Origin of the sequence: Stenotrophomonas sp. ZAC14D2_NAIMI4_6 (genome assembly GCF_003086875.1) — a bacterium.
Classification (GTDB): Bacteria; Pseudomonadota; Gammaproteobacteria; order Xanthomonadales; family Xanthomonadaceae; genus Stenotrophomonas.
In genome coordinates, this window is sequence record NZ_CP025996.1 from 2,678,130 (window position 1) to 2,793,472 (window position 115,343).

The window sequence follows — 115,343 nt, forward strand, 5'->3', positions numbered from 1 at the left end:
CGGCCAGTTCGTTCTGACCCGCGCGCTGCTGTTCCTGCACGGCGGCCACGCCTTCCTTGCGGTGCTCGACCGCTTCGGTCAGCTCGTCCAGCGCGGTCTTCTGCGTGTCGTGCTGCAGGTGCAGCTGTTCGAACGCCTCTTCCAGTGCCTGGACATCCAGGCCGGCACGCTCGGCCACCAGCGCCTCGCGGCGGCGGTCGGCATCCAGGATCTGCTTGTCCAGGTAGTCCACGCGGGTGCGCTCGACATCGCCGGCGCGCGAGGCCTCCGAGCTCTGCGAGGTGTGGTGTTCCCAGCGCTGCTGCCAGCTGGCCAGGCGGTCCTCGGCCTCGCGCAGGCTTTCCTGCTTGATCTCGTTCTCTTCCTGCAGCGCTTCCAGCTGCGGGGTCGCGTCTTCGACGGCCTCGCGCAGCACGCCCAGGCGCGCCTCGTCGCAGCTGATGTGCTGGCCCAGCTCGGCCAGCGCCTGCTGGGTTTCGTCGCGCGCCTTGTGCAGACGCTGCGACAGCTCGCGCTGGTGCTGGATCTGCTGTTCCACCCGGGCGAGCGTGCTGCCCACCTGGTAGACCGCCGCCTGTGCGGTGTTCAGGGCGTCGGCCGCCTCTTCGCGGCGCACGCGCGAGGTTTCGATATGGGCTTCGGCTTCACGCTGCTCGGCAATCAGTTGCTGCAGGCGGGTCTCTTCCTGCAACAAGCCTTCGCGCAGCTTGGAAAGACGGCCATCCAGGCCGCGGAGTTCCAGCGCCTTCCACTGCCCGTCCTTCACCCGGCGCTCTTCCTGCAGCGCCTGGTACTGCTCGGCCTGCTTGGCCTGGCGCTTCAGGTGTTCGAGCTGCTTGCCGATCTCATCGCGCAGGTCGCCCAGCCGGTCCAGGTTCTCGCGGGTATGGCGGATGCGGGTTTCGGTTTCCTTGCGGCGTTCCTTGTACTTGGAAATGCCGGCGGCCTCTTCCAGGTACACGCGCAGGTCTTCCGGGCGCGCCTCGATGATCTGGCTGATCATGCCCTGCTCGATGATCGAGTAGCTGCGCGGGCCCAGGCCGGTACCGAGGAACAGATCGGTGATGTCGCGGCGACGGCACTTGGTGCCGTTCAGATAATAGTTGCTGGTGCCGTCGCGGCTGACGGTGCGCTTGACCGAGATTTCGTTGAACGAGGCGTACTCGCCGGAAATCGTGTGGTCCGAATTATCGAAGATCAGCTCGACGGTGGCCTGCGAGACCGGCTTGCGGGCATTGGAACCGGAGAAGATCACGTCGGTCAGCGAGTCGCCGCGCAGGCGGCTGGCCGAACTTTCGCCCATGACCCAGCGCACGGCGTCGATGATGTTCGACTTGCCGCAGCCGTTGGGCCCCACTACGCCGGTCATATTGGTCGGCAGGTGCAGGGTGGTCGGATCGACGAACGACTTGAAGCCGGACAGCTTGATCGTGGAAAGACGCATGGCGTGATTGGGTTCCGGGCAAGGGCCTTACGGCCGCCACCATAGTGGATGTCAGGTCAGCCAGCACCTCAAGCCCTTGATTTCAAAAGAATTCAACAAGGCCAAGGGTGACGCAATGGAATGAGTATAGCGGGGCGAATGTTCCACGGGCGGGATGACGGGCGCGGAGAGCCCGTGGAGTGGACCCCGATGTCGCTTTACGCCCGGCGCGCGGGACTACCCAGGCAACGAGCAAAGTGCAAGTTATTGATATTTATTGGTTACTGAACCGAGTCGCAGCCCTGCACAACAGAAGCTGTGCAGGATGGACGGATGTACCGACCGCTTTCATTTACCCCCACCTACGACGCGGCGACTGTTCCCGTGCTCGGAGGAACCGCTTGGCTGGATGCCCGCGCCCCTTGGCCAACCAGCATCCATAGACACCCGTTGCTTCACCTGGCTAGCTTTCCGACCACATTCATTCGAAACCACGTCCCCGGACTCGACCTAGCGCCCGGGCTGATCATTTCGGTCTTCACGCCATACCTCACCTCGGGCGAGCAGAGATTCGAAGAAGCCATGAACCACGGCGGCCGTGTAATTGCTCACTGGCCCGGGCGTGAACCGACGCCTTCTCCCTGCGCTCCGATTGGACCACTCCACATTTGCGCCGGGACGGCGGTGGCTGAGGGCGAAGCACCTCACGGAGGTTCGAAGATTGGTGGGCGGCCTTACTGGCTGCAGGATGACGAATCGGAGGGCCAAGTGTTCGCCCTTCAATTCGACGAATTCGATCTTGATAAGGCAGCTCCGACGCATCGAGGAATCCTGGTCGGGGGGATGGGCTATCTGTTGCTTGATCGCAACATTCCCTCACCTTCGAAAAACTGCGGTCGATTCGTCATCCAGACGACTTGAGGGACGGGCCAAGTCAGTTGCCCGACATCGGCCGGCCATGACTTATCAGACCGGACAAGAACAGGTCATCGCTGGCTCGGCCCTCAACGCCATCGGACTCATCCATGTACAGAGAACTTGTATTCGAAAATTATGGCCAAGCTCCGGGCTGCGCTTTCTTGGGAGGCGCCCCATACCTGTCTCCCGATACTCCTTGGCCTTGCGACGCCAAGGGAAAGCCAATGCTTCATCTTGCGAGCCTGCCTGCGCCGTTCGTTCAAGCGCACGCTCCGAAGATCGCTATCAAAGCGAATCTCTGCGTTTCGATTTTCACACCCTATGACGTTCGTGATGATGCCTATATCGAGACCGCTATACAGGCTGGCGGACGTGTCATCGCCTATGTACCTCACGCGCTCGGTGCACGCAGCGCAGCACTCCCATTTGACCCGTGTCTGATCAACACTGGCGCAGCTTCCATCCCAGATGACGCCCAAAATGGAATCGCCAAAATCGGCGGAATTCCTACCTGGCTCCAGGATGATTGCAGTGAAGGACGGGAATTCATCCTCCAGATCAACAGTTCCCGCTTGAACCGGGCAGCGCCAACGCATCGAGGAATTCTTGTCGGCGGAATGGGATACCTGCTGCTTGAACGCAACATTCCCGCACCTTCAATGGACTGCGGTCGATTCGTCATCCAGACCACCTGAACAACCAGTCGAGCATGGCTCGACTCTACATACCCGACTATCGCCCGAAACAAAACGGGCACCCATGCGGGCGCCCGTTCTGCGGTGATACCCGGCCTTTTGGCCCGGAATCAGGCCTTTTCGGCTTCGACCACAACCTTGACGGTGGTTTCCACGTCGGCGTGCAGGTGCACCAGGACGTCGTATTCACCGATGTTGCGGAAGGCGCCTTCGCCCAGGATGACTTCGCTCTTGCTCAGCTCCAGGCCGGCAGCGGTGAAGGCATCGGCGATTTCGCGGGCGCCGACCGAGCCGTACAGCTTGCCTTCGGTCGAAGCGTTGGCGGCGATGGTCACGCTCGCGCCTTCCAGCTTGGCCTTGCGGGCTTCAGCGTCGGCGTGGATGGACTGTGCCTTGGCTTCGTATTCGGCGCGCTTGGCTTCGAACTCGGCCTTGTTGCTCTCGGTGGCCGGCACGGCCTTGCCCTGCGGCACGAGGAAGTTACGGCCGTAGCCCGGCTTGACGGTGACCAGGTCACCCAGGTTGCCGAGGTTGGTGACCTTCTGCAGGAGGATCAGCTGCATGGTAGTGCTCCAGATAAGTTATTCGTTAGCGAGGCAGCGCCCCGCAACTGTGGCTGTCCGAATAGCTGGCACAGCGGGGCGGCACGGGGCCGCCCCGCCGGGCATCAGACGTCGTGGTTGTCGGTGTACGGAATCAGGGCCAGGAAGCGAGCGCGCTTGACGGCGGTCGCCAGCTGACGCTGGTACTTCGACTTGGTACCGGTGACGCGGCTCGGCACGATCTTGCCGTTCTCGGTCAGGTACTGGCGCAGGGTGTTGAGATCCTTGTAGTCGATCTCCTTCACACCTTCAGCCGTGAACTTGCAGAACTTGCGGCGACGGAAGAACTTGGACATGGGAAGGCTCCTTAGGCGGCGGAAGCGGCGTCGTCGCCGGCTTCGTTGTCAGCGGTGGTGGTGGACTCGCCTTCTTCGTCGTCACGACGACGGCGCTCACCGCGCTCCGGCTTGTCACCCTTCTCGTCCTTGCTCTTCATGATCAGCGACTGCTCGGTGTCAGCCTCGTCACGCTTGATGACCAGGTTGCGCAGCACGGCGTCGTTGAAGCGGAAGCTTTCGGTCAGCTCGTTCAGCACGGCCTGGTCGGCTTCGATGTTCAGCAGCACGTAGTGCGCCTTCACCAGGTTCTGGATCGGGTACGCCAGCTGGCGGCGGCCCCAGTCTTCCAGACGGTGGATGGTGCCGTTGCCGTTCTCGACCAGCGACTTGTAGCGCTCGATCATGGCCGGGACCTGCTCGCTCTGGTCCGGGTGGACCATGAACACGATTTCGTAATGACGACTCATGTTTTTTCTACCTTTCGGATGTGGCCTTGCGGCCGGACAGCCCCCCGCCGTGGATACCGCGGTGGGGCAAGGGTTCCCGCCCAGAGGGCAGGAAGCCGCGCATTATGGCGCAGATGGGGGTGGCGGGCAACCCGGCCCGCCGTGCCGTCGTGCCGTCGTGCCGTCGTGCCGACCAAGGTCGGCACCCGCCGGGCCTGGATCTCGTGCCGACCAAGGTCGGCACCTACCAAGCCTGAACGGTGACGGTGTCAGCCCAGATCGACGTGAAGGCGGTGCTGGCCGCACTGCAGGCACTGGAACAGGCAACCGACCATCTCGCCATCACGGGTCAGGCACTCCAATACCCCGTCGGCGTCGCGCGGATTGACCGCCGCCACGTCCGGCCGGACCTGGTCCAGGATCGGCAGCAGGTCTTCGCCGCTGGCGAATCCGAGGAACGCGCAGGGCCGTTCACAATGGCTCAGCCACACCGACTGTTGCCAGGACGGGTAGCCCGGGGTGCGCTCGCAGATCTCCAGCAGCATCTCACGCGGGATGGTCGGCGGCGGGTCGGCCGGGTCCGGCGACACCCCCTCGATGTCACTCCAGCCGGTGAATTCGCCCTCGAAACGTGCCGACGCACTGCCATCGGCAATGCACCACGGGCACAGGTAGTCGGGCTTCCGGGCGGTGTAGAACGGCCCGCGATAGCGCAGCGCGCGCGACTGGCCGCAGCCGTCACAGACCCCATCGACCGTTTCGAAGGCGGTCGCGTAGGCGTTGGGGTGGTAGGTGAAAACCGGGCGTTCCATCCGTGGGTCCTTTCGTGCCGACCAAGGTCGGCACCTACCAGGCGGGGTGCGGTTGGCACCTGCCAGGCGGGTTGGCCGGGCCTTTCGCCGGCGGGGTTGCGCCGGGCCATAGCGGGCGGGGTAGCGCCGGGCCATCCCCGGCGGGCGCCGGGACCGCGCGTCAGGCCTTGTCGGCGTCGGTGGTGAAGCTTTCACCGCAACCGCACTCGGCGGTAGCGTTCGGGTTGCTGAACGTGAACGTTTCGCTCAGGCCGTGCTTGCCGAAGTCGATCACGGTGCCGTCCACCAGGGCCAGGCTCTTGGCATCGACGTAGATCTTCACCCCGTCTTGGTCGAACACGGTGTCACCCTCGCGCTCGTCTCGGGCCAGGTCGGTCACATGGCCCCAGCCGGAGCAACCGGTCTTGGTCACGCCGAAGCGCAGGCCCAGGGCGCCGGGGGTCTGGGCTACGAAGCGCTGCACGCGCTCGAAGGCGATGGGGGTCAGGCTGACGGCCATGAGGCTCACTCCAGGGGTACGGGGACATTATAAGGAGCCCAGCGGCGCGAAAAATGCCTCGCAAGCAGAACGCTGCAACCGGTAAACTCCCGTGTTCACAGATCGAGTCGATCAGCAGAGGATTCAAGTCATGACGGTGGTCAGCGTTGAACATGCGCTTGCCGGGAAGATCCCGGAAGGCGGCGAAGTCACGGTACGCGGTTGGGTGCGCACGGTGCGCGGTTCAGCGAATCTGGCTTTCGTGAATGTGAGCGACGGCTCCTGCTTCGCCCCGATCCAGGTCGTGGCCAACGACACCCTGGGCAACTTCGACGAGATCAAGCGCCTGACCAGCGGCTGCTCGGTCATCGCCACCGGCACCCTGGTGAAGTCGCAGGGCAAGGGCCAGTCGTTCGAGATCCAGGCCAGTGCGCTGGAAGTGGTCGGCTGGGTCGAAGACCCGCTGACCTACCCGATCCAGCCCAAGCCGATGTCGCCGGAGTTCCTGCGTGAAGTGGCGCACCTGCGCCCGCGCACCAACCTGTTCGGCGCGGTCACCCGCATCCGCAACTGCCTGGCCCAGGCCGTGCACCGCTTCTTCCACGAGAACGGCTTCAACTGGATCAGCACCCCGATCATCACCACCTCCGACGCCGAAGGCGCCGGCCAGATGTTCCGCGTGTCCACCCTGGACATGGTGAACCTGCCGCGCGACGAGAAGGGCGCGATCGACTTCAGCCGCGACTTCTTCGGCAAGGAAACCTTCCTGACCGTGTCCGGCCAGCTGAACGTCGAGGCCTACTGCCTGGCGCTGAGCAAGGTGTACACCTTCGGCCCGACTTTCCGCGCCGAAAACAGCCACACCACCCGCCACCTGGCGGAGTTCTGGATGATCGAGCCGGAAATCGCCTTCGCCGACCTGGCCGAAGACGCGCGCCTGGCCGAGGAATTCCTGAAGTACCTGTTCCGTGCCGTGCTGAACGAGCGTGGCGACGACCTGGCCTTCATCGCCGAGCGCGTGGACAAGAACGCGATCACCAAGCTGGAAGACTTCATCAACGCGCCGTTCGAGCGCATCGATTACACCGATGCGGTCAGCCTGCTGCAGAAGTCCGGCAAGAAGTTCGACTTCCCGGTCGAATGGGGCCTGGACCTGCAGACCGAGCACGAGCGCTGGCTGACCGAAGAACACGTCGGCCGCCCGGTGGTGGTGACCAACTACCCCGAGCACATCAAGGCCTTCTACATGCGCCTGAACGACGACGGCAAGACCGTTGCCGCGATGGACGTGCTGGCCCCGGGCATCGGCGAGATCATCGGCGGCAGCCAGCGCGAAGAGCGCCTGGACGTGCTGGACGCGCGCATGGCGCAGTTCGGCCTGGATCGCGAGCATTACAGCTGGTACCGCGATTTCCGCCGCTACGGCTCGGTGCCGCACGCCGGCTTCGGCCTGGGCTTCGAGCGCCTGGTGGTCTACGTCTGCGGCCTGTCCAACATCCGCGATGCCATTCCCTACCCGCGCGCCCCGGGCAGCGCGGACTTCTAAGCCCCACACGAGCACGGAGGTACTGCCCCCATGACCCTGTTCTTCGCCCTCTGTTTCGTCGGCGTTGCAGTGGCCGGGTTCAGTGCCTTCGTGATCTTCTGGCCGCTGACCCTGGTACACGTGCGCGACCGCCATCCGGCGCTCGCCGCGCGCTTTGGCAGTGGCGCCTTCCTCAAGCCCGACGCCCTGGCTTGGTTGCTGCGCCGCGACTATCGCCAGCAGCCGGACCGCTCGCTGTCCGGGCTGGCGACGCCGGCCTGGGTATCGCTGCTGACCCTGCTGGCCGGACTGGGCATGGCTGCCCTGCTCTGGCTGGCCTCGCTCTGGTAATACGCACATGAACGACAACAACGACGCCCGCGACAGCTGGTGGCTGGCCAGCCTTGGCAACACCCTGATCTGGGCCCGCCTGCGCGTGCGCCCGGCCGGCACCGCCGAAGTGCTGGACAGCGATGGCAACACGCTGAGCTACGACAGCGAAGATACTGCCCGTTCGCAGCTGTTCGATGCCGAATTCGTCGAGTACGACGGTCTGGACGAAGAAGACGCGTTGGTCCGCGGCTTCAGCCTGCATGAAGTACAGCCGCCGCAGGCCGGCAGCGATGAAGGCCTGCGCGGCCGCATGGTGCAGTCGCTGGGCGGGCGCGCCTGAGCCCAGGCCGATGTTCACCCCGCGCGCCTTCGCCGAAACCGACCTGCGCTGGCTGGACCGCCTGCTGGCCCGCGATGCGTTTGTCACCGTGCTGACCACCGGTGAGGACGGCCTGCCTGAACTGACCCGGATGCCGGTGCTGTACCAGCGCCAGGGCACCCGGATCGAACTGCGCGGGCACTGGGCCCGGGCCAACCCGCAGTCGCGCCGCGACGGCCCGGCCAAGGTGCTGGTGGATGGCCCGCACGGGTACGTGTCGGCCAGCTGGTACCCCGACAAGGAACCCGCCGCACGCGTTCCCACCTGGAACTACGCGGCCGCCGAACTGCGCGGGCAGCTGCAGCGGTTCGACGACCCGGCCGCACTGGCCGACCTGGTCGGCGCCATCAGCGACCATTACGAAGCCAGTGTCGGCCAGCAGTGGCAGTTCGAGGCTGACCGCCCCGAACACGGCCCGGAACTGCGCGCCATCGTCGGCTTCCGTTTCCAGGTTGAACACGTGCAGGTGAAGCTGAAGCTGAGCCAGAACCACCCCGAAGCCAACCAGCTGGCGGTGATCGCTGCGCTGGATGAGCTGCACACCCCCGCATCGACCGAGCTGGCGCAGTGGATGCGCTGGCACCGCGACGAGGCCGCCGCCGGCGGCTGAGTGCCCGTTTCCCCACCACGACGCGGCCGGAAGGGCCGCCTCGTGCGCCCACCTGACGTCAGGGACACCCGAACATGAAAGACATCCACAAGCTGCTGCAGAACAACCGCGAATGGGCCGACCGCATCGAAAAGGAAGACCCTGAGTTCTTCCACCAGCTGGCCAAGCAGCAGCATCCGGAATACCTGTGGATCGGCTGTTCCGATTCGCGCGTGCCGGCCAACCAGATCATCGGCATGGCCCCGGGCGAGGTGTTCGTGCACCGCAACGTGGCCAACGTGGTGGCCCACAGCGACCTGAACTGCCTGAGCGTGGTGCAGTACGCGGTGGACCAGCTGAAGGTGAAGCACATCCTGATCGTGGGCCATTACGGCTGCGGCGGCGTGCACGCTTGCCTGCACAACACCCGCGTGGGCCTGGCCGACAACTGGCTGCGCCACGTGGGCGATGTGGCGCAGAAGCACGCAGCCATCCTCGATGCGATCGACGATGACGAGCTCAAGCACGCACGCCTGTGCGAACTGAACGTGATCGAACAGGTCGCCAACCTGTGCCGCTCCACCATCGTGGAAGACGCCTGGGCGCGTGGCCAGAAGCTGATGGTGCACGGCTGGGTGTACAGCCTGAAGGACGGCCGGGTGAGCGAGATGGGTATCGACGTCGGCGCCCAGGACGAGCTGAAGCCGGCATACGAAAAGGCCCTGGCCTTCGTGCCCCGCCACGGCAAGCGCGACTGACCGACCGGAGACTGCCATGCTCGCCTCGCCGATCAACCTGCTGGCCTGGATCGAAGAACACCGGCACCTGCTGAAGCCGCCGGTGGGCAACAAGATGATCGAGAACGGCGACTTCATCGTGATGGTGGTGGGCGGCCCGAACTCGCGCACCGACTACCACTACGACGAAGGTCCGGAGTGGTTCTACCAGCTGGAAGGCGAGATGGTGCTGAAGGTGCAGGAAGACGGTGCCGTGCGCGATATCCCGATCCGCGCCGGCGAGATCTTCCTGTTGCCGGGCAAGGTGCCGCATTCGCCGCGGCGCCCGCCCGGCGGCGTCGGCCTGGTGGTCGAGCGCAAGCGCCTGGCGCACGAGCGCGATGGCGTGATCTGGCATTGCGAGCAGTGCAACCACAAGCTGTACGAAGAGTACTTCACCCTGCAGAACATCGAAACCGACCTGCCCAAGGTGTTCGCGCGCTACCAGGCGAGCCTGGAACTGCGCACCTGCAGTGAATGCGGGCACGTGGACCCGTTGCCGGCGCCCGCGGCGGGCTGAGGCCCACACCGGTAGGCGTCCACCTTGGTGGGCGCATGGAGCTACCAGCGCCAACCAAGGTTGGCCACTACCAGAAAGCGCAGCGCCCACACCGGTAGGCGCCCACCTTGGTGGGCGCATGGAGCTACCAGCGCCAACCAAGGTTGGCCACTACCAGAAAGCGCAGCGCCCACACCGGTAGGCGCCCACCTTGGTGGGCGCATGGAGCTACCGGCGCCAACCAAGGTTGGCCACTACCAGCAGACGCGACGCCCGCACCGGTAGGCGCCCACCTTGGTGGGCGCATGGATCTACCGGCGCCAACCAAGGTTGGCCACTACCAGAAAACGCGGCGCCCGCACCGGTAGGCGCCCACCTTGGTGGGCGCATGGATCTGCGAGCGCCAACCAAGGTTGGCCACTACCAGCAGATCGCGACGCCCGAAGCGTGGCCGCGACGCCCCGGGCAGGCGCCAGGCGCTACACTGGCAATCCCGTTGCAGCCTGTTGCCCGCCCATGTCCGATCTGCTCAGCCGCACCCACGCCATTGCCCTGGACGCTGCCGATCCGCTGCGCCCGCTGCGCAACGAATTCCTGATTCCGCGCCATGGCGGCGGTGAGCAGACCTACTTCGTCGGCAACTCGCTGGGCCTGCAGCCGCGCGGCGCACAGGCGGCGGTGCAGGAAGTGATGAAGCAGTGGGGCGAACTGGCCGTGGAAGGTCATTTCACCGGCCCCACCCAGTGGCTGTCCTACCACCGCCTGGTGAGCGCGCAGCTGGCCCGCGTGGTCGGCGCCCTGCCCAGCGAAGTGGTGGCGATGAACACGCTGAGCGTGAACCTGCACCTGATGATGGTCAGCTTCTACCGGCCCACCGCGCAGCGTCCGGTCATCCTGATGGAAGCCGGCGCCTTCCCGACCGACCGCCACGCGGTGGAAGCACAAATCCGTTTCCACGGTTTCGACCCGGCCGACTGCCTGGTGGAAGTGCAGCCGGATGAAGCCAACGGCACGATTTCGCTGGCCGCCATCGAGCGCGCCATCGCCGAACACGGCCCGCGCCTGGCGCTGGTGCTGTGGCCGGGCGTGCAGTACCGCAGCGGGCAGGTGTTCGACCTGGACGCCATCACCCGCGCCACGCGCCTGCAGGGCGCCCGCATCGGCTTCGACCTGGCCCATTCGGTCGGCAACGTGCCGCTGCACCTGCACGATGTGGCGCCGGACTTTGCCGTATGGTGCCACTACAAGTACCTCAACAGCGGCCCGGGTGCCGTGGCCGGTGCCTTCGTGCACGAGCGCCATCACCGCGATACCACCCTGCCGCGTTTTGCCGGCTGGTGGGGCCATGAAGAAGCCACGCGCTTCCAGATGTCGCCACAGTTCACCCCCGCCGTGGGCGCCGAAGGCTGGCAGTTGAGCAATCCGCCGATCCTGGGCCTGGCCCCGCTGCGCGCCTCGCTGGACCTGTTCGAACGCGCCGGCATGGAGGCGCTGCGCAGCAAATCGCTGGCGCTGACCGGCCTGCTCGATGCACTGGTGCGCGCGCGCCTGCCGCAGGTGCTGGACGTGGTCACTCCGTCCGAACCGGAACGCCGCGGCTGCCAGCTGTCGCTGCGGGTGATCGGCGGCCGCGAACGTGGCCGCGCGCTGTTCGAATACCTGCGTGGCGTCGGCGTGCTCGGCGACTGGCGCGAGCCGGACGTCATCCGCATTTCGCCCACCCCGCTCTACAACCGCTACCTGGACGTGCACCATTTCGTCGAGGAAGTTGAAGCCTGGGCCGGCCTGTAAGCCGCGCCCTCTCCTATTGCTGGACAGTTCGTTGATCGCACACGCTTCCCGCTCCCTGAGCATCATCGGCGCCGGCCTGGCCGGTTCCCTGCTGGCCATCCTGCTGTCGCGGCAGGGCTGGCGCATCACCCTGTACGAACGCCGCGGCGACCCGCGCGTGGCCGATTATGAAAGCGGCCGTTCGATCAACCTGGCCCTGGCCGAGCGCGGCCGCAATGCGCTGCGCCAGGCCGGCGTGGAAGAGGAAGTGATGGTTCGCGCGGTGATGATGCGCGGGCGCATGGTTCACCCACGCGACGGCCAGCCGCAGCTGCAACGCTATGGCCGCGACGACAGCGAAGTGATCTGGTCGATCCATCGCAGTGAACTGAACACCACGCTGCTGCAGCTGGCCGAAGAAGCCGGTGCCACCGTGCATTTCCACCGCCGCCTGCACACCGTGGATTTCGACGCCGGCTACGCGCGCTTCATCGATGACCGCGACGACAGCCCGCATGACATCCGCTTCGACAGCCTGATCGGCGCCGACGGTGCCGGTTCGGCACTGCGTGCGGCAATGAACCGGCGCGCGCCGCTGGGCGAGGACATCGCCTTCCTCGACCATTCCTACAAGGAACTGGAAATCCCGCCGGCCGCCGATGGCAGCTTCCGCATCGAGCGCAATGCGCTGCACATCTGGCCGCGCGGCCACTACATGTGCATCGCCCTGCCCAATCACGAAGGCACCTTCACCGTCACCCTGTTCCTGCCCAACCAGGGCAACCCGAGCTTCGCCACGGTCAACACCGGTGCGCAGGCCGAGGCGCTGTTCGCCGCCGAATTCGCCGATGCGCTGCCGCTGATCCCGGACCTGCGCGCGGACTGGGAACAGCACCCGCCGGGCCTGCTGGGCACGCTGACCCTGGAGCGCTGGCACCAGGACGGCCGCGCCGTGCTGATCGGCGATGCCGCGCATGCGATGGTGCCGTTCCACGGCCAGGGCATGAACTGCGCGTTCGAAGATTGCGTGGCGCTGGCCCGGCACCTGATGGACGCCGACGATCTGCAGGGCGCCTTCGCCGCCTTCGAGGCCGAGCGCAAGCCCAATGCGCAGGCGATCCAGCAGATGGCGCTGGAAAACTACCTGGAAATGCGTGACCGCGTGGCCGACCCGGCCTTCCTGCTGCAGCGCGAGCTGGAACAGGAACTGCAGCGGCGCTGGCCGACCCGCTTCGTGCCGCACTACACCATGGTCACCTTCCTGCACACGCCGTATGCCGAAGCGTTGCGCCGCACCGAACTGCAGCGCGACATGCTGGTGGCGGCCACTGCCGGCCACACCACGCTGGACAACATCGACTGGGCCGCACTGGAAGCGCAGATCCACGCGCAGCTGCCGGTGCTGGAGGGCGCGCACTGATGGCTGACAGCTTCCTGTTCTATGACCTGGAAACCTTCGGCCAGGATCCGCGCCGCACCCGCATCGCGCAGTTCGCGGCCATGCGCACCGACGCCGATCTGAACGTGATCGACACGCCGGTCAGCTTCTTCGTGCGCCCGGCCGATGATCTGCTGCCCTCGCCCATGGCCACCCTGGTGACCGGCATCACCCCGCAGCAGGCCATGGCCGAGGGCGTGAGCGAGGCCGAGGCGTTCGACCGAATCAACGAACAGATGTCACGGCCCGGCACCTGTGCGCTGGGCTACAACACCCTGCGTTTCGACGACGAATTCATCCGCTACGGCCTGTTCCGCAACTTCCACGATCCCTACGAGCGCGAGTGGCGCAACGGCAATTCGCGCTGGGACCTGCTGGACATGCTGCGGCTGATGCGCGCGCTGCGCCCGGACGGCATCCAGTGGCCGCAGCGCGAAGACGGCGCGACCTCGTTCAAGTTGGAACACCTGGCCGAGGCCAATGGCGTGCGCGAAGGCGATGCGCATGAAGCGCTTTCCGATGTGCGCGCCACGCTGGGCATGGCCCGCCTGTTCAAGCAGTCGCAGCCGCGCCTGTGGGACTACGCCCTGAAGCTGCGCGACAAGCGCTTCGTCGGCAGCCTGCTGGACGTGGCCGCGATGCAACCAGTACTGCACATTTCCATGCGCTACCCGGCCAGCCGCCTGTGCGCGGCGCCAGTGCTGCCGCTGGCCATGCACCCGACCATCGGCAACCGCGCCATCGTGTTCGATCTGGACGGCGAAGTGGACGACCTGCTGGCGCTGCCGGCCGAGGTGATCGCCCAGCGCCTGTACCTGCGCGCCAGCGAACTGCCCGAGGGCGTGGCCCGCGTGCCGCTGAAGGAAGTGCATCTGAACAAGGTGCCGGCGCTGGTGGCCTGGAACCACCTGCGTGCGGATGACCATGCACGGCTGGGGCTGGACGTGGCCGCTATCGAAGCCAAGGCCGCGCGCCTGCGCGAGGTGGCGCCGCAGCTGGCCGAGAAGGCCCGCCAGGTGTTCAACCAGCCGCGCCCCCCCATGCTGACCGATGTGGACGCCTCGTTGTACGACGGTTTCCTCGGCGCCGGCGACAAGCCGTTGCTGGCCCTGGCCCGCACAAGCGCGCCGCAGCAACTGGCCGCGCTGGAAGAGCGCTTCCGCGACCCGCGATTGCCCGAACTGCTGTTCCGCTACCGCGCCCGCAACCATCCCGGCACCCTGTCGCCGGCCGAACAGGAACGATGGCAGGCGTACCGCCGCCAACGCCTGCTGGGCGAACAGGGCCTGGGCGAACTGAACCTGCCCCAGTACCAGCAGCAGATCGACGCGCTGGCCGCCGAAGCGCCCGACGACGTGCGCCGCGCTGAGCTGCTGCAGTCGCTGCGCGACTGGGGCCACCACCTGCAGGAGCAGCTGTGAGTACGTATTTTTCCGAGGCCAGTTTCAAGTTCCTGCGCAGCCTGGCGCGGCATAACGAAAAGGCCTGGTTCAACGACCATCGCCAGCAGTACGAAGACCACGTGCGGCAGCCGTTCCTGCGCCTGCTGGGCGACCTGCAGCCCGCGCTGGGCGAGGTCAGCGAGCACTTCCGCGCCGACACCCGCGGCGTCGGTGGATCGCTGTTCCGCATCCACCGTGACGCACGCTTCTCCAACGACAAGTCGCCGTACAAGATCTGGCAGGGTGCGCGCCTGTTCCACGAGCGCCGCCGTGAAGTGGCCGCGCCCTCGTTCTACATCCACCTGCAGCCCGGCGAAAGCTTCGTCGGCGCCGGCCTGTGGCACCCGGAACCGGAGACCCAGCGGCGCGTGCGCCACTTCATCCTGGACAACCCGGGCAGCTGGAAGGCGGCCGCGCACGGCGCGCCCCTGCGCAAGCGCTTCGACTTCGAGCAGAGCGAGAAGCTGGTGCGGCCGCCGCGCGGCTTCCCGGCCGACTTCGAGTTCATCGACGATCTGAAGCACCGCAACTGGGTCATGTGGCGTTCGCTGGACGATGACACCATGACCGGTCCGCGCCTGCTGTCGACCCTGGGCAAGGACCTGGCCACCCTGGCGCCGTTCGTGGACTACCTGTGCGCGGCACTGGACCTGGAGTTCTGATGGGCAACGCCCTGCCCCTGCCCCAGCAGCGCCGCATGCTGGGCCGCACCGGGCTGGCCGTCTCACCGGTCGGGCTGGGCTGTTCGGGCTTCTGGGGCCATCCGCGCTTCGCCGAGGACGCCGCTGCAGCAGTGGTCGAACACGCGCTGGCGCAGGGCGTGAACTTGCTCGACACCGGCCACAACTACTCCGGCTTCCACGCCGAACCGCGCCTGGGCCGCATCCTGCGCCCGCTGCTGGCACGCTTCCCGCGCGAGTCGCTGGTGATTTCCAGCAAGGGCGGCACGCTGACCGGGCAGGCCGGCATCAGCGGTGCCGAGCAGCGTGATTTCTCGCCGGCGGCGATCACCGCCAGTTGCGAGGCCTCGCTGCGCAACCTGGGCCTGGACTACCTGGACGTGTACCAGCTGCACGGCGCCAGCCAGCACGACATCAACGACGATCTGCTGCACTCGCTGGCCCGCCTGCGCGAACGCGGGCTGATCCGGCACACCGGCATCAACACCCATTCGGCCGCCACGCTGGAATGGATGATTGACCACCCGCAGGCCTTCGACGTGGTGCTGCTGGATTTCAACGCGTTGCAGCAGGACCGTGCGCCGCTGATCGATCGGCTGCACGCGGCCGGAATCGGCGTGCTGGCCGGCACGGTGCTGGCACAGGGGCACCTGCTGCCAGCACGCCCGCGCCTGCCCCGGCTGGCCGATGCCTGGTACCTGGCCCGCGCATGGCTGAAACCGAGCAGCCGCCAGTTGATGCGCAGTGCGGGCGTGATGCGCCGCGCGGTAGCGAGCATCCACAGCCAACGCCCGGCGCAGACCGCCTTCGCCTACGTGCTGCAACACCTGGGCGTGGCCAGCGGCATCCTCGGCACTACCCGCCTGCGCAGCCTGGATGAGGTGCTGGCTAGCCGCGTGGACGCGCTCAGCGCCGCCGAGCGGCAGCGGCTGGTGGCCGCCTTCGGTGATGGCCGCGGCTCACCCAGTCACTGAGTCTTCACCTGCGCAGCCGGCGTTTGCGGCAGTCTGGGCGGCATGAAGAAGCTCATCGGCGTCCTGATCCTGGCGGTTGCGGCCGTGTGTGCGTGGTGGTTCGGCGGCCCCTACCTGACCGTCCACGGCCTGTCCAAGGCCATCGAGCAGCGCGACACCGCGCGGCTGGAGCGCTACGTGGATTTCCCGAGCGTGCGCAGCAGCCTGCGCGCGCAGCTCAATGATTACCTGGTGCGCCAGGCCGGGCCGGAAGTGGCCAGCAGCCCCTTCGGCGCGCTGCTGTATGGCCTGGGCGACCAGTTGGGCGGCGCGGCGGTGGACACGATGATTACGCCTACGGGCATCGGTGCCTTGCTGCAGGGCCACGTGCTGTGGAAGCGTGGCCGCAACGAACTGCAGGGCGGTGATGCCTTCGGCCCGACCGAACCGGCGCAGCCGCTGAAACACGCCAAACACCATTTCGAGGCACTGGACCGGTTCGTGGTGGACGTGGACCGCGGGCCGGGCCAGCCACCGTTGAAGGTGGTGCTGGAACCGCAGGGCCTGCGCTGGAAGGTGGTGGACCTGCAGCTGGGGATGTCGGGCAGCCCGTAGCCCCACTTTGGTAGATGCCCACCTTGGTGGGCATTGACGCACAACCGTGCCAACCAAGGTTGGCACCTACCGGGGCGATGACGTGCCAACCAACGGTTGGCACCCACCCATCATGGCGTCACCCCTCGTTGGCGACGCCGTGCGGCACGTGGCCGGCGGCCACGTGTTCGCGGGCGCTGTCGATGTTGTGCTGGGAATCGTCGAAGAAGATGTCCGCGCCGAAGGCCTGCAGGAACGGGCCCTTGTGCCGTCCGCCCAGGAACAGGGCTTCATCCAGTCGCACGCCCCATTCGCGCAAGGTGCGGATCACCCGCTCATGCGCCGGCGCCGAACGCGCGGTGACCAGCGCGGTGCGGATCGGCGCACTCTCACCGGCCGGGAATACTTCCTGCAGCGTGTGCAGCGCCGACAGGAAGCCGCGGAACGGGCCGCCGCTGAGCGGCTCGCGCGCCCGCTCGCGCTCGTGGCGGCCAAACGCTTCCACGCCCTGCTCGCGCGAAATGCGCTCGCTTTCATCGCCGAAGATCACCGCGTCGCCATCGAAGGCGATGCGCAGCTGGCCGGCGTTACGCTCGCTGTGCACCACCTGGTCCTCGGCGGCCGCGGCGGTTTCGCCGGGCGGCTTGGGCAGGATGGTGGCGGCGGCAATGCCATGGCGCAGCGCACTGCGCACCGATTCGGGGTTGGCCGACAGGAACAGATCGGTGCCGAACGGCTTCACGTACGGCCAGGTCGGCTCGCCGGCGGTGAAGGTGGCGCGGATGATGCCCAGCCCGTAATGCTGGATGGAATTGAAGATGCGCAGGCCGGTGTCGGCCGAGTTACGCGACAGCAGGATCACTTCCACCCGCGGGTTTTCCGGGCTGGCGCCCTGGTTCAGTGCCAACAGCTTGCGCACCACCGGGAACGCGACACCCGGCCCCAGGATGTCATCCTCGTGCTGGCGCTGGTATTCGGCATAGGCCGCCACGCCATCGCTCTCGAACAGCGCGTGGCTCTCTTCCAGATCAAACAGCGCGCGCGAGGTTACCGCGACGGTCAGCAAACGGGGGGTGTTGTCGCCCATGGCGGGGGTTCCTTGCAGCGGACGGCGGGGGCCGGCGGCGTATTGTCCCTTAAAAAACGAACTGTTCGCTCAGGATGCGGTCTTCCAGGTTGTGTTCGGGGTCGAACAGCAGGGTCACCCGGCGGTCCTTGGATTCGCGGATGGTCACTTCCACCACGTCACGGGTCTCGTGCGAATCAGCGGTCACGCTCACCGGGCGCTTGTACGGGTCCAGCACACGGAAGCGCACTTCGGTGTCGGCCTTGAGGATGGCGCCGCGCCAGCGGCGTGGCCGGTACGGGGCCAGCGGCGTCAGGGCGATGGTGTGGGAGCCCAGCGGCAGTACCGGGCCGTGCGCGGAATAGTTGTAGGCAGTGCTGCCGGCCGGGGTGGCCACCAGCACGCCATCGCCGATCAGCTCGGCCACGCGCTCCTGGCCGTTCAGATCGATGCCGATATGCGCGGCCTGGCGGGTCTGCCGCAGCAGCGACACATCGTTGTAGGCCAGCGAGCCGGTACTGGTGCCCGATTCGGTCAGCGCGATCATTTCCAGCGGGCGCAGGTTGGCCGGCTCGGCGCGGGCGATGCGGGCCTGCACGTCATCGTCGCCGCGGTACTGGTTCATCAGGAAGCCGACCGTACCCAGCTTCATGCCGAACACCGGTTTGCCCAGGTGGCCATGGCGGTGCAGGGTCTGCAGCATGAAACCGTCGCCGCCCAGCGGGCACAACACATCGGCCTGGTCGGGCGCGTGGTCGCCGTAGCGCGACACCATGGCCGCGCGGGCCATCTGCGCAGGTTCGGTGGTGCTGGCCAGGAACGCGATGCGGGGGGTGTCGCTCATGGGTGGATCCGGGGGAAGGCTGTTCAAGAGCATAACCGAGCGCCGCTGCGCTCGCCGGGCATGGCCCGTGCGTCGGTAGCGCCGGGCCATGCCCGGCGAATGCACGCAGAAACAGAACGGCCCCGCTTTCGCGGGGCCGTTCCTCCAACTGCTGCAGATCAGGAGCCCCCCTGAGTCAGGGGGGCGCGCCAACGGCGCGGGGGTCTGGGAGCATGGTTGGCATGGGGCCCACGGTTTGCAGAGCAAACCGTGGGGCGTCAGCGCGAATGCGCTTACGCACCATGTGCTGCCAGCTGGCCCAGGCGCTGCACCGCGACCGAAACGGTCGGGTAGTCCAGGGTCTTCTGCTCGGCCAGTTCGGCCAGCATCGACAGGGTGAAGCGCAGGCTGTTGTCGTCGCGGCCGATCCACGCCGACACCTTGGCCTCGGCACTGCCGCCCTTGGTCGCCAGCACCTGGCCTGCCAGGTTGCGGTGGTGGTGGGCCAGCTCGTCGCGCAGCACGCCACGGGCCACGGCATGCCAACGGCCGTTGACCTCCAGCGCGTCGATCTGCTCGAACAGCCACGGCAGCTGCAGGGCATCGCCCAGGCGGAAGTGGATCTTGGACACGTCCACCGGCTTCAGCTTGCGGGTACGGGCCAGTTCGATGATGTCGAACGCCGGCTCCAGGAAGTGCAGTTCCGCCAGCTGCTGTGCCAGTGCCGACGGCAGGCCCTTCTCCTTCCACTCAGCCACCAGGGCTTCGTAGGTCGGACGCTGCGAATCAGGCAGCACGCCCGAAGCGACGCGGATGTCGTTGAACGGACCCTGGTAGCGGTTCACCGCCTCGGTGATGCCCGGCATCGGGCCCGGACGCGACAGCAGCCAACGCACGAACGAACGCTGCAGCTTCCAGATCACTTCCAGTGCGTCGATCTGCACCGATTCGGGCAGCTTGCCGTCCAGCGCGTCGATCTGCGCCCACAGCGCGCGGGCATCCAGCGTTTCGCGGCTGATGGTGTAGGCCTTGGCAACCTCGGCAATGGAACGGCCGGTGTCTTCCTGCATGCGCATCAGGAAGGTGGCGCCCATGCGGTTGATGGTCTGGTTGGTCACGGCCGTGGCGATGATTTCGCGCTTCAGGCGGTGACGCTCCATCGCGTCGGCGTACTTCTTCTGCAGCGGGGTCGGGAAGTAGCGCTGCAGTTCCTTGGACAGGTACGGGTCTTCGGGAATGTCCGAATCCAGCAGCTGGGCGAACGCCACCAGCTTGGAATAGGACAGCAGCACCGACAGTTCCGGACGGGTCAGGCCCTGGCCACGCGCCTTGCGCTGGGACAGCTCGGCATCGGACGGCAGGAACTCGATCTGGCGATCCAGCAGGCCCTGCTGTTCCAGCGTGCGGATGAAGTGCTGCTTGGAACCCAGGCGCTTGACGGCCATCCGCTCCATCAGGCTCAGCGCCTGGTTCTGGCGGTAGTTGTCGTTCAGCACCAGGTCGGCCACTTCGTCGGTCATCGACGCCAGCAGCTTGTTGCGCTGTTCAACGGTCAGCTTCTTGGCCCGCACCACATCGTTGAGCAGGATCTTGATGTTGACTTCGTGGTCGGAGGTATCCACACCGGCCGAGTTGTCGATGAAGTCGGTGTTGAGCAGCACGCCGGCCTGGGCGGCTTCGATGCGGCCCAGCTGGGTCATGCCCAGGTTGCCGCCCTCGCCCACCACCTTGCAGCGCAGCTCGCCACCGTTCACGCGCAGCGCGTTGTTGGCGCGGTCGCCGACATCGCTGTGCTGTTCGCTGGCAGCCTTCACGTAGGTACCGATGCCGCCGTTCCACAGCAGGTCCACCGGTGCCTTCAGGATCGCGCTCATCAGATCGTTCGGCGACAGCGCCTTGACGTTCTCGTCCAGGCCCAGTGCTTCACGCACCTGCGGGGTGATCTCGATCGACTTCAGGCTGCGCGGATAGATGCCGCCGCCCTTGCTGATCAGCTTGGCATCGTAGTCGGCCCAGCTGGAACGCGGCACGGTAAACATGCGCTCACGCTCGACGAACGAGGTGGCCGCATCCGGGTTCGGGTCCAGGAAGATGTGGCGGTGATCGAACGCGGCCAGCAGGCGGATGTGGCGCGACAGGAGCATGCCGTTGCCGAACACGTCGCCGGACATGTCGCCCACGCCGACGGTGGTGAAGTCCTGGGTCTGGCTGTCACGGCCCAGCGCACGGAAGTGGCGCTTGACCGATTCCCACGCACCGCGTGCAGTGATGCCCATGCCCTTGTGGTCGTAACCGACCGAACCACCGGAGGCGAACGCATCGCCCATCCAGAAGCCGTGGGCGATGGCCAGGCCGTTGGCGATGTCACTGAAGGTCGCGGTGCCCTTGTCAGCCGCCACCACCAGGTACGGGTCGTCCATGTCGTGGCGCACAACGTCCACCGGCGGCACGATCTTGTTGTTGACGATGTTGTCGGTGATGTCCAGCAGGCCCTGGATGAACAGCTTGTAGCAGGCCACGCCGTTGGCGAAGATCGCATCGCGATCACCGTTCACCGGCGGCATCTTGGCGAAGAAGCCACCCTTGGCGCCGACCGGCACGATCACGGTGTTCTTCACCATCTGCGCCTTCACCAGGCCCAGCACTTCGGTACGGAAGTCTTCGCGGCGGTCCGACCAGCGCAGGCCGCCACGGGCCACGGCACCGAAGCGCAGGTGGGTACCTTCCACGCGCGGGCCGTACACGAAGATTTCGCGGTACGGGCGCGGCTTGGGCAGGTCCGGCACCAGCGCCGAATCGAACTTGAAGCTGATGACATGGCCGTGCTGGCCATTGGCATCGGTCTGGTAGTAGCTGGTACGCAGGGTCGCGTCGATCACGCCCATGAACGAGCGCAGGATGCGGTCCTCGTCCAGGCTGGACACGCGGTCCATCAGCTTCAGCAGCGCATCGCGCGCGGCCTGCATCTGCGCATCGCGGTCACCCTTGCGGGCGTCGACCACGGTCTTGAGCACCTTCAGGGTGGCCTCGTCACCGGCGGCCAGCACGTCGAAGTGGGCCTTCAGATGGGCCTGGCCAGCGGCGATGTCGTCCTTGCTTTCATGGCCGGTGGCCGGATCGAAGCGGGCTTCGAACAGCTCCACCAGCAGGCGTGCCAGCAGCGGGTAGCGGGCGAAGGTGCCTTCCACATAGGCTTGCGAGAACGGCACGCCGGTCTGAAGCAGGTACTTGCAGTAGCCACGCAGCATGGCGACCTGGCGCCAGTGCAGGCCGGCGGCCAGCACCAGGCGGTTGAAGCCATCGTTCTCGGCATCGCCGTGCCAGACGCGGGCGAAGGTCTCGCCGAAGGCTTCATCCACGCGCGCGGCATCGATGGCGCCGGCGGTCGATTCGACTTCGAAGTCCTGCACGTACACCGGCGCGTTGTCCACCGACAGGCGGTACGGACGCTCGGCGATCACGCGCAGGCCCATGTTTTCCATCATCGGCAGCGCGTCCGACAGCGGAATGTCGTCCAGCTGGCGGTACAGCTTCAGGCGCAGGCCATCGCCGCTTTCACGCGGCACGGCCTGCAGACTCAGGCGCAGGTCGTCCGGGCCGGTCAGCGCGTCGAGCTGGCTGACATCGTTGGCGGCAACGGCGGTGCTGTTGTCTTCGATGTAGCCGGCCGGCAGCGCCTTGCCGATGCGGGCGGCGATGCGCAGGCCTTCGGTCTCGCCATGGCGCGACACCAGCGCTTCACGCAGGTCGTCCTGCCAGTTGCGCAGCACCTGGGCCAGCTTCTGTTCCAGTTCGGCGGTATCGACGTCCAGCATTTCGCCCGGCTTGGGGCGCACGATCAGGTGCACCTGGGCCAGCGGCGATTCGCCCAGCACCACCGAGCTGTCCACGTACTCACCGTGCAGCGCTTCCTTCAGCATGGCCTCGATGCGCAGGCGCACGTCGGTGTTGAAGCGCTCGCGCGGCAGGTAGACCAGTGCGGAAATGAAACGGCTGTACTTGTCGCGGCGCAGGAACAGGCGGCTGCGCACGCGTTCCTGCAGGCCCAGCACGCCCATGGCGGTGCGCAGCAGTTCGTCCTCGCTGGACTGGAACAGCTCTTCGCGCGGCAGGGTTTCCAGGATGTGGCGCAGGGCCTTGCCGCTGTGGCTGGCCGGGGCCAGGCCGGACTGCTTCATCACGTGTTCGTGGCGCTGGCGCACCAGCGGGATTTCCCACGGGCGGCGGTTGTAGGCGCTGGAGGTGAACAGGCCCAGGAAGCGCTGTTCGCCGATGATCTTGCCCTTGGCGTCGAATTCCAGCACGCCGATGTAGTCCATGTAGCCGGCGCGGTGCACGCGCGAACGGGCATTGGTCTTGGTCAGGATCAGCGCGTCCTTCAGCCCGGACGTGGTGTTCAGGCCCTGCGCAGCCAGCGTCTTGACCGGGCGCGCAGCGGACTTGTCCTTGCCGCGCATCAGGCCCAGGCCGGTGTCGTTCAGCGGTGCCAGCACGTCTTCCTTGCCCTGCTTCTCCACGCGGTATTCGCGGTAGCCGAAGAAGGTGAAGTGGTTGTCGGCGGCCCAGCGCAGGAATTCCTGTGCTTCGGCGCGCGAGGTGTCGTCCACCGGCAGCGTGCGGCTGCCCAGGTCGTCGGCCAGGGCCAGGGCCTTGTCCTTCATCGGCTGCCAGTCGCGCACGATGGCGCGCACTTCGTCCAGCGCCTTGTTGATGGCCTGTTCGATGGCGGCCATGGCATCGGCCGGCTGGCGGTCGATTTCCAGCAGCATCACCGATTCGGCTTCGCCCTCGCCCACCTTGGCCAGCTTGCCGGCCTTGTCGCGGGTGAAGCGCAGCACCGGGTGGCCCAGCACGTGCACGCCCACGCCCTGTTCGGCCAAGGTCATGGTGACGGTATCGACGAGGAACGGCATATCGTCATTGACGATCTGCAGCACCGTGTGCGGCGATTCCCAGCCGTTGGCCTTGGTGGTCGGGTTGAACACGCGCACGTTGGCCTTGCCGGCCTTGCGGGCACGGGCGAATTCCAGCGTGTCGGCGGCCAGCGCGGCCCACTCGTCAGCGCTGTGGTGCGGGAACTCGTCCGACTCCATGCGCTTGTAGAAATCCGCGGCGAATGCCACTGCCTCGGCCTGCGCGGCAGAGGGGTAACGCTTGCGCAAGGCCGTGTACACCGGCTCCAGGGAGAAACCAGCGGTCACTGCGACCTCCGACTCAGCTGGCTTGGTCTTGTTTTTCACGGTCTTGGCTGCGGTTTTTTGCGGTTTCATGGCAGAGCGATGCGCTTGCTCAGTTGGGAAAATGAAATTGTAGACCTATCCCGCGTAAAGGCCTTGCTGCAGGACGGAATAACCAGATTCGGGTTTGCTGCGGTTTAGACGCCTATTCAGTTCGCACCGGTATGGCGCGCACGGGCGTTGCGCCGCTGCCGACAGGATCGGCAAAGCGTGTTACGGAAAACCACGCGACAGGTGACAGGCAGGACTATCGGCACGATTCCACAATCCTGAACTGGACGGTATAGTCCACCGCGTGAACCCCACTCCCCTCCCCGTTGCCGTGGACGCGCGCGATGAGCGCGTGTTCGATGCCGTGCGCGAACTGCTGGGCCGCCAGGGCATGCAGATGAGCATGGACGCGGTGGCCCAGCAGGCCGGCTGTTCCAAACAGACGCTCTATTCGCGCTACGGCAACAAGCAGGACCTGCTGCGCCGGGTCGTGCAGCGGCACGTGGGCGATGCCAGCGGCATCCTGCTGCGTGCACTCCGCAGTGACGACCTGCGTGCCAGCCTGTTGCAGTTCGCCACCGACTTCCTGGAGCACTTCAACCAGCCCCACGTGGGCCAGGCCTGCCGACTGATTGCCGCCGATGCATCCCAGTTCCCCGAAGAGGCGCGTACGCTGTACCGGGAAGGCGCCGGGGCGCTGACACTTCATCTTGCTGAATGGATTGAAACCGTTTGCAGGCGTGGCCTGCTCCGGCATGACGACCCGCACTACATGGCCGAACTGCTGCTGAGCATGATCGCCGGTCAGGATTTCGACAAACAACGCTTCCATACCCCCCATCGCGATGACGCGCGTGCGCGCAGGCGCTGGGCCGAGTTCTCCGTTGACGGTTTCCTGCGCGCGTTCGCGCCGGAACCGGCAGCGGTCCCGTCTACAAACCAACACCGGAGTTTCTCCTGATGACCGCCCCACTCCGCACCCTTGCCTTGACGTGCGCCGTCGCTGTCGCCCTGGCGGCCTGCAAGAAGCCGGAACAGCAGACGCCCCCGCCGCCGGAAGTGGGCGTGATCGATGCCAAGCCGCAGACTCTGCCGCTGCAGCGTGAACTGGTCGGCCGCCTGTCGCCCTACCGCAGTGCCGACGTGCGCGCCCGCGTGCCCGGCGTGCTGCTCAAGCGCGTCTACCAGGAAGGCAGCCAGGTCAAGCAGGGCCAGACCCTGTTCCTGATCGATCCGGCCCCGCTGCGCGCCGAACTGAATGCTTCCGAGGCCCAGCTGGCCTCGGCCCGCGCCACCTATGCCAACGCCAAGGTCGCCGCCGACCGCGCCCGTTCGCTGGCCCCGCAGCAGTACGTGTCCAAGTCCGACCTGGACGCGGCCCAGGCCACCGAACGCACCGCGCTGGCCGCGGTGAAGCAGGCCGAAGCGGCCGTGTCGTCCTCGCGCATCAGCCTGGGCTATGCCGAAGTGACCGCGCCGATCAGCGGCGTGGCCAACAAGCAGCAGGTGACCGAAGGCGCGCTGGTCGGCCAGGGCGATGTGACCCTGCTGACCACCGTGGACCAGCTGGACCCGCTGTACGTGAACTTCTCGCTGAGCGTGGACGAACTGAGCCTGCTGCGCGCGCAGCAGGCCAAGGGCGCGCTGGCGCTGTCCGGCGATGGCAAGGCCACCGTGGCGGTGAAGCTGTCCGACGGCACCACCTACAGCGAACAGGGCACCCTGGACTTCTCGTCCACCACCGTGGACCCGACCACCGGTGCGGTGTCCCTGCGTGCGGTGCTGCCGAACCCGCAGCAGATCCTGCTGCCGGGCGCCTTCGTCAGCTTCCAGGCCAACCTGGGTGACCGCAACAACGCCTACCTGGTTCCGCAGCAGGCCCTGCAGCGCGACACCATGGGCGGCTTCGTAATGGTGGTCGGCGCCGACGGCAAGGTGGTGCGCAAGAACGTGAAGACCGACGGTGCCCAGGGCGGCAACTGGCTGGTCAGCGACGGCCTGGCCGCCGGTGACAAGGTGATCGTGGCCGGCGTGCAGAAGGTCAAGGAAGGGGCGCCGGCCACGGCAAAGCCCTGGACCCCGGGCCAGGACGCCAATGCCAGCGCCAAGCCGGCCGCCGCCGGTGCCGCACCGGCCGCCGACAAGGCCCCGGCCGAAGCGGCCGACAAGGCCGAACCGGCTGCCACCGAATCGAACAAGCAGTAACGGGACCCTTCCGTCATGCCTAAATTTTTCATCGAACATCCGGTCTTCGCCTGGGTGGTGGCGATCCTGATCTCGCTCAGCGGCGTGATCGCGATCCTCAACCTTGGCGTGGAGTCCTACCCCAACATCGCCCCACCGCAGGTGACCGTGTCGGCCACCTACCCGGGCGCCAGCGCGGACACGACGGAAAAATCGGTCACCCAGGTGATCGAGCAGCAGCTGACCGGTATCGATCACCTGCTGTATTTCAGCTCGTCGTCCTCGTCCAACGGCCGTGCGCAGATCACCCTGACCTTTGAAACCGGTACCGACCCGGACATCGCCCAGGTGCAGGTGCAGAACAAGGTGTCGCTGGCCACGCCGCGCCTGCCCACCGAAGTGACCCAGCAGGGCGTGGTGGTGGCCAAGGCCAACGCCGGCTTCCTGATGGTGGTGGGCCTGCGTTCGGAAACCCCGTCGATCACCCGTGATGCGCTGAATGACATCGTCGGCTCGCGCGTGCTCGACCAGGTCTCGCGTATTCCCGGCGTCGGCAGCACCCAGCAGTTCGGTTCCGAGTACGCCATGAACATCTGGCTGAACCCGGAAAAGATGCAGGGCTACGGCCTGTCGGCCAGCCAGGTGCTGGCGGCGGTGCGCGCCCAGAACGTGCAGTTCGCTGCCGGTTCGCTGGGTTCGGACCCCTCGCCCGATGGCCACTTCACCGCCACGGTCTCGGCCGAAGGCCGCTTCAGCTCGCCCGAAGAGTTCGAGAACATCATCCTGCGTGCCAACGCCGACGGCTCGCGCGTGCTGCTGAAGGACATCGCCCGCATCGGCTTCGGCGCCAACAACTACGGCTTCGACACCCAGTACAACGGTGCCCCCACCGGCGCCTTCGCCATCCAGCTGCTGCCGGGCGCAAACGCCCTGAACGTGGCCGATGCGGTGCGCGCCAAGATGGACGAACTGCAGCCCAGCTTCCCGGCGGGCGTGAGCTGGTTCTCGCCGTACGACAGCACCACCTTCGTCAAGATCTCCATCGAGGAAGTGGTCAAGACCCTGTTTGAAGCGGTCTTGCTGGTGTTCCTGGTGATGCTGATCTTCCTGCAGAACTTCCGCGCCACCATCATCCCCACCCTGGTCATTCCGGTGGCCCTGCTGGGTACCTTCCTGGGCATGTGGATGATCGGCTTCACGATCAACCAGCTGACCCTGTTCGCGATGGTGCTGGCGATCGGCATCGTGGTCGATGACGCGATCGTGGTGATCGAGAACGTCGAACGCATCATGACCGAGGAGGGCCTGGCGCCCAAGCCGGCCACGCAGAAGGCGATGACCCAGATCACCGGCGCGGTGGTAGCCATCACCGTCGTGCTGGCGGCAGTGTTCATTCCTTCGGCGCTGCAGGGCGGTGCGGCCGGTGAGATCTACAAGCAGTTCGCACTGACCATCGCCATTTCGATGGGCTTCTCGGCGTTCCTGGCGCTGGGCTTCACCCCGGCCCTGTGTGCCACCTTCCTGAAGCCGACCCACAACGACCACCCGAACATCGTCTACCGCACGTTCAACAAGTACTACGACAAGATCAGCCACACCTACGTGGGCCACATCACCTCGGCGGTGAAGCATGCGCCGCGCTGGATGATCCTGGCCGTGGTGCTGACCGCACTGTGCGGCTTCCTGTTCACCCGCATGCCGGGCAGCTTCCTGCCTGAAGAAGACCAGGGCTACGCACTGGCCATCGTGCAGCTGCCGCCGGGTTCGCCGAAGAGCCAGACCAACGAAGTCTTCGCCCAGATGCGCGGCATCCTGGAAAAGCAGGAAGGCTACGAAGGTCTGATGCAGATCGCCGGCTTCAGCTTCGTCGGTTCCGGCGAAAACGTGGGCATGGGCTTCATCCGCCTCAAGCCCTGGGGCGAGCGCAAGGTGACCGTTCCGGAGTTCATCCAGAACATGAACGGCGCGTTCTACGGCATCAAGGAAGCGCAGATCTTCGTGGTCAACCTGCCCACCGTGCAGGGTCTGGGCCAGTTCGGCGGCTTCGACATGTGGCTGCAGGACCGTGGCGGCCAGGGCTACGAACAGCTGACCCAGGCGCGCAACATGCTGCTTGGCAAGGCCGCGCAGGAAACCGACAAGCTGGCCGGCGTGCGCCCCAACGGCCTGGAAAACGCCCCGCAGCTGCAGCTGCACGTGGACCGCGTGCAGGCGCAGTCGATGGGCATGTCGGTGTCGGACGTGTACAGCACGGTGCAGCTGATGCTGGCCCCGGTGTACGTGAACGACTTCTTCTACCAGGGCCGCATCAAGCGCGTGACCATGCAGGCCGACGCGCCGTACCGTACCGGCCAGGAATCGCTGAAGAGCTTCTACAGCCCGTCCAGCCTGACCACCAATGCCGATGGCACCAGCGCGATGATCCCGCTGAGCACCGTGGTCAGTTCCGAGTGGGTGTCGGCACCGCCGTCGCTGAGCCGCTACAACGGCTATTCGGCCATCAACATCGTCGGTTCGCAGGCACCGGGCAAGAGCTCGGGTGAAGCGATGACCGCGATGGAAGACATCGTCAACAACGACCTGCCGGCCGGCTATGGTTACGACTGGTCGGGCATGTCCTACCAGGAAATCCTGGCGGGCAACGCGGCTACCCTGCTGCTGGTGCTGTCGGTGGTGGTGGTGTTCCTCTGCCTGGCCGCGCTGTATGAAAGCTGGTCGATTCCGGTGGCGGTGCTGCTGGTGGTGCCGCTGGGCGTGCTGGGTGCCATCGGTCTGTCGATGATGCGTGGCCTGCCCAACGACATCTTCTTCAAGATCGGCATGATCACCGTGATTGGCCTGGCCGCGAAGAACGCGATCCTGATCGTGGAATTCGCGGTGGAGCAGCGTGCAGCGGGCAAGACCCTGCGCGATGCCACCATCGAAGCGGCCCGCCTGCGTTTCCGCCCGATCCTGATGACCTCGTTCGCCTTCATCATGGGCGTGATCCCGATGGCCATCTCCACCGGTGCCGGCGCCAACTCGCGCCACGCCATCGGTACCGGCGTGATCGGCGGCATGCTGTTTGCCACCCTGCTGGGTCTGCTGATGATCCCGGTGTTCTTCGTGGTGGTGCGCCGCATGCTGGGCGACAAGCTGGACGAACCGTCCAAGGAGTTCATGGAACGCCAGCGTGATGCCGAATCGGCACACCGTCCGGATCGTTGATCCGGCAGTGAAGTGAAATGAAAAGGCCCCGGAGCGATCCGGGGCCTTTTTGCTGGTGACTACCGGGATGCGTGCCAACCAAGGTTGGCACCTACCAGGTGCGTGCGGGTCGGGTGGGTGCGCGCGGGTCGGGTAGGTGCCAACCTTGGTTGGCACTCGCCGCGCTTCAGCGCAGCAACGCGATCGCGCCGCACACCACCACGATCAGCAGCGCCACCCACTGCATCGGCACGAAGAAGAAATGATGCGGCGCGGCCTCACCCTTCTGCCGCGGCGCGCGGTTCAACCACAGCCCCAGCAGCACGTTCAGCGCAGCACCCAGGCCCGCGCCCAGCAGCACCTGCTGCAGCGGAATATTGCCCTTCGGGCCTTCCTGCGGGAAGAAATACGCCAGCAGCAGGATCGCTGCAATCGGCGTCACCAGGGTCACAAACCCCCAACCGCGATAGATCATCTTTCCAAGCCTGGTAAAAACGGCCTGCATTGGAACAGATCAGGTATCGCCCGCCAAGAGCGGGCTCCTATGCGCCGCCATTGCAGCGGCGCAGCCCACCGGGGTCTTCTTGTTGGTGCCAGAGCGGCGGGAGCCCGGTAGTCGCCAACCTTGGTTGGCGCCCTGGATGCGTGCCAACCAAGGTTGGCACCTACCAGGGCGGGCCCCCATGCGACTCAGCGCAGCCCGGTCTCGTTGCGGGCAATCACCAGGCGCTGGATTTCCGAGGTGCCTTCGTAGATCTCGGTGATCTTGGCATCACGGAAGTAGCGCTCCAGCGGCATTTCCTTGGAATAGCCCATGCCGCCGTGGATCTGCACGGCCTGGTGGGTGATCCACATCGCCGCTTCCGAGGCGGTCAGCTTGGCGATGGCCGCCTCGTTGCTGAAGCGCTTGCCTTCGCCCTTCACCCACGCTGCGCGCAGGGTCAGCAGCAGCGCCGCGTCCAGCTTGCACTTCATGTCGGCAATTTTGGCCTGGGTCATCTGGAAGGTGCCGATGGCCGCGCCGAAGGCCTTGCGGTCCTTCACGTATTCGATCGTGGCTTCATAGGCGGCGCGGGCGATGCCGATCGCCTGCGAGGCGATGCCGATGCGGCCGGCGTCGAGCACGCCCATGGCGATCTTGAAGCCCTCGCCTTCCTGGCCCAGCACCTCTTCGGGCTGCGCCACGTAATCGTTGAACTCGATCTCGCAGGTGGCCGACGCACGGATGCCCAGCTTGGGCTCGGTCTTGCCACGGCCGAAGCCGGCCTTGTCGGTGTCGACCAGGAAGGCGGTGATGCCACGCGCGCCCTTGTCCGGCTCGCTCATCGCGAACAGCACGATGTACCTGGCCACCGGGCCGGAGGTGATCCAGCTCTTCTTGCCGTTGATCACGTAGGTGCCGTCAGCCTGCTTCACCGCGCGGCAACGCATGGCGGTGGCATCGGAACCGGACTGCGGCTCGGTCAGCGCGAAGGCGCCGATGGCCTCGCCCTCGGCGATGGCGCGCACGTACTTCTGCTTCTGCGCCTCGCTGCCGTGGGTCAGGATGCCGTTGCAGAACAGCGAATTGTTCACCGACATGATGGTCGAATGCGCGGCATCGCCGGCGGCCACTTCCACCATCGCCAGCACGTAGGCGATCGGGTCCATGCCCGCGCCGCCGTACTCGGTCGGCACTTCGATGCCCATCAGGCCGTTTTCGCCCAGCAGGCGGATGTTCTCAAGGGGGAACTCGCCGGTGCGGTCATGGTGCTCCGCGCTGGGGGCGATCTTTTCCTGCGCGATGCGCCGCGCCACGTCCTGCAGCATCAACTGCTCTTCGGTAAAGCTGAAATCCACAACACCCTCCCAGGTACATGATGACGGGGGCCGCAACAAGCGCCCCCGGATGTGCCGATTGTAACTGCGGGCGGGCATCGGCGGCTGACTCGCGCCTCGCACCGGCTTGACCACGACAGCACCCGTCGGCGAATATATCTCTATATCGCGATAGGTAGATATTTATGGATCTGGAAGACTGGTCGACCCGCCTGAAGGTGTTCGCCGACGCCACCCGCGTGCGCCTGCTGGCGCTGCTGGAGCAGGAAGAGCTGACCGTGGCCGAGTTGTCGGCCATCACCCGGCTGGCACAGCCGCGGGTGTCCACCCATCTGGCGCGGCTGAAGGAAGCCGGCCTGGTGCGCGACCGCCGCTCGGGCGTGTCGGCCTACTACCGCTTCGACGAGGCCCAGCTGGACCCGGCGCAGCGTGCATTGTGGCATGCCCTGAGCAATGGAAGCGATGATCCGCTGCTGCGCCAGGATGCTGAACGCGTGGCCGCCGTGCTGGCCCACCGCGCCGCCGACCAGAACTGGGCCGACAGCGTGGCCGGCGACATGGAGCGCCACTACTCCCCGGGCCGTACCTGGGAAGCGCTGGCGCGCACCGCGCTGCCGCTGCTGGAAACCGGCGACGTGCTGGACATCGCCTCCGGCGATGGCGTGCTGGCCGAGCTGGTGGCCCCGCATGCCAAGCGCTACATCTGCATCGACACCAGCGCGCGCGTGGTGGCCGCGGCCAGCGAGCGCCTGCGCCGCCTGCCCAACGTGGAAGTGCGCGAAGGCGACATGCACGCCCTGCCCTTCAAGGACCGCAGCTTCGACCTGGTGGTGCTGATGCACGCGCTGACCTATGCCAGCAAGCCGGCACAGGCGGTGACCGAGGCGGCGCGCGTGCTGCGCCCGGGCGGACGCCTGCTGCTGTGCAGCCTGGCCCGCCACGAACACAAGGCGGCAGTGGAAGCCTATGGCCACGTGAATCTCGGTTTCAGCGACAAGGAACTGCGCAAGTTCGTGGACAAGGCCGGACTGCAGGTATCGAGCCTGGAAACAGTCACGCGCGAAAAGCGCCCGCCGCACTTTGAAGTCATCTCGCTGATCGCCAACAAGCCCTGAGGTCGCCGTGTCCAGCCTGCCGTGGTTGCATCCCGAACGTGCCAACGCCCTGCTCGACGCCCTGCGCGCGCGCATCCTGATCATCGATGGCGCGATGGGCACGATGATCCAGCGCCACGGACTGCAGGAAGCGGACTACCGCGGCGAACGCTTCGCCGATGGCTACGACCACAGCCACGGCCCCGGCTGCGACCATGGCACACCCGAAGGGCATGACCTGAAGGGCAACAACGATCTGCTGCTGCTGACCCGGCCGCAGGTCATCGCCGACATCCACACCGCCTATCTGCAGGCCGGCGCGGATCTGGTGGAAACCAATACGTTCAACGCCACCTCGGTCAGCCAGGCCGATTACCACCTGGAACACCTGGTCTACGAACTGAACAAGGCCGGTGCCGCCGTGGCGCGCGCCTGCTGCGATGCGGTGCAGGCCACCACCCCGGACAAGCCGCGCTTCGTGATCGGCGTACTGGGCCCGACCAGCCGCACCGCCTCGATCAGCCCGGACGTGAACGATCCCGGCTTCCGCAACACCAGCTTCGACGCCCTGCGCGATACCTATCGCGAGGCCATTGACGGCCTGATCGATGGCGGCGCGGACATCCTGATGGTCGAAACCATCTTCGACACGCTGAATGCCAAGGCCGCCCTGTACGCCATCGAAGAGGCCTTCGATGCACGCGGTGCGCGCCTGCCGATCATGATCTCCGGCACGATTACCGATGCCTCCGGGCGCACCCTGTCCGGGCAGACGACCGAAGCCTTCTACGCCTCGCTGGCGCATGCACGGCCGCTGTCGATCGGCCTGAACTGCGCGCTGGGCGCCGACGCGATGCGTCCGCATGTGGAGACCCTGGCCCAGGTCGCCCCCTGCTACGTCAGCGCGCACCCCAACGCCGGCCTGCCCAATGCCTTCGGCGAATACGATGAAACGCCCGAGGAAATGGCCGCCACGCTGCGCAGCTTTGCCGAAGATGGGCTGCTGAACCTGGTCGGGGGTTGCTGCGGCTCCACCCCGGACCATATCCGTGCCATCGCCCAGGCCGTGGCCGGGCTGCCACCGCGCGCGGTGCCCTGCGCGCAGGAGCAGCAGGCCGCATGAGCACCACGCCCTACACCCGCCTGTCTGGCCTGGAACCACTGGTCATCACCCCGGACCTGCTGTTCGTCAACGTGGGCGAGCGCACCAACGTCACCGGCAGCGCGCAGTTCCGCAAGCTCATCAAGGAAGGCCGCTACGAAGAAGCGGTGGACGTGGCCCGGCAGCAGGTGGCCAGCGGTGCGCAGATCCTCGATGTGAACATGGACGAAGGCCTGATCGATTCGGAAGCGGCGATGACCCGCTACCTGAATCTGATCATGTCCGAGCCGGACATCGCGCGCATTCCGGTGATGGTCGATTCGTCGAAGTGGAGCGTGATCGAAGCCGGCCTGAAGTGCCTGCAGGGCAAGAGCGTGGTCAACTCGATCTCGCTGAAGGAAGGCGAAGCCCTGTTCCGCGAGCACGCGCGCAAGGTGCTGCGCTACGGCGCCGCCGCAGTGGTGATGGCCTTCGACGAAACCGGCCAGGCCGACACCTGCGCGCGCAAGGTGGAGATCTGCACCCGCGCTTACCGCATCCTGGTCGATGAGATCGGCTTCCCGCCGCAGGACATCATCTTCGACCCGAACATCTTCGCCGTGGCCACCGGCATCGAAGAGCACGACAACTATGCGGTGGACTTCATCGAAGCCACCCGCATCATCAAGCAGACCCTGCCGCACTGCCATGTCTCCGGCGGCGTCTCCAACGTGTCGTTCTCTTTCCGTGGCAACGAGACGGTACGCCAGGCCATCCATTCGGTCTTCCTGTACCACGCCATTGCCGCCGGCATGGACATGGGCATCGTCAACGCCGGCGCCATGCCGATCTACGACGAGCTGGAGCCGGACCTGCGCGAACGCGTTGAGGATGTGATCCTCAACCGCCGCAGCGACGCCACCGAGCGCCTGCTGGAGATCGCCGAGCGCTACAAGGGCAAGAAGGGCGCGGCCAAGACCGAGGACCTGTCCTGGCGCGAAAAACCGGTGGCACAGCGCCTGGCGCATGCGCTGGTGCACGGTCTGGACGCCTGGGTGGAGGAAGACACCGAACTGGCGCGGCAGGGCTCCAGCCGCCCGCTGGACGTGATCGAAGGCCCGCTGATGGATGGCATGAACATCGTCGGCGACCTGTTCGGGGCCGGCAAGATGTTCCTGCCGCAGGTGGTCAAATCCGCGCGCGTGATGAAGAAAGCGGTGGCCTACCTGCTGCCGTACATCGAGGCCGAAAAGGCGCGCAGCGGCGATACCGCCAAGAGCAACGGCCGCATCATCATGGCCACGGTGAAGGGCGATGTGCATGACATCGGCAAGAACATCGTCGGCGTGGTCCTGGCTTGCAACAACTTCGAAGTGATCGACCTGGGCGTGATGGTGCCGGCGCAGAAGATCCTCGACGCCGCGCGCGAACACAACGCCGATCTGGTCGGCCTGTCCGGCCTGATCACACCGTCGCTGGAGGAGATGAGCCACGTTGCCCGCGAAATGCAGCGGCAGGGCTTCGACCTGCCCTTGCTGATCGGCGGCGCCACCACCTCGCGCGCACACACCGCGCTGAAGATCGACCCGCATTACCAGGCCCCCACCGTGTGGGTGAAGGATGCCTCGCGCGCGGTGGGCGTGGCGCAGTCGCTGATCTCGCGCGAGCTGCGCGATGCCTTCGTGGCCGCCAACGAAGCGGACTACGCCGAGATCCGCGCGCGCCATCGCAACCGCGGTGACGCCAAGCGCCTGGTCAGCCTGGAACATGCACGCGGGCAGAAGTTCCAGGGCGGCTGGGACAGCTACACCCCGCCTGCGCCGAAGCAGCCTGGCCTGCATGTATTCGATGACTACCCGTTGGCCGAGCTGGTCGACTACATCGACTGGACGCCGTTCTTCCAGGCCTGGGAACTGGCCGGCAAGTTCCCGGCGATCCTGACCGACGAGATCGTCGGCCCCCAGGCCAGCGATCTGTACCGCGATGCGCGGGCGATGCTGGCGCGCATCGTGGACGAGCAGTGGCTGACCGCCAAGGCGGTGTTCGGCCTGTGGCCGGCCAACAGCGTGGGCGATGATGTCCGCGTGCAGCACCCGTCTGCTGAGACCACCCTGCACTTCCTGCGCCAGCAGGTGGACAAGCCGGCCGAGCGCCCCGATTTCTGCCTGGCCGATTTCATTGCCCCGGCCGACAGCGGCAGGCAGGACTGGATCGGCGCATTCGCGGTCACCGCCGGCATCGGCATCGATGCACACGTGGCCCGCTTCGAGGCCGACCACGATGACTACAACGCGATCCTGCTGAAGGCGCTGGCCGACCGCTTCGCCGAAGCGCTGGCCGAACGCCTGCACCAGCGCGTGCGCACCGAGTTCTGGGGCTACGACCATGCCGAGACCCTCGACAACGAAGCGCTGATCGATGAGCAGTACCGCGGTATCCGCCCCGCCCCTGGCTACCCGGCCTGCCCCGAGCACAGCGAGAAGCGCCGGCTGTTCGATCTGCTGCAGGCCGAAACCCACGCCAGCATGGAACTGACCGAAAGCTTCGCCATGCTGCCCACCGCTGCCGTGTCGGGCTATTACTTCAGCCACCCGCAGAGCCAGTACTTCGTGGTCGGCCGCCTGAGCCGTGAACAGGTAGGCGACTACGCGCGGCGCAAGGGCGTGGAGCGCGCACAGGCCGAGCGCTGGCTGGCGTCGAACCTGGATTACGACCCCGAATAGACCCGGCCCACACGCCTGCGGGCGGCCCATCGGTTACCCTCGGGCTTCCCCCTGACCGGAGTTGCCGATGCGACCGACCCGCCTGTGGGCGCTGCTGCTTGCCGCCACCGCCGCCGTTCCTGCCGCCGCGCAGCCGATCCTGCTGGAAAATGCCCGGGTGTTCGACGGCCGCCGCGACCTGGGCATCACCCCGGTCCTGATCGACGGCGAGCGCATCGTGCATGTCGGCACGCCGCTGCCGGCCGCCGCCACCGCAGCCCGACGCATCGACTACCAGGGCAAGACCCTGCTGCCCGGCCTGGTCAGCAACCACGCGCACGTGGGCAACACCGAAGGGCTGCAGCACGGCGATCGCTACTACACCCGCGACAACGTGGTGCGCGACCTGCGCCAGTTCCAGCGCTACGGCATCACCACCGTCACCGCGCTGGGCATGAACGGCCCGGCCTTCTTCGATATCCGAAAGGAAGTGAACGCCTCGCCCGCGCTGGGCGCGCAACTGTACGGCGCTGGCGCCGGCATCGGTGCCTTCGCCGGTGCACCGCCGGCGGCCGCGATGGGCCTGGCCCACGACCCGGTGGCGCGGCCACGCAATGCCGAAGAAGCCCGCGCCGCCGTCGCCACGCAGCAGGCCGACGGCGTGGACGTGATCAAGCTATGGGTGGATTCGCTGGGCGGCAAGTTCCCGATGATGGCGCCGGAGATCTACCGCGCCGCCATTGCCGAAGCCCACGCGCGTGGCCTGAAGGTGGCCGCGCACATCCACGACCTGGACCAGGCGCGCGACCTGGTGGATGCACGCGTGGACATCATCGCCCACGGTATCCGCGATCGCGCGGTGGACCCGATGCTGGCGCGGAAGATGCACGACCAGGGCACCTGGTACATCGCCACGGTGAACATCGACGAAGCCAACTACTGGTATGCGGAAAACCCGCAGGCACTGCAGCAGCCGTTCCTGCGCGATGCCCTGCCCGCTGCGGTGCGCGCGCGCTGGCAGCAGCCGCAGTGGCAGCGCGAGCAGCTGGCCGGGGCCAACATTCCCGGTGCGCGTGCAGCGGTGGCGATGAACCTGGAAAACCTGCGCCGGCTGAGCGCGGCCAAGGTGAAGTTCGGTTTCGGTACCGATGCCGGGGCGATGCCACAGCGGGTGATTGGGTTTGCCGAACACCGCGAACTGAAGCTGCTGACCGAGGCCGGCTTCAGCCCGGCCCAGGCCCTGCAGACCGCCACCGCCGACGCCGCCGCGCTGCTGGGCATGGACGATCGCGGCCGCATTGCCGCCGGCAAGCGTGCCGACCTGCTGGTGCTCGATGCCGATCCCCTGGCCGACATCGGCAATACCCAGCACATCCACGCCGTGTGGCAGGCCGGGCACGCGATCGAGCGCTGATGGCCGATGGCCCCGTGTGCCGGGCGCGGCCCGGCGCTACGGCTGCAGCACCCGCTGCAGGGACGGCAGCAGCACGCGGTTGCCATGACCGCTCAGATGGTCGCCGTCGAAGAACAACGGTCGGCCATCACGCTGCGCCGCGCACGTCGTGGCCGTGCAGAGATCGGGCAAGGGATCCCACAGCACGGCGCCTGGCAGGCCATCGACCACCTGCTGCAGGCTGCCCAGCATCGGTGCGCGCAGCGCTTCCATGTCGGCCCTCGAAATATCCAGGCCGTTGCGGCAGATCGCATTGTTGGCGTTGAAGCGGTCGGAACACCGGTACGGCGGTGCCGGCAGCACCGGCTTCGGCGCTTCGATCAGGATACGCACACCGCGCTGGGCCAGCGGCAGCCACTGCGCGATGGCCTCGGCCACCTCGGCGTTGCGGCCGGCGGCGGCCTGCGCACTGCGCTCGCCCGCCAACTGTGCCTGCGCATCGAACAGCACGTACTGGTCGGACAGGCGCGGTACCCGCAGCGACACCAGCACCACCACATCCCCCGGCTGCGCACGTGCGGCGATGTCCGCGCGCACGGCCGCATCATGCTCGGCACAGCCCGCGCCGGCCCCGCGCCACTGCTGCAGACTGATCTGCGGGCAGCCACCGCGGCCGTACAGCGACACCGTCGAACCGGTTTCCAGCGCCAGCCGCTGCAGCAGCTCGCGGTAGGCCATGGCATGCGAATCTCCGGCCAGGAACACCTGCGCCGGCCCCTGCACGGCCCCTGCGCGGGGGCAATCGCCGCGGGCGAAGGTGCGTGCGCTGCCACCGGCGTAGCGATGCTTACCCACCTGCAGCGCGCACCCAGGGTAATCAGCCGCCACGCTCTTGCCGTCGGGGTACCAGTCCGCCGGATGGCGGCTGACCGTGCTCAGTGACAGCAGGGGCGACTGCCAGTACAGCAACGCCTGCAGGCCACCGGCCAGCAGCAGGGTCAGCACGCCGGCGGCCACCCAGCGCCCGGGTGCCAGGTGCTGCCACCTGGGGCCACGGAAGGGCTGCTCGATCCAGCGCCACGAGATCCATGCCAGCAGCGCCACCAGCGCACTGGCCAGGGACATCTGCAGGGCCGTTTCCAGGCCCACCGTCCAGCGCATCAGCACGAACACCGGCCAATGCCACAGGTACAGCGAATAGGACAGCAGGCCGATCCGCCGCATTGGCGCACTGGCCAACAGCCGCGCGATCCATGCCTGCGGGTGCTGATGCAGGGCCAGCAGCAGGCCGGCCGTGGCCAGCGCCGGCAGCACGCCGTCCGGCCAGGGCGAGCGCCCGGCACGCGCTGTCCACAGCGCCCAGCCCAGTGCGCCCAGCGACAGCAGGGCCAACGCTGACCACGCCCAGCGCCAACGGCCCACCCGTGCAGCACTGCCAGGCTCACCGCGATCGGCCACATGCAGCAGCTGGAACAGCAGAACGCCCACGCCCAGCTGCCACAAGCGGGTGCTGGTGGCGTAGAACGCCCAGGCCGGCGGCGCATCACGCAACCCCAGCAGGGCCGCATGCAGCAAAGACCCGACGCTGACCGCGGCGAACAATGCAACGCTAAGCCAACGGCCGCGCGGGCCGCGGGCCCAGGCCAGGAACAGCAGCGGGAACAGCAGGTAGAACTGCTCTTCCACGCCCAGCGACCAGGTGTGCGTATAGGGATTGAATTCGGCCTTGGGCGCGAAGTAGTCGTTGCCAACGGCCGCCAGCACCCAGTTGCTCAGCCCGAAGAAGGCCATCAACCCGGTTTTGTCGGATGCTTCGCTCAGCCACGAATCGGGAATGAACAACACGCTGGCCACGGCCGTCGCCAGCAGGCAGGCCACCAGCGCAGGCGCGATGCGGCGTACCCGGCGCGCATAGAAGCGCAGCATCGAGGCGCGCCAGGACAGGGCCGGCAGGCGATGCACCGACGCACTGACCACGAAGCCGGAGATGACGAAGAACACGTCCACCCCGGTGAAGCCACCCGGCAGCCAGGCCGGGTCGAGGTGGAACACGATGACGGCCAGCACGGCAATCGCGCGCAGGCCGTCAATGTGCGGCACGTAGCCGCGGCTTGGATCAGTGGACATCCGTCTCCCCCTGCCGCTGCTGCCGCAGGGGGCGCCACGGCGGTCGTGCGTTACCAGACCAGGTCGTCGGGCACCTGGTACTGCGGATCGGCGTACGGGTCTTCCTCGGCCGGCGCGTTCGGGTCGACCTTCAGCGCCACCGACGCGGCGAACACGGCCTCGGACTGCGCCAGCACTTCGGCGGTCACCAGCAGGTAGCGGCCATTGAGCTGGACCACGCCCAGTTCACCGGCATTGAGCGCGGTCAGCTGTTCGGGGGTGACGTAGATGCGCTTGATCTTGCCGCCATACGGGAAGTGGCGGGCGATATCGGCCGCCTCGGCATTCAGGCTCTTGTCCTTCAGCAGTTCTTCCAGCTTGGCCTTGGCCTCGCGGCGCACGCGCGCCTCTTCCTGCTTCAGGCGTTCGCTTTCAATGCGTTCCTGCTTTTCTTTCTGCGCGCGGATGGCATAGGCCTTGGCCAGGTCCATTTCTTCGGCAGAACGCGGCTTGCGTGGGCCCTGCCCGCCCGGCCCACGGGACTGCCCGGGCTTGCCTGCGCCAGCGTGGCCGTGGCCACCACGGCGCTCACCGGGCTTGTGCTCGCCCTTGCCTGCGCCCTGCGGCTTTCCATTGCCATTGCCGCCCTTGCCCTGCGGGCGGCCATCACGGCGGGGGGCATCGTTCTTGCGCTCGGGCTTGGGCGCCGGCTTGAAGCCCAGGCCCATCAGCTGGTCGCGGAGGGTATCGCTCATAGGAATGCAGATCAGTAGTGCGGCGGCGGCGGTTCGCTCGCCGGATCAGAAGAATTCAGTGCGTTGCGCACCTTGCCCAGGTCTTCCAGCAGCACGCGCAGCACATCGGCGTTGCGCGTGCCCTGCATGCGGGCGTCGGCCAATGCATCGCTCAGTTCGGCCAGCGCGTGTTCCTGGAAGGACACGCGCATTTCCAGTTCGACCAGGCGCGCTTCCAGCGCCTGTTCGCGTTCGGTGGGCAGCTCAGACATGCAGCGAACGCCCCCGGCCGATACCGTAGTACGCCACGCCGGCGGCTTCCACTTCGGCCGGGTCGTACAGGTTGCGCCCGTCGAACACCACCGCATCCTTCAGCCGCTCGCGCAGCATCTGGAAATCGGGGCTGCGGAACTGCTTCCACTCGGTGACCACCACCAGTGCATCGGCGCCTTCCAGCGCTTCGCTGGCATTGGCGCAGAACACCAGGTCATCGCGCTCACCGAAGATGCGCTGCGATTCGTGCATCGCTTCCGGATCGTAGGCACGCACGGTGGCACCGCCTTCCCACAGCTGCGCCAGCAGGCGGCGGCTGGAGGCTTCGCGCATGTCATCGGTGTTGGGCTTGAAGGCCAGGCCCCACACGGCAAAGGTCTTGCCGCGCACGCCCTCGTCCTCGCCCTTGTCGTAGTGGCGCTGGATGAGCGCGAACAGGTGCCCCTTCTGGGCATCGTTCACCGCTTCGACCGCATTCAACAGCTTCGGCTCCAGGCCGTACTGCTGGGCGGTGCGCGCCAGCGCCTGCACGTCCTTGGGGAAGCACGAGCCGCCGTAGCCGGCACCGGGATAGATGAAGTGCCAGCCGATGCGCGGGTCCGAACCGATGCCCTGGCGGACCTGCTCGACGTCGGCACCCACGCGTTCGGCGATGTTGGCGATTTCGTTCATGAACGAAATCTTGGTCGCCAGCATCGCGTTGGCCGCGTACTTGGTCAGCTCGGCCGAACGCACGTCCATTTCCACCACGCGATCGTGGTTGCGGTTGAACGGTGCGTACAGGCGGCGCATCACCGCCACCGAGTCGGCGCTGCTGGCACCGATGATGATGCGGTCCGGGCGCATGCAGTCGGCCACCGCATCGCCTTCCTTCAGGAATTCGGGGTTGGACACCACATCGAAGGCGATGTCCGCACCGCGCGCGGCCAGCTCTTCGGCAATGGCCGCGCGCACCTTGTCGGCGGTGCCCACCGGCACCGTCGACTTGTTCACCACCACCGTCGGCACCGCCATGTGGCGGCCGATGGTGCGGGCCACGGCCAGCACGTACTGCAGATCGGCACTGCCGTCTTCGTCGGGGGGCGTGCCCACCGCGATGAAGACCACCTGGCCGTGGCCGATGGCGCTGGCGCCATCGGTGGTGAAGGACAGCCGCAGCGCGGCATGGTTGGCCTTCACCATCGGCTCAAGGCCGGGTTCGTAGATCGGGATGATGCCCTGGTTGAGCCCATCCACCTTGGCCTGGTCGATGTCGACGCAGACCACCTGGTGGCCTACGTCGGCCAGGCAGGTGCCGGTCACCAGACCGACGTACCCGGTACCGAAAATCGCAACGCGCATATCCGTGCTGGCTCCGTGGTCGCTTACGGCAGGACGCCCAGCAGCTCGACGTCGAAGGTCAGGGTGGCGTTCGGGCCGATCGGGCCGCCCGGGGTACCGTTCTCGCCGTAGGCCAGTTCGCCCGGGATCCAGAAGCGGTACTTCGAGCCCACCGGCATCAGCGCCACGCCTTCGGTCCAGCCCTTGATGACCTGGTCCAGACCGAATTCGGCCGGGCCACGGCCCGCGGAGCTGTCGAAGACGGTGCCGTCCAGCAGCTTGCCTTCGTAGTTCACGCGCACCTTGCTGCTCGGCAGCGGACGCTCGCCGCTACCCGGGCGGATCACCTGGTACTGCAGGCCCGACGGGGTGGTCACCACGCCCGGCTGGGTCTTGTTCTTGGCCAGGAAAGCATTGCCTTCGCTGCGGTTGGTCTGCGCGGCCTGCGCGGCCTTGGCCTGCATCTCGGCCTGCTTGGCACCCATGAACGACTGGATGGTGGCGGTTGCGTCGGCTTCGGTCATCTTCGCCTGACCCTTGGTCAGGCCGGTGCTGATCGCGTCAAACAGCGAGGCGGTATCGATATCGTCCTTCAGCTGCGCCAGCGACGGACCGATGGAGTACGAACCGATCATCTGCGCGACCTTCACGCGGTCCACCTTCGGCGGCTGCGAGCCCGGCGCAACGCCCGGCACCTGCTGGCCGTTGCGGGCCATCACCACCTGGCGCAGGGCGGCATCGGTGGCCTTGGCCTGGTCCTGGGTGATCTGCGGCTGCAGGCCTTCGAACGAACGCTCCACGGCGGTGCGCAGGGCGGCCACGTCGATTTCATCGGCGATCGGCGCGAACGACTTGGCCACATCCAGACCGATGGCGTAGCCGAGCTTCTGCTTGGGGGAATTCAAGGTTGCGGTCTCCTTGGCGGCCGCCGGTGCGGCCGGTTGTTGCGACAGGGCGACACCAGAGGTACCCATCGCCAGAATCAGAACCGACGCCGCGGCGCCGCGCATTCCCATCTTCATTCGCTGCATTCCTGGAAGTGTCTGGGCGCCGACGTCGGCGCGAAAAGAACCATTGTCGCACGCATGCCGGAGATGTCGAGGCATGCGTGCCGGTGATCAACGCGGTGCCGGTGCGGCCAGCGCCTTGCTGATGGCCGCGCCCAGCTGCGGATCATCCGGGGTGACCTTGCTGGCGAACTGGGCGATGACCTTGCCGTCGCGGCCGATCAGGTATTTGTGGAAGTTCCAGCCCGGGGCCACGCCGGTGGCGGCGGTCAGGCGCTGATACAGCGGCGTGGCCTGTTCGCCTACCACGTGCACCTTCTCGAACATGGGGAACTTCACCCCATAGGTGAGCGTGCAGAAATCCTGGATCTGCTTCTCATCGCCCGGTTCCTGCCCCTTGAAGTCATTGGACGGGAAACCCAGCACGGCGAAACCGCGGCTGGCGTACTGCTTCTGCAGCGCTTCCAGCCCCTCGTACTGGGGGGTGTAGCCGCACTTGCTGGCCGTATTGACCACCAGCAGCACCTGGCCCTGGTAGCGCTTGAGCAGGTTCACCTGCTGCTTGCCGGCCAGCGGCCGGTAATTCACGTCCAGCAGGTCGGCCGCCACGGCGCTGGCGGAACCCGCCAGGCCCAGCACCAGAACAGCCAGCAGGGACAGGCCGCGCAGGCGGCGCGGAGCAGTGAGAAACACAGGCATGCGGGACATTCCACGGTAGCTGCAACAGGGGCCCGGCCCTTGCAGACCGGGGATCGGCCGAACTATAGCACCGGCCTGCCAGCGCACTGTCGCGGGCGCCGCGCATGCACTTTGCCCGCCGTGGCGGCACGTAGCCGGGGCCGATTGGCGCGCGCTTGCTGGACACGCCGTACACATGTATGAATGCCAGGCCCAGGTCAAGAACCGCGCCCGCCGATGCCATTTCAATGAAATCAACCACTTGGATCCGCAACCGCGGCCATTCATGGCCCCTGCCATCAGTTGGGGTGTGTCGGGGGTTGCACATAGGCGTGCCGGTGTTATAGTTGCATACAACACCAGTCACCTGAGACAGGGGGAACCATGAACATCCGGATGCGTCGCAGCCATACCGCTCCCGCGGTCACCGCTGTTTCAACCCTGTTCGTGCTGACGTGGCTGCTGTTGCCGGCACCGCCGGCAGAATCCTCCCCCTCCCCAGATTCCACGCAGGACGCGATCTCCACCCCGGCAGGGACCGCCGAACCCTCCCCCCCGCGTCGGCTGCACAGCTCCCTGTCCATGCCGTATTTCTCGTTCGCACAGCCGCTGACCCCACGGAGCTGACCATGAGCGACATCCAGTGGAGCGACGGCGCTCCCATCTACCGCCAGCTGAAGGAGCGCGTGATTGCCATGATGCTCGACGGCATCCTGAAGCCGGGCGATGCCCTGCCCTCGGTCCGCCAGGTGGCGGCCGACTATCAACTGAACCCCATCACCGTTTCGCGCGCTTACCAGGAACTGGCCGATGAAGGCCTGGTGGAAAAGCGCCGCGGCCTGGGCATGTTCATGACCGAGCAGGCGGCCACGCAGCTGCGCAGCAGCGAGCGCGACCGCTTCCTCAACGACGAATGGCCGGCGGTCCTGGAGCGCATCCAGCGCCTGGGCCTGAGCCTGAACGAATTGCTGCCCCAGGGGAAATCCTCATGAATGCCAGTGTCGTGAACGTTGAATCCAGCCCAGCGGTGATTACCGCCAAGGGTCTGCGCAAGGCCTACAAGAACACCCTCGCCCTCGACAACACCACCTTCGACATCCCCGCCGGGCGCATCGTCGGCCTGATCGGCCCCAATGGCGCCGGCAAGACCACCGCCCTGAAGGCCATCCTCGGCCTGACCTCGGTGGAGGGCGAGCTGAGCGTGCTCGGCCGTGACCCGCGCCTGCACCGCGACGAGCTGATGAAGGAAATCTGCTTCATCGCCGACGTGGCGGTGCTGCCGCGCTGGCTGCGCGTACGCGAGGCCATCGACTTCGTCGCCGGCGTACACCCGCGCTTCGACCGCGCCCGCTGCGAACGCTTCCTGGCCAGCACCAAACTGCAGCCCAAACAGCGCGTGCGCGAGCTGTCCAAAGGCATGATCGTGCAGCTGCACCTGGCCCTGGTGATGGCCATCGACGCCCGCATCCTGGTGCTGGACGAGCCGACCCTGGGCCTGGACATCCTGTACCGCAAGGAGTTCTACCAGCGCCTGCTGGAAGACTACTTCGACGAGCAGAAGACCATCATCGTCACCACCCACCAGGTGGAAGAGATCGAGCACATCCTCAGCGATGTGATGTTCATCCGTGACGGCCGCATCGTGCTCAGCGCCGAAATGGACGAGGTGGGCGAACGCTATACCGAAGTGCTGGTCGGCGCCGAACAGCTGGAAACCGCGCGCGCCCTCAAGCCGATCGACGAGCGCAGCCAGGCCTTCGGCAAGACCGTGCTGCTGTATGACGGCGTGCCGCGCAGCCAGCTTTCCACCCTGGGCGAAACCCGCACTGCGGGCCTGGCCGATCTGTTCGTTGCTGTCATGAAGGGGACCTACGCATGAATGCCGTCAATCATCCGGTCAGCCCCGCAGGCACGCTGCGCTGGCTGCTCAAGCGCGAATACTGGGAAAACCGCGGTGGCTTCCTGTACGCCCCGGTCATCGCCGGCATTGTTTCGTTGCTGATGAGCGGCGTCGGCATCGGCTTTGGCCTGTTCGCCCTGCATCGTGCCGCGCGCGATGGCGGCCTGCACATCGACGGCGAGGACGTGAACATCAACGGCCTGGATCTGGGCCTGTTGACCCGCCAGATCAGCGCCAAGGATATGGCGGACCTGGGCAACGGCCTGGACCTGACCCTCATCCTCAGCTCGACCTGGCCCTTCCTGGTGCTGGCCTTCGTGGTGTTCTTCTACTGCCTGGGTGCGCTGTACGACGATCGCCGCGACCGCAGCATCCTGTTCTGGAAGTCGCTGCCGCTGTCCGATACCCAGACCGTCCTGTCCAAGGTGCTCAGCGCACTGATCGTGGCCCCGCTGGTCGCCACCCTGGCTGGCATCGCCACCATGTTCGGCTTCCTGCTGATCATCAGCCTGGTCGCGTTGACCCATGGCGGCAGCCCGACCACCCTGATCTGGGGCCCGGCCAGCCCGCTCACCCTGTCCGCCGGCCTGCTCGCCGCCATCCCCGTCTATGCGTTGTGGGCGCTGCCCACTGCCGGCTGGCTGCTGCTCTGCTCGGCCTGGGCCAAGAGCAAGCCGTTCCTGTGGGCGGTGATGCTGCCCCTGTTCGCCGGCATCATCGTCAGCACCACCAAGGTGATGCACCTGTTCGACATGAGCACCGGCTGGTTCTGGCAGCACATCGTCGGCCGCCTGCTGCTGGGCACCGTTCCCGGCGTGGATCTGCTGTACCGCCTTGGCGCCAGCGACGAGCACAAGAGCCTGGATACGATCGTCTCGCTGATGAACCCTGCCCAGCAGCTGAAGTCGCTGGCGATGCCCGATCTGTGGATCGGCGCGGCGTTCGGCGTGGCCTTCATCTTCATCGCCATCCGCCTGCGTAGGCGCGCTGGCGAAATCTGACGCTCCCCTCTACCACTACTGGAGGCACCCATATGCGTACCCTGCTTGCCTGCTCTGCGTTGTTGCTGTTGCCGCTGTCGGCGCTGGCTGCCGATGCCCCGAACTGCAAGCATTCGGCGCCGCGCGCGCTGAAGCTGGAAACGGCCGGGGTGAAAGCGGTGGTGTTCGAAGTGAACCAGCATGACCTGAAGGTGGTCGCCCGCAGTGGCGGCGGCCAGCTGGAAGGTCGTGCCTGTGCCTCCAATGCCGACTGGCTGGACCAGCTGGTGCTGGACCAGCAGCGGGTGGGCGACAAGCTGGTGGTCAGCCTGCGCCGCGATGGCCGCTCGGCGCTGTCGCTGGGCAACAGCTACGCCTGGCTGGACATCGGCGGCAGCGTGCCGGACAACCTGCCGCTGCAGTTCAAGATCGGCTCCGGCGATGGCAGCGTTGAGAACGCGCAGTCGCTGAGCATGGACGTGGGCTCCGGCGATGGCCGTGCCCGCGGCACCCGCGGCAGCGTGCATGCCGCCGTCGGTTCGGGCGACCTGGACATCGACGGCGCCGGCTCGCTGGAGCTGCTGTCGCTGGGCTCGGGCGAAGTGAAGGCGCGCAACATCCGCGGCGATGCCCGCACCGGCACCGTCGGCTCGGGCGATCTGGACCTGTTCGACGTGGGCGGCAGCGTGCGTCTGGAAACCGTGGGCTCCGGCGATATCGATTTCCAGCGGGTCAAGGGCGATGTCGAGGTGGGCGTGGTCGGCTCCGGCGACGTGGAGATCAGCGAGGTGGGCGGCAACGTCCGCGTACGCAGCCACGGCTCGGGCGACATCACCGTCAATGGCGCCCGCGGCAGCCTGACCGTGCAGCACAGCGGCAGTGGCGATGTGCGCCACCGCGATATCGGCGGCAGCGTCACCCTGCCGCGCGGCAAGTAATTCCACCTCATTCAACGGAAGGGAACTGTCATGAACCTGCTGCGCCTGCTGCCCGCTACCCTGCTGTGCCTGCCGCTGATGGCCTGCGGCGGGACGTCCCCATCGTCCACCACCGACAGCGCCGGCAAGACCGTGGCCGAGGCCAGCAGCACGGTGGGCAAGGAGATCAAGGACGCCACCGACAAGGCGCGCCGCGAGATCGCCCAGGGCAACATCAAGATTTCCGGCAAGGGCCAGGCCCGTGCCGAGATCACCCCGGACGGCCGCCTGCTGATCGGCGGCACCGAGTCACCGACCAATGAAGCGCAGCGGCGCCAGCTGCAGGAATACCGCGGCCACATCGCCGGCATCGCCAGCGATGGCATGGACATCGGCGTGGCCGGTGCGCGGCTGGGCGTCAATGCCGCCGGCGAAGCCCTGAAGGGCGTCTTCAGCGGTGACAGCGAGGGCATCGAAAAGCGCATCAACGACGAAGCGGCCAAGATCGAAGCGCAGGCCAAGCAGCTGTGCAACCGCCTGCCGGCGATGCTGGCCAGCCAGCAGGCGCTGGCACGCGACCTGCCGGCTTTCCAGCCCTACGCCACGATGGACCAGAGCGACGTGGACGACTGCGGCAAGGACGACGTAGTCGTGCGCGCGCCCTGAGACATTTCGTCGCACCCGGCCGGCAGCGCCCCCGCGTTGCCGGCCGCCGCGGCCGGGCGGGATTACACTAAGCACCCCGTTTGCCCCGATCGACCGCCATGAAGAAGCTGTTTCTGCTGCTGACCGCCCTGCTCTGCCTGGGCCTGGCCGGCTGCGACCAGGAGTACCGCAACCACCGCGCCGAACGCGGCAAGCCGAAGATTTCGGTCAGCCAGACCATGGTGACCGTGCGCCGCCAGCCCGCGCCGAACATCATCATCCTGGCCGACGGCACGATGAAGATGGACGAGATCCAGATTCCGCTGGACGACACCCAGCGGCAGATGCTGCAGACCATGTTCGGCAAGCTGCAGGTGCTGCGCCAGAACACCCTGGTGGCCGCCCCGGCCGACCCCGACATGCAGCCGGTGAAGATCCAGCCGCCGGAAGGGCTGGAGGTCATCCCCGCCAACCTGGTGCAGACCATCCCCGAATTCAAGGATTACACCGACACCTTCGGCAACATCGTCGCCGACCGTCGCTGAAACGAAAAACGCCGCCCCAGGGCGGCGTTTCCCGTTTACGTACGCAACCGGACGATCAACCGCCGGCGCCACCACCACCGGCCTGGATGCCACCGGCGGTCAGCGCGGTCGGATCCAGCAGGCGGCGCAGCTCGGCCTCGGCCAGCCCGCTGTCTTCCAGCGCCACCTCCAGCACCGGGCGCTGTTCCTTGTAGGCGCGCTTGGCAATCGCCGCGGCCTTCTCATAACCGATGATCGGGTTCAGCGCCGTCACCAGGATCGGGTTGCGGGCCAGCGCTTCGGCCACGCGGTCCTGGCGCACCTTCAGGCCGTCGATGGCACTGTCGGCCAGCAGGGTGGACACATTGGCCAGCAAGCCGATGCCATCGAGCAGGTTCACTGCGATCAGCGGCAGGGTCACATTGAGCTGGAAGTTGCCGGTCTGCCCGGCCACGGTGATCGCGGTGTGGTGGCCGATCACCTGCGCGCAGGCCATCACGGTCGCTTCGGGAATGACCGGATTCACCTTGCCCGGCATGATCGAGCTGCCCGGCTGCAGCGCCGGCAGTTCGATCTCGCCCAGCCCGGCCAACGGGCCGGCGTTCATCCAGCGCAGATCGTTGGCGATCTTGATCAGGGCCACCGCCAGCGCATTGAGCTGACCGGACAGTTCCACCGCATCGTCCTGCGCGGCCAGCCCTTCGAACTTGTTGTCGGCGCTGTCGAACTTCGCCCCGGTCTGCTGCTTCAACGCCTTGGCCACCTGCGCGCCGAAGCGCGGATCGGCATTGATGCCGGTGCCGATGGCGGTGCCGCCCAGCGGCAGGCGGCGCAGGCGCTTGAGGCTGTCGTCGATGCGCGCCTGGGCCGAGGCCAGCTGCGCCGACCACGCGCCGAACTCCTGCTCGAAGGTCAGCGGCATGGCATCCATCAGATGGGTGCGGCCGGTCTTGACCACCTTGCGCAGGCTGCGGCCCTTGCGATCGATCACCTTGCGCAGGTGCGCCAGCGCCGGCAGCAGGTGCTCCTGCGCGGCCAGCACGGCCGAAACCCGCAGCGCGGTGGGAATCACATCGTTGGAGCTCTGCCCCTGGTTGACGTGGTCGTTGGGGTGCACGCTGGCCTTGCCGGCCTTGCCGCCGCGATTGGCCAGGGTGGCGATGACCTCGTTGGCGTTCATGTTCGAGGAGGTGCCCGAACCGGTCTGGTAGACATCGATCGGGAAATGCGCGTCCCAGTCACCGCGGGCCACCTCGGCGGCGGCCGACTGGATGGCCTTGGCCACGCCCTTGGGCAGATGGCCCAGGTCGGCATTGACGCCGGCGGCGGCGCCCTTCACCAGGCCCAGGGCACGGATGAAACCGCGCGGCATGCGCTGGCCCGACACCGGGAAGTTCTGCACCGCGCGCTGGGTCTGCGCGCCCCACAGGGCGTCGGCGGGTACCTGCAGTTCACCCATGCTGTCATGTTCAACACGGAACCCGGCGGTTCCACCCTTGCTTGCAGCTTTGCTCATTGCATCGACTCCGCACTACTTCTGTTGGGGAAAGGGAAGCGGCGGCTGGCAGGGTGTCGCTTCCCGGGCTGGCGGCTGCGGTAACGATACTCTCTTGTCCGAAGCATGGGATGACGAGGACGGGCCAGATCGTTCCGTCCGCAAGGCCGTTTACACGGGTAGCGCCGGGCCGTGCCCAGCGAGCGCGCAGCGCGGCCGCCATCGGCCGGGCTTGGCCCGGCGCGACCGAGCATGCGAAGGCCCCGCGTCGTAGAATATGGCCCCCGCCGCCTGCCCCAGCCCTGCCGACATGTCCGATTCCGCCCTGCTCGCCCTGTCCCCGCTCGATGGCCGTTATGCCGGCAAGGTCGACGCCCTGCGTCCGATCTTCTCCGAATATGGCCTGATCAAGGCCCGTATCGTGGTCGAGGTGGAATGGCTGCTGGCGCTGGCCGCCGAGCCGGGCATCGTCGAACTGGCGCCGTTCTCCGAGGGCGCCATCGCCCGCCTGCGCGCCCTGGCCGACGGCTTCAGCCCGGCCCAGGCCGCGCGCGTGAAGGAAATCGAGCGCACCACCAACCACGACGTCAAGGCCGTCGAGTACTTCATCAAAGAACAGCTGAAGGACGACGCCGAGCTGGCCCCGGCGCTGGAATTCGTGCATTTCGCCTGCACCAGCGAAGACATCAACAACCTCAGCTACGGCCTGATGCTGGAACAGGCCCGCCGCGAAGTGCTGCTGCCGACCCTGGACGGCATCGCCACCACGCTGCGCACCCTGGCCCACGCCCAGGCCGGCCAGCCGATGCTGTCGCGCACCCATGGCCAGACCGCTTCGCCCACCACCCTGGGCAAGGAACTGGCCAACGTGGTCGCCCGCCTGGAGCGCCAGCGCCGGCAGATCGCCGCGGTGGAACTGACCGGCAAGATCAACGGCGCGGTGGGCAACTACAACGCGCACGTGGCCAGCTACCCGGACGTGGACTGGCCGGCGTTCGCCGAGCGCTTCGTCACCGGCCTGGGCCTGGTGTTCAACCCGTACACCACCCAGATCGAGCCGCACGACAACGTGGCCGAGATCGGCGATGCGGCGCGTCGCGCCAACATCATCCTGATCGACCTGGCCCGCGACATCTGGGGCTACATCTCGCTGGGTTACTTCAAGCAGCGCCTGAAGGAAGGCGAAGTGGGCTCGTCGACGATGCCGCACAAGGTGAACCCGATCGATTTCGAGAATGCCGAGGGCAACTTCGGCATTGCCAACGCGCTGTTCGAACACTTCAGCGCCAAGCTGCCGATCAGCCGCTGGCAGCGTGACCTGACCGATTCCACCGTGCTGCGTGCGCTGGGCACTGCGTTCGGCCACAGCCAGGTGGCACTGGATTCGCTGGCCAAGGGCCTGGGCAAGCTGGAAGTGAACCCGCAGCGCCTGGATGCCGATCTGGATGCGGCGTGGGAAGTGCTGGCCGAGGCCGTGCAGACGGTGATGCGCCGCCATGGCCTGCCCAATCCGTATGAGCAGCTGAAGGCGCTGACCCGTGGCCAGGGCATTACCGCCGAGTCGATGCGTACGTTCGTGCAGGGTCTGGAGCTGCCGGCCGATGCCAAGCAGCGCCTGCTGGAGATGACCCCGGGCAGCTACACCGGCCTGGCCGAGTCGCTGGCGAAGAAGATCTAAGGGGTTTTCTTTGCGGCGGCGGCCGCGGCGCTGCCTGCGGCAGGCTTTACTGCCAGGGCAACAGCAACTGCAACGTCAAAGGCGGCTCTGGATTGTTGTCGTGCTTGGCGGGGCGGGCTGGGTTCGCGGGGGACGCCGTGAATCCGTCCGTGGAGGCTTGGCAGCCGCATCCATGCGGCTGACACCCCCGCGAACCCAACCCGCCCCACCCCTGACAGATTTCCGGTGACGGATGAGTAGATCCACGCCATGCGTGGATGACGTTGTCGGGACGGAATTGAGAGGGACGCGGCTTCGCCGCGTCCCTCTTTGTTTTGGGCTCTTTGTAGAGTCGAGCCATGTTCGACTGCTTCCGCTCAGTCGAGCAAGCTCGACGCTACGCGAGCAAGCGCAGCGCGCGATCCGCTGTTGCCTTTGCTTTTCTTCTTCCCTTCCGTGGCGGGCCGCGCAGGAAACTGTCAGGGGCCGGGCGGGTGGGCTGCGCGGGGGTGTCCGCCGCATGGGCCCGAGGCATGCCTCGGGCGGGTTGGGCAGGACGCCCAACCCCGGTCTTGCCGTGTGCGCAGGACAGCGCACACAAGCAAGCGGCGGCCAAGCCCCCATGGAAGGGTTAACGGGGTCCCCCGCGCAGCCCACCCGCCCGGCCAAGCGCGATTCTGCCGTTGGGAGCCCCACCCGCCACGAGGGGCTCCGCCGTTGGCCGGAACCCCGCGACAAACCATCGCACGTGCGCAATCCCAGCGAACGGCGGACAATGGAGACCTTGGCGGCCCGCCGCGCCGCCCCTCCCGCTTTCCGCTGCAAGGATTCCCCCATGGCCGCCCGCAAGTCCTCCGCTCCGCTCATTGAAGTCACCGCCCGCCCCGGCAAGCCGCTGGGCATGGCCCCGGCCACCTTCCTGCGCGACTTCTGGCAGAAGCGCCCGCTGCTGATCCGCAATGCCTTCGCCAACTTCCAGACCCCGGTGCAGCCGGAAGACCTGGCCGGACTGGCCTGCGAAGAAGGCGTGCTGGCGCGCCTGATCCAGCATGACAAGGCCCAGGACAGCTGGCGCGTGCGCAGCGGCCCGTTCCAGGAAGACGTGTTCCCCGCCCTGCCCGACCACGACTGGACCCTGCTGGTGCAGGACGTGGACAAGTGGGACAAGGACGTGCGCGCGCTGATCGAGCACTTCAGCTTCCTGCCGCGCTGGCGCATGGACGATGTGATGATCAGCTTCGCCGCCACCGGCGGCTCGGTCGGCGCCCATGTCGACCAGTACGACGTGTTCCTGCTGCAGGCCCACGGCCACCGCCGCTGGCAGATCGATGCCAGCGAATCGATCAAGGGCAAGCGCCCGCCGCTGGGCTTCCGCCCGGATGTGGAACTGAAGCTGCTGCAGGTGTTCAAGCCCACCCATGACTGGGTGCTGGCGCCGGGTGACATGCTGTACCTGCCGCCGAACGTGCCGCACCACGGCGTGGCCGAAGACCCCTGCCTGACCTTCTCCTTCGGCATGCGCGCGCCGTCCTCGGCCGAGCTGATCAGCGACTACCTGGATACCCTGATCGCCGATGCCGACGAGAACATCCGCTACCAGGATGCCGACCTGAAGGTGCCGGCCGACCCGAACGAAATCGACACGGTGGCGATGGCCCGGGTGATCACCGCGCTCAACGCCATCCGCATGAACGACCCGGACAAGCTGGGCGACTGGTTCGGCCGCTTCATCACCACCTACCGCGCCGCCGGCGAAGTGATGGCCCACCAGGCCGCGCCGGCGCCGGAAGAAGTGGTGCAGGCGCTGGCCTCGGGCCTGCTGCTGCAGCGCCACCCGTGGGCACGCCTGGCCTGGCGCCGGGCCAAGCGCGGCGCCAGCCTGTATGTCAGCGGCCAGGATTTCGCCCTGCCCGCCAAGGACGCGCAACGCCTGGCCGGCGCCGAACAGCTCGATGCCGACGCCTATCGCGGGCTGTCGGACAAGGGCCGCGCGGTGCTGCAGCAGCTGCTGGTCGGCGGCGTGTTCCAGCTCATCGACCCGAACGAGGTCTACGCCGACGAGGACGAAGACGAGGAAGCCGGCGACCACGACGTGCTGGGCGAGGTGGTGGAAGGCCGCGACCAGGTGGCGGAACTGGACGACGAGGTCGTGTCCGACGATGTCCACACCGTGACCGTGCATGACGACGGGATCGAGGTCATTGTCAACTTCGATGACCACGACGAGGACGACAGCAACGACGGTCGCGCCTGAGCCATGGCCATGATCCGGGTCCAGCAGGTCAGCCACGCCGATGCCCACGTTGCCATCCACGACGTGCGGCAGCGGGTGTTCGTGCAGGAACAGGGCATTGCCGCTGAACTGGAGCGCGACGCGCTGGACCCGGTCAGCGCCCATGTGCTGGCCCTGGACGCCGATGGCCAGCCCGTCGGCACCGGGCGCCTGGCCCCGGATGGCCGCATCGGCCGCATGGCCGTGCTGGCCAGCCACCGCAACCAGGGCGTTGGCGAGGCCCTGCTGGAGGCGCTGGTGGACGCCGGTCGCCGCCTGGGGCTGGCCGACCTGCACCTGCACGCGCAGCTGCCGGCGCGCGACTTCTACGCACGCCTGGGTTTCCTGCCCGAAGGCGAGGTGTTCGAGGAAGCCGGCATCGGCCACCAGCAGATGCGACGGCGGCTGGGCGTGACCAGCGCCATCGACAGCCGGGCCGAGGCGGTGGCCATCACTACCGCCATCATCCACCGGGCCCGCCGCCAGCTCTGGCTGCACAGCCGCCAGCTGGACCCCGGGCTGCTGGATGCGCCGCCGGTGCAGGCCGCCCTGCGCCGCTTCGCCACGACCCGCCACGACAAGCAGCTGCGGGTGATCGTGCACGACGCCGCCGCGATTGCCAGTGCCGGGGCGCCGCTGCTGGCGCTGTACCAGCGCCTGCCCAGCGTGATCCAGTTCCGTGAAGTGAGCGATCCGGTCGACCGCGCACTGGCCTCGGCCTGCCTGGTCAACGATGCGGGCGACTTCTACTTTCGTCTTATCGGCCACCGCCTGGACGGTGAAGCCGGCATCGCCCTGCCTGCACGTTCACAGCCGTTCGAGCAGCAATTGCAGCGCGTCTGGGACCGTTCGCGCGAATGCAGCGAACTGCGTGCCCTGGGCATCTGACACGGCCCACGCGGACAAACCTGTCTGGCACCGACACCGCGGCGCGCGCAATGCCGCCGTTGCTGCCCCATCCCGTGCGGATGGGGGTACAATTTGGCTGTTTGAACGCGCCCGTGCAGGGCTATTCATTTTCCTGCAGGGTCCTTCTGAAGCCATACCCCACAAAGCGAATCAACACCCTCCATCGTGGACAATCAACTGAAGCAGTTTGCGCAATCTTCGCAACTCGCCGGCGGCAACGCCTCCTATGTCGAGGACCTGTACGAGCAGTACCTGGTCTCCCCGGATAGTGTCGATCCCAAATGGAAGACCTACTTCGACGGCTTCAAGGGCCGCGAAGCAGGCGACATTCCGCACTCGGCCGTCATCTCCCACATTGCGGACGCGGCCAAGGATGCGCTGAAAGCCGGCACCGGCAGCGGTGCGGGCGACGAGCGTGAGCGCAATGTCGGTCGTCTGATCACCGCCTACCGTTCGCGCGGCCACCTCGATGCCCGCCTGGACCCGCTGGGCCTGACCAAGCCGGTCAACACCCCGGACCTGGGCCTGCCCTTCCACAGCCTGTCCGATGGCGATCTGAACAGCGAGTTCAGCACCGGCGGCGTGGGCGGCCAGCCGCGCATGAAGCTGCGCGACCTGCTGGCACGCCTGAAGGCGACCTACACCGGTTCGATCGGTGCGGAGTTCATGCACATCTCCGAGGTCGAGCAGCGCCAGTGGATCTACAAGAAGCTGGAACTGGCCGGTGGCAACTACCAGCTGGACGCTGACACCCAGCGCCGCACCCTGGAGCGCCTGACCGCTGCCGAAGGCCTGGAACGCTACCTGCACACCAAGTACGTCGGCCAGAAGCGCTTCTCGCTGGAAGGCGGCGACTCGCTGATCCCGATGATGGACACCATCATCCGCAGCGCCGGCAAGGATGGCGTCAAGGACGTGGTGGTCGGCATGGCCCACCGTGGCCGCCTGAACGTGCTGGTCAACACCCTGGGCAAGAACCCGCGCAAGCTGTTCGACGAATTCGAAGGCAAGTTCGAGCACGACGAGCACGCCTCGGCCGGTGACGTGAAGTACCACATGGGCTTCTCGGCCGACGTGGCCACCGAAGGCGGCCCGGTGCACCTGGCGCTGGCGTTCAACCCGTCGCACCTGGAAATCGCTGACCCGGTCGTGGCCGGTTCCGTGCGTTCGCGCCAGGAGCGCCGCAAGGACACCGCGCGCAAGCAGGTCATGCCGATCCTGATCCACGGCGACGCGGCCTTCTCCGGCCAGGGCGTGGTCATGGAACTGTTCCAGATGTCGCAGGCCCGCGGCTTCGCCGTTGGCGGCACCGTGCACATCGTGGTCAACAACCAGGTCGGTTTCACCACCTCCAACCCGCAGGACACGCGCTCCACGCGCTATGCCACCGACGTGGCGAAGATGATCGCCGCCCCGGTGCTGCACGTGAACGGCGATGACCCGGAAGCGGTGGTGTTCGCTGCACAGCTGGCCTTCGAGTTCCGCCAGAAGTTCGCCAAGGACGTGGTCATCGACCTGATGTGCTACCGCCGTTGGGGCCACAACGAGGCCGACGAACCCGCGATCACCCAGCCGCTGATGTACCAGGTGATCCGCAAGCACCCGACCACCCGCGAGATGTACGCCGAGCAGCTGGAAAAGGCAGGCGTGATCGCCGCCGGCGCCGGCAAGGCGATGGTCGATGCATACCGCGACAAGCTGGACGGCGGCGAAGTGACCACCGAGCTGGCCAAGGTTGAAAAGACCCCGCCGACCAGCCCGCTGTTCGTCGATTGGCCCAAGCTGCTGGAAGGCAAGCTGTCCGATCCGATCTCGACCAAGGTCGACAAGGCCAAGCTGCTGGAGCTGGCCAAGCTGATCAACACCGTGCCCGAAGAAGTGCAGCTGCACTCGCGCGTGGCCAAGGTGTACGACGACCGCCGCAAGATGGCCGCCGGCGAGATCCCGGGTGACTGGGGCTTTGCCGAGAACCTGGCCTACGCCACCCTGCTGGACGAGGGCAATGCCCTGCGCCTGGTCGGTCAGGACGTGGGCCGCGGCACATTCACCCACCGCCACGCGATCCTGCACGACCAGGCCACCGACAACTACTACCTGCCGCTGCGGCAGCTGGTGGATTCGCCGGAAAAGGCCACCGTCATCGATTCGCTGCTGAGCGAAGAAGCGGTGATGGCCTACGAGTACGGCTTCTCCACCACCGACCCCAACACCCTGTGCATCTGGGAAGGCCAGTTCGGTGACTTCGCCAACGGCGCGCAGGTGGTCATCGACCAGTTCATCGCCGCCGGTGAAGCCAAGTGGGGCCGCATTTCCGGCCTGACCCTGCTGCTGCCGCACGGCTACGAAGGTCAGGGCCCGGAACACAGCTCGGCGCGCCTGGAGCGCTTCCTGCAGCTGTGCGCACTGGAAAACATGCTGGTCGTGGTGCCGTCCACCCCGGCCCAGGCCTTCCACATGCTGCGCCGCCAGCTGCACCTGACCACCCGCAAGCCGCTGGTGGTGATGTCGCCCAAGTCGCTGCTGCGCCACAAGCTGGCCGTGTCGACCCTGGACGAACTGGCCAATGGCGAGTTCCAGCACCTGATCGGCGACGCCAACGCAGACGCCAAGAAGGTCAAGCGCGTGGTGCTGTGCTCGGGCAAGGTCTACTACGACCTGCTGGAAGACCAGACCAAGCGTGGCCAGGACGACGTGGCCATCATCCGCGTGGAACAGCTGTACCCGTTCCCGCGCGCGCTGCTGGCCGCCGAGCTGAAGAAGTACGGCAACGCCACCGACGTGGTGTGGACGCAGGAAGAACCGCAGAACCAGGGCGCGTGGTACCAGATCCGCCACCACCTGCAGTTCTGCCTGGCCGATGGCCAGAACCTGCACTACGCCGGTCGCGCGCGTTCGGCTTCGCCGGCTGCCGGCCACATGGCTGACCACGTGCGTGAACAGCAGCAGCTGGTCGCCGACGCACTGGTCAACCCGTTCAACGACCAGGTCGCTGAATAACTCCTCCCCCTATTTAGAAGACAAACCAGGAAGCTCCCGCAATGGCCACCGAAGTCAAAGCCCCGGTACTGCCCGAATCCGTCGCCGACGGCACCATCGCCACCTGGCACAAGAAGGTGGGCGACGCCGTCAAGCGCGACGAAAACCTGCTTGACCTGGAAACCGACAAGGTCGTCCTGGAAGTGCCGTCGCCGGTCGATGGTGTGATCAAGGAAATCAAGTTCAAGGAAGGCGACACCGTCACCTCCAGCCAGGTCGTGGCGATCATCGAAGAAGGCGCCGTGGCTGCTGCCCCGGCCCCGGCCGCTGAAGCCGCTCCGGCTGCCGCCGCTGCCCCGGCTGCTGCCGCTCCGGCCGCCGCTGCTGCACCGGCCCCGGCTGCCAAGTCGGCTGCCGACAGCCTGCCCCCGGGCGCCCGCTTCACCGCCATCACTGAAGGCGTGAACCCGGCCGACGTGGACGGCACCGGCCGTCGCGGCGCGGTCACCAAGGAAGACATCGTCAACTTCGCCCGCAACGGCGGCGCCGGCAAGGCCGGTGGCGCACGTCCGGAAGAACGCGTGCCGATGACCCGCATCCGCAAGCGCATTGCCGAACGCCTGATGGAGTCGAAGAACTCCACCGCCATGCTGACCACCTTCAACGAAGTCGACCTGTCCAAGGTCTCGGCTGCGCGCAAGGAACTGCAGGACGAGTTCGTCAAGGCCCACGGCATCAAGCTGGGCTTCATGAGCTTCTTCGTGAAGGCCGCTGCCAACGCCCTGCAGCGCTTCCCGCTGGTCAACGCCTCCATCGACGGCGACGACATCATCTACCACGGCTACTCGGACATCTCGATCGCCGTGTCGACCGAGAAGGGTCTGGTGACCCCGGTGCTGCGCAACGTCGAGCGCATGTCCTTCGCCGACATCGAAAAGACCATTGCCGACTACGCCAAGAAGGCGCGTGACGGCAAGCTGGGCCTGGACGAACTGCAGGGCGGCACCTTCACCGTCACCAACGGTGGCACCTTCGGTTCGCTGCTGTCGACCCCGATCATCAACCCGCCGCAGAGCGCCATCCTGGGCATGCACGCCATCAAGGAGCGACCGATCGCCCAGAACGGCCAGGTCGTGATCGCGCCGATGATGTACCTGGCGCTGTCCTACGACCACCGCATCATCGATGGCAAGGACTCGGTGCAGTTCCTGGTAGACATCAAGAACCAGCTGGAAAACCCGGGCCGCATGCTGTTCGGCCTGTAAGAGACCTCCCGCCCCTCCGCGTCCGCGCGGAGGGGTTCTGGTATAGCAACAAGGAATAATTCAATGGCTGAACAATTCGACGTCGTCGTCATCGGTGCCGGCCCGGCCGGTTACCACGCGGCCATCCGCGCCGCACAGCTGGGCCTGAAGACCGCCTGCATCGACGCAGCGCTGGGCAAGGACGGCAAGCCGGCCCTGGGTGGCACCTGCCTGCGCGTGGGCTGCATCCCGTCCAAGGCGCTGCTGGATTCCTCGCGCCAGTTCTGGAACATGGGCCACATCTTTGGCGACCACGGCATCAGCTTCAAGGACGCCAAGATCGACGTCGAAGCGATGGTCGGCCGCAAGGACAAGATCGTCAAGCAGTTCACCGGCGGCATCGGCATGCTGTTCAAGGCCAACAAGGTCGCCGCCTATTACGGCTTCGGCGAACTGCAGCCGGGCAACGTGGTCAAGGTCACCCAGCATGACGGTTCCATCGTCGAGCTGAAGGGCACCAACGTGATCATCGCCGCCGGTTCGGATTCGATCGAATTGCCGTTCGCCAAGTTCGACGGCGAGACCATCGTCGACAACGTCGGCGGCCTGGACTTCACCGAAGTGCCGAACCGCCTGGCCGTGATCGGCGCCGGCGTGATCGGCCTGGAACTGGGCAGCGTGTGGAAGCGCCTGGGCGCTGAAGTCACCATCCTGGAAGCACTGCCGGAGTTCCTGGCCGTGGCCGACGCCGAAGTGGCCAAGACCGCTGCCAAGGAATTCAAGAAGCAGGGCCTGGATATCCGCCTGGGTGCCAAGGTCTCCAAGACCGAGATCACCGGCAAGGGCAAGAAGAAGGAAGTCGTTGTCACCTATACCGACAGCGAAGGCGAAAAGACCCTGACCGTGGACAAGCTGCTGGTGGCCGTTGGCCGTCGCGCCGCCACCAAGGGCCTGCTGGCCGAAGGCACCGGCGTGAAGATCAACGACCGTGGCCAGATCGAAGTCGACGCGCACTGCCACACCGGCGTTGACGGCGTGTGGGCGGTCGGTGACTGCGTGCGCGGCCCGATGCTGGCGCACAAGGGCTTCGAGGAAGGCATCGCGGTGGCTGAGCTGATCGCTGGCCTGCCGGGCCACGTCAACTTCGACACCATTCCGTGGGTCATCTACACCGAGCCGGAACTGGCCTGGGTTGGCAAGACCGAAGCCCAGCTGAAGGCCGAAGGCATTCCGTACAAGGCCGGCAGCTTCCCGTTCGCCGCCAACGGCCGTGCCGTGGCGATGATCGAGCCGGCGGGCTTCGTGAAGATCCTGGCCCATGCCGAAACCGATCGCATCCTCGGCATGCACCTGGTCGGCGCCAACGTGTCCGAGCTGGTGCACGAAGGCGTGCTGACCATGGAGTTCAGCGGTTCGGCCGATGACCTGGCCCGCATCTGCCACGCCCACCCGTCGCTGTCGGAAGTGATCCACGACGCGGCCATGGCGGTCAGCAAGCGTGCCATTCACAAGGCGAACTGATCGTTCGTCTTCGGGGTGGGTGCCGACGGTTGGTCGGCACTGAACCGCAAACGAAAAACCCCGCTTCGGCGGGGTTTTTTGTTGTCCGCTTTCATTCAGAGCCGAGCATGGGCTCGGCGCTACACCTTTCCAGCCAGCTCCTTCGGCGGATCTTCGCAGACCTTGTGCTCCACCACCGTCTGGCCAACCTTCCATTCCTTCGCGACCCGGCAGTGCTCCTTGGCCCCGGGCTTCTTCGACGGCTTGGCCGCCGCGGCGTTGGCTTCATCGGCGGCAGACACCTGCTGCCGCTCCAACCATGCCGAGGTCGGGGCCGGCGGCGGCGGGTCGGCCAACGCCGGGCCTGCGAGCAGGGCCAGGCCCAGCATCAGCCGCGCCCTCATGCCGCCACCGCCCGGCCACCCAGCAGCCGCGCCGGCAGCATGAACAGCGCACGCAGGAAGGCAAACAGGGCCGAGAAGGTGATGCCGACCAGGCGGAACGGCAGGCTCAGCAGCCAGACCACTGGCCACAGCAGCAGGGCCAGGATCGCCAGCGGCCAGCACAGCACGAACAATAGGCACCACACGCCCAGCGCGAACAGCGTCTTCATGACAGGTCTCCCTTGCGGCGGCACCCTGCCGCCTGGGATCACCTTGGCGCCCTGCCCGCCCGGCCGCAAACGGTTTGCGACGAAACCGGGCTGGGGCTGACGAAACCGTGGGAATCGGCCGGGCATGGCCCGGCGCCACGGTAACGCCCGCAGGCGTTATTCGAACGAACCGACCGAATCGTGGGCCAGGTTGTCGAAGCGGGTGTATTCGCCGAAGAACTTCAACTTGCACGAACCGGTGGGACCACCACGGTGCTTGCCGATGATGATCTCGGCCAGGCCCTTGTCAGGCGAATTTTCCTTGTTGTAGTAATCGTCGCGGTAGATGAACACGATCATGTCCGCGTCCTGCTCGATTGCGCCCGATTCGCGAAGGTCGGCCATCACCGGGCGCTTGTCGGTACGCGTTTCCAGCGAGCGGTTCAGCTGCGAAAGCGCGATCACCGGCACGTTCAGTTCCTTGGCCAGGCCCTTCAGCGAACGCGAGATTTCCGAGATTTCGGTCGCGCGGTTTTCGCTGTTGCCCGGCACGCTCATCAGCTGCAGGTAGTCGATCACGATCAGGCCCAGGTCGTGCTCGCGCTTCAGGCGGCGGCACTTGGAACGCAGGATCTCCGGCGACACGCCCGGCGTATCGTCAATGAAGATCTTGGTTTCCTTCAGCATCTTGATCGCGCTGGTGACCCGGCTCCAGTCCTCGTCTTCCAGCTGGCCGGTACGCAGGCGCTGCGCGTTGATGCGGCCGTTTGAGGAAATCAGGCGCATCGCCAGCTGCGATGCGGACATTTCCATCGAAAACACCGCCACGCCCTTCTTCGATTTGATCGCCGCATACTCGGCGATGTTCAGCGCGAAGGTGGTCTTGCCCATCGCCGGGCGCGCGGCCAGGATGATCAGATCGGTCGGCTGCAGGCCGGCGGTCATCGCATCGAAATCGGTGTAGCCGGTGGGCAGGCCGGTGATGTTGCCGCCGTTCTCGAAGCGGTTGCGCAGCTCTTCGAAGGCGTCCTTCAGTGCGCCGGGCATCGCCACGAAATCGGTACGGCCGCGCGCGCCCTGTTCGGCAATGGCGAACACGCTCTTTTCCGCCGACGCCAGCAGTTCACTGCTGTCGCGCCCTTCGGGCTGGAAACCGTCGTTGACGATGTCCGTGCCGACCTGGATCAGCTGCCGCAGCACCGCCTTGTCGCGCACGATCTCGGCATAGGCCACGATGTTGGCGGCCGACGGCGTGGTGCTGGCCAGCTCGATCAGGTAAGCGCCATCGCCCACCAGCTCCATCTTGCCCTGCGATTCGAACCACTCGCCCAAGGTGACCGCATCGAACGGACGCTCGCGCTCGGACAGCTCGCGGATCGCCCGGTAGATCATCTGGTGATCGCGACGATAGAAGTCGGTTTCGTTCAGCTGGTCGTTGACCCGGTCGTAGGCTTCCGGGGCCAGCATCAGGCCGCCCAGCACCGCCTGTTCGGCTTCCACCGAATGCGGGGGCACGCGCAACTGGTCGATGCGCGAATCGTCACGATCACGATCAAAGCCATCGCCGCGGTCTTTGCGGTTGGAACGGAAGCCGGGACGGGCGGACATGCTGCGGTGTTTCCTGCGAAAGTGGCCGGGGCCAGTGTAGGCATGCACCCACACCGGCGGCCATGGACAACTCTGTGGATAAGTCGTGGACGAACGGGGGATGGCTGCCGCGACACAGCGCGGTTGCCCAACCTGAGACGGTCATTATCGCATGGGGTCGGAGCCCGGCGCTGCGCGCCGGGATCCGACCCCGGCAGCGAGGGGTCAGATCCCTCTGCACAGCAGAGGGCTCTGACCCCGATGGCGACCTCAGTCGCCCTTGGCGTGCACCGCGATCAACTGCAGGAAGCGGTCCACATAGCCCTGCAGGAACTTCTGCGTGCCCTCGTTGTGGATCGTGCCATCGGCGCCGATCAGCTCATCCTTGAAGTGGATGAACGCTTCGGGCTGGCCGAGCACGTGCATGTCCAGGAACGCCAGGCTGTTGCGCAGGTGCTGCTGGGCCACGGCCGTGCCGATCTGGCCGATGGAGGCACCGATCACCGCCGCCGGCTTGCCGCCGAACGCGCTGTCGCCATACGGCCGCGAGCCGATGTCGATGGCGTTCTTCAGCACGCCCGGCACCGAGCGGTTGTATTCGGGGGTGACGAACAGCACCGCGTCGGCGCCGCGCACCTCATCCTTCAGACGGGTGCCCTGGGCCGGGTAGCTGCCATCGAAATCCTGGTTGTACAGCGGCAGATCGTCGATGCGCACGTACTGGAACCGCGCGCGCGAACCGGCCAACTTCTCCAGGGCCAGGGCCAGCCGGCGGTTGCACGATTCCTTGCGCAGGCTGCCAACGAACACGGCGATGGTGGGTACAGGCATGGCGGCACACTCCTGACGGGGAAAGGACCAGCCTAGCGGCCGGCCCGATGTGCCCCGGTGAAGATCAGCCGCGGGTGACGCCTGCGCGCACCTGCCGCCAGTGGTCCTGCCAGGCCTGGAACATCAGCACGTTCCACAGATGGGTATGCCACTTGCGCTGGCCGCCCAGGAACTGCTGCCACAGCGGCTGCACCGCCGCCGCCGACAGCACGCCTTCGCGCTCCAGCCGCGCCGGTTGCAGCAGATCGTCGGCCCACGGGCGCAGGTCGCCCTTCAGCCAGTCGCTCACCGGTGCGCCAAAGCCGCGCTTCGGTCGATGCACCATGTTCTGCGGCACGTAACGGCCAAGCACCCGCTTGAGCAGCACCTTGCTGGTGTCCTGGCTGCGCTTGAACGCCAGCGGCAGCGACCAGGCAAATTCGGCCACCCGCCAATCCAGCAGCGGTGCCCGCGCCTCCAGGCTGACCGCCATTGAGGTGCGGTCGACCTTGCACAGCAGATCATCGGGCAGGTAGGACACGAAATCGGCCAGCATCATCGCGTCGGCCGGGGTGCCGGCCCCGTGCAGCGGGTCGGCCAGGTCGTAGAAGCTGCCCGCCTCGCGTGCACCGATCACCGCCGCCGCCGGGTCGCGCCAGCGCGAAATGCGGTTGCGGTACACATCGCCGATACCGCGCGCGCCGGTTTCGGCCAGCAGCGCGGCCAGCCCACCGGTACGCGAGGCCTCGCCCTGCTGGTGCGCACGCGCGCCCATCCAGCGCCGCAGCGGCGCCGGCACGCGCCCCAGCATCTGCCAGTTGCGCAGCGCGCGCACGTAGCGCATGTAGCCAAAGAACAGTTCGTCGCCACCGTCGCCAGACAGCGCCACGGTCACGCCCTGCCGCGCCAGCCGCGCGACCAGTGCGGTCGGCACCTGCGAGGCATCGGCGAAGGGTTCATCGAACATGGCCGGCAACTGCGGCACCACCGCCAGCGCATCGGCGCCGCTCACATACAGCTCGGTGTGGTCGCAGCCCAGGTGGGTGGCCAGTTCCCGCGCCAGCGGCGCCTCGTCGTGGTGCGAACCGGTAAAGCCGATGCTGAAGCTGTGCACCGGCGTGGCGCTCTGCGCCTGCATCAGCGCGGCCACCAGCGAGGAGTCGGTGCCGCCGGACAGGAACACGCCCACCGGTACGTCGGCCACCATGCGCAGCGATACCGCATCGCGCAGCAGGCCGTCGAGCTGTTCTTCGGCCTCCTCGATGCTGCCCTGGAACGGCGCGGCCAGCGCCGACTGCATGCGCGCACGCGCATCCCAGTACGGCCGCTGCGCCTGCTCGGGGCGGTGTGCGCCCGCACCGGCGGCCACCGTGGCCGCATCCAGCCGCAGCACCCGGCCGGGCATCAGCTTGAAGCAGCGCTGGTGGATGCTGTGCGGGGCGGGAATGTAATCCAGGCGCAGCAGCAGGGTCAGCGCATCGCGGTCGATCTCGTTGTCGAATTCCGGGTGCTGCCACAGCGCCTTCAGTTCCGAACCGAACACCAGGGTGTCGCCGGCCCAGCCGTAATACAGCGGTTTCTTGCCCACCCGGTCGCGGGCCAGCCACAGGCACTGCTGCTGGCGGTCCCACAGGGCGATGGCGAACATACCGTTGGCGCGCTGCAGGGTGTCTTCCACGCCCCATTGCAGCACCGCCGCCAGCAGCACTTCGGTATCGGAATGGCCGCGGAAGCTGTGCCCCAACGGTTCCAGCTCGGCACGCAGCGTGGCGAAGTTGTAGACCTCGCCGTTGTAGGCCATCACGTAACGGCCATCGCTGGACGCCATCGGTTGATGCCCCAGCGGCGACAGGTCGAGGATGCTCAGCCGCCGGTGGGCCAGGGCAATGCCGGCGGCCGCGTCCACCCAGGTGCCACCGTCATCGGGCCCACGGTGGTGCAGCGCCTGGCCCATGGCCAGCGCCTGCGCCTGCAGCTGCTCGGCCGGGGCCTGCGCCGCCGGCAACAACATTCCCGCCAATCCACACATGCATCAGGTTTCCTGCGCCAGGTCCAGGGCGGCGCCAACCACAGCATTGTCGCTTGGAAGCCCGAACATTGCTGCCCCCGCCAGCGGCGTATAGGTATCGGCGCCGCAGACCCGGCGCAGCGGCAGGTGGCCCAGCCCGGCCTCGACCAAGGCGGTCACCACGCCCTCGCCCACCCCGCCGCTGTGGCGGCCCTCGTCCAGCACCAGCACCCGCCGAGCGTCGGCGGCCTGGGCGGCAATGAACGCCGTCGGCAGCGGCACCAGCCAGCGCAGGTCGAGCACGCGCACCTGCCAGCCCAGCTGCTGCTCGATACTGCGTGCCGCGCGCAGGGCCATCGGCACGCCATTGCCATAGGTGATCACCAGCAGGTCCTGCGCCTCGGGCGCATAGACGCGCCCTTCGCCGGGCACCAGTGCCTGCCCCGGCGGCGGATAGTCGAACAGCCACTGGCCATCGCCCGGCGCATGCAGGTCCTTGGTCATGTACAGCGCGATCGGCTCCAGGAACACCGACACCCGCCCATCCACCCGCGCCAGCGCGGCCAGCGTGCGCAGCATCATCACCGCATCGTCGCCGCGCGAGGGGCACCCGACCACCAGCCCGGGAATATCGCGCAGGGCGGTAATGGAGTTGTCGTTGTGGAAGTGGCCGCCGAAGCCTTTCTGGTAGCCCAGGCCGGCCACCCGCACCAGCATCGGGTTGCGGAACTGGTCGTTGGAGAAGAACTGCAGCGAGCAGGCCTCGCCGCGCAGCTGGTCGATGGCGTTGTGCAGGTAGGCCAGGTACTGGATTTCCGGTATCGGCAGCAGGCCCAGGTTGGCCAGGCCCTGGGCCATGCCCAGGATCATGGTTTCATCCAGCAGGGTGTTGAACACCCGGCGTGGACCGAAGCGGCGCAGCAGGTCGCGGGTGACGGTGTAGACCCCGCCTTTCTGCGCGACGTCTTCGCCGAACAGCACCGCCTGCGGGTACTTGCCCAGCAGCTCCTGCAGGGCCTGGTTGATCTGCACCGCCAGATGCCGTGGCGGCTGTACCTCGGGTAGATGGTCGGCGCCGCCGTACATCGATTCACGCAGTGCCGGCGCCAGCACCCGCTCCGCTTCGGCCTGCACCGCGGCCGGCGAGTACGGCGCCAGCGGCGCCAGCACTTCATCCAGCGACTGCAGCTTGGGCCGTGCATCGGCCTGGTGGGCGGCTGCCAGGCAGCGCGCGCGCAGGTCTTCGTAGGCCTGCTCGATCTGCGCAGCGGTCATCCAGCCCGATTCCAGCGCAATCTGCGCCGAGCGCAGCAGCGGGTCCTGCGCCTCGGCCGCGCACAGGTCGGCCAGCGCGCGCCATTCCACTTCGAAATCGGTGCCGGCGTGGCCCATCAGCCGCGTGGTGCGCAGGTGCAGGAAGGTGGGCCGCCGCGTGCGCCGGCAGTGCTCCACCGCGGCCTGCACCTGGCTGTGGCCGGCGGCCAGGTCCAGGCCATCGGCAAAGAAGTAGTCCAGGCCCGGCTGGCGGCTGAAGCGTTCGGCGATCCAGCCTTCGGGCGTCTTCACCGAAATGCCCAGGCCGTTGTCTTCGCAGACGAACAGCACCGGCACCGGCAGCTTCTGGTAGGCGGCCCACATGGCGGTGTTGAAGGCGGTCTGCGCGGTGGCATGGTTGGCCGAGGCATCGCCAAAGGAACACAGCACCAGGCTGTCGGCCGGAATGGGCAGTGGCTGCCCCAGGCGCTTGCCGCTCTCGATGGCCAAGGCGGTGCCGACCGCCTTGGGCAGGTGCGAAGCGATGGTCGATGTCTGCGGCAGCACCCACAGCGGGCGGCTGCCCCAGACCTTGTGCCGCCCCCCGCTGGCCGGGTCTTCGGCGCTGGCGGCGAAGGACAGCGCCGCATCGCGCAGCGGGTCCAGGCCGGGCACATGCCGCGAACGCTCGATCATGAACGCCCCGGAGCGATAGTGCAGGAAGGCCGGATCGGTGTGGCGACAGGCCCGCGCCAGCAGCGCGTTGCCTTCATGCCCGGACGAACCGATGGTGTAGAAGACCTTGTTCTGCACCCGCAGCACACGGGCCATCAGGTCCAGCTGGCGGCTGGCCAGCTGTGATTCGAACAGCTCGCCGAACGCAGCGGCGCCCAGACCGCTGCCGGGCAGGATCGGTGCATCCGGTGCCGGGCGCTGTCGCGGCACCCCGTCCCATCCACGCACCGCTTCAAGGAAATTGACGTCACACACCTCGGCGCGGTTCAGCGCGCGCATGCGTGCGGGAATCGGATCTGGAACGACTGCAAACATCGAACACCCTCCGTGTCGTTGCTGCATTCCGCCGGGCATGGCACGCGGCCCAGCTTTCGTAGAGTCGAGCTTGCTCGACTACGCTGGAAACCAGTCGAGCAAGCTCGACGCTACGCGCCTGCATCCAGGCGTGCCTGCACCTCGGCGGTGACCGCCGGCATGAGCACGAAGCGCGGTTGTTCGCGTACCCGCTGCAGCCAGCCGCGTACTTCCGGGAACGGCTGCAGGCTGATGCCACCGTCTTCGGCCACATGGGTGTAGGCAAACAGCGCGATATCGGCAATTCCATACTGGCTGCCGGTGAACCACATCGCCTGCCGCAGGTGCTGCTCCATCACCGCCAGCGCGTGCTGCGCACGTTCGTGCAGGCGCGGCAGCTCGGCCCGGCGCGGCGAATCCTGCTCGGTCCAACCGCGGATGAAGCGTGCCACCGCGATGCAGGGCTCATGGGTGTACTGCTCGAAGAACATCCAGCTCAGGGCCTGCGCGCGCTCCCAGCCATCGGCCGGCAGGTACGGGGTACCTTCGGCCAGCCAGAACAGGATCGCATTGGATTCGGTGAGTACGCGGCCGTCATCGCGCACGATCAACGGCACTTTGGCATTGGGATTGAGCGCCAGGAATTCAGGCGTGTGGGTCTGGCCATGCGCACTGTCCACTTCCACCCAGCGGTAGCGGCTGCCCACCTGTTCCAGCAGCAGCCGCACCTTGTGGCAGTTGCCGGACACCGACATGCCATGCACCGTCAACGGAACGCGTTCTTCCACCATTGCCTGCTCCAGCGAAACCCGGCCGACGGCCGCCTGGGTGCAGTCTGGCAACTGCCGGCAGCGCTGCCAAGCGCGGATGCAGCATCGGCGCGCAGGCCGTCACACAATCAGCGCGGGCGCTGCTGCCACTGCGCGCGCGACTGCCCCCAGATCTGCAGCGGCGGGCCCTGGTAGGGCGGCGGCAACTGGCCCGTGCGCAGCAGCTGGCTGCCCAGCTTGCGCGCCACGGCCCTGGATTTTTCGTTGTCCTCGGCAATGGTATGGATCACTTCCTGCCAGTCCTGCGTGGCGAAGGCCCAGTCGATGGCCGCCACCGCCGCTTCCGGCGCATAGCCCTGGCCCCAACTGCCGCGGCGGATGCTCCAGCCCACCTCCGGGCCGGGCCAGCCCAGCGGCTGCCAGGGGCCCATGCGGCCGACCCACTCGCCGCTGGCTTTCTCGATCACGCTGAACATCGAATAGCCGAACAACTGCCAGGCACCGGCCAGGCTGCAGAAGCTGCGCCAGGCCACCGAGGGTGGCTGCACCCCGCCCAGGCTGCGCATCGTTTCTTCATCGGCACAGAAGGCCAAGTAAGGCTGCAGGTCCTGCGCCTGCGGCGGACGCAGGATCAGCCGCTCGGTTTCGATGCGCAGATCGAAGATGCTCATGCCGGTTCCTCTGCCAGACCATGGCCGGACATCATCGTCGATACCGGCCCGGAATCCAGACCCGCAAACGAAACAGGCCGGCAAATGCCGGCCTGTCCGATACCCGCTGCACTGCGTGCGTTACTGGCGATTGGCGGCCGTATCGCCCGCTGCCGCGGTCTGGGTGACCAGCTGGCCGTCGACCACCGGCAGGCGATCGCTGGCCGGCTTGTTGTCCAGGCGCACGGTCTTTTCGGCGCCGTCGTAGCGGTAGGTCACGTTGTAACCCTTCACCACGTCGTTGGTGCCCATGGCGATGCGGTTGCCCGGCTTGCTGGCCATGCGCATGGTGCCGGTGGTGCCGTCTTCGTTGCGGTAGGTCACGTTGTAGCCGGTCACGCGGCTGGATTCCGAGGTGGCCGTTTCGGTGTGGCACTGGCGCTCGGTGCGGTTCACCACGCGGCCGCCCACGTGGCGCTTGTCCACCTGGTTGCCGATGAAGCCACCGGCCACGGCACCGGCAGCGGTAGCGGCCTTCTTGCCGTTGCCGCCACCGACCTGGTTGCCCAGCAGGCCACCGACCACGGCGCCGACCACGGTGCCACCGACATTGCCATCACGCTCGGGCAGGCGCTCCTGCACCACCACGTCCTGGCAGACTTCGTGCGGGGTCTGGGTGGTGGAGGTCTCGCGCACCGCATCGGTGCCGATGACCGTGGCGTAGGCCTTCTGCTTTTCAGTGATCGGATCGACCTTCAGCACATCGGCGTATTCCAGCCCACGCGGCGCGCTCGGGTCGAGCGTATCGGTGCGCGCACCGTCATCGGCCGCGTTGCCATCGGCCAGGCGGGATTCCGCCGAGGGCTGGGCCGAACCGGCCACGTCGGCCGACGAGCCGCTCTTCATGAAGGCGGCGGTAGCGATACCACCGACCAGCAGTGCGCCTGCTGCGACCAGGACCGTTGTAGTTGTGCTTTTCATGACCTGCTCCCTGCGGACGATCCGCAACGTTCTTGGGACAGATTGCAGCATGGTCCGCCTGAACGGAATCTCCACATTTCCTGCTCATGGCCGTAACCCATTCAGCATCTGGAAATACTGTGCCCGTGGTAGCGTTTGCACATTCCCCGCATGGATTTCCACCATGGCCAACCCGATGCTGCTGCCGGTTCTGCAATGGGCACGCCGGCTGCGCTACCCCACCCTGTTCAAGCTGACCGCCGGCCTGTTTGCCATCACCCTCTTCATCCCCGACCCGATTCCGTTCGTGGATGAGCTGCTGCTGGGCCTGGGCACGCTGCTGCTGGCCAACTGGAAGCAGCGCGGCGCGGCCGTGCCACCGCCGTTGCAGCAGGGTTGAGCGTGCTGATCGACAGCCATTGCCACCTGGATGCCAGCGAATTCGACCCCGACCGCGATGCGGTGATCGCGCGCGCCCAGGCGGCCGGCGTGCAGGCCCAGGTGGTGCCGGCGGTTACTGCGGCCAGCTGGCCGAAGCTGCGCCAGGTCTGCCAGCAGGCGCCAGGACTGTACCCGGCGTACGGCCTGCACCCGATGTTCCTGGCCGAGCACCGGCCCGAGCATCTGCAGCAGCTGCGCGACTGGATCGAGCGCGAGCGCCCGTGTGCGATCGGCGAATGCGGCCTGGATTTCTTCGCGGGCGATCTGGATATGCAGGCCCAGCAGGATTACTTCCTCGGCCAGTTGCAGCTGGCGCGGGAATTCGACCTGCCGGTGATCGTGCACGCGCGCAAGGCGGTGGATGCGGTGATCACCGCGATCCGCCGCATCGGCGGGCTGCGCGGGGTGGTGCACAGCTATTCCGGCAGCCCGGAACAGGCCGTGCAGCTGCACAAGCAGGGCTTTCTGCTGGGCCTGGGCGGTCCGCTGACCCATGAGCGCGCCCAGCGCCTGCACCGTCTGGTGCGCGATATGCCGCTGGAACAGCTGCTGCTGGAAACCGATGCACCCGACCAGCCCGATGCCGGCATTCGCGGGCAGCGCAACGAGCCGGCGCGGCTGGCAGTGATTGCCCGCCACGTGGCCGCGCTGCGCGGGGTGGCGGTGGATGCGGTGGCCCAAGCGACCGCCGACAACGCCCGGCGGTTGTTCAACCTGCCCGTGGCCTGACACGTCGCCGGGCATGACCCGGCGCGACCGGTCCTAGGCGGCGTCCGCTTCGGCCTTCATTTTCTTCGGCTCCAGCAGCATCTCCAGCGCCTTGCCTACTGCCGCAAACGCGAAGGCGCCGGTGATGTGCGTGGCCGCACCCAGGCCGGCACCGCAATCCAGCTTCAGCGCCGCATCGGCACCCAGGTTCGGGCGCAGGCCACAGACGCTGCCATCGGCCTGCGGGTACTTCACGTTTTCCAGCGAATAGACCGCCGGCACGCCGAAGTAGCGCTTGGCGTTCTTGGGGAAGTTGAACTCGCTGCGCAGCTTCTTGCGGATCAGCGCCAGCATGGCGTCATGTTCGGTGCGCGAGACATCGCGGATGCGCACCAGGGTGGGATCGGTGCGGCCACCGGCTGCGCCCACGGTCAACAGCGGCAGCTTGCGGCGCCGGCACCAGGCAATGGTTTCCACCTTCACCCGGAAGCTGTCGCAGGCGTCGATGACCAGATCGAAGCCGCGGTCCAGCAGTTCGGCCATGTTGCCGGTGGTCAGGAACGCCTCTACCGCATCCACCTCGATCTGCGGATTGATGGCACGGCAGCGCTCGGCCATCGCCACCGACTTGTTGCGCCCGTAGTTGCCTTCCATGGCCGGCAACTGGCGGTTGGTGTTGGACACGCAGATATCGTCGGCGTCGATCAGGGTCAGGTGCCCCACCGCCGAACGCGCCAGCGCTTCGACCACCCACGAGCCGACGCCGCCCATGCCCACCACCGCCACGCGGCTGCCCTGCAGGCGCTCGAGCGCACCCACGCCATACAGCCGTTCAATGCCGGCGAAGCGTTCTTTGACCTGTTCGTTCATGCGGCTATTTTAACGTGCAGGCGGCGGTCGCCACAGCGCGCCGCAACCGAACCCACCGTTGCATGCCCGGAGTGCCCGCATGAATGCCAGCCCCTCCCCCCGCCGGACCACGGCCTACCGCTATCTGTTCGTGCTGGCGCTGGGCCTGCTGATCGGCCTGGTGGCCACGGTAATGGTGGGGCGTGCCCTGCAGGCCCGTCGCGATCCGTTTCCCGACAGTCTGATGCAGGTGATGCAGCGGCAGTCGCAACTGCTGCAGCAGGCCCACCAGCAGAACCGCTGCAGCCTGGCCGACAGCGTGCCGCGCCTGCAGGCGTTGCGCCTGCTGTCCAACGACCTGGACCTGGCCTTCCCGCAGCTGCAGCACGACCGCCGCTTCCAGGCCCATGCCAGTGCCTACCGCGGCAGGCTCAACGACGCGCTGGCCGCGCCGCCGGCCGACTGCACGGCGCTGGCAACACTGGTGCAGGGGGTGCAGGACGATTGCCGCGCCTGTCACCAGGATTTCCGCTGATTCATCTTCCAGCCGGAATGCGCTGTCGCGGTTGGCACCTTGTTCACGTGTGAAAGCGGACGATTCCAGCCACCCTGCTGCATGACGCAGTACCACCCGCACCCGCCTTCACGGCCAGGAGACGCCCCATGAAGATCCAGCTCATCGCTGCCGCCACCATCGCCACCCTCGCGCTGGCCGGCTGCGCCACCTCGCCCGGCTACGGCGGCGGTGGTTACAACAATGGCTACAACAACGGCGGCTACGGCAACAACTCCGGCTACAACCAGGGCCGTTGCGCGGACTGCGGCATCGTCACCCGCATCAACACCGTGGCCTCGGGCCGCACCGCACCGGCCGCCACCGGCGCGATCCTGGGCGGCCTGGTCGGCGCCGTTGCCGGCCATGAGATTTCCGACCACACCGGCGGCAGCCGCGGCAACAAGAACATCGCCGCCGCCGCAGGCGCGGTGGGTGGCGCGCTGGCCGGCAACCAGATCCAGAAGAACGTGACCAGCGATACCTACGACATCACCGTGCGCATGGATGATGGCCGCACCGTGGTGGTGAACCAGCGCGACCTGGCCGGCATCCGCGAGAACACCTACGTGCGCGTGGTCAACGGCCGGGTGATCCTGCGCTGACCTGCCCCGGGCCACTGGCAAAGAAAAAGGCCCGCTTGCGCGGGCCTTTCTCGTTCAACGCGATGCGTTCCGGTCAGACCGGCTGCACGGCATCGGCCTGCAGGCCCTTCTGGCCCTGCACGACGGTGAAGGTGACCTTCTGGCCTTCCTTCAGGCTCTTGAAGCCCTGGGTCTGGATGGCACGGAAGTGCACGAACACATCTTCGCCGTTTTCACGGCTGATGAAGCCGAAGCCCTTCGCATCGTTGAACCACTTGACGGTACCGCTCTCGCGATCAGACATCTCACTAACTCCCTGGTGACTCTCTCTTGTTGTTGGATACGCCTGGTTGGGCGGCTGACAAGCAAGGGGGAAGCGAGGTGCAACGATGCAGCGGATCGGTGAGATCTTGCTTCATCAGGCCACGATCCACGGTGACCTTGCCAAGCTCAGCGACTGCAACTTAACCCGACCAAAACGAAAAAGCAACTGGCAAAATCTTTCACTGTCAACCCCAAAAAGCCAACCATACGGAACAGCATGGACCTCTCATTCATCTTGTATCTGCTAGCGGTCATTTCTGTCCTGGTGGGCCTGGCCGGCATCGTGCTGCCGGCCCTTCCGGGGGTGCCGCTGGTGTTCCTGGGCCTGCTGCTGGCGGCCTGGGCTGACGGTTTCGCGCATGTGGGCTGGCCCACGCTGGTGATCCTGGCCGTGTTGACCGTGCTGTCGCTGCTGGTCGACGTGCTGGCGACGGTGGTGGGTGCGCAACGGGTCGGCGCCAGCCGCAAGGCGCTGTGGGGCACCTTCGTGGGCAGCATCGTGGGCCTGTTCTTCATGCCCATCGGCCTGTTCGCCGGTCCGCTGGTGGGTGCCCTGCTGGGCGAGTACTGGCACAGCCGCGAGCTGGGCCGTTCCACCAAGGTGGGCCTGGCCACCTGGCTGGGCATCCTGCTGGGGCTGGCGCTGAAGCTGGCGCTGGTCATCGCCATGCTGGGGCTGTTCGCCTTTGCCTGGTTCCTCTAGTGCCCCGTCTTCACACCCCGCGCACGCCGGTGCCGGGCATAAACCGAAGGGGCTGGCCGCGGGTGCGGGCAGCCGCCACACTGTGCATCCACCGTATTCATCCTGAAGGGCCTGCTGCAATGACCCTCCCCGTTCTGCTCCCCCGCCTTGCTCCGCTGGCGCTGGCCCTGGCCGCCGCACCCGTGGCCGCGCAGGAGATCGTGCCGACCGCCACCACCACACCGGCCGGCTGCGCGGCCATCGACACCGATGCCGCCCGCCTGGCCTGCTACGACAGGCTGTTCGGCCGCAGTGCCGAAGCCACCGCCGCTGCCGATGCGGCCGCCCAGCAGGCCGCGCAGGCCCTGCGCGAACAACGCCGTGCCGCGCGCCTGAGCCAGGGCGAAGAGAACCTGCGTGCCCGCGTGGGTGACATCTTCCGCCCTGCCCCGGATGACAGCGCGCTGGCCAACGCCGGCCGCGGCTCGCTGCTGGACAGCCGCTGGGAACTGGCCGAAGACTCCAAGCTGGGCCCGTTCCAGCTGCGCGCCTACAAGCCGGTGTACCTGCTGCCCGCGTTCTGGACCAGCGACAAGAACCAGATGCCGCAGTCGCCGAACCCGGTCAACAGCGTGACCACGCCGCAGGTGCTGGACAGCACCGAGCTGAAGTTCCAGATCAGCTTCAAGACCAAGATCGCCGAGAACCTGTTCGGCGACAACGGCGATATCTGGGCTGGCTATACCCAGAGTTCGCGCTGGCAGGCCTACAACGCCGAGAATTCCCGCCCCTTCCGCGAAACGAACTACGAGCCGGAAGTGATGATGGTGTTCCGCAACGGCTATTCGATCGGCGGCTGGCGCGGGCGCATGACCGGCATCAGCCTGAACCACCAGTCCAACGGCCGCGCCGACCCACTGTCGCGCAGCTGGAACCGGGTGATGCTCAACATCGGCCTGGACCGCGAGAACTGGGCGTTGGTGCTGCGGCCCTGGTACCGCATTCCGGAAACGCGCAGCGACGACAACAACCCGGACATCGAAGACTACATGGGCCGTGGCGATGCCACGCTGATCTGGAACCGCAACGGCCACGAGGTCTCGCTGATGGCACGCCATTCGCTGCGCACCGGCGACCGCTCGCACGGCGCGCTGCAGCTCGATTACGGCTTCCCGATCAGCAACCTGCTGCGCGGCCACGTGCAGATCTTCGACGGCTATGGCGAAAGCCTGATCGACTACAACCACAAGGCCACCTACGTGGGCGTTGGCGTGTCGCTGCTGGAGTGGTTCTGATGACGGTGACGATCTGGCACAACCCCGCGTGCAGCAATTCGCGCGGGGCCCTGGCCCTGATCCGCGAGGCCGGCATCGAACCGGTGGTGGTCGATTACCTGGGCACCCCGCCTGACATCGCGACCCTGCGTGCGGTGCTGGCCGAATCCGGCCTGAGCGCCGGTGAGCTGGTGCGCAGCAAGGAGGCGCAGTTCGCCGAACTGGGCCTGGCCCACGCGGATGACGCCACGCTGTTGGCCGCGATGGCCGAGCACCCGCGCCTGATCAATCGGCCGGTGGTGCGCACGCCCAAGGGCACGCGGCTGTGCCGGCCGCCGGAAACCGTGCTGGAGCTGCTGTAAGCCACCCGCCTTGGTAGAGTCGACTGTCAGTCGACTGCTGTTCGCCCAGGCCACGAAAATCCCGCGCTGCGCGCGATAGTCGACTGACAGTCGACTCTACCCCGTCGTGTCGCGGGCGATCCTGGCCCGTCAACGAAAAACGGCGCCCTGCGGCGCCGTTTTCCGTAATTCCGTTGCGGATTACTCCACCACCACCGGAATCTTGCCGATGCGGGCCTGCCATTCGCGCGGGCCGGTCTTGTGCACCGATTCGCCGGTGGAATCGACTGCCACGGTCACCGGCATGTCCTGCACGGTGAATTCGTAGATCGCTTCCATGCCCAGATCTGCAAAACCGACCACCTTGGCCGCCTTGATCGCCTTGGACACCAGGTAGGCCGAACCACCGACGGCCATCAGGTAGGCCGACTTGTGCTTCTTGATTGCCTCGATGGCGGCCGGGCCGCGCTCGGCCTTGCCGACCATGCCCAGCAGGCCGGTCTGCGCCAGCACCTGTTCGGTGAACTTGTCCATGCGGGTGGCGGTGGTCGGGCCGGCCGGGCCCACCACTTCATCGCGCACCGGATCGACCGGGCCCACGTAGTAGATGAAGCGACCCTTCAGGTCGACCGGCAGTTCCTCACCCTTGTTGAGCATGTCGACCATGCGCTTGTGCGCGGCGTCGCGGCCGGTCAGCAGCTTGCCGTTGAGCAGCAGGGTCTGGCCCGGCTTCCAGTTGGCCACGTCTTCGGGGGTGATCGTGTCCAGGTCCACGCGGGTGCCCTTGGACGCGTCATAGGTCAGCTTCGGCCAGTCTTCCAGCGACGGCGGATCCAGCATCACCGGGCCGCTGCCATCCAGGGTGAAGTGCGCGTGGCGGGTGGCCGCGCAGTTCGGAATCATCGCCACCGGCAGGTTGGCCGCGTGGGTCGGGTAATCGTTGATCTTGATGTCCAGCACGGTGGTCAGGCCGCCCAGGCCCTGCGCGCCGATACCCAGCGCATTGACCTTTTCGTACAGTTCCAGGCGCAGCTCTTCGATGCGGTTTGATGCACCACGGGCCTGCAGCTCGGTGATGTCGATCGGCTCCATCAGCGCTTCCTTGGCCAGCAGCATCGCCTTCTCAGCGGTGCCACCAATGCCGATGCCGAGCATGCCCGGCGGACACCAGCCAGCGCCCATGGTCGGCACGGTCTTCAGCACCCAGTCGACGATGGAGTCGGACGGGTTGAGCATGGCGAACTTGGTCTTGGCTTCCGAGCCACCGCCCTTGGCGGCCACGATCACATCGACCGTGTTGCCCGGCACCACCTTCACGTTGACCACGCCCGGGGTGTTGTCCTTGGTGTTGATGCGCTTGCCGGCCGGATCGGCCAGCACCGAGGCGCGCAGCTTGTTGTCCGGGTGCAGGTAGGCGCGGCGTACGCCTTCGTTGGCCATGTCTTCCACGCCCATGGTGGCGTCGTCCCAGCGCACGTCCATGCCGATTTCCAGGAACACGGTGACGATGCCGGTGTCCTGGCAGATCGGACGGTGGCCTTCGGCGCACATCCGCGAATTGATCAGGATCTGGGCCATCGCTTCCTTCGCGGCCGGCGACTCTTCGCGCTCGTAGGCAGCGGCGAGGTTCTTGATGTAGTCGACCGGGTGGTAGTACGAGATGTACTGCAGCGCGTCGGCGATGGACTGGATGAGGTCTTCCTGCTTGATCGATGTCACGGCTTGCTCGCTTGCTCAAGGCTGGCGGGGGTAATCCGCCCATTTTACCCCCTCCGCCGACTGCGCGTAGATTCGCAGGGGTCAGATCCCTTTCCGCGGGAAAGGGCTCTGACCCCGCCCCCTTGTCACGCCCCCGCCCTCTCTGGCGTCCTTGCCAACATGAACGCTGAATCGACCTTCCAGACCCACCGCCCGCGCCTGATGGCGCTGGCTTACCGCCTGCTGGGCAGCCGCGCCGACGCCGAGGACGTGGTGCAGGACGCCTGGCTGCGCTGGTCCGGCGCCGACCCGGCCAGCGTGCGCGATGCCGAGGCCTGGCTGGTGACCGCCACCACGCGGCTGGGCCTGGACCGCCTGCGCGCGGCCCGGCGCGAGCGCGCGCACTACGTGGGCCCGTGGCTGGCCGAACCGCTGGCGATCAGCCTGGAACCCGACCCGGCGCCTGGCCCGGCGCAGTGCCATGCGCTGGCCGACGACGTGTCGGTGGCCTTCCTGACCCTGCTGGAACAGTTGGGACCGGAAGAGCGCGCCGCGTTCCTGCTGAAAGAGGTGTTCGACCACGACTATGCCGAGATCGCCGAGCTGATCGGCCACAGCCAGGCCAACTGCCGCCAGCTGGTGCATCGGGCCAGGCAGCGCCTGCAGGCCGGGCGCCCGCGCTTCAACGCCGATGCCAGCCAGCACCGCGAACTGCTGGCGCGCTTCATGCACGCCACCCAGCAGGGCGACAGCCAGGCCGTGCAGGCCCTGCTGCATGCCAACGCGCGCCTGGTCTCCGATGGCGGCGGTGTGGTGACCGCCGCGATCCGGCCGCTGCTGGGCGCCGAGCGCATCGGCCGGCTGTTCTGGGCCATTGCCCAGCGCGGACTGGGCCACACCGCGCAACTGGGCTATGTGAACGGCGAACCGGCGATCCTGCGCTTCGATGGCCAGCGCCTGCATTCGGTCACCACGGTGCAGGTGGTGGACGGGCGCATCGCCGAGGTCTACAGCGTGCTGAATCCGGAAAAATTGTCGGCGGTTGTCACGGCGGCGGACGCGGCGGCGTCCTGGTAGTGAAAGGCGGCCATCGTGGCCGCCGTGGAGCCGAACATGTCCGACCACGCATCTCCCCGCGTTCCCTACACCCGCCTGGCCGCCGAGGCCTTCAAGGGCCTGCTGGCCACCAGCAAGGCGGTGCATGACAGCTCGATCGACCCGACGTTGATGGAACTGGTGTTCCTGCGCGTGTCCCAGCTCAACGGCTGTGGCTACTGCATGGACATGCACGGCACCGCGCTGCGCAAGGGCGGCATCGAGCCACGCAAGCTGGATACCCTGCCCGCATGGCACGAAAGCCGCTTCTTCGATGCACGCGAGCGCGCGGCGCTGGGCTGGGCCGAGGCGCTGACAAGGCTGACCGATGGCGCACCGTCGCAGGCCGCGTTCGATGCACTGGCGCCGCACTTCGACGAAAAGGGCATCAGCGACCTGAGCATGGGCATCGCGGTGATCAATGCCTGGAACCGGCTGGGCGCCGGCCTGCTGCCGCCGCTGCCGTAAGGGGCTTTTCTGGCCGGGCTGCGCCCGGCACCCGCCGAGGCAACGGCCAGAGCAAGGGCAACGTCAACAGCTGGGGTTCTGTGGGATGGCGGGGCGGGTCAGGTCGCAGTTGGTAGGTGTCGACCTTGGTCGACACGATGGGTCGAGGGGTCAGAGCCCTTTGCGCTGCAAAGGGATCTGACCCCATCTGCACGCCGTGCGCGCGCACAATGGCGGTATGCCTGCTGCCAACGAAAAGAAACCCAGCCTGCGCCAGCGCTTCAAGGCCATGCGCAACCTGCCGCCGTTCCTGCGCCAGGTGTGGCAGACCAGCCCGGCATTGACCCTGGCCAGCCTCGGCCTGCGCATCATCCGCGCCCTGCTGCCGGTGGCGATGCTGTACGTGGGCAAGCTGATCATCGACACCGCCCTGCACCTGAGCCAGCACGGTGCCGGCTTCCCGCCGCTGGGCGAAGCGCTGTCCAGCGGCCTGTTGAACCCGCTGCTGGGATTGCTGGCGCTGGAATTCGGCCTGGCCATCGCCTCGGACCTGCTGGGGCGGCTGGTCAGCTACGCCGACGCGCTGCTGTCGGAACTGTTCGCCAACGCCACCAGCGTGCGCTTGATGGAACATGCCGCCACGCTGGACCTGGAAGACTTCGAAGACCCCGACCTGCAGGACAAGCTGGACCGCGCCCGGCGCCAGACCATGGGCCGGATGAACCTGATGAGCCAGTTGTTCGGCCAGGTGCAGGATGCGATCACCGTGGTCAGCCTGGCCGTGGGTCTGCTGGTCTACGCGCCGTGGCTGATCGTGCTGCTGGCGCTGGCCCTGGTGCCCGCCTTCATCGGCGAATCGCACTTCAACGCGGCCGGCTACAGCCTCAACTTCCTGTGGACGCCCGAGCGCCGCCAGCTGGACTACCTGCGCCAGCTTGGCGCCAGCGTGGAAACAGCCAAGGAAGTGAAGATCTTCAACCTGCACCGCTTCCTGGTCGAGCGCTACCGGCGGCTGTCGGCGGCGCTGTTCCTGGCCAACCGTTCGCTGGCGCGGCGCCGCGCGTTCTGGGGCACGCTGCTGGCGGCACTGGGCACGCTGGGTTACTACACAGCCTACGCCTATATCGCCTGGCGCACCGTGCGCGGGGATTTCAGCATCGGTGACCTGACCTTCCTGGCCGGCAGTTTCCTGCGCCTGCGCCAGCTGCTGGAAGGCCTGCTGATCGGCTTCTCGCAGGTGGCCAGCCAAGCGCTGTACCTGGACGATCTGTATTCGTTCTTCCAGATCCAGCCGGAAATCCATTCGCGCGCCGACGCGTTGCCGGTGCCGCGCCCGATCCAGCAGGGATTCGTGTTCGAGAACGTGGGCTTCCGCTACCCCGATGCCGAGCAGTGGGCGGTGCGCCACCTGGACTTCCAGCTGCACGCCGGCGAAGTGCTGGCCCTGGTGGGCGAGAACGGCGCCGGCAAGACCACTCTGGTGAAGCTGCTGGCACGCCTGTACGAGCCGGATGAAGGGCGCATCCTGCTGGATGGCCGCGATCTGCGCGACTACGACCTGGACGACCTGCGCGCCAACCTGGGCGTGATCTTCCAGGATTTCGTGCGCTACAACCTGACCGCCGCCGAGAACATCGGCGTGGGCCAGGTGGAGGCCATGGCCGACCAAGCGCGCATTGCCGATGCGGCACGCCGCGGTATGGCCGAAGAAGTGATCGATGCCCTGCCCGGCGGCTACCAGCAGTTGATCGGTCGGCGCTTCAAGCAGGGCGTGGACCTGTCCGGGGGGCAGTGGCAGAAGATCGCCATCGCCCGCGCGTGGATGCGCGATGCGCAGGTGATGATCCTGGACGAGCCCACCGCGGCACTGGATGCCCGCGCCGAGTTCGAAGTGTTCCAGCGCTTCCGCGAACTGGCCGAGCAGCGCACCGCGGTGCTCATTTCGCACCGTTTCTCTTCGGTGCGCATGGCCGATCGCATCCTGGTGCTGGCCGAAGGCCGGCTGGAGGCCAGCGGCACCCACGCCGAACTGATGGCCCAGGGCGGGCGCTATGCCGAGCTGTTCGAACTGCAGGCGGCGGGCTATCGCTGAACCGTGCCGGCGGCCTGAGAACGCCTCTCGTTCCGGCCAATGAGAACTTCTCTCATTTGGGGTAGAATGGAGGGGACGAAACCATGCCCCGACTACCCCCATGTCTTCTGCTTTCGGCGCCGAAACGGTGCTTGAGGTCCGCCACTGGACCGACGCCTACTTCAGCTTCACCCTGACCCGCGACAGCGGTTTCCGTTTCGAAAACGGCCAGTTCGTGATGATCGGCCTGGAAACCGAGGCGCGGCCGCTGCTGCGTGCCTATTCCATCGCCAGCGCGAACTGGGAAGAGCATCTGGAGTTCTTCAGCATCAAGGTGCAGGACGGCCCGCTGACCTCGCGCCTGCAGCACATCAAGCCGGGCGACAAGGTACTGGTCGGCAAGAAGCCCACCGGCACCCTGCTGATCAGCGACCTGCACCCGGGCAAGAACCTGTACCTGCTGGGCACCGGCACCGGCATGGCGCCGTGGCTGTCGGTCATCAAGGACCCGGAAACCTACGAGCGCTTCGACAAGGTGATCCTGTGCCACGGCGTGCGCTACGAAAAGGACCTGGCCTACCGCGATTACTTCGAAAAGGAACTGCGTGAGCACGAGTTCCTGGGCGAGATGATCGGCGACAAGCTGCTGTACTACCCGGCCGTGACCCGCGAACCGTTCGCCAACCAGGGCCGCCTGACCTCGCTGATGGAAAGCGGCGAGATGCAGCGCACCCTGGGCCTGCCGGAACTGAATCCGGAAAACGACCGCGCGATGATCTGCGGCAGCCCGCAGATGCTGGCCGACCTGCGCGCCGTGCTCGATGCACGCGGCTTCCAGGTCTCGCCGCGCATCGGCCAGCCGGGCCACTACGTGTTCGAGCGCGCGTTCGTCGAAAAATAAGCCCTGCCCTGCCCCTTGCGTGGATGCCGCCTTCCCGGCATCGTCTGCGCTGCACGGGCCGCCGGCCCGAACAGGGGCTCAAGGATGACGAACAAGCGGTTCCCGCAGGCGATGCGGGCGTGGGTGTTTGCGGCCGCAGTTGCGGTCATGGCCGTTCCGGCCCTGGCCGCATCGCCCGCCCCCGGTGAGGTGCCGCCGCAGGCATTGGGCAATGACCGCCAAGGCAAGCCGGTCAACCTGGCCGACCAGCGCGGCAAGGTGGTCATCGTGACCTTCTGGGCGTCCTGGTGCGGCCCCTGCCGCAAGGAGCTGCCGATCCTGGCGCACCTGCAGAAGGTGGTCGGCGAAGACGCGATGAAGGTCTACGCGATCAACTGGGGCGAGCCGCGCAACGACGTCAACCGGCTGGTGCGCCACCGCGACTGGCCGAAGCTGGACTACCTGCACGATCCGCGTGGCGCCTTGGCCGAGCAGTACGGCATCGCCGCGGTGCCACACATGTTCATCATCGGCCGCGACGGACAGGTCGCCCATGCCCATCGCGGCTACAGCGAAGCGAGCCTGCCGGGCATCCTGGAGGAAATCATCGCTGCGCTGCCCGAAGACGTGCGCAATCGCCCATCGCAGGCGGGCGCCGCAGCAGCAGACTGAGCAGCGGCAAGCGCGCGCGACGCGGGGCGTGGGCGGTTACAGCAGCGCTTCGATGGCCCCACGCAACTGCTCGGGCTTGGTGGTGGGCGCGAAGCGGTCCACCACGTTGCCCTGCCGATCGACCAGGAACTTGCTGAAGTTCCACTTGATGCGCGCACTGCCCAGCAGCCCGCGCTTCTGCTGCGACAGCCACGCCCACAACGGGTCGGCTCCCTCGCCATTGACCTCGATCTTCTGCGACAGGGGGAAGCTGACCGGGTAATCCAGCGAGCAGAACTGGCGGATCTGCGCCGCATCGCCCGGCTCCTGCGCGCCGAACTGGTTGCAGGGGAAGCCGATCACCACAAGACCGCGTTCGCGGTAGTCCTGCCATAGCTGTTCCAGCCCGGTGTACTGCGGGGTGAAGCCGCAGCGGCTGGCCACGTTCACCAGCAGCAGCGGGCGACCGGCGTACTGGGCCAAGGCCTGCGGCTGGCCGTCCAGGTCTACGAAGGTGAAATCGAAGGCAGTGGCCATGGCAGCGTTCCCGACAGGAAAACCCCATGGTAATCGCAGCGACCCGCCCGCGCCGGTGGCGTCCATGCCTTTCGACACAAGTGCCCAGCCCGCTGCGCAGGTTACGCTCGGGCCCTTGTCTGTCTTACCGGAGTTACGCCTTGACCACCCGCCTTGCCCTTGCCGTGGCCATGACCCTCGGCCTTGCCCTGCCCGCCTATTCGGCCAGCGCTGCCACCCCGGCAGCTGCCGCCAACGCCCAGCAGGCCAACCCGTTCTTCGCTGACAGCCCGCTGCCGCTGCACTTCCCGCAGTTCGACAAGATCAAGGACAGCGACTTCGCCCCGGCCTTCGACGCCGGCATGGCGCAGCAGCTGAAGGAAGTGGAGGCGATCGCCAACAACAAGGCCAAGCCGACCTTCGACAACACCATCATCGCCCTGGAAAAGAGCGGCGACGTGCTGGACCGCGCGACCACCGTGTTCTTCAGCCTGGTCGGCGCCGACACCAACGACGCGCGCAAGAAGCTGCAGGCCGACTACTCGGCGAAGTTCGCCGCACACAGCGATGCGATCGCCCTGAACGGCAAGCTGTTCGCGCGCATCCAGGCGCTGTATGACACCCGCACCCAGCTGGGCCTGGATGCCGAAGGCGTGCGCCTGGTCGAGAAGTACTACGACAACTACGTGCGCGCCGGCGCCAAGCTGTCCGAGGCCGACAAGGCCACGCTGAAGAAGATGAATGCCGAACTGGCCAACCTGGGCACCAAGTTCAGCCAGAACGTGCAGTCGGAAGTGAATGCTTCGGCGATCACCGTCAACGACGTGAAGGAACTGGACGGGCTGTCGCAGGAACAGATCGCCGCCGCTGCCGAAGCCGCCAAGGCCCGTGGCCTGGACGGCAAGTACGTGATCACCCTGCTCAACACCACCGGCCAGCCGCCGCTGACCAACCTGGCCAACCGTGCGCTGCGCCAGAAGATCTACGAAGCGTCGATCAGCCGCGGCAGCCGTGGCGGTGAGTTCGACAACACCGCGCTGGTCTCGCGCATCATGCAGCTGCGTGCCGACAAGGCCAAGCTGATGGGCTTTGCCAACTTCGCCGCCTACAACCTGACCAACCAGACCGCCAAGACCCCCGAAGCGGTCAACGCCATGCTGGGCAAGCTGGCCCCGGCCGCAGTGGCCAACGCCAAGCGCGAAGCTGCCGACCTGCAGGCGATGATCGACAAGGAACAGAAGGCCGCCGGCAAGCCGACCTTCGCCCTGGAACCGTGGGACTGGGCGTTCTACAGCGAGAAGGTGCGCCAGGCCAAGTACAACTTCGACGAGTCGCAGCTGAAGCCGTACTTTGAAATGAAGAACGTGCTGGAAAACGGCGTGTTCTTCGCCGCCAACCAGGAATTCGGCCTGACCTTCAAGCAGCGCACCGACCTGCCGGTCTACCACGATGACGTGACCGTCTACGACGTGTTCGATGCCGATGGCAGCCAGCTGGCGATCTTCATCTTCGACCCGTACGCGCGCGCGTCCAAGCGTGGCGGTGCGTGGATGAACTCCTACGTTTCGCAGTCCGAGCTGACCGGCTTCAAGCCGGTGGTGGCCAACCACCTGAACATCCCCAAGCCGCCGGCCGGCCAGCCGACCCTGCTGACCTGGGATGAAGTGACCACCACCTTCCACGAGTTCGGCCACGCCCTGCACGGTATGTTCTCCAACGTGAAGTACCCGTACTTCTCGGGCACCGCGGTGCCGCGTGACTTCGTCGAGTTCCCCTCGCAGGTGAACGAGATGTGGTCGGACAACCCGGCCATCCTGAAGAACTACGCCAAGCACTACCAGAACGGTTCGGCCATGCCGCAGGCGCTGCTGGACAAGGTGCTGGCCGCGGCCAAGTTCAACCAGGGCTTTGCCACCACCGAGTACCTGGGTGCGGCCATGCTGGACCAGCGCTGGCACCAGATCGGCGCTGACCAGGTGCCGGCGGCCAAGGACGTGATGGCCTTCGAACGTGCGGCCCTGGAAAAGGACGGCATCTACTACGCGCCGGTGCCGCCGCGCTACAAGACCCCGTACTTCAGCCACATCATGGGCGGCTACTCGGCCGGCTACTACGCCTACATCTGGTCGGAAGTGCTGGACGCCAACACCCAGAAGTGGTTCCGCGACAACGGCGGCCTGAGCCGCAAGAATGGCGACCACTTCCGCGCCACCCTGCTGTCCAAGGGCGGCAGCGTGGATGCCATGCAGCTGTTCCGCGATTTCGCCGGCCACGAGCCGCAGATCGAACCGCTGCTGGAAAAGCGTGGCCTGACCGGCGCCGGCAACTGATCGCCCGCCTGGTAGCCTGAAACGAAAACCGCCCGGGAGACCGGGCGGTTTTTTTGTTGGCCGGGGTCAGAGCCCATTTCTGCGAAATGGGATCCGACCCCGGGGTCGGATCCCTTTCCACAGGAAAGGGCTCTGACCCCATGCCTGGACCCCAGGCCTGCCTTCAACGTGGCGCGACGTATCCACCCGGCACGCCCTCGGGCGACAGCACCAGCTGCCACAGCTGCGCATGGCGACAGCGGAAGCTGGCCATCGAACCGGCCAGGTAGAACCGCCACATGCGGCGGAAGCGCTCGTCGTAGCGCTGCGCGTCCAGGGTCGGCCAGGCCGCTTCCACATTCCGCCGCCACGCCTGCAGGGTCAGGTCGTAGTCGGTGCCGAAGTTGTGCCAGTCCTCCAGCACGAACCGCCCTTCGAACGCGCGGGTGATCTGCACCGCCGAGGGCAGCATCGAGTTGGGGAAGATGTAGCGGGCGATCCACGGGTCGGTGCGGTGGCGGGAAATGTTGCTGCCGATGGTGTGCAGCAGCAGCAGGCCACGTGGCGACAGGCAGCGCCGTGCCACCTCGAAGAAACTGCCGTAGTTCTTGTCGCCCACGTGTTCGAACATGCCGATCGAGAAAATCGCATCGAACGGTTCGTCCAGTTCGCGGTAGTCCTGCAGGCGGATCTCGATGGGCAACCCGGCACAGCGCTCACGGGCGAATGCGGCCTGCTCCTGGGAAATGGTCACGCCCACACCGCTGACGCCGTAGCGCTCGGCCGCGTACTTCAGCGCTTCGCCCCAGCCGCAGCCGATGTCCAGCACCCGCTGGCCCGGGCGCAGGCCCAGCTTGCGGCAGACCAGGTCCAGCTTGGCCTCCTGCGCCGCATCCAGGTCCACCGCGTTGCGCCAGTAGCCACAGCTGTAGACCATGTACTGGCCCAGCATGGCCTGGTAGAGATCGTTGCCCAGGTCGTAATGGCGCCGGCCCACCTCGTAGCTGCCCTGCCCGGCCTGCAGGTTGAACAGGCGCGCTTTCAAGGCATCGGCTACTTCGCGCCAGCCGTGCACGCGCTCATCCAGGTGCGCCTGCATCAGCTGCACCAGGAATTCATCCAGCACGTTGGCGTCCCACCACCCGTCCATGTAGCTTTCGCCCAGGCCGAGCGAGCCCTGGCCCATGACCCGCGCGAAGAAGCGCGGGTCATGTACCTGGATGTCCTGTGGCTGGGTGCCGCCAATGCGGACCCCGGCTTCGTGGAGCAGACCGGTCACCCGCTCCTGCAACCCTGTATCCACGACACCTCCTGCTGGGCGGTCAACCGCGGGCGAACAGTTCCACGTAGTCCTTGGCCACGTGCGGCAGCAGCACGGCGGCCGGTACATCGGCGGTCTGCGTGCCATCCGAATACGGCCCCACCTGGTAGGGCGGGAACACGAAACGCAGGGCGGTGATCTGGCCCTTGTCATCGGTCAGCGGCTGGAACTGGCTGAAGTTGTCGGCCTGCGGCCCGGTGCCTTCGGCAATCATGCGCGAGGCATTGCGCAGCGATTCCTGCAGTTCGGCCGGTTCCATGTCTTCGCCGCTCAGGCGCGTGGCCACGCGCTCGCGCAACTGGTCGGCCACGAAATCACTGACCGCCTTCCAGCCCTTGCTGTCGGCCACCAGCTTGTCGGCGCTCAGCATCTGCTGCTGCTGCGGCAGCCACACGAAACGTGCCACCAGCGGTTCGCCGTGGGCGCCACCGGTGTAGCGGCTGCCATCGGCACTGACCACCACCAGCTGCGGGGTTTCCAGCACTTTCTCGAAGCTCAACGACAGCTCGTACGGCATGGTCGGCTTGTCGTTGCCCAGGCCATCGAGCGCCTGCTGCAGATCGCCGCGGGCCGATGTCGCATAGTCCTGCAGCGCGCGGGCCAGGCCCGGGTAGCGGTCGATGCCGGCCGGGTAACTGATTCCCACCACCTCGCGTTCGTTGTTCTCGATCACATCGCGCAGGTCCAGCGGCGCTTCGGCGGCAGGCGCCTCGGCCGCGGCCGGCGCGGCGGCATCCGCGCTGGGTGCGCTATCGGTGGCCGGTGCTGCATCGTCGCCGCGCTGGCAACCGGCCAGCAGCAGCACGCCCATTGCCCCGGCCAGCACGCTTGCGCGCAACGGCCGGTTGTTTCCGTTCTTCATCGGGATCCCCTGTTCATGTTCGTACATCATCGCCCGCGGTGGCTGAAGCGTGGCCCGCCGGCATCACCCCACCAGCAGGTCGTGGAACTCCTCATGCCGCTGCAGGAATGCCTCGGCATACGCGCAGGCCGGCACCACTTTGTACTTGTGCTCACGGGCGAAGCGTAGCGCCACCCGCGTCAACTCGCCGGCAACACCACGGCCGGCAATCGGCTCGGGCACTTCGGTGTGGGTGATCACCATCCGCTTGCGCTTGAGCTGGTAGTCCAGCACCGCCACATGCCCACGCACGCGGGCGGTGAAACGGTGGTTGGCCTGGTCATGCGCGACCTCATAGGCCAGACCGGGGGGTGTGACCGAAGCCATGGGACTGTCTCCTGCGGCGACTGCGTGGATGGTGCGCAGCCGGGCGCCATGATCGCGTGAAGCCTGAACAGGGGCAAGGACTGCCGGGCTGCGTCAGTTTGTGCCCCTAAAGCTGCAGCGCGGGCGGCCGCTAACCCCTTCGCAGGGGTACGGCCGCGCTGGCACGGCCCTTGCGAACGATGTCCCCGTACTCTGCCGTGGAGGCCCGTCATGCACCCCAACCCGTCCCCATCCGATACCGACCGCGCCCTGCTCGAAGGCCTCCTGCAGCTGGCTGTGGAAGGGCAGACCGAAGAGCAGGACTTCCAGCGCATCGGCGAGGAAGTGTATTCGCGGCTGCTGGATACCTACGGCCAGACCAGCCAGGCCTGAAACCGGGTAGACCGGGGTCGGATCCATCGGATCCGACCCCAGGCACGCTTCAGCCGCCCAGGCTGAAGGTGGGGTTGGACAGCTCGCGCAGGAAGTGGCTGAAGATGGCCGGCTGCATGGCCAGCATGAAGATGATGCCGAACGCTGCGCCCGCCAGATGCGCGCTGTGGTTGATGCGATCGCCGCCGCGCTTGTCCATCCAGATGCTGTAGCCGACGTAGAACGCGGCATACACGATCGCCGGCGCCGGAATGAAGAACACCAGGATGATCTTCCAGGGGTTCAGCAGGATGTAGGCGAACAGCACCGCCGACACCGCACCGGACGCGCCCAGGCTGAGGTAGTTCGGATTCTTCTGGTTCTTCAGGTAGCTGGGCAGGATCGACACCAGCAGTGCGCCCAGGTAGAACGCCGGATAGGTCAGGAAGCTGCCGGTCAGCTGCACCATCACGCTCTCGATGTACCCCCCGAAGAAGAACAGGGTGAACATGTTGAAGATCAGGTGCGGCCAGTCGGCGTGGATGAAGCCGTAGGTGACCAGGCGGTCGTACTGGCGGTGGCGGTCCACCGCCGGCGGCCACAGGATCAGGCGGTCAGCCAGCTTGCGGTTGTTGAACGCCATCCAGGACAGCACGGCGGTGATGGCGATCAACAGGAGATTGACGGGGGTCATGTCAGGTCAGGCTCAGGCGCTGCGGTAGTTGTCGACCATACGATAGCGTCGTGCATACCAACCGAAGGCGAACGCCGCAATGAAGGCGAAGCCGGCGAAGAAGAACATCAGGAACGCCGCCTCGCTCAGGCCCGTGCTGGCAATCTTGTGGGTCACCGCCTCGTTGCGCACCGCCGCGTTGGACAGCAGCACCCACAGGTTGCCGATGGTGGTGGTCAGGTTCCAGAAGCTCATCACCACGCCCTTCATGGCCTGCGGCGCCTGGCTGTAGGCGAACTCCAGGCCGGTGGCCGAGACCAGCACTTCACCGAAGGTCAGCAGCGCATACGGCAGCATCTGCCAGAAGATCGACATGGCGTTGCCACCGTCCATCACCACCTGGATGCCGCCCACCACGATCCAGGCCAGGCCGCTGAAAGCAATACCGGCGGTCATGCGGCGCAGCGCGGTCGGCTCGAAGCCGAAGCGGCGCAGCGCCGGGTACAGCACCAGATTGTTGAACGGGATCAGGATCATCACCAGCAGCGGGTTCAGCGCCTGCATCTGCGAAGCGGTGAACCAGCTCGGCATCTGCATCTGCTGGCCCTGCAGCACCCAGGTGGAGGCCTTCTGGTCGAACAGCGAGAAGAACGGCGTGGTCAGGGCGAAGATGACCAGCACGCGCAGCACGGCGCGCACGCCTTCCACGGCTTCGGCCGGATGCTGCGCGCGGGCGCGGTCCAGCTGCAGCCAGGTTCCGCCGCCGATGCCGGCCAGGATGGCCACCAGCGCCAGGCACAGGCAGATCACGATGCCCAGCGAACCGACCAGGCCGAACGAGGCGGCGGCCAGCACCAGACCGGCAATGGCCATCACCAGGCCCGGACGGCCCTGGCCGGCCACGCGCGCGGTCAGCGCGGTACGCACCACGTTGGCGAACGAATGCGGATCCTTCGGCGGCAGCGGCACCAGCACGTAGCGCTTGCGGCCCAGCCAGAACACGAAGGTGGCGATGAACATCAGGATGCCGGGAATACCGAAGGCCCACTGCGGGCCCCAGTTCTTCAGCACCAGCGGGATCAGCAGCGAGGCGAACAGCGAGCCGAAGTTGATGATCCAGTAGAAGGCGTCGAAGACGATCTTGGCCAGGTGCTTGTTGCTCTGGTCGAACTGGTCGCCCATGAACGAGGCCACCAGCGGCTTGATGCCACCGGCGCCCAGCGCGATCAGGCCCAGGCCCAGGAAGAAGCCTTCGCGGCTGTTCTCGAACAGCGCCAGGCACAGGTGGCCGGCGCAGTAGACCAGGCTGAACCACAGGATGGTGTGGTACTTGCCGAAGAACTTGTCAGCCAGCCAGCCACCGAGCAGCGGGAAGAAATACACGCCGATCATGAAGCTGTGCATGATGTCCTTGGCTTCACCGGCGCGGCCTTCTGCAGTGATTTCCTGCAGCAGCAGCGAGGTGATCAGGAACTGCACCAGGATGTTGCGCATCCCGTAGAAACTGAACCGTTCGCAGGCCTCATTGCCGATGATGTACGGAATCTGGCGCGGCATCTTTCCCTGGCCGGCGATGGGGGCGACTGCGTCGTGGCTCATCCTGTAAGGCATTCCTGCAAAGCGAAAGGGTGAAGGTTACCGGAACCTGCGCCCGCGAAGCACGCTGCAGGGCTGCATGACAGCGCCGCCGATCCATGGCAGGCGCGCCGCACCGTGCCGGAAGTCACGGCACCTGCACGGCGAAAGCGTAAACTTATCGTTATGCGCCCCCTCGCCCCCGCCCGCTTCCTGCTCGGCAGCCTTGCGCTGCTGATGGTCCTGCCTGCCCTGGCGCGCCCGCAGCTGCCGCCGGCGCCCGGCGCGACCGGCGACGTGCGGCAGCTGACCGTGGCGGCGCTGGAACTGCCCAGCCGCGATGACGCGCAGTGGAAGCAGCGGCGCGAACAGGTGCTGCAGCTGCTGACCGAGCTGCAGCCCGATGTGATTTCCGTGCAGCAGGTGCTGCAGGAACAGGGCCGCAACCCGGCGTGCTGGCTGGCCAGCCGCCTGCGTTACAGCTGCGACTTCGTCACCGCCGACCCGCCAAGCCAGCCGCTGCGCCACGGCAACGCCATGCTGACCCGACTGCCGATAAGCGAGGACGGGGTGACCCTGCTGCATCCGCCGGGCACCTTCAGTGCGGCGGGCATGCTGCGGCTGCGGCTGGGCGAGGCGCTGCTGAATGTCTATGTGGCGCGCCTGCGCCCGGAGGCGGACGAGGCCAGCGCGCGCCAGCACCAGACCAGCGACCTGATGGCCTGGATCGGCGCCACCGCCGAAGGCCTGCCCAGCCTGATTGCCGGCGACTTTGCCGCGCCCACCACCGAACTGGTGCGCAGCACGCCGGGCTTCCAGCCGGCCCGGCGCAATCCCGGCGGACGCCCGGACACGGCGGCCGCCAATGGTGGCGGTGCCAGCGGGCACGGCCTGGACGTGCTGTTCCAGGTCAAGCATTTCGGCGGCATCCGCCAGCAGGCCATCGACCTGCCGGCCGCAGGGGATGCACCCGGCGTGCGGCTGGGGGTGATGGCCACGCTGCGCCTGCAGGGTGTACCGGCGTCCAGCGAATGATCGCCGCGTTGCACCCACCGCACGCAAACAAAAAGGCCGGGGTTTGCCCCGGCCTCTTCGTTTCATCCCAGTGCCGCGATCAGGCGATCGCTTCCTGGTAACGACGCTCGACTTCGTTCCAGTCGATCACGTTGAAGAACGCGCCGATGTATTCCGGACGGCGGTTCTGGTACTTCAGGTAGTACGCGTGTTCCCACACGTCCAGGCCCAGGATCGGCGTGTTGCCTTCCATCAGCGGGCTGTCCTGGTTGCCGGTGCTTTCAACCACGACCTTCTTGTCCGGGGTGACGCTCAGCCAGGCCCAGCCGCTGCCGAAGCGGGTCAGCGCAGCCTTGGTGAAGGCATCCTTGAACTTGTCGAAGCCGCCCAGGTCCTTGTCGATGGCCTTGGCCACGTCGCCCACCGGGTTGCCGCCGGCGTTGGGGGCCATCACGGTCCAGAACAGCGAGTGGTTGGCATGGCCACCACCGTTGTTGCGCACCGGACCCTGCAGGTTTTCCGGCAGCGACTTCAGCTTCTTCACCAGTTCGTCCACCGGCAGGTCGGCGTACTCGGTGCCTTCCAGCGCTGCGTTGACGTTGTTGATGTAGGTCTGGTGGTGCTTGGTGTGATGGATTTCCATCGTCGCCGCATCGATATGCGGTTCCAGAGCGTCGTAGGCGTAGGACAGCTTGGGCAGGGTGTAGGCCATGATGCATCTCCTGATAGCGAGGGCACCCGGCGGTGTCGCCGGGCAGTGCGCGTTGAATGATGGGGACAGACGCGAAGATTACCAAGGGGGATGTAAAGGAAATTGCGTCCTGCCCGTGAGCCCTCCGGCAATTGTTACGCAGCGGTGACGCTGCCGCTGTCCTCATGCGCGATGCAGCGCGCAGGCGCTACAGTGCATGCACCTTCCCTGCCCCGCCCGCCCATGCGCAACCCCCGGCTGCTGATCACCGCCATCGCCCTGCTGTTGCTGGGCCTGCTGGCCAACCATTTCCTGCAGCGGCCGGCGCCGCCACAGTTCGCGCCCAGCCTTGCCGGCCAACCGGCCGTGGCAGCACCCACGGCCAGCGCCCGCAACGATGCCCTGCCCACCTTCCTGCCGGCCGAGGCGCGGCAGACCATCGCCCTCATCCAGCGCGGCGGCCCGTTCCCGCACCGCCAGGATGGCAGCACCTTCGGCAACCGCGAACAGCGGCTGCCGCCGCGTGACCGTGGCTATTACCGCGAATACACCGTCGACACTCCGGGCGCCCGCAACCGCGGTGCGCGCCGCATCGTTACCGGCGGCGACCCGGCCCAGGCCTGGTACTACACCGATGACCACTACGAATCGTTCCGCAGTTTCACCGTACCCGCTTCCGGAGACCGCCCATGAGCCACGATGATTTCGGCCTCGGCCTGCACGACATCAACAATGCTGGCGTCTATGCCATCGACACCGGCGATATCGCCGCACTGTCGGCTGCCATGCGCGATGCGCAGCTGAAGGTGATCCGCATCGACCTGCAGGGCGTGGCCGACAAGCGCACGCTGCTGGCACGGCTGTCGGCGCAGCTCGACTTCCCCGCCGGTTTCGGTGGCAACTGGGATGCCCTTTCGGACAATCTGCGCGACCTGCAGTGGCTGCCGGCGCCGGGCTATGCACTGTTCCTGGCCGACGTGGATACCCTGCGTGCCGACGCCGGCAAGGACTTCGACACACTGCTGGACGTGATGGATGAAGCCTGCCGCGACTGGGTCAGGCGTGATGTGCCGTTCTGGGTGTTTCTCTCGCAGAGCGAGTGAGGGTCACGCAGCGGCCTCGGCGAGTCATCCACGCATGGCGTGGATCTACCAGCGCGGCAGCCCCGTTACCGGCTGCCGTTATCTTCCTGTAGTTCTTTCTTGAACGGGATATCCGGCGGCGGTCGCGCGATCGCCGGCTGGTCCTGCATGTTCGGGTCGCTCAGGCCGCAGCCGCCACCGGCCTGCAGGATCGAGATCACGCAGGAAATCTTCGTGCTGGTGCCCGGCAATGGAATCTCCATGGCCTTGATGCCCTTGCGCACCCATTCGGCCAGCAGTGATTCCTGCGGCACCCAGTACTTGTCGAACGAGGTGGGCGTGTAGTCGTACGGCGGCCGCTTGAGCCAGGTGCCGGACTGGGCGATGCGCTCCTTGCTCCAACCATCATTGGCCCCGCCCGGGGCGCCGCGCTCGGCCGCGCCCGTGCCCTCCTGGCCGGGCACGCGCACGCTGCCGTCGGCGTTGAACAGGCCCTCGCCCTGGCCACTGCGGCTGGCCTGGCTGCTGCCCTGCGTGGCACCGTCACGATTGCGGCTGGATGCACCCCAATCGTCGCCGCGCGCCGGCGTGGCCCAGTTGCCCGGTGTCGGCGCCGGCCGCGCACCGGACTGTGCCGGTTTCGCTGCGGCAGCGGGCGCAGCATTGGCCGCCGTGCTGGCCGCGCTCTGCGCCGCCGCGCTCTGGGCTGAGTCTGCCGCGGCCTGCGCAGCGCCACTACCGGTGGCCGACGACGGCGCGGCAGCCGGTGCCGGGGCGACCGCACGCTCGCGCACCTGCACGTCACGGCCCTGTGGCGCACGCACGGTCGGCTCGCGGCCGGCCACGGTCGCCATGCGCACCTGCGGATCAACTACCGCCTGCACTTCGCGTTCGCGCACCTGCACTTCGCGCTGCGGCATCGACACCGGCACTTCCACGCTGCGCATCGGCTGCGGCGACAGCACGGGTGCATCCACCACGGCCACTTCGCGCTCGCGCACCTGGATATCGCGCGGTGCAGGCGTCTGCACCACCACCTGCGTCGGTGCCACGGGCGTAGGGGTGGCCGGCGCCTGCAGCAGCGGCACGCTGCGCTCGGTCACGCTGGGGGTGACACTGCGCGGCACCACGCTCACTTCGGTACGCGGCACGGTCACTGGCGGCACCACGAAATCGGACGTGACCTCAGCGACCTCGGTGGCCTGCACCGGTGAAGGCGGCGGCGCGGTCTCTACCGCGGGCGCCGGCTCTGCCACCGGCGGCGCACTCACCGCAGCCGCCGCGGCGGGCGTTGCAGGTGCGGGCGGAACGGGCTGCGGTTGCGGCTGCGGTGCAGTGGCAGCACCGCCGGGCGCACCGCTGGCGGCGCTGGAACCGGCTGGCGCTGCCGCAGCGGCGGCTTCGGCACCGGCCTGGTCGCCACCGCCCTCCTGCGCGCCGGCACCGATGAATTCAATCTGTACCCGCTCGCCTTCGGCGCCGTCCGCATCGGGCTCGGTGGTGCGGATCACCGCCACCCACAGCAGCAGCAGGAAGAACAGCAGGTGCAGCAAGGCACTGAGCACGGCCGAGGTCCAGCGCATCCAGCGCTGGTCACGCGGCGCCGGCTCCCAGTCCTGCCAGAACAGGCGGCGCGCCGCATTCCACGGCGACAGTGCCGGCAGTCGTCCCGGACGCCCCGGCAGCGGCCGCGGCAGCAGCACCGCAATCACATCGCGGGCATGGAACAGGCGTGGCAGGGGTTTCAGCGAGCGCAGCCAGATCGCCCAGCCATACGGCAGGCGGGTGTGCTTTTCGAGAATGAGACGCTGCTGCTGGCGTGCCAGCAGCACATCGACAAGTTGCTCAGCCCTGGGCAGAGGCACGCGGTGCCGGTCAGGCGGCGTTGCCGCGGGGAATGTACGGCGCGTGGCCGCTGTCGTGGTCGGTGGCGTCACGCACCGCCGTCACGCCCGGCACCCGGCCCATCAGGGTCTTTTCAATGCCCTGCTTCAGGGTGACATCGGCCATGCCGCAGCCCTGGCAGCCGCCACCGAAGCGCAGCAGCACCACGCCGTCGGCCGAAACTTCCTGCACGGCCACCTTGCCGCCGTGCGAGGCCAGCTGCGGGTTCACCTCGTTTTCCACCACCCAATGCACGCGCTCCACCAGCGAAGCCGCTTCGCCGGGCGCTTCGCCCTTGATGCGCGGCGCCTTGATGGTCAGCTGCTGGGTACCGGCGGTGCCGGGCACGATGTCGATTTCCGCGCCATCGAGCCAGCCGACGCTGGTGGCGTCGACGTACAGAGTGAAGCCGTCGCAATCCACGGCCCATTCGTCGCCCAGCAGATCGGTCGGCTCGGCGAACTCCAGGCGCGCATCGGCGCGCGGGGTGCCGGGATCGACGGCGCTCAGGCGCACGCCCATGCCGGGCACGCCCTCACGTTCGATCAGCTTGCGGAAATGGGTCTGGGCAGTGTCGGAGATCTGGATCATCAGGCTATTCTAGCCAAGTCAGCGTCGGCCGCTCATTCGATTTATACACTGTCCGGCGCATTGTTCAGTCAACACGAGGTGGAGGAACCCATGTCCGACCTGATTCCGCTGGCACAGGCGCACTGCGTGCCGCGAAAGGGCAGCGACCACAAGCTGGGCGAGGCCCGCCTGGCCGAGCTGCTGCCGCAGGTGCCGGGCTGGGAGCTGGCCGAGGCCGGCCAGGCCCTGCTGCGTACCTTCCGCTTCAAGAACTACTACGAAACCATGGCCTTCGTGAACGCGCTGGCCTGGATCGCCCACCACGAGGACCACCACCCGGACCTGGGCGTGCACTACGACCGTGCCGTCGTGCGCTATTCCACCCACGACGTGGGCGGCCTGAGCGAAAACGACTTCATCTGCGCGGCCAAGACTTCGGCCCTGACGGAGCAAAAGTGATGAATGTGCGACTGCTGAGCCTTTCCCTGTTGGCTGCCACCGGCCTGGCCGGCTGCGGCGGCGCAGAACCGCCGGCGGCGCCGGCCGCGCCGCCCACCGAAGTGGCCGCGGTGAAGACACCGCCGCCGCAGTACCCGCTGGAACTGGCCTGCCTGGGCGTGGGCGGCACCAGCACCTTCAAGGTGGTGATCGGCACCGACGGCAAGCCCAGCGACGTGGCCCTGCTGACCGGCGCGGGCAACCCGCAGCTGGACGAACTGGCCCGCACCGCCGTGCAGGGCTGGCAGTTCAAGGCCGCCACCCGCAATGGGGCGGCGGTGCCGGCCACGATCCAGGTGCCGGTCAGCTTCAACCCGCCGCAGCCCAAGCCCGACCAGTGCTTTGCCATTGAAGAGCGCGCCCGCCGCGGCGGCTGATCGCGCTGACTGCGACGAGGCCAGCCGACGCCCGCCTCGCCCTTGCCGCCCCGGCCCGTGCCGGGGCGGTCGACTGCCCCCCTGGAACGCGTCGGCACATGCTGCAGATCCCCCCTGAAAACATCTGGATGGCGCTGGCCGTCACCCTGGCGGCCGGCCTGGCCACAGCCATCGGCAGCCTGCTGGTGCTGTTCTCGCGCCGGCCCAACCCGCGCCTGCTGGCCTTTGGCCTGGCCTTCGCCGGCGGCGCGATGGTCTATGTCTCGCTGTCGGAAATCCTGAACAAGGCCATCGACTCGTTCTCGCTGGCCTACGGCGAGCGCAGCGGCTTCACCTACGGCACGGCAGCCTTCCTGCTGGGCATGCTGGCGATCGTGGTGATCGACCACTTGATCCCCAACCCGCATGAGACGCTGGACAAGCAGGACCCGGCGTTCCGCGACAACAACAAGGCGTATATCAAGCGGGTCGGCCTGCTGACGGCCATCGCCATCACCGCGCACAACTTCCCGGAAGGGCTGGCCACGTTCTTTGCCACCCTGGAAAGCCCGTCGGTGGGCATGCCGCTGGCGTTTGCCATCGCCATCCACAACATTCCCGAAGGCATCGCGATCGCGGTGCCGGTGTACTTCGCCACGCAGAACAAGCTGCACGCCTTCGCCGCCAGCCTGCTGTCGGGCCTGGCCGAGCCGGTGGGTGCCGTGATCGGTTATTTCCTGCTGAAGGGCGCGCTGTCGCACGCCACGTTCGGCTGGGTGTTCGGCCTGATTGCCGGGGTGATGGTGTTCCTGGCGCTGGACGAGCTGCTGCCGGCGGCCAAACGCTATGCCAAGGGCCACGAGACCGTGTACGGGCTGGTGGCCGGCATGGGCACGCTGGCGATCAGCCTGGTGCTGTTCAAGTGGTGACGGCCTCCGCACGGCGCATCCACGCATGGCGTGGGTCTACCGCCCCGGCCCCGTAGCGTCGAGCTTGCTCGACTGGCTTGCCGCGCAACCGGCCGAAGAGCCGTCGAGCATGGCTCGACGCTACACGGGCTACTTCAGGCGGTCCAGCGCTTCCACCAGTTCTTCGGCCAGCGGCGCGTTCAGCACGTACGGGGTTTTGCCCGCGTCCAGCGCAAACTCCAGCGAGGCCGCGTGCAGGAACAGGCGCTTCAGCCCAATCTGCTCACGAAGCCGCTTGTTGACGGCAGGATCGCCGTACTTATCGTCACCAGCCACCGGGTGCCCCAGGTGCTGGGCATGCACGCGGATCTGGTGGGTACGGCCGGTTTCGATGCGCACCTCGCAGTAGGAGTGCCCACCGCGCCGTTCAAGAACGCGGAAGTGGCTGATCGATTCCTTGCCGATCGCGTTCACCTGCACATGGCGCTCGCCGCCCTGGCGCAGGCCCACGTGCAGCGGGGCGTCCACCGTCATCACACCGTCGGGCATGCGCCCGGCCAGCAGGGTCAGGTAGCGCTTGCGGATGCCGGCGCCGTGGTCTTCACGCAGCAGGGCCTGCAGTTCGCTCAGCGCCGAACGCTTCTTGGCCACGATCAGCAGGCCCGACGTGTCGCGATCCAACCGGTGGACCAGCTCCAGGGTCTGCCCCGGGCGCAGCGCACGCAGGGTCTCGATGGCGCCGAAGCTGATGCCGCTGCCGCCGTGGCTGGCCACGCCGGTGGGCTTGTTCAGGGCCAACAGGCGCGCGTCCTCGAACACGATCGCCTGCTCCAGGCGGCGCATGAACGCCTCGGGCGGGCCGGCCTTGTCTCCTTCCTCGGTGAGACGAACCGGCGGCACACGCACCTCGTCGCCCGCCTCCAGCTTGCGTTCGGCCTTGGCACGGCCGCCGTTGACGCGCACCTGGCCGCTGCGCACCAGCTTGTAGACCAGGCTGCGCGGGGCGCCCTTCAGCTGGCCCAGCAGGAAGTTGTCCAGCCGCTGGCCGGCGCGGTCCTCGGGAACGGTGATCATGCGCACGGAAGGCTTGTCGCCGGCCGGCTTGGTGGGGTCTGATGCAGTCATCGGGCTGTTTATTCTGTTACACTCGGGGGGCGAGATAAGGGATTGATTTCGTTGGAAGTTACTCAGGGCCAGAAGCCCAGCTTCCGACGAATCCGGCACAGTGCGCGACCACCGCCCGCGGGGCGGCCATGTTAGCGGCTCACCGGCCTTCCCGGCCATCGCCGGATGCCTGACACGCAACCGAGCTGAACATGTCCCGCGTGGCGCTCCAGCCTGGCTGACAGCTGCCTGCGGCCCTGCAACACCCCAAAACCCATAAGAGTGAAGCGCTCCCGCGGCCTGCCGTGGTGTCGTAGCGCTGGAAACCGAAGCTGCCCTCCCCGCGCATGCGCGAATGGGCGGCGAGCCGTATCCAGAGGCGAAACCCCATGGCGTTCCGCGCGGTAGCCGCTTGCGAGGAACGCAAGAATGAAGCGAATGCTGATCAACGCCACGCAGGCCGAAGAGCTGCGTGTTGCCATCGTCGATGGCCAGTCGTTGTATGACATCGATATCGAGCAGCCGTCCAAGGAACAGAAGAAGTCCAACATCTACAAGGGCCGGATCTTCCGCATCGAGCCCTCGCTGGAAGCGGCCTTCGTCGAATACGGCGGCGGTCGCCATGGCTTCCTGCCGCTGAAGGAAATCTCCCGCGACTACTTCCAGGCCGGCGTCGACCACAACAAGGCCGGCATCCGCGAACTGCTGAAGGAAGGCCAGGAAGTGGTCGTGCAGGTCGACAAGGAAGAGCGTGGCAACAAGGGCGCCGCCCTGACCACGTTCATCTCCCTGGCCGGCCGCTACATGGTGCTGATGCCCAATTCGCCCAGCGCCGGCGGTGTCTCCCGTCGCATCGAGGGCGAAGACCGGGCCGCGTTGAAAGACGCACTGGACAAGCTGAACATCCCCGACGACATGGGCGTGATCATCCGCACCGCCGGCGTCGGCCGCGATGCCGAAGAGCTGCAGTGGGACCTGGACTACCTGCTGAGCGTCTGGCGCGCCATTGCCGAAGCCGCCCTGAGCAAGCCGGCCCCGTTCCTGATCTACCAGGAATCGCGCCTGATCGTGCGCGCCCTGCGTGACTACCTGCGCGCCGACATCGGCGAGATCCTGGTGGACACCGAGGAGATGTACGAGCACGCCAAGGAGTTCATGCAGCAGGTGATGCCGCAGACCCTGCGCAAGCTCAAGCACTACAAGGACGACATCCCGCTGTTCAACCGCTTCCAGATCGAATCGCAGATCGAAGGTGCCTACGAGCGCAACGTGCGCCTGCCGTCGGGCGGCTCGATCGTGGTCGACCAGACCGAAGCGCTGACCGCCGTGGACGTGAACTCCTCGCGCGCCACCAAGGGCAGCGACATCGAAGACACCGCCTTCCAGACCAACCTGGAAGCGGCCGAGGAAGTGGCCCGCCAGCTGCGCCTGCGCGACCTGGGCGGCCTGGTGGTGATCGATTTCATCGACATGGCGTCCAACAAGCACCAGCGCGAGGTCGAGAACCGCCTGGCCAACGCGCTGAAGTACGACCGTGCGCGCGTGCAGGTCGGCCGCATCTCGCGCTTCGGCCTGCTGGAAATGAGCCGCCAGCGCCTGCGCCCGAGCCTGGGCGAATCCAGCCAGATCGTCTGCCCGCGCTGCGATGGCCATGGCCGCATGCGCAGCGTCGAGTCGCTGTCGCTGTCGATCATCCGCGTGGCCGAAGAGCATGCGATGAAGGAGAACACCGGGCAGGTGCTGGTCCAGGCCCCGGTGGAGATCGCCAATTACCTGCTGAACGAGAAGCGCAGCGCGCTGCGCGAGATCGAACGCCGCCACGAAGCGCCGATCGTGATCGTTGCCGACGAGCAGCTGCACACCCCGCACTACACCGTTACCCGCCTGCGCGAGAACGAGCTGGGTGAAGAGAGCAACAAGCCCAGCTACCAGCGCGGCACCCCGCGCAAGCTGCCGGTGCATGCCCTCACCAAGGGCCAGCTGAACATCCCGCCGCCGGCGGTCACCCAGGTCAAGCACACTGCGCCGGCCCCGGTGCGTGCCGAAGCCGAACCGGCCGCTGCGCCGGCCCCGGCCCCGGTGGCTGCGGCTGCCCCGGCCGCTGCCAGCAGCGGCGGCGTGGTCGGTTGGCTGAAGCGCATCTTTGGTGGCGAACCGGCCCCGGCCGCTGCCCCGGCCCCGGCCGCGCGCCAGCCGCAGCACGACGGCGGCCAGCGCAAGGACCGTAACAAGGATCGCAACAAGGACCGTAACAAGGACCGTCGCGACGAGAACCGTGGCAACGGCGGCAATGGCAACGCGCAGAAGGATGGCGGCAACCGCAAGGACCGCAACGAACAGCGCAAGGACGGCCGCAACAACAACAACAACAACAACGGCAACGCGCAGCAGCCGCAGCAGGGCAAGCAGCAGAAGGACGCTGCCCAACCGCAGCAGCCGCAGCAGAACAAGCCGCGCAACGAGCAGCAGGGCCAGAACCCCAACCCGGGCCAGGGCCAGCAGCAGCCGAAGCTGAAGCAGCCGCGCCAGCCGCGTCCGCAGGATGGCGAGAAGCCGACCGACAAGCCGCAGCGCAACGCCGCCGAAGAGGCCGTGGACGCCGTGCCGGCCGCCGCGGTCGCCGCCACTGCCGTGGCCGCCAACGTGGTCACCGCGCAGGAAGCCACCGCACCGGTGGCGACCCCGGTTGCCGCTCCGGCAGCGCAGGTCGCGGCCCCCGCTGACACGACCCCGACCCCGGCCGTTGAGGCCGAAGGCGTGGTTGCCGGCGATGAAGACGCTACGGCCGATGCAGCCGATGCGGCCAACGGCGAGCAGGCCGGCGAAGGCGCAACCCGCCGTCGCCGCGGCCGTCGCGGTGGCCGTCGTCGTCGTCGCGGTGGCGCCGAGAACGCCAACGGCGCCGACGTGCTGGGCGATGACCAGGACGAAGGTGACGAAGGCGAAGACCAGGACGTGGTCGAACCGAACCGCGACAGCAGCGCGCCCGCTGCGGTCGCTGCCCAGCAGCCGGCGCGTTCGCAGCCCGAGTTCGATTTCGACGATGAGATCGAGCCGGCCAGCGTAGAGGCCGAAAAGCCCGCGCGCGCACCGGCCGCTGTTGCCGCTGCCGCACCGGTGGCTGCGGTCAGCAGCGCCGTACTGGAAGCCGTTACCGAAGTGCAGTCCGTGGACGTGCCGGTGGCCCGCGAAGCCGCCCCGCAGCCGGAACAGGCGAAGCCGACCCCGGTGCAGACCAGCATGCTGGATGCCATCGATGCGGCCACCCCGGTGCAGCCGGTTGCCGCCGCCCCCGTGGCCGAGGTGAAGCCGGTCGTGGTTGAAGCCACCCCGGTGGCCGAAGCGGCCCCGGCCGTGGTTGAAGCCGCTCCGGTGGTGGAAGCCGCTCCGGTCGTGACCGCCGCCACCCCGGTGGTCGTTGAACCGACTCCGGTTGTCGAAGCCGCCCCGATCGCTACTCCGGTCGTTGAAGCTGCGCCGGTCGTGGACGTTCAGCCGGTTGTTGAACAGCCGGTCGCCCCGGTCGTGCTGGAGGCCGCTCCGGTCGAAGCCGCCGCGCCGGTCGAAGCCGTGGTGACGCCGTCGATCGACCCGGTGGCCGATGGCCACGCCGATTCGGCCAGCCAGGCTGCCGAGGCCCCGGCGTCGGACGAAGACGAAGAAGCCGCCAAGCGCACGCCGCCGGCGAACTGATCGTTGTTTGATCGCGTGAAAGCGAAACGGCGGGGATCGATGATCCCCGCCGTTTTTGTTTGTGCGGCCCGTACGGCCTTGGTCGCTGCCAACCGTGATTGGCACTTTGCTTCACCGCGCGCAGGTGCGTCCGTGCTTGCTTGGTAGGTGCCAACCTTGGTTGGCACTTTGATTCACCGCACGCGGATGCGTCCGTGCCGACCAAGGTCGGCACCTACCAGAGCGCCTTTGCTTCACCGCGCGCAGGTGCGTCCGTGCTTGCTTGGTAGGTGCCAACCTTGGTTGGCACTTTGATTCACCGCACGCGAATGCGTCCGTGCCGACCAAGGTCGGCACCTACCAAAGCGCATTTGATTCACCACGCACTGAGAGGGACTTGCTTGGTAGGTGCCAACCTTGGTTGGCACTTTGATTCATCGCACGCGGATATGTCCGTGCCGACCAAGGTCGGCACCTACCAGAGCGCCTTTGATTTACCGCACGCGGATGCGTCCGTGCCAACCAAGGTTGGCACCTACCAGAGCGCCATGGATTCAATGCGCGTCGAAGGACTGTGCCGACCAAGGTTGGCACCTACCAGAGCATGAAGCCCCGTGGCATCAGCGGGGCGGGGCGAACTGCAGGCGGGTCCACACGCCGTAGTGGTCCGACGCCCAGCGACCGCTGTCGTCGGGCTGGTCGAACAGGATCTTGGCTTCGCGCGCGACCATCCGGTCCTGCTGGAAGAAGATGTGGTCGATGCGCGAGGGCGCCTGGTAATAGTGCCGGTTCAAGGTACTGACCGCCGCCAGGTCGGTGTTCACGTGCACGCTGCCGTAGCTGTCACCGTAGTGGCTGCGCAGTTCGCTCAGGTCGCCGGCATCCACCAGCGCGTTGAAGTCACCGGCAATCACCACCGGCGCACCGGCCGAGGTTTCGGTGATGAAGCGCAGCAGGTCCTCCACCTGGCTGCGGCGGATGCCCTGGCCGCGCTCGTCACTGCGCTCGTTCAGATGCGTGGCATAGACGTTCACCGCCTGCCCGTCCACGTCGATGCGCAGGTGGGCCACGGTGCGGTAGTCATCCAACGGCTGCAGCAGGTGCTCGCCGTGGGCCAGGATCGGGCGCCGCGTCAGCAGGGCGTTGCCATAGCGCTTGGGCGCACCCACCGGATCGGTGGATACGAAGACGTACCTGTAACCAAGCTGGCTGGCCAGCCACTGGGCTTGGTTGCGCACGTTGCGGCGCTGGATCACTTCCTGCAGTGCAATGGCATCGGGTTGCAGGCGCTTGAGCTCGGCCACGATCGTGCGCCGCCGGGTCGGCCAGTCTTCGCGGTCATGGTGCAGGTTGAAGGTGACCATGCCCATGCCGGGCGCGGTCGATGCCTGCGCAACGGCAGGTTCACCTGCCTGCTGCGCCACCGCCCACGCGGGCAATGCCAGTGCCATGGCCAACCCCAGGGCGCGCAGTGCCACGCGCGCTCTCCCCTGCTTCAACGCCATGTTTACTGCCCCTTGCGTTCGGCGCGGCGCACCGCACTGGGCACTTCAATTTCCACACGCGCTGGCAGCGCGTGTACGTGCAGTTCGTTGTCCACCCATTCGGCCGGCTCGCCATTGACCGTGGCCGCGCCGGGTTCGCCGCTGTAGGGCCACGGCAGCACCACGCCACCCACCGGCGGCAGCAGGCCCGGCTGCACGTCCAGCACCAGCTGCTTGTCGTTGCGCTGCAGGCGGTAGTTCAGCTGCCCCTGCGGGGTGCGCAGGCCCTGCACGGCAATGCCCTCGCCCTGGAACCAGGCGGTGGGAATACCTGCGGCCAGCACCAGCGCGTCATCCACATCGCGGTTGTAGGCGAACATGTCCAGCGCCGAACGCACGAAGTCCGAGGCCACCCAGGCATGCGGCAGGTCGCCCACGAAGAACGGCGTGCGCGGCGTGCGCGAGACCACTTCGGCCCACTGGTTCCAGGCCTGCGGCGCGCGGTCCTTGAAGAAGAACTGGCTGGCCTGCCAGGCGCGGTCACGCCAGCCCAGGCGCACGAACGCGGCCACGTTGCGCCACTCGTACGGGGTGTAATCCTTCCATTCGCGCTTGCCGTCGCGGCGCGCCACGAATTCGTTCCAGTAGCGCTCGAACGTGCTGTCCAGTGCGGGCTGCGGCAGGCGCCCCTGCTCGCCGCCGGGGGCCAGGGCGATGGTGGTGGAGGTGGCATCGAAGTCCCCCAGCTCGGCCGAACCGGGCAGGAAGTCGATGCGGTGCTGCTGCATGGCCGACTGCAGCGATGCCTGCAGGTCATCACGGAACTGGTCGCGCGATTCACTGATCTGCATCGCTTCGACCTTGCCCAGCTGCGCGGCGATGATCGCCGCGTCCTTGTAGCCGCGCAGTGCCCAGAAGTTGTCCCAGTACGAATGCATCGGCTTGGCCGAATAGCCTTCGTGGCTGATCGAAGCCGGCATCATCCCGTAGAACGCGGGATTGCGCGCACGGTTCTCTTCGGTGCGCTCGCTGGCGCGCAGCTGTTCCATGTACTGGTAGGCGCCCTGCACATGCGGCCACATCAGTTCCAGGAAGGTGCCATCGCCGGTGTAGCGCCAGTACTCGGCGATGTTGTAGATCAGTTCGCCATGGCTGTCGTTCTCCGGCACCGGGTCGCTGCCGCGCGCATCCACGCAGCACGGCACCTTGCCGTTCTCGAACTGGAAGGGCGCGTACCAGTTCACGTAGTCACGCACCGCATCGCTGCGGCCCATGCGCAGCAGCCCTTCGGAAATCATGGCGCCATCGCGGATCCAGCTGCGCGCATAGGAGCGCGTGCCCGGCTGCAGGCGCGGTCCCACGCGCGAGATCAGCATGTGCGCGACGGCGGTGCGCAGTGTTTCCACCAGCGGCTGGCCGGCGGCCGGCACCTGCAGCGACACCACGCCCAGCTTCTGCCGCCACTGCGCGGCCACCTGCTGCTGTGCCTTGGCCACGTCCAGCGCCTGCGGCGCCCAGCTGCCGGTCTGCGGCAGCACCACCGCCACTTCGCGGCTCTGCCCCGGCTCCAGCTTGATGGTGTACAGCAAGGCGCCGGAGGCCAGCCCGGTGCTGTCCTTCACCGCCGTGGTGCCGGGCAGCTTGCCGCTGGCCAGGTGCATCGCGTCCAGCTTGCCATCGAACGTGGTGGCGAAGCGCGCATCGGGCGCCTGAAGCGGATAAACCCGCGGCTCGCCATTGATGCGCACCAGCTGCTCGCCCACGTCCAGGCTGTCGATGCGGCTGAAGCCGCCGGTGGTGTTCAGGAACTGGGTCGGCGGATTCACCTGCCACGGCCGGATCGCCAGCGCCAGGGTGTATTCGTGCGCCACCTTGTCCGGGTTGCTCAAGCGGTAGCGGCCGATCAGCTGCGCGCGCTCGGGCGTGCCCTGCACGAAACCGGTCACCGACAGCCCGGCCTTTTCATGCACCCAATCGACGTTGGCGATGGGCAGGTAGCGGTCCTGCAGCGATTGGGTGATGGCCACGTTGGACCAGTCCAGCAGCTTGCCATCCAGGCGGACGAACGGCTCGATGCTGAAGCTGCCCTTGGCCGGCTCCAGCGCACCGTCTTCGCTGATCAGCGCCTGTTCCTGGCCGCCATCCAGACCCAGCAGGGTCCAGTACGGCTGCTCGCCCACGAAGGCACGCGGCAGCGCGCCGCGCGGCAGGTCTGCTGCCACCGACGAGAGGAACGCGTTGGGCGTGGCCGCAAAGGCCAGCGGCTTCAGCGCGATGTCGCGGATGCCGTAGCGCCAGTTCGGGCCGCCCTGCAGGTCGAAGCGCACATAGCGCGCGTCGGTGTCGGGCAGCGCCAGCCAGTCACGGCCACCGCCACCATTGGTCACCTCACGCACGGTGCGCCAGTCGCGGCCGTCCTGCGAGGTGCGCACGGTGTAGCGGGTCGCTTCCAGACTGGGCAGCCAGTCGATCACCGCCCCGCCGATCTCGCGCGTGTCGTGCAGATCCAGGCTGATGGTCTGCTGCTTGACCCCGCCGCTGATCCAGAAGGTATCGCTCTTGCCGTCGATCATGCGGTCCTGCAGCGCAGGCGCGGTATCGGCAATCACCGCCGGGTGCAGCGGCGAGGTGTCCTGCGCCGGCAGGCCCTGCAGGGTCAGCTTGTCGAAGCACACGGTGCCGCGCCCACCCACCTTGCTGTAGATGGTGAACTCGACCGCGGCACTGCGCGCCATCTCCTTGTCCGGCGACGGCCCCCACGCCTTGTCGATCTGGCGCCGGCGGTACTCCACCGGCGTCCAGGCCTTGGGGAAGCTGTAACCGGGGCGGTTGACCCACCACACGTTGTCACCGCTGGCGTCGATCAGCTTGAACTGCAGGTCGTTGCCCGGCGAATCGCCGCGCAGCTGGAAGCCGAAGCGGTAATTGACCGGGTATTCGATGTTCAGCGCACGGCGCAGGCCCACATAGCCGGAGACCTTGTGGAAGTCGTAATCCAGGCACAGCGCGCGGCCACCGCCCGGTGCGGTGACCGGGCGCAGCGAACCACTGACCTGGTCGGACAGCACCAGCTTCCATGCGCCGATGTCGTCGAAGTCATCCAGCACCTTCGGCGCGGGCAGCGCCGGTGGTGCGGCGATCGCCAGGGAAGACCACAGCAGGCCCAATCCAACGGCGATCGCACGCTTCATCCCTTCACACTCCCCAGCAACAGACCTTGGATGTAGTACCGCTGCAGCACCAGGAACAGGGCCAGCACCGGAACCACGGTGACCACCGCGCCGGCCATCATCATTTCCACGTCCATGATGTGTTCGCGCGAGAGGGTGGCCAGTGCCACCGGCAAAGTGTAGTGCTCCTGGTCGGTCAACACGATCAACGGCCACATGAAATCGTTCCATGCGCCCATGAAGGTGAAGATCGCCAGGGTGACCAGCACCGGCTTGAGCATCGGCAGCACGATCTGGAAGAAGATGCGCAGCTCCCCTGCCCCGTCGATGCGCGCTGCTTCCAGCAGCTCATCGGGAATGGAGCGGGCGTACTGGCGCACCAGGAAGATGCCGAACACGCTGGCCAGGGCCGGCACGATCACGCCGCCGAAGCTGTTGACCAGGCCCAGCTGCTTCATCAGCAGGAACAGCGGCAGCATGGCCACCTGCGCCGGGATGACCAGCGCGGCCATCAGCACCTGGAACAGGCGCTCGCGGCCGACGAAGTTCAGCTTGGCGAAGGCGTAGCCGGCCATGGTGTTGAGCAGCAGCGAACCCAGGGTGATGGCCAGCGATACCAGCAGGCTGTTGGCGAAGTTGCCGCCCATGCCGGTGCGCGCGAACAACTCCAGGTAGTTGCGCGTGGTGACGTGCGAGGGCAGCAACGGCGGCGGGAAATGGGTGGCCTCGCCCTGTGGCATGAACGAGACCGAGACCATCCACAGCAGCGGTGCCAGGCTGACCAGGGCCAGCACCAGCAACGCACCATTGACCATCCACGGGTGCCAGCGCGACTGGCCGATTTCACGACTCATACCAACTGCCTCTTGCGGCCGAAACGCAGCATCACGGTGGTCACCGCCAGGATGATCAGGAACAGCAGGAACGCCACCGCGGAGGCGCGACCCAGGTTCCACCACTTGAAGCCTTCCTCGAACATGAAATACAGCACGCTGACGGTGCTCTGCAGTGGGTCGCCGCGGGTCATCACGTAGGGTTCGGCGAACAGCTGGAAGTAGCCGGACACGGTAATGACCCCGACCACCAGCAGCACCGGGCCGAGCATCGGCAGGGTGATGTGCAGGAACTGCTTCCAGCGCGAGGCACCATCGATGCGCGCGGCCTCGTACAGGTCATGCGGAATGGCCTGCAGGCCGGCCAGGAAGATCACCATGTTGTAGCCGAAGTTCTTCCACACGGCGAACAGCATGATGGTGGGCATGGCCCAGTTCGGGTCACCCAGCCAGTCGATCGGGCTGATGCCGATGTGGCCCAGGCCGTAGTTCACCAGACCGTAGCTGGTGTGGAACAGGTAGCGCCAGATCACCGCCACCGCCACCAGGGTGGTCACCACCGGGGCGAACAGTGCGGTGCGGAACAGCGCCTTGAAGCGCGCCGCCGGTGCGTTCAGCAGCATCGCCGCGCCCAGCGACACGCCGATCGACAGCGGTACGCCGATCAGCACGAAGTAGGTGGTGTTCCACAGCGACTTCCAGAACATCGGGGTCTGCAGCAGATCGATGTAGTTGCCCAGGCCGACGAACCGCAGGTTGCTGCTGTCGGACAGGGCGTACAGATCGAAGTCGGTCACGCTCAGCGCCAGCGCCGAGGCCACCGGCAGGCCGAAGAACAGGCCCAGCACGATCAGCGAGGGGCCGGCGAAGATCCAGCCGGCAAGCGAAGTACGTTTCATTGCGGGCTCCCGGCCGCTGCGGCCGGCGCATCGGCAGGTGCCTGCGCACCGCCGCCCTGCAGGCGTTGTTGTTCATGCATCCAGCGGCGCTTGGCCAGCACCTTGTCCACGCGCTGGTCCAGCTCTTCCACGGCCTTGTCCTGCGGCAGGCCACCGCGCACCACCTTTTCGGTGACAATGCGCATTTCCTGCACGATGCGCTCCCACTCCAGCACCTTCGGCGTGGGCTTGACCCGCTCCAGCTGGTCACGGAAGGCCGCAGCCAGCGGATCACCGGCCAGCGAAGGTGCGTTCCAGGTGCTGCGACGCGGCGGCAGGTCACCGATGATGGAATGGAAGCGGGCCTGGATTTCCGGCCGCGACAGGAACTCGATCAGCTTCCACGAGGCTTCCTTCTGCTGAGACTTGCGGAAGATCACCAGGCTGGTGCCACCGGCGATGCCCGCGCCCGGACCGTCCGGGCCCGGCAGCGCAGCGGTGCCCCACTGCCCTTCCAGTTCCTTGGGCTGCAGCTTCTTGAACTCGCGGATGTTCCAGGGCCCGGAGATGTAGAAGACGTTGAAGCCGCGGAAGAACTCATCCCAGACGTTGGAGATCTGCGTCTCGGACATCTTCGGCGCCCAGCCCTGCTCGAACATGTTCGAGTAGAAGGCCAGGGTGCGGCGGAAGCCGGGGCTGGCGAAGTTGCCACGGGTGTCATCGTCGCGCAGCAGCGGGTCGGGCTGCTGCAGTGCCAGCGACAGCTGCTGCTCGAATTCGTTGATCGGCATCAGCACCGCATAGCGGTTCGGGCCCTGCATCTTCTTGATCGCGGCCATCTGCTGGTCCCACTCGGCCCAGGTGCGCGGCGGGTGGTCGAAACCGGCCTTGGCCAGCAGGTCCTTGCGGTAGTAGATCAGGCGCGTATCGACGTACCACGGCACGCCCACCAGCTCGCCGTGGATCACGTTGGTATCCCAGATGCCCTGGAAATAATCCTGCGGATCGACCACGGTCGAGCGCTGCACGAACGGCTGCAGCGGGGTCAGTGCATCCAGTTCGGCGAACTCGGGCACCCAGGTGTTGCCGAGCTGGCAGACATCGGGCAGGCCATCGGCGGCGAAGGCGGTCAGCAGCTTTTCATGCGCGGCCGTCCACGGAATGTTCTGCACATCCACCTTGATGCCGGGGTTCTCGGCTTCGAACTCGTGGATCAGCTCGCTGACCACTTCCGCTTCGCGGCCCATGGCCCAGAAGCGCACGGTGGTGGTGCCCTGCTCGGTGCGGGCGCAGCCGGCAACGGCCAGCACGGCCAGCAGCGGCAGCGCCCAGCGGCGCAGGCGATGGGTCCAGGGATGCACCGGCTTACTTCCCCTGTCCAGTGTTGCGGTTGGCATTGTTCTTCTGTTCCTGCGCGGCGGCCGCGCGCGATTCTGCGATACCCACCGCGCGCGCCGCCGCGGCCTTCTCATCCTTCTGCAGCTGCAGCGGCTGGAACTCGCCTTCCGGCGCCAGCCAGCCACCACTGAACCCTGCCCGTTCCAGACCCTTGCGGATGTACGGGTTCTTCTTCATCACTTCCCAGACGAAATCATCGCGGTAGTTGGCGATCATGGTCAGGATCGGGCCCTGGTCGATGGCGATGTAATCGCTGGCGACCCAGCCGCGGTCGGGCACCAGGCGCCCGGTCTTGATCGGAATGTCGTAGTTGAAGCTGGGATTGAACGAATCCAGGAACCCGTAGCTGGAATAGATGTAGTCGCCGTAGCGCTTGTGCATCTCCACCGTGGCCGGGATCACTTCCTCCGGTGCGAACACGATCGAGGACACCGCCGCGGTCGGGGCAATGGTGCCGTCGTCGAAGTTCTCGCGCAGGCCTGCGCCGCGGGAGGAGTAATGGCGGAACTGGCGCTGCTCGCCGCGGTATTCCTGGGTGGTGTTCTGCGGGCCATCGCTGGCGGTCAGGCCCCACACGTTCTCGCCGTAGTCCTTCCAGTTCATCGGGTTGGCGATGGCGTACTCACGCTGGGCCAGCGCCGCCGAACGGCTGTTGAGGAAGTAGGTACTGCCGCGTTCGCGCATGTACGCGTCCTGGATATCGCGGAAATCGATCCAGACGTGGCTGTACTGGTGGCCGAACAGCGGCCCGAAGGACAGGTATTCCTGGCCCTGGTAGACGCCCCAGTCGTTGTCGTAGGTGCGGGTCCACACGGTCCACGCATCCGGGCTGACCGGGTGGCTGGGCGAGCCCAGGGCGAGGATGTAGACCATCATCGCTTCGTTGTAGCCCATCCAGTCGTGGTCGATGAAGCCGCTTTCGGGGAACCAGCCCATGGAGATGAGCGGTGCGCGCTGCTGCAGCCACGGCCAGTCCACCTGCTTGTACAGGCTGTCGGCGATCTGCCGGATCTCTTTTTCGCGCGGGTCGTCGCCGTCGTAGTACGACTGGGCGAACAGCACGCCCATCATCAGCAGCGCGGTATCCACCGAGGACAGTTCCACCCAGCTGTCGTAGCGACGGCCTTCCTGCATGTCCAGGAAGTGGTAGTAGAAGCCCTTGTAACCGGCCTTGCCGGTGCGCTGGGGTCCCATCGGCACATCGCGGAAGAACTTCAGCGTGGTCAGGGTGCGGTCGATGGCCTGGTTGCGGCTGACCCAGCCGTTCTCGATGCCGATCGGGTAGGCGGTCAGCGCGAAGCCCACCGAGGCGATGCTGGCGAACGGACGCGAGGGATAGCGGTCGGGGGTCAGGCCGTTCAGTTCATTGGTGGTATCCCAGAAGAACTGGAAGGTGCGGCGCTCGATATCGTCGAACAGCGGCGGCAGTTCCGGCTTCATCGGCCGCGGCGGTGCGTCGGCCTCGACCAGGATCACCTGCGGCTTGGGCTTGGCCGGCGCTTCCTGCTGGGCCGGTTTGCAGGCGGCGATGGCCAGGGTCATCGCAGCGGCGGTCAACAGGTGGCGTGCCTGCATGGCGCGGTTCCTCCGGTGGGCTGTTCGATGGAAGAGCATAACGTCCAAACACCTGAAATCGTTTACAGCACGGACTCTTAAAAAACCACGAAAAACGTGGCCCGGGTGTCGGCGTCATTGCCCATGCCAGTGCACCGTGCAGTCGCGGCGCACTGGCATGGGCAATGGACCGGCCATCACGGCCGGCCATTGCACAACCGGTACCGCCGGCGAACCGGCGGTACCAAGCGCGATCATCAGAAGCGGAAGCCCACTTCGGCCTTGATCTGGCGCGGCGTACCGATGATGTCACCGGTCTCGTTGTAGCTGGCTTCCAGCTTGCCGTTGCTCTTGATGTAGTTGTAGCTGGAGAAGTTGTCGAAGTTGAACACGTTGATGATGTCCAGGCGAGCGTACAGCTCGGTATCACCCGGCATCTTGAACGTCTTCGTCGCCTGCAGGTCGACCGAGCGGTAGCCGAACACCTTGCCACCGATCAGGAACTTGCCATTGGCGTTGGGCACGGCGGCCTGCGGGGTCGGCAGGGTGTAGCCGCTGGCCTGCGGGATGCCGTACCAGTCATTGACGGCGGTCGGGGTGGCCAGGGTGATCTTGCCACCGAAGGTGATGCCCCAGAAGCCCGCGTACGAACCGGTCACCACCAGGCGGTGGCGCGGCGCGCCGTTGGAACGGATGGTCGGGTAGTCACCGATCAGGCCGCGGTCGAACGCGTACTTCTCGTTGATGTCGCGGTTGTGGCGCGCGGTCGTCCAGGTGTAGGCGATCGAGGTGCCCCAGCCGCTTTCCTTGGTGAACGGCTTCTGCGCCGACAGCAGCACCTGGGTGGCACGGGTCTTGATGCCCTGCTGGCCGATGATCAGGCTGCCGAAGCCCGGCACGTTGCAGCTCCAGGCCTGGCTCAGGCCCGGGTCGGTGCCGCCGCACAGGCGCGGGTCATCGAAGAACTGGCCGGTCGGGTAACGGTTGCCCAGGGTGAAGGCGAAGCCGTCGTAGCTCAGGGTACGGGCGATGGTCGCGTCGGTCAGCCAGTCACCGATCTGGTTGCTCATGCCCAGGCTGAACTGATCCGAGTACGGGGCCTTCAGCTTGTTGTTCAGCAGGTCCACTTCCAGACCGGCATTGCTGGTGGCGCCCACCAGGGCCTGCAGGTTGCCGATGCCGTTGAGCAGGTTCGGGTTCCAGTCGTAGCAGGCGGCCTGGCCGTTGATGCAGGTGCCGGTGGCCGGGTTGCGGAAGTAGATGGTCGGCTGCGGCAGGGCCAGCTTGGTGGTTTCCAGCTGCAGGTTGTCGAACAGGTCGCGGTCGTAGGAACGGCCGGCACCACCGTGGATCACGTGCTGCTCGTCGGCGTTGATGTCATACGAGAAGCCCAGGCGCGGCTGCCAGGCATCCTTGAACGCCTTGCGGTTGTGGCCGTTGCTGATGTAATCGCTGATGTCCAGGCCGCCCAGCGCCAGCGAATCGGCGTAGGTCTGGCCGGCGGCGGCGCGCGGGTCCTGCGAGTAGATGGCGTCCACCACCTGCTGCGGGGTCACGAAGTCCAGGTAGGCCGGGTTCTTTTCGTAATCCCAGCGCAGGCCCAGGTTGATCTGCAGGTGATCATTGACCTGCCAGTCGTCCTGGATGAACAGACCCAGCTGCTTGGCCTTGGAACGCACTTCACCGGACACGCCCGACACGCCGGTGACCGGCTTGACGAACTGTGCCTTGTACGGGATGTCCGACGGGAAGTCCGGATCGCCCAGGGTGTAGGTGAAGGTCGGGTTGATCTGCGCCGCGTCAGACGCGTACAGATCGATTTCCTTGTACTTCACGCCCATCTTGATGGTGTGGTCGCCCGCCCACTGGATGCCGTCCAGGGTCAGGTTGTCTTCGATCGACCAGCCCTTCTGGCCCTTCACCTGCGAATCCAGTGCCGAAGCGCCGCCGACCTTGACGATGGTGCGGTCTTCGGTGCCGTCCGGCGCGGTGTAGGTGATGCCGTTGGCCAGGGTCAGCGGGGTCGGGTTGTTGAACGAATCTTCGTGGGTGACCATCAATTCGTTGTAGTAACGCTCACCGCTGTGGTTCCAGCGCAGCGCATAGCGGCGATCGGTGTTGACCACTTCACGGCCGGCTTCCGGCGAGGTCTGGCCACTGAACTGCTGCTGGGTTTCGTCGCGGTCCTGGAAGGTCAACTCGATGCGATCGTTGTCGGTCGGCTCGAAGTCGACCTTGGCGAAGATCAGGTCCTGCTGGAACGGCTGGCTGGCCGGGCCGAGGCCGGCAGCGCCGTCAGCCGGCAGCAGACCCACGCTGCTGGTCACCGCACCGTCCGGCGCGATGGTGACCGGCAGGTCGAAGCGCTTGGCTTCGTAGGTCACGAAGAAGTGGGCCTTGTCCTTGACGATCGGGCCGCCCAGGGCGAAGCCGTATTCCTTCTCGGCCGAAACCATCTTGTCCTGGCCAGCCTGGCGCTCGGCCGGGGTCTTGGCGCGCATGTCTTCGTCGGTGTAGCGGTAGAACGCCTCACCCTTGAATTCATTGGTACCGGACTTGGTCGCGGCGGTCACCGCGGCGCTGGACACCTGGCCGTACTCGGCCTTGTAGTTGCCGCTGATGACCTTGTATTCGCCGATGGCCAGCTGCGGGAACGGGTTGCCGGCGCTGCCGGACTGGCCGGCCACGCCGCCGCCCTTCACGTAGCTCTTCTGGCCCACGCCGTCGATGTAGACGTTGGTGCCGTCGGCATTGGTGGCGCCGCCGCGCAGCGAGGTGTTGCCCTTGGCATCACGGGTGAAGATCATGCCCGGCACGGCGTCGGCGAACTCCAGGAAGTTGCGCGACACCTGCGGGGTGGTCTGGATCTGCTGCAGGCTGACGGTCTTGCCGACTTCGGAGGTGCGCACTTCCTGCAGCAGGGTCGGCGCGACCACGTTCACGGTGTCCAGGTTGGTGGCCGCGGTGGTGCCGCCGCCGGTGGCGGCCGCTTCGCTGAAGTTCAGCGTGGCGGTGGAGGCCACGGTGACGGTGACCTTCTGGGTCTGGCCGTTGGCCACCACGTCATAGGTGCCCGGGTCCAGGCCCATCAGCGAGTAGCTGCCGTCGGCACGCACGGTGCCACGACGTACCGAACCGGTGGCCACGTTGGTGGCGGTCACTTCCGCGCCGGCCTGGGCGCCGGACACCTGGCCACGCAGGCTGGCGTTGGCCGACTGGGCCATCACGTTCGGGGCGGCGGCCAACATCAGGCAGCTGACCAGGGCGGTACTCAGCAGCCGGCGTGCCGGCGTGCGGATGGTGGAATGCATCATCAACTCAATCTCCGGGTGGTGGTCCCGCTTGCGCGGTTCCTGCGATCAGTCAAAAGAAAAGGAAAGCCTCCGGCTTCAACGGCCGGATGGCGAGGTGGTGGAATCTCGAACGATCAGGCGGGGTACCAGCGTCTGCTTGTCCCCTGCCCCTTCCGTGGTAGTGCCGTCCATCAACTGCAACAGGCGCGTCATGGCCCGATCGCCCAACTCGGCGATACTGACCTGCATGGTGGTCAACGATGGGTGTACGAACCGCGCCAGCGGAATGTCATCGAAACCCGCCAGGGCGACATCGGTGGGCACGTGGACGCCTGCCTGCGCGAACGCATACAGACACCCCAGGGCCATCATGTCGTTGGC

102 protein-coding genes (2 of these 102 cut by a window edge) are annotated in these 115,343 nt (G+C 66.8%); 54 read left to right on the forward strand and 48 right to left on the reverse strand.

Translation table 11 applies throughout. The annotated features are described in order from the left end of the window. A protein-coding gene (gene smc / locus C1933_RS12430) for a chromosome segregation protein SMC (RefSeq protein ID WP_108753529.1) crosses the window boundary here: on the reverse strand, positions 1-1,444 show its start. The gene continues 2,060 nt to the left of window position 1, outside the view; 1,444 of the gene's 3,504 nt are visible here — the first part of the coding sequence; the start codon lies at positions 1,442-1,444; its stop codon lies off the left edge, out of view. Between the two features lie 312 nt (positions 1,445-1,756). On the opposite strand from smc, the gene C1933_RS20140 reads away from it, so the two are divergent. Then, positions 1,757-2,344, forward strand: a complete 588-nt coding sequence (locus tag C1933_RS20140) for a DUF1963 domain-containing protein (RefSeq protein ID WP_159093999.1) — start codon at positions 1,757-1,759, stop codon at positions 2,342-2,344. A gap of 221 nt (positions 2,345-2,565) precedes the next feature. Then, positions 2,566-3,036 (forward strand): DUF1963 domain-containing protein, encoded by a 471-nt coding sequence (locus tag C1933_RS12435; RefSeq protein WP_325051502.1) that lies wholly within the window; start codon positions 2,566-2,568, stop codon positions 3,034-3,036. A gap of 110 nt (positions 3,037-3,146) precedes the next feature. Here C1933_RS12435 and rplI read toward each other — a convergent pair whose 3' ends face one another. The 5 genes from rplI to C1933_RS12460 all read right to left on the reverse strand — a co-directional run bounded on the left by rplI (position 3,147) and on the right by C1933_RS12460 (position 5,673). Continuing rightward, positions 3,147-3,599, reverse strand: coding sequence for a 50S ribosomal protein L9 (gene rplI, locus C1933_RS12440; protein WP_108753531.1), 453 nt, complete (start codon positions 3,597-3,599; stop codon positions 3,147-3,149). Positions 3,600-3,703: 104 nt separating this feature from the next. Beyond that, positions 3,704-3,934 (reverse strand): 30S ribosomal protein S18, encoded by a 231-nt coding sequence (gene rpsR / locus C1933_RS12445; protein WP_002804494.1) that lies wholly within the window; start codon positions 3,932-3,934, stop codon positions 3,704-3,706. 11 nt (positions 3,935-3,945) lie between these two features. Next, positions 3,946-4,383, reverse strand: a complete 438-nt coding sequence (gene rpsF / locus C1933_RS12450; RefSeq protein ID WP_049445625.1) for a 30S ribosomal protein S6 — start codon at positions 4,381-4,383, stop codon at positions 3,946-3,948. Between the two features lie 248 nt (positions 4,384-4,631). Beyond that, positions 4,632-5,174 carry a CbrC family protein gene (locus C1933_RS12455; protein WP_108753532.1) on the reverse strand — a complete coding sequence of 181 codons (543 nt, stop codon included), beginning with the start codon at positions 5,172-5,174 and terminating at the stop codon, positions 4,632-4,634. A 160-nt stretch (positions 5,175-5,334) separates the two neighbouring features. Next, complete coding sequence (locus C1933_RS12460) at positions 5,335-5,673, reverse strand: iron-sulfur cluster assembly accessory protein (RefSeq protein WP_006452998.1); 339 nt, start codon at positions 5,671-5,673, stop codon at positions 5,335-5,337. Between the two features lie 130 nt (positions 5,674-5,803). On the opposite strand from C1933_RS12460, the gene asnS reads away from it, so the two are divergent. The 12 genes from asnS (at position 5,804) to C1933_RS12520 (ending at position 16,651) form a co-directional block, all read left to right on the forward strand. Then, positions 5,804-7,198 carry an asparagine--tRNA ligase gene (asnS, locus tag C1933_RS12465; RefSeq protein WP_108750010.1) on the forward strand — a complete coding sequence of 465 codons (1,395 nt, stop codon included), beginning with the start codon at positions 5,804-5,806 and terminating at the stop codon, positions 7,196-7,198. 30 nt (positions 7,199-7,228) lie between these two features. After that, complete coding sequence (locus C1933_RS12470; protein WP_005410232.1) at positions 7,229-7,528, forward strand: hypothetical protein; 300 nt, start codon at positions 7,229-7,231, stop codon at positions 7,526-7,528. Between the two features lie 7 nt (positions 7,529-7,535). After that, entirely contained in the window at positions 7,536-7,850 is a 315-nt protein-coding gene (locus C1933_RS12475; protein ID WP_108750011.1) for a hypothetical protein, read from the forward strand. Positions 7,851-7,860: 10 nt separating this feature from the next. Further along, positions 7,861-8,499 (forward strand): FMN-binding negative transcriptional regulator, encoded by a 639-nt coding sequence (locus tag C1933_RS12480; protein ID WP_108753533.1) that lies wholly within the window; start codon positions 7,861-7,863, stop codon positions 8,497-8,499. A gap of 74 nt (positions 8,500-8,573) precedes the next feature. Further along, positions 8,574-9,236, forward strand: a complete 663-nt coding sequence (can, locus tag C1933_RS12485) for a carbonate dehydratase (RefSeq protein ID WP_108750013.1) — start codon at positions 8,574-8,576, stop codon at positions 9,234-9,236. Positions 9,237-9,252: 16 nt separating this feature from the next. Then, on the forward strand, positions 9,253-9,774 hold the full coding sequence (locus C1933_RS12490) for a 3-hydroxyanthranilate 3,4-dioxygenase (RefSeq protein ID WP_108753534.1): 522 nt from the start codon (positions 9,253-9,255) through the stop codon (positions 9,772-9,774). 495 nt (positions 9,775-10,269) lie between these two features. Then, complete coding sequence (gene kynU / locus C1933_RS12495) at positions 10,270-11,544, forward strand: kynureninase (RefSeq protein WP_108753535.1); 1,275 nt, start codon at positions 10,270-10,272, stop codon at positions 11,542-11,544. Positions 11,545-11,575: 31 nt separating this feature from the next. Continuing rightward, positions 11,576-12,943: an NAD(P)/FAD-dependent oxidoreductase gene (locus C1933_RS12500; protein ID WP_108754833.1), complete on the forward strand. Its 1,368-nt coding sequence runs from the start codon at positions 11,576-11,578 to the stop codon at positions 12,941-12,943. Then, positions 12,943-14,382, forward strand: a complete 1,440-nt coding sequence (sbcB, locus tag C1933_RS12505; protein WP_108753536.1) for an exodeoxyribonuclease I — start codon at positions 12,943-12,945, stop codon at positions 14,380-14,382. Before C1933_RS12500 ends, sbcB begins: the two co-directional genes overlap by 1 nt. Continuing rightward, positions 14,379-15,065 (forward strand): DUF2461 domain-containing protein, encoded by a 687-nt coding sequence (locus tag C1933_RS12510; RefSeq protein ID WP_108753537.1) that lies wholly within the window; start codon positions 14,379-14,381, stop codon positions 15,063-15,065. Before sbcB ends, C1933_RS12510 begins: the two co-directional genes overlap by 4 nt. Continuing rightward, on the forward strand, positions 15,065-16,057 hold the full coding sequence (locus C1933_RS12515; protein WP_108753538.1) for an aldo/keto reductase: 993 nt from the start codon (positions 15,065-15,067) through the stop codon (positions 16,055-16,057). The genes C1933_RS12510 and C1933_RS12515 overlap by 1 nt, the downstream gene beginning before the upstream one ends. 42 nt (positions 16,058-16,099) lie before the next feature. Beyond that, complete coding sequence (locus C1933_RS12520) at positions 16,100-16,651, forward strand: DUF2939 domain-containing protein (RefSeq protein WP_108753539.1); 552 nt, start codon at positions 16,100-16,102, stop codon at positions 16,649-16,651. A 118-nt stretch (positions 16,652-16,769) separates the two neighbouring features. Here C1933_RS12520 and C1933_RS12525 read toward each other — a convergent pair whose 3' ends face one another. From C1933_RS12525 to C1933_RS12535, 3 genes are all read right to left on the reverse strand, one after another. Beyond that, positions 16,770-17,717, reverse strand: coding sequence for a 5'-nucleotidase (locus tag C1933_RS12525; protein ID WP_108750020.1), 948 nt, complete (start codon positions 17,715-17,717; stop codon positions 16,770-16,772). 49 nt (positions 17,718-17,766) lie between these two features. Further along, positions 17,767-18,540: an NAD kinase gene (locus C1933_RS12530; RefSeq protein WP_108750021.1), complete on the reverse strand. Its 774-nt coding sequence runs from the start codon at positions 18,538-18,540 to the stop codon at positions 17,767-17,769. 272 nt (positions 18,541-18,812) lie between these two features. Continuing rightward, on the reverse strand, positions 18,813-23,789 hold the full coding sequence (locus C1933_RS12535; protein WP_108753540.1) for an NAD-glutamate dehydrogenase domain-containing protein: 4,977 nt from the start codon (positions 23,787-23,789) through the stop codon (positions 18,813-18,815). Between the two features lie 262 nt (positions 23,790-24,051). Here C1933_RS12535 and C1933_RS12540 point away from each other — a divergent pair, with 262 nt between their 5' ends. The 3 genes from C1933_RS12540 to C1933_RS12550 are packed head-to-tail and all read left to right on the forward strand — an operon-like array spanning position 24,052 to position 29,138. Then, complete coding sequence (locus C1933_RS12540; protein ID WP_108753541.1) at positions 24,052-24,708, forward strand: TetR/AcrR family transcriptional regulator; 657 nt, start codon at positions 24,052-24,054, stop codon at positions 24,706-24,708. Continuing rightward, the gene (locus tag C1933_RS12545; protein ID WP_108753542.1) at positions 24,708-25,952 is read left to right on the forward strand and encodes an efflux RND transporter periplasmic adaptor subunit; all 1,245 of its coding nucleotides are present in this window, start codon (positions 24,708-24,710) and stop codon (positions 25,950-25,952) included. The genes C1933_RS12540 and C1933_RS12545 overlap by 1 nt, the downstream gene beginning before the upstream one ends. A 15-nt stretch (positions 25,953-25,967) precedes the next feature. Then, positions 25,968-29,138, forward strand: coding sequence for a multidrug efflux RND transporter permease subunit (locus tag C1933_RS12550; protein ID WP_108753543.1), 3,171 nt, complete (start codon positions 25,968-25,970; stop codon positions 29,136-29,138). Positions 29,139-29,304: 166 nt separating this feature from the next. Here C1933_RS12550 and C1933_RS12555 read toward each other — a convergent pair whose 3' ends face one another. Together C1933_RS12555 and C1933_RS12560 are read right to left on the reverse strand one after the other, a co-directional pair. Then, the gene (locus tag C1933_RS12555) at positions 29,305-29,592 is read right to left on the reverse strand and encodes a hypothetical protein (protein WP_108753544.1); all 288 of its coding nucleotides are present in this window, start codon (positions 29,590-29,592) and stop codon (positions 29,305-29,307) included. Between the two features lie 215 nt (positions 29,593-29,807). Beyond that, a complete protein-coding gene (locus C1933_RS12560) occupies positions 29,808-30,956 on the reverse strand; it encodes an acyl-CoA dehydrogenase family protein (RefSeq protein ID WP_108753545.1) in 1,149 nt (382 codons plus the stop codon). Between the two features lie 164 nt (positions 30,957-31,120). Between C1933_RS12560 and C1933_RS12565 the strand changes: the two genes are divergently transcribed. The 4 genes from C1933_RS12565 to C1933_RS12580 all read left to right on the forward strand — a co-directional run bounded on the left by C1933_RS12565 (position 31,121) and on the right by C1933_RS12580 (position 37,226). Then, complete coding sequence (locus C1933_RS12565; protein WP_108750029.1) at positions 31,121-32,050, forward strand: metalloregulator ArsR/SmtB family transcription factor; 930 nt, start codon at positions 31,121-31,123, stop codon at positions 32,048-32,050. Between the two features lie 7 nt (positions 32,051-32,057). Next, entirely contained in the window at positions 32,058-33,152 is a 1,095-nt protein-coding gene (locus C1933_RS12570) for a homocysteine S-methyltransferase family protein (protein WP_108753546.1), read from the forward strand. Beyond that, entirely contained in the window at positions 33,149-35,833 is a 2,685-nt protein-coding gene (metH, locus tag C1933_RS12575) for a methionine synthase (protein ID WP_108753547.1), read from the forward strand. Before C1933_RS12570 ends, metH begins: the two co-directional genes overlap by 4 nt. A 67-nt stretch (positions 35,834-35,900) precedes the next feature. Continuing rightward, complete coding sequence (locus tag C1933_RS12580) at positions 35,901-37,226, forward strand: amidohydrolase family protein (protein WP_108753548.1); 1,326 nt, start codon at positions 35,901-35,903, stop codon at positions 37,224-37,226. Between the two features lie 36 nt (positions 37,227-37,262). On the opposite strand, the gene C1933_RS12585 is transcribed toward C1933_RS12580, so the two are convergent. The 6 genes from C1933_RS12585 to C1933_RS12610 all read right to left on the reverse strand — a co-directional run bounded on the left by C1933_RS12585 (position 37,263) and on the right by C1933_RS12610 (position 43,344). Continuing rightward, the gene (locus tag C1933_RS12585; RefSeq protein WP_108753549.1) at positions 37,263-39,332 is read right to left on the reverse strand and encodes an acyltransferase family protein; all 2,070 of its coding nucleotides are present in this window, start codon (positions 39,330-39,332) and stop codon (positions 37,263-37,265) included. A gap of 50 nt (positions 39,333-39,382) precedes the next feature. Next, on the reverse strand, positions 39,383-40,066 hold the full coding sequence (locus tag C1933_RS12590) for a DUF2058 family protein (protein WP_108750034.1): 684 nt from the start codon (positions 40,064-40,066) through the stop codon (positions 39,383-39,385). Positions 40,067-40,077: 11 nt separating this feature from the next. Further along, on the reverse strand, positions 40,078-40,317 hold the full coding sequence (locus C1933_RS12595) for a SlyX family protein (protein ID WP_053515402.1): 240 nt from the start codon (positions 40,315-40,317) through the stop codon (positions 40,078-40,080). Further along, positions 40,310-41,659 (reverse strand): UDP-glucose/GDP-mannose dehydrogenase family protein, encoded by a 1,350-nt coding sequence (locus C1933_RS12600; protein ID WP_108753550.1) that lies wholly within the window; start codon positions 41,657-41,659, stop codon positions 40,310-40,312. Before C1933_RS12600 ends, C1933_RS12595 begins: the two co-directional genes overlap by 8 nt. 23 nt (positions 41,660-41,682) lie before the next feature. Then, positions 41,683-42,660, reverse strand: coding sequence for an FKBP-type peptidyl-prolyl cis-trans isomerase (locus tag C1933_RS12605; protein WP_108753551.1), 978 nt, complete (start codon positions 42,658-42,660; stop codon positions 41,683-41,685). A 96-nt stretch (positions 42,661-42,756) separates the two neighbouring features. Next, positions 42,757-43,344 carry a glutathione peroxidase gene (locus C1933_RS12610; protein ID WP_108754834.1) on the reverse strand — a complete coding sequence of 196 codons (588 nt, stop codon included), beginning with the start codon at positions 43,342-43,344 and terminating at the stop codon, positions 42,757-42,759. 608 nt (positions 43,345-43,952) lie between these two features. Here C1933_RS12610 and C1933_RS12620 point away from each other — a divergent pair. From C1933_RS12620 to C1933_RS12645, 6 genes are all read left to right on the forward strand, one after another. Then, the gene (locus tag C1933_RS12620; protein ID WP_108750039.1) at positions 43,953-44,315 is read left to right on the forward strand and encodes a GntR family transcriptional regulator; all 363 of its coding nucleotides are present in this window, start codon (positions 43,953-43,955) and stop codon (positions 44,313-44,315) included. Continuing rightward, entirely contained in the window at positions 44,312-45,202 is an 891-nt protein-coding gene (locus C1933_RS12625) for an ABC transporter ATP-binding protein (RefSeq protein WP_108753553.1), read from the forward strand. Before C1933_RS12620 ends, C1933_RS12625 begins: the two co-directional genes overlap by 4 nt. Further along, positions 45,199-46,224, forward strand: a complete 1,026-nt coding sequence (locus C1933_RS12630) for a hypothetical protein (RefSeq protein ID WP_108753554.1) — start codon at positions 45,199-45,201, stop codon at positions 46,222-46,224. Before C1933_RS12625 ends, C1933_RS12630 begins: the two co-directional genes overlap by 4 nt. A gap of 32 nt (positions 46,225-46,256) precedes the next feature. Beyond that, entirely contained in the window at positions 46,257-47,141 is an 885-nt protein-coding gene (locus tag C1933_RS12635; RefSeq protein ID WP_108753555.1) for a DUF2807 domain-containing protein, read from the forward strand. Positions 47,142-47,171: 30 nt separating this feature from the next. Continuing rightward, positions 47,172-47,786, forward strand: coding sequence for a hypothetical protein (locus C1933_RS12640; protein ID WP_108750043.1), 615 nt, complete (start codon positions 47,172-47,174; stop codon positions 47,784-47,786). 98 nt (positions 47,787-47,884) lie between these two features. Continuing rightward, the gene (locus C1933_RS12645) at positions 47,885-48,310 is read left to right on the forward strand and encodes a hypothetical protein (RefSeq protein ID WP_108753556.1); all 426 of its coding nucleotides are present in this window, start codon (positions 47,885-47,887) and stop codon (positions 48,308-48,310) included. Positions 48,311-48,365: 55 nt separating this feature from the next. Here the strand turns inward: C1933_RS12645 and C1933_RS12650 are convergent, their stop codons facing one another. Continuing rightward, a complete protein-coding gene (locus C1933_RS12650) occupies positions 48,366-49,805 on the reverse strand; it encodes a class II fumarate hydratase (RefSeq protein WP_108753557.1) in 1,440 nt (479 codons plus the stop codon). A 289-nt stretch (positions 49,806-50,094) separates the two neighbouring features. Between C1933_RS12650 and purB the strand changes: the two genes are divergently transcribed. From purB to lpdA, 6 genes are all read left to right on the forward strand, one after another. Next, positions 50,095-51,462 (forward strand): adenylosuccinate lyase, encoded by a 1,368-nt coding sequence (gene purB, locus C1933_RS12655; RefSeq protein ID WP_108753558.1) that lies wholly within the window; start codon positions 50,095-50,097, stop codon positions 51,460-51,462. A gap of 814 nt (positions 51,463-52,276) precedes the next feature. Then, positions 52,277-53,695 (forward strand): cupin domain-containing protein, encoded by a 1,419-nt coding sequence (locus tag C1933_RS12660; protein WP_108753559.1) that lies wholly within the window; start codon positions 52,277-52,279, stop codon positions 53,693-53,695. Between the two features lie 9 nt (positions 53,696-53,704). Further along, entirely contained in the window at positions 53,705-54,601 is an 897-nt protein-coding gene (locus C1933_RS12665; RefSeq protein ID WP_108754835.1) for a GNAT family N-acetyltransferase, read from the forward strand. A 186-nt stretch (positions 54,602-54,787) separates the two neighbouring features. Then, positions 54,788-57,619 carry a 2-oxoglutarate dehydrogenase E1 component gene (locus tag C1933_RS12670; protein WP_108753560.1) on the forward strand — a complete coding sequence of 944 codons (2,832 nt, stop codon included), beginning with the start codon at positions 54,788-54,790 and terminating at the stop codon, positions 57,617-57,619. 41 nt (positions 57,620-57,660) lie between these two features. Next, complete coding sequence (gene sucB / locus C1933_RS12675) at positions 57,661-58,863, forward strand: dihydrolipoyllysine-residue succinyltransferase (RefSeq protein WP_108750050.1); 1,203 nt, start codon at positions 57,661-57,663, stop codon at positions 58,861-58,863. A gap of 63 nt (positions 58,864-58,926) precedes the next feature. Beyond that, positions 58,927-60,363 (forward strand): dihydrolipoyl dehydrogenase, encoded by a 1,437-nt coding sequence (gene lpdA / locus C1933_RS12680; protein WP_108753561.1) that lies wholly within the window; start codon positions 58,927-58,929, stop codon positions 60,361-60,363. Between the two features lie 119 nt (positions 60,364-60,482). Here the strand turns inward: lpdA and C1933_RS12685 are convergent, their stop codons facing one another. From C1933_RS12685 to C1933_RS12725, 9 genes are all read right to left on the reverse strand, one after another. Further along, on the reverse strand, positions 60,483-60,746 hold the full coding sequence (locus C1933_RS12685; protein ID WP_108753562.1) for a hypothetical protein: 264 nt from the start codon (positions 60,744-60,746) through the stop codon (positions 60,483-60,485). Continuing rightward, positions 60,743-60,955: a hypothetical protein gene (locus tag C1933_RS12690; RefSeq protein WP_108753563.1), complete on the reverse strand. Its 213-nt coding sequence runs from the start codon at positions 60,953-60,955 to the stop codon at positions 60,743-60,745. Before C1933_RS12690 ends, C1933_RS12685 begins: the two co-directional genes overlap by 4 nt. Before the next feature lie 156 nt (positions 60,956-61,111). After that, on the reverse strand, positions 61,112-62,542 hold the full coding sequence (locus C1933_RS12695; RefSeq protein ID WP_108753564.1) for a replicative DNA helicase: 1,431 nt from the start codon (positions 62,540-62,542) through the stop codon (positions 61,112-61,114). A gap of 249 nt (positions 62,543-62,791) precedes the next feature. Then, positions 62,792-63,352, reverse strand: coding sequence for an NADPH-dependent FMN reductase (locus C1933_RS12700; protein ID WP_108753565.1), 561 nt, complete (start codon positions 63,350-63,352; stop codon positions 62,792-62,794). A 64-nt stretch (positions 63,353-63,416) separates the two neighbouring features. Beyond that, the gene (gene asnB / locus C1933_RS12705) at positions 63,417-65,360 is read right to left on the reverse strand and encodes an asparagine synthase (glutamine-hydrolyzing) (RefSeq protein WP_108753566.1); all 1,944 of its coding nucleotides are present in this window, start codon (positions 65,358-65,360) and stop codon (positions 63,417-63,419) included. Between the two features lie 3 nt (positions 65,361-65,363). Next, entirely contained in the window at positions 65,364-67,643 is a 2,280-nt protein-coding gene (locus C1933_RS12710; protein WP_108753567.1) for a thiamine pyrophosphate-dependent enzyme, read from the reverse strand. 110 nt (positions 67,644-67,753) lie between these two features. Continuing rightward, positions 67,754-68,413 carry a glutathione S-transferase family protein gene (locus C1933_RS12715; protein ID WP_108753568.1) on the reverse strand — a complete coding sequence of 220 codons (660 nt, stop codon included), beginning with the start codon at positions 68,411-68,413 and terminating at the stop codon, positions 67,754-67,756. A gap of 107 nt (positions 68,414-68,520) precedes the next feature. Beyond that, positions 68,521-69,063, reverse strand: a complete 543-nt coding sequence (locus C1933_RS12720; protein ID WP_108753569.1) for a GNAT family N-acetyltransferase — start codon at positions 69,061-69,063, stop codon at positions 68,521-68,523. 120 nt (positions 69,064-69,183) lie between these two features. Further along, entirely contained in the window at positions 69,184-70,023 is an 840-nt protein-coding gene (locus C1933_RS12725; protein ID WP_108753570.1) for a glycine zipper 2TM domain-containing protein, read from the reverse strand. Positions 70,024-70,186: 163 nt separating this feature from the next. Here C1933_RS12725 and C1933_RS12730 point away from each other — a divergent pair, with 163 nt between their 5' ends. Together C1933_RS12730 and C1933_RS12735 are read left to right on the forward strand one after the other, a co-directional pair. Continuing rightward, complete coding sequence (locus C1933_RS12730) at positions 70,187-70,402, forward strand: DUF6116 family protein (protein ID WP_108753571.1); 216 nt, start codon at positions 70,187-70,189, stop codon at positions 70,400-70,402. Then, entirely contained in the window at positions 70,399-71,172 is a 774-nt protein-coding gene (locus C1933_RS12735) for a TatD family hydrolase (protein ID WP_108753572.1), read from the forward strand. Before C1933_RS12730 ends, C1933_RS12735 begins: the two co-directional genes overlap by 4 nt. A 33-nt stretch (positions 71,173-71,205) precedes the next feature. On the opposite strand, the gene C1933_RS12740 is transcribed toward C1933_RS12735, so the two are convergent. Continuing rightward, on the reverse strand, positions 71,206-72,021 hold the full coding sequence (locus C1933_RS12740) for a tRNA threonylcarbamoyladenosine dehydratase (RefSeq protein ID WP_108753573.1): 816 nt from the start codon (positions 72,019-72,021) through the stop codon (positions 71,206-71,208). A gap of 79 nt (positions 72,022-72,100) precedes the next feature. Here C1933_RS12740 and C1933_RS12745 point away from each other — a divergent pair, with 79 nt between their 5' ends. Both C1933_RS12745 and C1933_RS12750 read left to right on the forward strand, forming a co-directional pair. Beyond that, on the forward strand, positions 72,101-72,535 hold the full coding sequence (locus tag C1933_RS12745) for a cytochrome c (RefSeq protein ID WP_108753574.1): 435 nt from the start codon (positions 72,101-72,103) through the stop codon (positions 72,533-72,535). 128 nt (positions 72,536-72,663) lie between these two features. Continuing rightward, a complete protein-coding gene (locus C1933_RS12750) occupies positions 72,664-73,158 on the forward strand; it encodes a glycine zipper 2TM domain-containing protein (protein ID WP_108750065.1) in 495 nt (164 codons plus the stop codon). Positions 73,159-73,231: 73 nt separating this feature from the next. Here C1933_RS12750 and C1933_RS12755 read toward each other — a convergent pair whose 3' ends face one another. Beyond that, positions 73,232-73,441 carry a cold-shock protein gene (locus C1933_RS12755; protein ID WP_065197592.1) on the reverse strand — a complete coding sequence of 70 codons (210 nt, stop codon included), beginning with the start codon at positions 73,439-73,441 and terminating at the stop codon, positions 73,232-73,234. Positions 73,442-73,678: 237 nt separating this feature from the next. On the opposite strand from C1933_RS12755, the gene C1933_RS12760 reads away from it, so the two are divergent. The 3 genes from C1933_RS12760 to arsC all read left to right on the forward strand — a co-directional run bounded on the left by C1933_RS12760 (position 73,679) and on the right by arsC (position 75,779). Beyond that, positions 73,679-74,164: a DUF456 domain-containing protein gene (locus tag C1933_RS12760; protein WP_108753575.1), complete on the forward strand. Its 486-nt coding sequence runs from the start codon at positions 73,679-73,681 to the stop codon at positions 74,162-74,164. Positions 74,165-74,283: 119 nt separating this feature from the next. After that, positions 74,284-75,438, forward strand: a complete 1,155-nt coding sequence (locus tag C1933_RS12765; protein ID WP_108753576.1) for a phospholipase A — start codon at positions 74,284-74,286, stop codon at positions 75,436-75,438. Further along, positions 75,438-75,779 (forward strand): arsenate reductase (glutaredoxin), encoded by a 342-nt coding sequence (arsC, locus tag C1933_RS12770; RefSeq protein ID WP_108753577.1) that lies wholly within the window; start codon positions 75,438-75,440, stop codon positions 75,777-75,779. Before C1933_RS12765 ends, arsC begins: the two co-directional genes overlap by 1 nt. Positions 75,780-75,959: 180 nt before the next feature. Here arsC and C1933_RS12775 read toward each other — a convergent pair whose 3' ends face one another. Beyond that, positions 75,960-77,477, reverse strand: a complete 1,518-nt coding sequence (locus C1933_RS12775) for a fumarate hydratase (RefSeq protein WP_108753578.1) — start codon at positions 77,475-77,477, stop codon at positions 75,960-75,962. Positions 77,478-77,636: 159 nt separating this feature from the next. Here C1933_RS12775 and C1933_RS12780 point away from each other — a divergent pair, with 159 nt between their 5' ends. From C1933_RS12780 to C1933_RS12800, 5 genes are all read left to right on the forward strand, one after another. After that, complete coding sequence (locus C1933_RS12780) at positions 77,637-78,533, forward strand: RNA polymerase sigma-70 factor (RefSeq protein WP_108753579.1); 897 nt, start codon at positions 77,637-77,639, stop codon at positions 78,531-78,533. 36 nt (positions 78,534-78,569) lie between these two features. Beyond that, the gene (locus tag C1933_RS12785) at positions 78,570-79,019 is read left to right on the forward strand and encodes a carboxymuconolactone decarboxylase family protein (RefSeq protein WP_053443831.1); all 450 of its coding nucleotides are present in this window, start codon (positions 78,570-78,572) and stop codon (positions 79,017-79,019) included. A 217-nt stretch (positions 79,020-79,236) separates the two neighbouring features. Then, complete coding sequence (locus tag C1933_RS12790) at positions 79,237-81,090, forward strand: ABC transporter ATP-binding protein (protein WP_108753580.1); 1,854 nt, start codon at positions 79,237-79,239, stop codon at positions 81,088-81,090. A gap of 100 nt (positions 81,091-81,190) precedes the next feature. Next, the gene (locus tag C1933_RS12795) at positions 81,191-81,970 is read left to right on the forward strand and encodes a ferredoxin--NADP reductase (protein WP_108753581.1); all 780 of its coding nucleotides are present in this window, start codon (positions 81,191-81,193) and stop codon (positions 81,968-81,970) included. Between the two features lie 147 nt (positions 81,971-82,117). Beyond that, positions 82,118-82,621 (forward strand): TlpA disulfide reductase family protein, encoded by a 504-nt coding sequence (locus tag C1933_RS12800; protein WP_234414526.1) that lies wholly within the window; start codon positions 82,118-82,120, stop codon positions 82,619-82,621. Between the two features lie 36 nt (positions 82,622-82,657). Here the strand turns inward: C1933_RS12800 and C1933_RS12805 are convergent, their stop codons facing one another. Further along, entirely contained in the window at positions 82,658-83,137 is a 480-nt protein-coding gene (locus tag C1933_RS12805; RefSeq protein WP_108753582.1) for a glutathione peroxidase, read from the reverse strand. Between the two features lie 140 nt (positions 83,138-83,277). Here C1933_RS12805 and C1933_RS12810 point away from each other — a divergent pair, with 140 nt between their 5' ends. Next, the gene (locus C1933_RS12810) at positions 83,278-85,446 is read left to right on the forward strand and encodes a M3 family metallopeptidase (protein ID WP_108753583.1); all 2,169 of its coding nucleotides are present in this window, start codon (positions 83,278-83,280) and stop codon (positions 85,444-85,446) included. A gap of 163 nt (positions 85,447-85,609) precedes the next feature. Here the strand turns inward: C1933_RS12810 and cfa are convergent, their stop codons facing one another. Genes cfa through C1933_RS12825 form a run of 3 tightly spaced genes read right to left on the reverse strand, consistent with a single transcriptional unit; the run spans position 85,610 to position 87,974 of the window. Then, positions 85,610-86,728, reverse strand: a complete 1,119-nt coding sequence (gene cfa / locus C1933_RS12815) for a cyclopropane fatty acyl phospholipid synthase (protein WP_108753584.1) — start codon at positions 86,726-86,728, stop codon at positions 85,610-85,612. Between the two features lie 19 nt (positions 86,729-86,747). Beyond that, positions 86,748-87,635, reverse strand: coding sequence for a DUF3298 and DUF4163 domain-containing protein (locus C1933_RS12820; RefSeq protein WP_108754837.1), 888 nt, complete (start codon positions 87,633-87,635; stop codon positions 86,748-86,750). A 36-nt stretch (positions 87,636-87,671) separates the two neighbouring features. After that, entirely contained in the window at positions 87,672-87,974 is a 303-nt protein-coding gene (locus C1933_RS12825; protein WP_108750076.1) for a GNAT family N-acetyltransferase, read from the reverse strand. 210 nt (positions 87,975-88,184) lie between these two features. Between C1933_RS12825 and C1933_RS20255 the strand changes: the two genes are divergently transcribed. Next, entirely contained in the window at positions 88,185-88,346 is a 162-nt protein-coding gene (locus C1933_RS20255; protein ID WP_199911370.1) for a hypothetical protein, read from the forward strand. Positions 88,347-88,395: 49 nt separating this feature from the next. Here the strand turns inward: C1933_RS20255 and C1933_RS12830 are convergent, their stop codons facing one another. Further along, positions 88,396-89,019, reverse strand: coding sequence for a rhomboid family intramembrane serine protease (locus tag C1933_RS12830; RefSeq protein ID WP_108750077.1), 624 nt, complete (start codon positions 89,017-89,019; stop codon positions 88,396-88,398). Positions 89,020-89,031: 12 nt separating this feature from the next. Next, on the reverse strand, positions 89,032-90,597 hold the full coding sequence (locus C1933_RS12835; protein ID WP_108753585.1) for an oligopeptide:H+ symporter: 1,566 nt from the start codon (positions 90,595-90,597) through the stop codon (positions 89,032-89,034). A gap of 162 nt (positions 90,598-90,759) precedes the next feature. On the opposite strand from C1933_RS12835, the gene C1933_RS12840 reads away from it, so the two are divergent. Further along, positions 90,760-91,608: an endonuclease/exonuclease/phosphatase family protein gene (locus C1933_RS12840; protein WP_108753586.1), complete on the forward strand. Its 849-nt coding sequence runs from the start codon at positions 90,760-90,762 to the stop codon at positions 91,606-91,608. Positions 91,609-91,687: 79 nt separating this feature from the next. Here the strand turns inward: C1933_RS12840 and C1933_RS12845 are convergent, their stop codons facing one another. Then, positions 91,688-92,299, reverse strand: coding sequence for a superoxide dismutase (locus C1933_RS12845; protein WP_108750080.1), 612 nt, complete (start codon positions 92,297-92,299; stop codon positions 91,688-91,690). Between the two features lie 222 nt (positions 92,300-92,521). Between C1933_RS12845 and C1933_RS12850 the strand changes: the two genes are divergently transcribed. Continuing rightward, the gene (locus tag C1933_RS12850) at positions 92,522-92,971 is read left to right on the forward strand and encodes a ribonuclease domain-containing protein (protein ID WP_108753587.1); all 450 of its coding nucleotides are present in this window, start codon (positions 92,522-92,524) and stop codon (positions 92,969-92,971) included. Continuing rightward, positions 92,968-93,381 carry a barstar family protein gene (locus C1933_RS12855; protein ID WP_108753588.1) on the forward strand — a complete coding sequence of 138 codons (414 nt, stop codon included), beginning with the start codon at positions 92,968-92,970 and terminating at the stop codon, positions 93,379-93,381. Before C1933_RS12850 ends, C1933_RS12855 begins: the two co-directional genes overlap by 4 nt. A gap of 65 nt (positions 93,382-93,446) precedes the next feature. Here C1933_RS12855 and C1933_RS12860 read toward each other — a convergent pair whose 3' ends face one another. Next, entirely contained in the window at positions 93,447-95,225 is a 1,779-nt protein-coding gene (locus tag C1933_RS12860) for a hypothetical protein (protein WP_108753589.1), read from the reverse strand. Positions 95,226-95,235: 10 nt separating this feature from the next. After that, positions 95,236-95,835, reverse strand: a complete 600-nt coding sequence (locus C1933_RS12865; protein WP_108753590.1) for an NfuA family Fe-S biogenesis protein — start codon at positions 95,833-95,835, stop codon at positions 95,236-95,238. 90 nt (positions 95,836-95,925) lie between these two features. On the opposite strand from C1933_RS12865, the gene C1933_RS12870 reads away from it, so the two are divergent. The 3 genes from C1933_RS12870 to zupT all read left to right on the forward strand — a co-directional run bounded on the left by C1933_RS12870 (position 95,926) and on the right by zupT (position 97,597). After that, positions 95,926-96,273, forward strand: coding sequence for a 4a-hydroxytetrahydrobiopterin dehydratase (locus tag C1933_RS12870; protein ID WP_108750085.1), 348 nt, complete (start codon positions 95,926-95,928; stop codon positions 96,271-96,273). After that, complete coding sequence (locus C1933_RS12875; RefSeq protein WP_108753591.1) at positions 96,273-96,689, forward strand: energy transducer TonB; 417 nt, start codon at positions 96,273-96,275, stop codon at positions 96,687-96,689. The genes C1933_RS12870 and C1933_RS12875 overlap by 1 nt, the downstream gene beginning before the upstream one ends. A 98-nt stretch (positions 96,690-96,787) precedes the next feature. Then, positions 96,788-97,597, forward strand: coding sequence for a zinc transporter ZupT (zupT, locus tag C1933_RS12880; RefSeq protein ID WP_108750087.1), 810 nt, complete (start codon positions 96,788-96,790; stop codon positions 97,595-97,597). 129 nt (positions 97,598-97,726) lie between these two features. On the opposite strand, the gene C1933_RS12885 is transcribed toward zupT, so the two are convergent. After that, complete coding sequence (locus C1933_RS12885) at positions 97,727-98,701, reverse strand: RluA family pseudouridine synthase (RefSeq protein WP_108753592.1); 975 nt, start codon at positions 98,699-98,701, stop codon at positions 97,727-97,729. A 408-nt stretch (positions 98,702-99,109) separates the two neighbouring features. On the opposite strand from C1933_RS12885, the gene C1933_RS12890 reads away from it, so the two are divergent. Continuing rightward, positions 99,110-102,373 carry an Rne/Rng family ribonuclease gene (locus C1933_RS12890; protein ID WP_108753593.1) on the forward strand — a complete coding sequence of 1,088 codons (3,264 nt, stop codon included), beginning with the start codon at positions 99,110-99,112 and terminating at the stop codon, positions 102,371-102,373. Between the two features lie 599 nt (positions 102,374-102,972). Here the strand turns inward: C1933_RS12890 and C1933_RS12895 are convergent. The 8 genes from C1933_RS12895 to C1933_RS12930 form a co-directional block, all read right to left on the reverse strand. Beyond that, complete coding sequence (locus tag C1933_RS12895; protein ID WP_108753594.1) at positions 102,973-103,857, reverse strand: endonuclease/exonuclease/phosphatase family protein; 885 nt, start codon at positions 103,855-103,857, stop codon at positions 102,973-102,975. Positions 103,858-103,859: 2 nt separating this feature from the next. Beyond that, complete coding sequence (locus C1933_RS12900; protein WP_108753595.1) at positions 103,860-107,027, reverse strand: discoidin domain-containing protein; 3,168 nt, start codon at positions 107,025-107,027, stop codon at positions 103,860-103,862. Beyond that, entirely contained in the window at positions 107,024-107,860 is an 837-nt protein-coding gene (locus tag C1933_RS12905; RefSeq protein WP_108750092.1) for a carbohydrate ABC transporter permease, read from the reverse strand. The genes C1933_RS12900 and C1933_RS12905 overlap by 4 nt, the downstream gene beginning before the upstream one ends. After that, complete coding sequence (locus C1933_RS12910) at positions 107,857-108,738, reverse strand: sugar ABC transporter permease (RefSeq protein WP_108750093.1); 882 nt, start codon at positions 108,736-108,738, stop codon at positions 107,857-107,859. Before C1933_RS12910 ends, C1933_RS12905 begins: the two co-directional genes overlap by 4 nt. Further along, complete coding sequence (locus C1933_RS12915; RefSeq protein ID WP_234414732.1) at positions 108,735-110,036, reverse strand: sugar ABC transporter substrate-binding protein; 1,302 nt, start codon at positions 110,034-110,036, stop codon at positions 108,735-108,737. Before C1933_RS12915 ends, C1933_RS12910 begins: the two co-directional genes overlap by 4 nt. 46 nt (positions 110,037-110,082) lie before the next feature. Beyond that, the gene (locus tag C1933_RS12920) at positions 110,083-111,690 is read right to left on the reverse strand and encodes a glucoamylase family protein (protein WP_108750094.1); all 1,608 of its coding nucleotides are present in this window, start codon (positions 111,688-111,690) and stop codon (positions 110,083-110,085) included. A 236-nt stretch (positions 111,691-111,926) separates the two neighbouring features. Next, a complete protein-coding gene (locus C1933_RS12925; RefSeq protein ID WP_108753597.1) occupies positions 111,927-114,983 on the reverse strand; it encodes a TonB-dependent receptor in 3,057 nt (1,018 codons plus the stop codon). A gap of 75 nt (positions 114,984-115,058) precedes the next feature. Beyond that, a protein-coding gene (locus C1933_RS12930) for a LacI family DNA-binding transcriptional regulator (protein WP_108750096.1) crosses the window boundary here: on the reverse strand, positions 115,059-115,343 show its 3' portion. It continues 753 nt past the right edge of the window; 285 of the gene's 1,038 nt are visible here — the last part of the coding sequence; its start codon lies off the right edge, out of view — the gene reads right to left on this strand; it ends in the stop codon at positions 115,059-115,061.

Coding starts and splice junctions, on each gene's coding strand:
- C1933_RS12805 (WP_108753582.1), bottom strand. CDS start 83,137: ATGGCCACTGCCTTCGATTTCACCTTCGTAGACCTGGACGGCCAGCCG.
- C1933_RS12580 (WP_108753548.1), top strand. CDS start 35,901: ATGCGACCGACCCGCCTGTGGGCGCTGCTGCTTGCCGCCACCGCCGCC.
- C1933_RS12840 (WP_108753586.1), top strand. CDS start 90,760: ATGCGCCCCCTCGCCCCCGCCCGCTTCCTGCTCGGCAGCCTTGCGCTG.
- C1933_RS12750 (WP_108750065.1), top strand. CDS start 72,664: ATGAAGATCCAGCTCATCGCTGCCGCCACCATCGCCACCCTCGCGCTG.
- sucB (WP_108750050.1), top strand. CDS start 57,661: ATGGCCACCGAAGTCAAAGCCCCGGTACTGCCCGAATCCGTCGCCGAC.
- C1933_RS12650 (WP_108753557.1), bottom strand. CDS start 49,805: ATGAGCAAAGCTGCAAGCAAGGGTGGAACCGCCGGGTTCCGTGTTGAA.
- C1933_RS12830 (WP_108750077.1), bottom strand. CDS start 89,019: ATGACCCCCGTCAATCTCCTGTTGATCGCCATCACCGCCGTGCTGTCC.
- C1933_RS12780 (WP_108753579.1), top strand. CDS start 77,637: ATGAACGCTGAATCGACCTTCCAGACCCACCGCCCGCGCCTGATGGCG.
- C1933_RS12555 (WP_108753544.1), bottom strand. CDS start 29,592: ATGATCTATCGCGGTTGGGGGTTTGTGACCCTGGTGACGCCGATTGCA.
- C1933_RS12435 (WP_325051502.1), top strand. CDS start 2,566: ATGCTTCATCTTGCGAGCCTGCCTGCGCCGTTCGTTCAAGCGCACGCT.
- C1933_RS12905 (WP_108750092.1), bottom strand. CDS start 107,860: ATGAGTCGTGAAATCGGCCAGTCGCGCTGGCACCCGTGGATGGTCAAT.
- C1933_RS12845 (WP_108750080.1), bottom strand. CDS start 92,299: ATGGCCTACACCCTGCCCAAGCTGTCCTACGCCTACGACGCTCTGGAA.
- C1933_RS12520 (WP_108753539.1), top strand. CDS start 16,100: ATGAAGAAGCTCATCGGCGTCCTGATCCTGGCGGTTGCGGCCGTGTGT.
- C1933_RS12755 (WP_065197592.1), bottom strand. CDS start 73,441: ATGTCTGATCGCGAGAGCGGTACCGTCAAGTGGTTCAACGATGCGAAG.
- C1933_RS12710 (WP_108753567.1), bottom strand. CDS start 67,643: ATGTTTGCAGTCGTTCCAGATCCGATTCCCGCACGCATGCGCGCGCTG.
- C1933_RS12875 (WP_108753591.1), top strand. CDS start 96,273: ATGAATGTGCGACTGCTGAGCCTTTCCCTGTTGGCTGCCACCGGCCTG.
- C1933_RS12865 (WP_108753590.1), bottom strand. CDS start 95,835: ATGATCCAGATCTCCGACACTGCCCAGACCCATTTCCGCAAGCTGATC.
- C1933_RS12820 (WP_108754837.1), bottom strand. CDS start 87,635: ATGTACGAACATGAACAGGGGATCCCGATGAAGAACGGAAACAACCGG.
- C1933_RS12455 (WP_108753532.1), bottom strand. CDS start 5,174: ATGGAACGCCCGGTTTTCACCTACCACCCCAACGCCTACGCGACCGCC.
- C1933_RS12800 (WP_234414526.1), top strand. CDS start 82,118: ATGGCCGTTCCGGCCCTGGCCGCATCGCCCGCCCCCGGTGAGGTGCCG.
- C1933_RS12490 (WP_108753534.1), top strand. CDS start 9,253: ATGCTCGCCTCGCCGATCAACCTGCTGGCCTGGATCGAAGAACACCGG.
- lpdA (WP_108753561.1), top strand. CDS start 58,927: ATGGCTGAACAATTCGACGTCGTCGTCATCGGTGCCGGCCCGGCCGGT.
- C1933_RS12630 (WP_108753554.1), top strand. CDS start 45,199: ATGAATGCCGTCAATCATCCGGTCAGCCCCGCAGGCACGCTGCGCTGG.
- C1933_RS12645 (WP_108753556.1), top strand. CDS start 47,885: ATGAAGAAGCTGTTTCTGCTGCTGACCGCCCTGCTCTGCCTGGGCCTG.
- C1933_RS12855 (WP_108753588.1), top strand. CDS start 92,968: ATGAGCCACGATGATTTCGGCCTCGGCCTGCACGACATCAACAATGCT.
- C1933_RS12890 (WP_108753593.1), top strand. CDS start 99,110: ATGAAGCGAATGCTGATCAACGCCACGCAGGCCGAAGAGCTGCGTGTT.
- C1933_RS12525 (WP_108750020.1), bottom strand. CDS start 17,717: ATGGGCGACAACACCCCCCGTTTGCTGACCGTCGCGGTAACCTCGCGC.
- C1933_RS12530 (WP_108750021.1), bottom strand. CDS start 18,540: ATGAGCGACACCCCCCGCATCGCGTTCCTGGCCAGCACCACCGAACCT.
- C1933_RS12480 (WP_108753533.1), top strand. CDS start 7,861: ATGTTCACCCCGCGCGCCTTCGCCGAAACCGACCTGCGCTGGCTGGAC.
- C1933_RS12620 (WP_108750039.1), top strand. CDS start 43,953: ATGAGCGACATCCAGTGGAGCGACGGCGCTCCCATCTACCGCCAGCTG.
- C1933_RS12625 (WP_108753553.1), top strand. CDS start 44,312: ATGAATGCCAGTGTCGTGAACGTTGAATCCAGCCCAGCGGTGATTACC.
- kynU (WP_108753535.1), top strand. CDS start 10,270: ATGTCCGATCTGCTCAGCCGCACCCACGCCATTGCCCTGGACGCTGCC.
- C1933_RS12910 (WP_108750093.1), bottom strand. CDS start 108,738: ATGAAACGTACTTCGCTTGCCGGCTGGATCTTCGCCGGCCCCTCGCTG.
- rpsF (WP_049445625.1), bottom strand. CDS start 4,383: ATGAGTCGTCATTACGAAATCGTGTTCATGGTCCACCCGGACCAGAGC.
- asnS (WP_108750010.1), top strand. CDS start 5,804: ATGACGGTGGTCAGCGTTGAACATGCGCTTGCCGGGAAGATCCCGGAA.
- C1933_RS12545 (WP_108753542.1), top strand. CDS start 24,708: ATGACCGCCCCACTCCGCACCCTTGCCTTGACGTGCGCCGTCGCTGTC.
- C1933_RS12925 (WP_108753597.1), bottom strand. CDS start 114,983: ATGATGCATTCCACCATCCGCACGCCGGCACGCCGGCTGCTGAGTACC.
- C1933_RS12595 (WP_053515402.1), bottom strand. CDS start 40,317: ATGTCTGAGCTGCCCACCGAACGCGAACAGGCGCTGGAAGCGCGCCTG.
- C1933_RS12900 (WP_108753595.1), bottom strand. CDS start 107,027: ATGAAGCGTGCGATCGCCGTTGGATTGGGCCTGCTGTGGTCTTCCCTG.
- C1933_RS12585 (WP_108753549.1), bottom strand. CDS start 39,332: ATGTCCACTGATCCAAGCCGCGGCTACGTGCCGCACATTGACGGCCTG.
- C1933_RS12635 (WP_108753555.1), top strand. CDS start 46,257: ATGCGTACCCTGCTTGCCTGCTCTGCGTTGTTGCTGTTGCCGCTGTCG.
- arsC (WP_108753577.1), top strand. CDS start 75,438: ATGACGGTGACGATCTGGCACAACCCCGCGTGCAGCAATTCGCGCGGG.
- C1933_RS12765 (WP_108753576.1), top strand. CDS start 74,284: ATGACCCTCCCCGTTCTGCTCCCCCGCCTTGCTCCGCTGGCGCTGGCC.
- C1933_RS12700 (WP_108753565.1), bottom strand. CDS start 63,352: ATGCCTGTACCCACCATCGCCGTGTTCGTTGGCAGCCTGCGCAAGGAA.
- C1933_RS20255 (WP_199911370.1), top strand. CDS start 88,185: ATGCACCCCAACCCGTCCCCATCCGATACCGACCGCGCCCTGCTCGAA.
- C1933_RS12660 (WP_108753559.1), top strand. CDS start 52,277: ATGGCCGCCCGCAAGTCCTCCGCTCCGCTCATTGAAGTCACCGCCCGC.
- C1933_RS12460 (WP_006452998.1), bottom strand. CDS start 5,673: ATGGCCGTCAGCCTGACCCCCATCGCCTTCGAGCGCGTGCAGCGCTTC.
- zupT (WP_108750087.1), top strand. CDS start 96,788: ATGCTGCAGATCCCCCCTGAAAACATCTGGATGGCGCTGGCCGTCACC.
- C1933_RS20140 (WP_159093999.1), top strand. CDS start 1,757: ATGTACCGACCGCTTTCATTTACCCCCACCTACGACGCGGCGACTGTT.
- can (WP_108750013.1), top strand. CDS start 8,574: ATGAAAGACATCCACAAGCTGCTGCAGAACAACCGCGAATGGGCCGAC.
- C1933_RS12550 (WP_108753543.1), top strand. CDS start 25,968: ATGCCTAAATTTTTCATCGAACATCCGGTCTTCGCCTGGGTGGTGGCG.
- C1933_RS12835 (WP_108753585.1), bottom strand. CDS start 90,597: ATGAGCCACGACGCAGTCGCCCCCATCGCCGGCCAGGGAAAGATGCCG.
- C1933_RS12895 (WP_108753594.1), bottom strand. CDS start 103,857: ATGGCGTTGAAGCAGGGGAGAGCGCGCGTGGCACTGCGCGCCCTGGGG.
- C1933_RS12475 (WP_108750011.1), top strand. CDS start 7,536: ATGAACGACAACAACGACGCCCGCGACAGCTGGTGGCTGGCCAGCCTT.
- C1933_RS12725 (WP_108753570.1), bottom strand. CDS start 70,023: ATGAAAAGCACAACTACAACGGTCCTGGTCGCAGCAGGCGCACTGCTG.
- C1933_RS12825 (WP_108750076.1), bottom strand. CDS start 87,974: ATGGCTTCGGTCACACCCCCCGGTCTGGCCTATGAGGTCGCGCATGAC.
- C1933_RS12515 (WP_108753538.1), top strand. CDS start 15,065: ATGGGCAACGCCCTGCCCCTGCCCCAGCAGCGCCGCATGCTGGGCCGC.
- metH (WP_108753547.1), top strand. CDS start 33,149: ATGAGCACCACGCCCTACACCCGCCTGTCTGGCCTGGAACCACTGGTC.
- C1933_RS12665 (WP_108754835.1), top strand. CDS start 53,705: ATGATCCGGGTCCAGCAGGTCAGCCACGCCGATGCCCACGTTGCCATC.
- sbcB (WP_108753536.1), top strand. CDS start 12,943: ATGGCTGACAGCTTCCTGTTCTATGACCTGGAAACCTTCGGCCAGGAT.
- C1933_RS12640 (WP_108750043.1), top strand. CDS start 47,172: ATGAACCTGCTGCGCCTGCTGCCCGCTACCCTGCTGTGCCTGCCGCTG.
- C1933_RS12685 (WP_108753562.1), bottom strand. CDS start 60,746: ATGAGGGCGCGGCTGATGCTGGGCCTGGCCCTGCTCGCAGGCCCGGCG.
- C1933_RS12870 (WP_108750085.1), top strand. CDS start 95,926: ATGTCCGACCTGATTCCGCTGGCACAGGCGCACTGCGTGCCGCGAAAG.
- C1933_RS12590 (WP_108750034.1), bottom strand. CDS start 40,066: ATGAGCGATACCCTCCGCGACCAGCTGATGGGCCTGGGCTTCAAGCCG.
- C1933_RS12790 (WP_108753580.1), top strand. CDS start 79,237: ATGCCTGCTGCCAACGAAAAGAAACCCAGCCTGCGCCAGCGCTTCAAG.
- rplI (WP_108753531.1), bottom strand. CDS start 3,599: ATGCAGCTGATCCTCCTGCAGAAGGTCACCAACCTCGGCAACCTGGGT.
- C1933_RS12470 (WP_005410232.1), top strand. CDS start 7,229: ATGACCCTGTTCTTCGCCCTCTGTTTCGTCGGCGTTGCAGTGGCCGGG.
- C1933_RS12920 (WP_108750094.1), bottom strand. CDS start 111,690: ATGCAGGCACGCCACCTGTTGACCGCCGCTGCGATGACCCTGGCCATC.
- C1933_RS12730 (WP_108753571.1), top strand. CDS start 70,187: ATGGCCAACCCGATGCTGCTGCCGGTTCTGCAATGGGCACGCCGGCTG.
- C1933_RS12760 (WP_108753575.1), top strand. CDS start 73,679: ATGGACCTCTCATTCATCTTGTATCTGCTAGCGGTCATTTCTGTCCTG.
- C1933_RS12535 (WP_108753540.1), bottom strand. CDS start 23,789: ATGAAACCGCAAAAAACCGCAGCCAAGACCGTGAAAAACAAGACCAAG.
- C1933_RS12715 (WP_108753568.1), bottom strand. CDS start 68,413: ATGGTGGAAGAACGCGTTCCGTTGACGGTGCATGGCATGTCGGTGTCC.
- C1933_RS12600 (WP_108753550.1), bottom strand. CDS start 41,659: ATGCGCGTTGCGATTTTCGGTACCGGGTACGTCGGTCTGGTGACCGGC.
- C1933_RS12610 (WP_108754834.1), bottom strand. CDS start 43,344: ATGCCTGTGTTTCTCACTGCTCCGCGCCGCCTGCGCGGCCTGTCCCTG.
- C1933_RS12740 (WP_108753573.1), bottom strand. CDS start 72,021: ATGAACGAACAGGTCAAAGAACGCTTCGCCGGCATTGAACGGCTGTAT.
- C1933_RS12720 (WP_108753569.1), bottom strand. CDS start 69,063: ATGAGCATCTTCGATCTGCGCATCGAAACCGAGCGGCTGATCCTGCGT.
- C1933_RS12745 (WP_108753574.1), top strand. CDS start 72,101: ATGAATGCCAGCCCCTCCCCCCGCCGGACCACGGCCTACCGCTATCTG.
- C1933_RS12605 (WP_108753551.1), bottom strand. CDS start 42,660: ATGAAGATGGGAATGCGCGGCGCCGCGGCGTCGGTTCTGATTCTGGCG.
- C1933_RS12785 (WP_053443831.1), top strand. CDS start 78,570: ATGTCCGACCACGCATCTCCCCGCGTTCCCTACACCCGCCTGGCCGCC.
- C1933_RS12885 (WP_108753592.1), bottom strand. CDS start 98,701: ATGACTGCATCAGACCCCACCAAGCCGGCCGGCGACAAGCCTTCCGTG.
- C1933_RS12565 (WP_108750029.1), top strand. CDS start 31,121: ATGGATCTGGAAGACTGGTCGACCCGCCTGAAGGTGTTCGCCGACGCC.
- C1933_RS12795 (WP_108753581.1), top strand. CDS start 81,191: ATGTCTTCTGCTTTCGGCGCCGAAACGGTGCTTGAGGTCCGCCACTGG.
- purB (WP_108753558.1), top strand. CDS start 50,095: ATGTCCGATTCCGCCCTGCTCGCCCTGTCCCCGCTCGATGGCCGTTAT.
- asnB (WP_108753566.1), bottom strand. CDS start 65,360: ATGTGTGGATTGGCGGGAATGTTGTTGCCGGCGGCGCAGGCCCCGGCC.
- C1933_RS12850 (WP_108753587.1), top strand. CDS start 92,522: ATGCGCAACCCCCGGCTGCTGATCACCGCCATCGCCCTGCTGTTGCTG.
- C1933_RS12695 (WP_108753564.1), bottom strand. CDS start 62,542: ATGTCCGCCCGTCCCGGCTTCCGTTCCAACCGCAAAGACCGCGGCGAT.
- C1933_RS12690 (WP_108753563.1), bottom strand. CDS start 60,955: ATGAAGACGCTGTTCGCGCTGGGCGTGTGGTGCCTATTGTTCGTGCTG.
- rpsR (WP_002804494.1), bottom strand. CDS start 3,934: ATGTCCAAGTTCTTCCGTCGCCGCAAGTTCTGCAAGTTCACGGCTGAA.